Here is a 98,264-nt window from a genome sequence, read left to right on the forward strand (position 1 = left end):
TGCCTTGATCAAACTTCTACCCAAAAAGCTGTAAAAACCTGTATAGGTATAGTATTGATGCAGTAACCTCAGGTGAGATTTTCGATTTGGATTTTTATTCTTGTTACTCATAGCAGATCACAAAAGTAACGTTAAAGTCCTATCTCACCATATTTTTAACCAATCAAATTAATTAAGTATTTGTTAAATTATCAGACTCAGAAATGCTTGCCACTGCTTTGATGCGCTGTGCATTCAATAGGCACAATACCAGAAAGGCAAACAAACTCAGCATTATAGTTTCTATACTCAACCCGCCATCGATCATCCATCCCACGATTAATGGTCCTAAAGCTGTACTAATCACCATAAACATGGTAAAGAGGCTGCGGATGGCTCCTAATTTCTCTATTCCATATACCTCTGCTAATATGGAAGACTTTATAGTCCCGGACATGCCTACCGTAATGCCCATCAACAACAGAAATATCAGCGCTCCAAAAATGCTAGGGATAAGGGCATAAGCCAACAAACCTAAACTGATGGGGATAAGATAAAATCGGAACATTTTTTTAGCGGTGAATTTGTCCACCCAAAGCCCCCCGGCAAGCGAAAAAATCAATCGGGTTATGGCGTAACCGGTAAAAAAAGCAGCATACAATTGTGGAGACCATCCCTTTTGCGCTACAAAGACATACTGATAGAAAATAACAGCTGTCACGGTAAAGCTTATGGCAAAACTGGTTGGCATCAAAATTAAGAACCTCCTGTCGCTTATAATCTTTCCAAAATCCCTGACTAAGCCCGAAGATGAGGGTCTGCCAATGCTGAGTTGCTTATTGAAGTGATCCAAATCTGTAAAATAAAGTCTTATCAAATAGAGAAGCAATAGGATTCCTGAACCTATCATGGCCCAGCGCCAATCGAACCAGGCAATAACGAAGGCGAGTAACAATGGCAAGACAATTTCACCAGAGGAGAAACCAAGACTTGAAAAACTCAAGGCTTTACCGCGGTTCTTATCGTAAAACTTTGAAAGAATGGTCATGCTGATATGACTCAGCATACCCTGACCTGTTAAACGCAAGCCTACAAGACTTATGAATACAAATGCGATATGATAGGAAATCCCCATCAAAATACACGAAAAGGCCAGGCATATAACTGTAAATGCAGTTACTTTTTTAACCGAAACATGATCAACTGTATGACCAACAGTCAGCATGATGAATGAAGCTAAGACTGTACAGATGGCATAAATAGCTCCGAAATTACCTTCAGTAACAGCAAATTCTGATGAAATGGAAGTGACATAGAGGGAAATCAAGTAGGTCTGACCAAAACTAGACAAAAACGTAAGCGCCCAGCCAAAGCTCAATTTCCTAAAATTCCCTTTGATGAAATAAATAAAATCCTTCATGAATCTTTCTGGGATTCAAAAGGTGCTGAAAGCGACTTTAGATCTCTCCCGGAAGGATACTCGAAACACTCAAGTTCAAAATAAGGAATGGCAGCCAGTAAATGATCGAAAATCCCAGCCATGACGCGTTCATAATTGGCCCAAACCTTATCTTTGGAAAAGGCATATAGTTCTAAAGGGATACCCTCTGCCGTGGGAGCAAGCTGTCTTGTCATCATCATCATGTCTTTGTTGATATCCGGATGCTGTTCAAGATAATGGTCTATATAAACTCTGAATGCTCCAAAATTGGTCTGATTCCTCCCGTTAATTTGAACTGATTTGTCCACATCATGTTTTAAATTGTATTCATTGACTTCCTGCTGCTTGTTCTGAATATATGTTGAAATGAGTTTGACTTTTTTCAATTCTTCAATATCACTTTCAGAAAGGAATTTGATACTGTTGGCTTTGATCAGGATGGAACGCTTGATTCGTCTTCCCCCGGAAATACTCATCCCCCGCCAGTTTTTGAAAGAATCAGAGATCAAATAATAGGTAGGTATAGTGGTGATGGTATTATCGAAATTTCTCACCTTGACAGAAGCCAGGTTTATCTCATAAACATCCCCGTCTGCACCATATTTTTCCATGGTAATCCAGTCTCCAAGTCTTACGGTATCATTCACAGTGACCTGTATACTGGCAACAAACCCCAAAATGGTATCTTTAAAGATCAAAAGTAAAACTGCAGAAAAAGCACCTAGTGCAGTTAAAAATTTAAATAAGGGCTGACCGGTAATCGCAGAAAAGACAATAATTATCCCCACAATCCAAATCACGATCATAAAAACCTGGATATAACTCTCAATAGGTTTGTCCTTAAAGGTGTCAAAAGTTCTCAGGTAATCTTTAAAAGTCATGAAGATGGACCTTAGAATCCAGATGCTGACAAAAATGATAAGGACTTCAATTAATTTTTCAAAATAAATTTCAGATTCTGGAAAATCGATTAAAACAAGTGGAATTAGCTCCAGAATACAAAATAATACAGCAAAATTAGCCAGGTATACGAAGACTTTATTCTTGACCAGATAATCATCAAAGGTAGTTTTGGTTTTATTAGCGAGACTTTTAACAATGCGTATAGCTATGTATCTGAATATTTTAAAAGCCACATAACTCAGTATAAGCAGGACTACGGCATTCAATAAAGCATTGAGATAAATAGAGGCCGTCTCTCCAAAGTAATCTGAAGACTTTAGAAGCTCGTAAAAATATTTAGCCATCTCCGTTTCATTCATGGGTGATTTTTTTGCAAATTTACACATTTAGCATCATTTATAAACTTTTAAAACCGTCTCATTAGCAGCATGAAAGAAAATTTATATGTGATTTTTATAATCGGTGGAATTCTTCTTTTTGCAGGAGTCCTGTATGTGTATGTTAAGCCTGATAGAACCTATTCCAGGGATCTTATCGTTTTAAAAACCTGGGAACTGCCGGATTCACTTCGGGAGATCTCTGGGATAAGTCACTTAAGTGATTCAAAAATGGCCTGCATACAGGATGAGGAAGGGATTATTTTTATCTATGACTTAAACCTGGGTCAGGTCATTAACGAAATCAAATTTGGACCGAGTGGGGATTATGAATCCATTAGAGTTCTGGATTCTACTGCGTTTATCATGGAAAGTAACGGTAGAGTTTATAAAGTCTCGAATTTTGAATCGGATAGAAAACAAATTGAAGAGTTTACAACCCAATTTAAGTCTTCCAATGACATGGAAAGCCTGGATTTTCATCCTAAAACAAATTCGTTTTTGACAATTCCCAAAGAAAAAAATCTGCCAAAACAATGTAAAGTCTTTAGCGTTTATAAAATGAATGCCGAAAATTTTAAAATTGCTGAAGATTGTTTTTTGACTTTAACTGACAAACAGGCTTTTTTTAAAACTCGTAGCTTTGAGATTAAGGTTGAAGATTTCCATGCCTCAGAACTTAGCGTTCATCCCCAGAATGGTGAAATTTTTATATTGTCTTCGAAGCCTCCAAAATTACTAGTAATCGGTAAAGAAGGTTTGCCAAAGGAATTTCATTTACTAAACCCAAAACACTTTCAGCAACCTGAAGGCTTGTCCTTTGATTCTAAGGGTAGAATGTATATTTCTAATGAAGAAGGGAATTCAAACCGGCAAAATATTCAACTGGTAGAGTACAGGTGAGTTCAGTCTTTAGTTTTGCCAAACAAACGCTGGAAAAAACCTTTCTTTTCCTGTTCTTCTTCTGTCTTTTTGTCAAATCTTTTTTCAGTTTTATCATTCGAAAACAGGCGTTTAAAAAACCCATCTCGTTTTTCGCTCACACAATCTAAAGCTTCCTGTTGCTCAGGACTTAAACCTGAAAATCGTGCTTCAGTAATAAAATCATACTGAGCCTCTTTAGCCATGGCCCGGTAGAGTCTGCCGAAAACGGGTAAGGCTGTATTTGCCCCTTGTCCGAGTCTCGTCGACTTGAATCCAATGCTTGCGTTGTTGTGGCCAACCCAGGTTATATTCACCAGTTTGGGGGTCACCGCTGCAAACCAGCCATCTTTATTTTTTTGTGTGGTTCCGGTTTTTCCGGCGATATCCTGAGTTAAGCCATAAGTTGTTCTCAGGCGTTTGGCGGTTCCCTCCTGGACAACATTTTCCAGCATAGCCAATAGAAGTCGATTTTGCTCAGGGTCCAGGTTTGAAGGTTGTGGGGGTTTGGCCTCAAATTTAGCTATGATTTTTCCTGTTTTTGAAGTTATTTTGGTGATGAAATAGAGTTGCGGAACCTTGCCCTGACTGGTAAAACTGGAATAAACCTTAGCCAGTTCTTTCATATTTAGTTCAGCTGTCCCCAGAGCTAAAGACGGTTGTTCTTCCAGTTTGGAGGTAATCCCCATGCTTTTTGCCAGGTTTATGGTATTGGAAATACCTGCTTCTTCAAGGACTTTTACGCTCACCGTATTGATGGAGTTGGTTAGCGCGTATTTTAGTGAATAATTCAAATACGGATCTTTTTCCGCATTGCCTGAATTCTGAGGACTCCAGTTGTCTAAATTGGTATAAGTGATCTCTTTGGCAGAAATATAATCACAGGGTCTCAATCCGTATTTTAGTCCGCTTGCATACACCACGGGTTTAAAGGTTGATCCAACCTGGCGTTTGGAATTTTCAATAATATCAAATTTTGAAAGCCGATAATCTGCTCCGCCTACATAAGCCAAAATCCTGCCTGATTCAGGGTCAATACTCAAGCTTGCAGCATTGATTTGCTTTAAGTTATAGCTTAAGCTATCCAGTATAGATAGTTGTAATACAGTGGATTTACCTTGATCTATAACCTCTACAGGTCTACGCTTTGTTAAACTGTCTAAAATTTGGTTAGCAGATAAGTTCTGAGCCTTCCAAGCCTGATACGTCTTGGTTTGCTTTGCTATTTTAAGAAGCAGTTCTTCATTTTTCCAGGGTGGGGCATTTCCATATTCAGCTTCAAACAGGGGTTGCAGATACTCAATTTGATTTTTAACTGAATTTTCCAAGAGCTTTTGCTGACCTAAATCTAAGGTGGTGTGAATCTGTAAGCCGTCTTCTTCAATACTGTAAGCCGTACCGTCTTCCTTTTTGATATCGCTTAATACTCTTTCCACTTCAGCCTTAACCAGGTCGATAAAATATTGCCTTTGGTATGTGTTCTTTTCTGAAATGCTGAGCTGAATGGGTTCAGACATAGCTTGATTTGCTTCTTTTGATGACAGGTAACCGTATTTCAGCATTTGAGAAATGACAACATCGCGTCTTAACTGACTGCGCTCTGGGAATAATCTGGGATTGTAGGAGTGATTTGCTTTTAAAGTCCCCACTAAGGTCGCCGATTCCTGTAAGTTTAATTCTGAAGTTGTCTTGCTGAAAAACAATCGGGCTACACTTTCTATTCCATACGTATTACCGCTGAAAGGGACTGTATTGAGATACAGTTCTAGGATTTCTTCTTTGGAATACATCTTTTCAATGCGTCTGGCAACGATGCTTTCCTTTAGTTTGTTTACTGGTAAACTGAAGATGCCATAAACGTTTCTGCCATAGATGTTTTTGACCAATTGCTGAGTGATGGTACTTCCACCCCCGGAGGATTTATCTCCGGAGAGTATGCTTTTAAAAAAGACACGCAGCAGACTATACTTATCCACACCATCATGTTCGTAAAACCTGGCATCTTCGGTTGCGACGAGTGCGTGAATAAGGTGCTTAGGAATTTCAGAATAAGAAATAGATTGCCGGTTGTATTTATAAAGCTTGTCAATGATGTTGCCTTTATAATCTAAGATCTCGGTAGCTTCAGCCTGCTGAATATTCGCCAAATCCTTTTCGTTTTGAACTTTACCCCAAAAGCCAAAATATACACTTCCAAAAAATAACAAGAACAGAAGCAGAATGACTGAAACTCCAAAAACTGAAGCTTTTTTAAATCGGTTGAGCTTTTTTGTTTTAAGGCCGGGTCTGGACATGAATTGAAATTTGATTCAAAAGTAATTTTAAATGAAGTAATGCTGACGTTAAAACTATATAAAATCAGGAATAACTTGTTTTATAGCATGTAACTTTAAAGTCCATATAAAATTATACATATCATGAAAAATAAAGTTGCCTATATTACAGGAGGAAGCAAAGGTATAGGATTTGGAATTGCAGATGCCTTGATGAAGGAAGGCGTAAACGTCGCCATTACAAGCCGTTCTCAATCTTCCGCAGACGAAGCTGCAGAATTACTCAGGAGTTCCAATGCTAATGCAAAAGCCATTGGAATTGAAGCTGACGTAAGAAGCATGTCCTCTCAGCAGGAGGCTGTCGATAAGATTCTAAAGGAATTTGGTCAATTGGATTATGTGATTGCCAATGCAGGCCTAGGGCATTACCACAGTATCGAGGACCTAACTGAAGAGCAGTGGAATGAAACCATTGACACCAATCTGACGGGAGTATTTTTCTCCATAAAGGCCAGTGTAGACGCTCTGAAGAAAAGCAAAGGCTATTTCATAACCATATCGAGCTTGGCAGGAACGAATTTCTTTGCAAAAGGCTCTGCCTACAACGCCAGTAAGTTTGGTGTTACAGGCTTTACTCAGGCCGTTATGTTGGACTTGAGAGATCACGGTGTAAACGTGTCCACGATTATGCCAGGTTCAGTAGCGACGCATTTCAATGGTAATACACCTGATGAAAGTGATGCCTGGAAGATTCAACCGGAAGATTTAGGTGAAATGGTTGTGGATTTATTCAAAATGAATCCAAGGACTCTACCGAGCAAGGTAGAAGTTAGACCATCACAACCCCCAAAAAAATAGAGGTATACCTCTTATAAAGTAAAAGCCTGTTTCCATTACGTTTTGGAGACAGGCTTTTTTTCATGGCTCAAGTTCGTTTTTATTCGAAATAACTAAACTTGTCCCCATTTTTAATTTCCAGTAAGGAGTTATAGATCAATTTGATCACATTTTCAACATCCGCTTTATGCACCATTTCTACAGTGGTGTGCATATACCTTAAAGGCAAAGAGATCAATGCGGAAGCAACTCCACCATTGCTATAAGCAAAGGCATCCGTATCCGTTCCAGTCATTCTGCTTGCCGCAAGACGCTGAAAGGGGATGTTGTGTTTTTCTGCGGTATCGATAAGCAGTTCGCGTAATTTATTCTGAACGGCCGGCGCATAACTGATGACAGGTCCCGCACCAATTTTGGTTAAGCCTTCCTTCTTTTTATCAATCATTGGAGTCGTGGTATCATGACAAACATCGGTTACAATAGCCACATTAGGTTTGATGGTATTACTGATCATTTCAGCACCACGCAACCCGATTTCTTCCTGTACTGAATTGGTGATATACAGGCCAAAGGGTAATTCTACTTTGTTTTCTTTAAGCATTCGCGCAACTTCAGCAATCATGAAGCCACCCATTCTGTTATCCAGTCCACGACAAACGAATTTGTCCTTATTCAGGATAAAAAACTCATCGGGATAGGTAATGACACAGCCTACGTGCACTCCAAGTTTTTCAACTTCTTCTTTGTTGGAACAACCCACATCGATGCAGATATTTTCAATCTTTGGCGTTTCTTCTTTTGATTTGTCACGTGTATGAATTGCAGGCCAGCCAAAAACACCTTTAACAATACCGTTTTTAGTATGAATATTGACACGCTTAGAAGTCGCGATCTGGTGATCACTTCCTCCATTTCTGATGACATAGATGAGTCCTTCTTCTGTGATATAATTCACATACCATGATATTTCATCAGCATGGCCTTCAATAACCACCTTAAATTCGGCATCCGGATTTATAATTCCAACAGCTGTTCCGTAGGTATCTGTAATGAATTCATCTACATAGGGTTTTAGATATTCCATCCATAATTTTTGTCCTTCCCATTCATAACCGGTTGGAGCAGCGTTATTTAAGTATTTTTCTAAAAATTTCAGAGAATTATCATTCATATCTTCGTGTTTTTAAGTCGCTAATTTAGTAAAGTATTGAGATATAGTTAAAAACGAAACCTTAATTTTGGAATGATTTTAGATTAGATCTATACAAATTAAATTGACGTGAAAATTACTGCTTATTTTTGTTTGCTTTTGAGTTTATCCTTAGGTGCTCAGGAATACAAATACAAAAGAAACTCAGAGGATTCTATTCCAAGGCAAAAAAAATTTATGATCCTGGACAAGGACTCTGCCTGGGTGGACGAAGTTAAGCTCGATGAAGTCATTATTTTACCAAAGTTGAACTTTAAAAACAGAGACGAGTTCAGAGATTACCTTATACTTAAACGAAAAACGAAAAAAGTCTGGCCTTATGCCAGACTGGCTTCTGAGCGCTTTGAAATCTTAAATCAGCGCCTGGAAAATATTAAGTCTAAACGGAAAAAGCGAAAATATACATTGATAATTCAAAAGTATGTGGAGGAAGAATTCACAGAAGAATTAAAAAAACTGACCAAAACTGAAGGCCAGATCCTGGTAAAATTAATTCACCGGCAAACCGGCGAAACCACCTTTGATTTGGTTAAAGATTTAAGATCGGGCTGGAGAGCCTTTTGGTATAATACAACAGCCAGTTTTTTCAATATATCCTTAAAAGAAGAATATCAGCCTTCAACAGTTAAGGAAGATTTCTATATCGAAGATATCCTGCAAAGAGAATTTCAATCGGGTTCCTTAAATAAACAAGCTCCAAAAACCGATATCCAATTTTTGGAGCTCATGGATAAATGGCAGAAAGATTCATTATTGTTACCTCCTTCTGCCAGGAGAAGCTTCGGCAGGTATTGATTTTAGCATGCTTGATAATTCACTGCTAGCCGGTTCGATTTGAATGTTCTAATTTTCATTGATTCTAAAGTCTGAATAGGCATCCATACCGTGTTCATGTAAGTCCAGACCTGCAATTTCTTCCTCTCTAGAAACTCTCAAACCTATGGTGGCTTTAATAGCTAAAAGAATAAGCCCTGAGCTGATTACACAAAAGCCGCCAATAATCAAAACTCCATACAATTGGGTCAGCAGCTGGCCACCACTCGCCAGGGAACCGAAAATACCTACGGCCAGGGTTCCCCAGACACCGCATATCAGGTGAACGGTAACCGCGCCTACAGGATCATCCAGTTTTAGCCTGTCGATGAACGCTACTCCCAGAACGATTATTAAACCAGCTATTAAACCAATAACGACCGCCTCATTTGGGGACATAAGGTCGGCTCCGGCGGTAATGCCTACAAGACCTCCCAGAATACCATTTAAAAACATGGTTAAATCTAAATTCTTATAGAGTATTGTATTGAGTATCATGGCTCCAAATCCACCAGCTGCGGCAGCAAGGCTCGTTGTGACTAGAACCAGGGAAGTCAGCTCTGGGTCTGCCGATAGTACAGATCCGCCGTTGAATCCAAACCAGCCCAGCCAGAGCACTAAAACACCGGCTGTGGCAAGCGGGATACTGTGACCAGGAATAGCTTTGGGTTTACCGTCCTTTCCGAATTTCCCTATTCGGCCTCCTAAGATAGCTATGGCAACCAGGGCTGCCCAGCCGCCAACCGAATGGACCAGGGTAGAGCCGGCAAAATCATAAAAGCCCCAGGAATCCAGGAAGCCACCTCCCCATTTCCAGGATCCAATGATAGGGTAGACCAAACCAACATAGAGGATGGTGAAAATCATAAACGATCCAATTTTAATGCGTTCGGCGACGGCTCCGGAAACTATGGTTGCAGCGGTTGCTGCAAACATGCCCTGAAACAGAAAGTCTGTCCAATAAGTGTATCCGCCTTCTGCATAAGCTGCAGTGACCCCTCCTTCAGGAGATTCCAAACCAAAACCTGCAAATTTCAAAATACCCAGATCGCCTTCAATAAAACCGGGGTACATCAGATTAAATCCAAAAGCATAATAAAGTAACAATCCGCCTGTAATGATGAATATATTCTTAAACAGTATGTTAATCGTGTTTTTTTGTCTTGTTAAACCTATTTCTAAAAAAGCAAACCCGGTATGCATAAAGAAAACAAGTGCAGTTGCCACCATCATCCATACGTTGTTTGCTGTAAATAATCCTAAATCCATAGATTAATGTTTAAATTGGTTATTAATTTATTCCTGCTTTACCCTTTTCCTTTGTTCTAATTCTATAAGCCTCCAGTACTTCAGAAACAAATATTTTTCCGTCTCCAACTTTACCGGTGTAAGCGGTTTCGAGAATCGCCTCAATGGTTCGTTCCATAAACTCGTCTGAGACCACAATAGATAAATGCCGTCTTTGTATATCGGTTGTGCTGTAAGAAATACCACGATAAACATGTCCTTCTTTTTCATTACCGACTCCAGTGACATCCCAGTAACTGAAAAAATTGACTTCAACCTGATGCAAGGCCTCTTTGACTTCATCAAATTTAGATTTTCTAATGATTGCTTCTATTTTTTTCATATTACATGTATTTGAAGGGGTTAAACTACAATAAAGTGTGTATTAAACAATAACACCCCCTAAGATTAAGGGGGTGTTATTGTTTAATGTTACATATAATGGAATTACGGTTTTATAGAATTGAAGTTTTTTTTAAAACAAACCGTTTTAAAACTTAAAAAAATCATCTTTTTTTAAAAAAATAACAATTTCAGATATTTATTTAGAATTAATACAAATTAAGTGCTCCTGTATAATTATTTCATTTGCACATTATAATCTTTCAAAATTTGCTGGAACTCCCGTTTATCAAACGTGAAATTTGAAAAGATCTCGTCGTATTTTTTTCTATTTTCCATTCGCTTGATGTTTTTGATGAAACGTCTATAGTCATCTTCAGAATTTAGTTCCAAACCGGGAACTTCTATAGATTTTCCATTTTCATCTTTCGCAACCATCGTAAAATAGGAGGAATTACAGTGTTTTTTGGATCCATCCTGTATATGTTCAGCTTCAACGCGTACACCGACTACCATGGAAGTTCTTCCTACATAATTAACAGTGGATTTCAAAGTCAGGAGTTCTCCAACCTCTACCGGATTCAAAAAATCTACCCTGTCTACACTTGCGGTGACGCAGTAATTTTCGGAGTGCTTGGAAGCACAGGCAAAAGCCACCTGATCCAGCAGGGATAGAATAAATCCTCCGTGAATTTTTCCTCCGAAGTTGGAATGGGAGGGAAGCATCAATTGACTGAGTACTACTGCAGATTCTGAACTGTGTTTAAATTTTTTGGTCATGAGTTTGCTTTTACGGGTTTGTAATCCATTTAGGATCGATTGTTTTTTTGGAAGTGACCCCTAGATTTTTAAGGGCTTCTACATCTTTTATAAGATTTTGCTGGCCTGTCAGCTTTTTCATGGCCTGATCGAAAGTTGCTTTTGTGGAATCTATCCGATTTCCAACAGCATCGAGTCCTTCAATTAAATTCACGAATTTATCGTACAAATCTCCGGCGTGTTTCGCGATCTCGAGTGCATTTTGCTGCTGCTTTTCGTTACTCCACACCATATCCACCGTTCTCAGTGTAGAAAGAAGAGTCGTAGGGCTTACCATCAGGATGTTATCCTGAAAAGCAGAATAGAAAAAGTTAGAATTTTCACTTTGAGCCAGGAATAAAGCCGGTTCCACAGGAATAAACATCAGTATAAAATCGGGAGAGGATTCACCCCCCAGTAAATCATATCGTTTTTCCTTTAAACCTTTGAGATGACTTTCCAGAGACTTGACATGAGCTTTAAGGTAAGTCTGTTTTTCATGCTCGTTTTCCGTATTGATATAGTTTTCATAAGCCTTTAAGCTGACCTTGGAGTCGATGACCATCAGCTTTTCGTTTGGCAAATACACCACAACATCAGGCAGCTTACTCACGCCGTTATCATCTTTGTAATGTTGCTGAATTTCATATTCTCTTCCTCTAACAAGACCTGATTTCTGTAATACCTTTTCCAGAATCATTTCACCCCAGTTCCCCTGTGTTTTATTATCGCCTTTCAAAGCTTTAGTCAGGTTATTGGCTTCTTCAGATATTCTTAAATTCTGCTCATTCAAATGCTTGAGTTGCTCGCCCAACTGCGAATGACCTTGTAGAAAGTCGGTGTTAGTTTTTTCGATTTTAGTTTCAAAAGACTGGAGTCTTTCCTTCAAAGGTTCCAGGATATGGGTGATGTTCCTTTTATTTTCCTGCGTAAACTTTTCGGACTTCTGCTCCAAAATGCGCTGGGCTAAGTTTTCAAACTCTTCGCTAAATTTCTTTTGCAGGGCCTGCATCTCTGCTTTTTGCTCGGTCCATTGCCTTTGTAGTCCTTCGAGTTCGGTTTCTTTCTGAGTAAATTTATTCTGAATTTGATAACGTTCACTGACTTCCGATTTCAATTCCGCCTGTAGCTTTTCGTTTACTTTCAGATACTCGGCTTTTACTTTTTCCTCACGCTGAAGCGATTCGGTATAGAGTTTTTCAAAATGTGACGAGGTGGTTTGCCATTTTAAAATGGAGGAGCGGTCTATTAATTTGGCGATGATAAACCCCAAAACTGAAGCTATAACCCCAACGATGATTAAACTTGAAATATCCATAAGATGGTTTTTTTCAAAGATAGAAAAGGAATACTTAGAAAAGCTCAATTCAGAGGCGCTCTACCTGGTTTTTTTAACCTCGGAAAGATCTAACAGGTTGAACGGATTGATACCCAATCCCTTTACAGCTTTAGATCTAAAACGAACCACCTCATCATAATACAAAGGAACCACGGGCGCTTCTTCAATCAATAAAGAATCCATTTTTGCATACAACTCATATCGCAATGAATCTTTGGTCAGGCTCAGCGCTTCTTCATAAAGCCTGTCGTAGGTTTCATTTTTGAAATGCGTGTAATTGGGACCATTGGGAGAAAAATTGGCGCTGTAAAACAAAGACAGATAATTGATGGCATCGGGATAATCTGCAATCCAGCTCGCTCTGAAGGTTTCCAGTTGCCCCGCAGAACGCTTTTGACGAATGGTGGAAGGCGGCATGACGTCAATTTCTACTTCAACACCAATTCTTTGAACTTCCTTCTGTATAAATTCCACCAGGTCTATATAAGATGGATTTGTACTGATGATAAGTTTAGGATCCTTTATGCCGGTTTCATCTTTGAATTTCTGAATCAATTTCCTGGCTTTTTCCGGTTGAAAGGTATAGCCCTGAATGTGTGCCCGTCCCGAAAGCCCTTCAGGAATAAAGCCTCTATGGGCGGGGATTCCTATATTATTTCTCAGGTATTTAATCATTTTGTCTCTGTCGAAAGCGTAATTGATCGCCAGGCGAAAGGCCTTGGATTTCATTTCTTTACTATCTGCATCTAAATAGAAGCCCAGATACTCTGTATTGAGGTATGGACTTTTTTCCATGGCGATATCCGTTTCAAATTTTGTACTGAGTTCGCCATCTACAGTAATAAGTTCATCTTTATAAGACGGGTCCAGTCCACTAAGAAAGTCCAGCTTTCCTTGTACAAAAGCTAAAAATTCACTTTGTTTATCGGGCAAAAAACTTATGGCTACAGCTTCCAGGTAGGGCAGAGCATTTCCTTCGGCATCGGTTTTGAAATACAAATTATTTTTTCTCAACACCAGTTTTTCTCCTATTTCCCAGCGCTTAAATTTGAAAGGCCCGGTGCCAAGAGGTGAGGTTTGAAAATCGAGCTGATCCATTTCCACAGGAAGAACAGAACAAAATTTAGATGTTAGCAAGCCCAGAAAAGCAGGAAATTTCTGTTTGAGTTCTATTTGTATAAGAGAATCATTGAGGGCTTCTATGCGTTTGACATCAGACATCACCCAGCTTCCGGGTGAAGCCACCTGAGGATCGGTGAGGCGTTTCAGACTGTATTCCACATCAGAAGCCACAACCAGTCTTGTCGAGTCTTTACCAAAAACAGGGTGTTTGTGAAAGAAGACATCATCCCGCAATTCAAATTGATAGGTCAGGCCATCTTCAGAAATGGTCCAGCTACGCGCAATATCTCCTTCGATGGATAAGTTTTTATCGAGTTTTACCAGAGAATTGTAAAGCTGATGAGCCGGCCAGATGTTCCGTTGATCTTTTGCAAATGCCGGATCCAGCGATGTGATGTTGGCATGCTCATTATACCTGAAGACCAGGTGATCGCGATCGCTTACATCAGAGTCTGTGCAGGAAGTCAGTAGCAGCAGATTCAGCAATAACAAGAAAGAAAGAATGGAGCGGGAGTTCAATTTTCGAAAATAAATTTTAGTTGGTATCTTTGCACACAATTGCGAATATAGAGGTTTCTTCTGAATTTATTTTAGACAACCTTAGTCTTACAAAACAAAATCATGTCCACACCAAAAGTTGCTTTTTACACCTTAGGCTGTAAGCTGAATTTTTCTGAAACCTCCACGATAGCCAGGAATTTTGAAGACGAGGGTTACCAGCGCGTAGCATTCGAAAGCGATCCTGATGTGGTGGTCATCAATACCTGCAGCGTAACGGAAAATGCTGATAAGCGATTCAAAACCATCGTTAAGCAGGCTCAAAAATCAAATCCCGATACGTTTATCATAGGAATTGGCTGTTACGCACAATTAAAGCCCGAAGAGCTCGCTGAAGTCAATGGAGTAGACCTGGTGCTGGGTGCCACCGAAAAATTTAAAGTGACCGATTATATCAGCGATCTGACCAAAAATGACTTTGGCGAGGTACATTCCTGTGAAATTGATGAAGCCGATTTTTATGTAGGCTCGTATTCTATTGGAGATAGAACTCGCGCTTTTCTAAAAGTCCAGGACGGCTGTGATTATAAATGCACCTATTGCACCATACCACTGGCGCGTGGTATTTCCAGATCAGACAAACTGGAAAATGTGCTAAAGAATGCCAGGGAAATCTCTGAGCAGGGCATCAAAGAAATCGTGTTAACAGGCGTCAACATTGGGGATTATGGCAAAGGCGAGTTTGGAAACAAGAAACACGAGCATACGTTTCTAGACCTTGTAAAAGCTCTCGACCAGGTGGAAGGCATTGATAGAGTTCGCATTTCATCCATAGAACCTAATCTGCTTAAAGACGAAACCATAGATTTTGTCGCAAACAGCAAGTGTTTTGTACCTCATTTTCATATCCCCTTACAAAGCGGAAGCAATACCCTCCTGAAAAAAATGCGCCGGCGATACCTAAGAGAACTTTACGTGGATCGCGTTGATCGAATCAAGAATCAAATGCCGGATGCCTGTATTGGCGTCGATGTTATCGTTGGTTTTCCCGGCGAAACCGATGAATTGTTTCTGGAAACCTTCAATTTTTTAAACGAACTGGATATTTCTTATTTGCACGTGTTTACCTTTTCGGAGAGAGACAACACACCCGCAGCAGAAATGGAAGAGGTCGTGCCAGTAAAAGTGAGAAAGAAGCGCAGCAAGATGCTAAGAGGGCTTTCTGCCAAAAAACGACGTGCCTTTTATGAAAGTCAGCTGAACTCTACGCACGAAGTCTTGTTTGAAGGCGAAAATAAATCCGGGTATATCCATGGTTTTACCGAGAATTACGTCAAAGTTAAAAGCTTTTGGAACCCTGAACTGGTCAATACCAAACACCAGGTGCTTTTGAATGAAATTGACGACGACGGCATTGTTAAGGTGGATTTTATACAGGAGATGATAGCGGCGGAATAATTTAAGTATTCTACTTGAGTTTAGACGTTTCAATGAGGTCTAAACAGAACGCAGCAAAACCTAAAATCTATACTGCCTTATCTGTATTCTACAGGAAGAAATTTCAACGACTTTTTATGAGTGATTGATCGCCTGCAACTGAAGGCAAATCAATAACTTATTACTTCCTCAGATGAGACAATAGCAAAGACTATATTATTTCTAGATCTGTAAGCCAGGTAAAAGTTTTTGAACTGCAAAAAGTGTCAGTATTCAGGCTAAACTCTCTATCTAAAGGCAGAGCGCTTTTATTTTGAATTCAGGCCAGAAAAAAATAATAAAGCGCATGGTTATTTATTAATTCAAAAACTGAATTCGGAACTAATTTTAGACTACTTTTGATTGGTATTTTTAATACCCAAATGAACAAACTTATAGTGGTTAGTCAACCCGAAAAATGGCCAATTGTAATGGATCATACTTCCATTATAACTTCACAAGATTACCTCACAAAGCCTGAATACGCAGCCTTGAAAAATGCAAGGGTCTTCAATTTGAGTGACACCTACTCTTACCAATCCAAAGGCTATTATGTTTCCTTACTGGCAGAAGCCAGGGGACATACATCCATTCCTACGATCAGTAATTTGGTAGATCTCGGCGAAAAGAAGCTGGTGAAAATCGTTTCCGAAGATTTTGAAGAAGAAATTCAGCAAAGCCTAAAGACCATTAAGTCCCAGGAATTCACTTTGAGCATCTATTTCGGTCAAAATGTAGCTCAAAAGTATCGGGAATTAAGTGCTTTGATATTCAGGTATTTTCAAATTCCTTTCCTTAGAGTGGTTTTTAAACACACCACCAAGTGGAATATAAAGTCGATAAAGGGCATTTCCCTTTCTGAAATTCCGAAAGACCACTTGGAAAGCATGCATCATTTCGCTTCCCAGTATTTTTCCAAAAAGCGATACGACACCCCTAAAATTGATAAATCTGAATACGATTTAGCGATTTTAGTGCAAAAAAATGATCCTGCACCTCCGAGCAATCCAAAGGCCTTAAAAAAGTTTATGGATTTAGCAGAGAAAATGAACTTCTATGTAGAACTGATCTATCCGGAAGACTTATACAGGCTTTCTTCGTTCGACGCTTTGTTTATAAGACAGAGTACCGAAGTCAATAATGAGGCATATACCTTTGCCAGAAAGGCCCTGCAGGATGGTTTAGCGATTGTAGATTATCCGGATGCCATCTTGAAATGCTGCAATAAGGTATTTATGGCTGAAGCCTTGAATAAGAACGGAATTTCTACACCAAAAACCATGATTGTTCACAAAGACAACACGCATGAAGTTCTTAAATACACGGGCTTGCCATGTGTGTTGAAATCTCCGGATTCTACGTTTTCCTTTGGTGTAAAAAAAGCGAAAACAGAAGAAGACTATGCCGCCTTAATTGCAGAGATGTTTAAAACCTCCGACCTGATTATTGCTCAGGAATTCACCTTTTCTGAATACGACTGGAGAATTGGGATTATAGATTCCAAACCCTTTTATGCCTGCCGCTATTTTATGGCCAAAGGGCACTGGCAGATTTATAACTGGGCTGCAAACAAAAAAGGAGATCAGGATGGAAATGCAGATTGTTTTGCTGTTGAAGATGTTCCGGAGCCTGTGATGAAAGCAGCCTTAAAATCAGCTAAAATCATGGGAAAAGGGCTTTATGGCATAGATGTAAAAGAGGTTGATGGAAAAGCGCTCGTCATCGAAATCAATGACAACCCGAATATAGATTTTGGAGTGGAAGATGGGTTGTATGGAGATACCGTATACACCACAATACTTCAGGCTTTGAAAAACCGTCTTAATTCTAAACAGGACCTATGAAATATCACCTCTTTGACGTATTCGGTATAGAGTTGGAATACATGCTTGTAAATGCTCAAACCGGGAAAATCGAGGCTTCTGTCGATGAACTGATGAAGTTAAAAACGGGAAGCATTGTTTCTGATGTGGATAATGGTCCTATAGAATGGAGCAACGAATTAGCAGCCCATGTGGTAGAATTGAAAACCAATGGGCCAGCCGCAGATTTGAATATGCTGGATCAAAACTTTCATAAAAACATTCTCGAAATCAACCAACTGCTTGAGGCCCGAAATTGCCGTCTATGGCCTTCTGCGGCACATCCACTGATGAATCCGGAACTGGAAATGAAACTTTGGCAGCATTCTTACAGTGAAATCTATGCGCTTTACAACAGGATTTTTGATTGTCGAGGTCACGGTTGGTCCAATGTGCAGAGCATGCACATCAATTTACCCTTTTACGATGATTCAGAATTTGAAAAACTACATGCTGCGATACGTATTTTGCTACCTGTTTTACCAGCCTTAAGTGCGAGTTCACCGATTTTAGACGGCAAGTTTGGCGGATATATGGATGCCAGAATGAAATTGTATCTCACCAATCAGAAGCAAATACCAGAAATGACCGGGAAGGTGATTCCCGAACAGGTCTTTGGTTATGAAGCCTATAAGAGACAGATTTTTGATCCTATTAATGCAGCAATTGAAGCTTTCGATACAGATAAAATTTTAGAACATCATTTCCTGAATTCCAGAGGAGCTATTGCCAGATTTGACAGAAATGCCATCGAAATCCGGGTACTGGATTTACAGGAATGTCCCCTGGCTGATGTGGCCATAGCCAGTTTTAGTGTCGAAATTTTAAAGGAGTTAATCCGTGAAACCTATACTCCTTTGGGAGAACAAAAAGCCTGGCACGAAGATCCACTTTTTGAGATATTGAATGAAAGTATCGAGTATGCCGAAGAAGCGGTCATCTCTAATGAAACTTACCTGGGATTATTTGGAATAAAGGCAAAATCCATGCCTGCAAAAGAAGTTTTCAAACATCTATTTAATATAGTTTCTTCAAGAATGAGCAACAGACATGCTGAGGCTATCGGTTTGATTTTAAACCAGGGGAGTTTATCTACCCGAATTTTAAAAGCAATTGACGCGGACTTTTCCGAAGTAAATATTCTGAAAGTCTATCATAAACTCGGTGACAGCTTATCTAAAAACGAATTGTTTTTACCGTGAAATTAATCCTAACTTGTGAACATGCTTCTAATTTGCTGCCATCGCAATATCAAACTCATTTTGAAAGTGAACAGCATCGCCTAAATACTCATGAAGGCTTCGACCTCGGTGCTTTTGAAGTTTACAAATCCCTGCAGGATTTAGCGGATTATTCTTCGCATTACCCCTGGAGCAGACTTTTAATCGAAGTGAACCGATCACTGCATCATCCACGGTTATTTTCCAGCATCTCAAAACACCTGGATCCAGCAGAGAAAAATCGTCTCATAGCCGATTTTTATGAGTCCTATCGACATCAAATTCAGCAGAAAATAGAAGACAGCATCAAAGCAGGAGAACAGGTTTTACACGTATCGGTACATAGTTTCACCCCTGTGTTGAACGGCAGTGTTCGGGAAACAGAATTAGGAATTTTGTACGATCCCAGACGAAAAGCAGAGAAAGACTGGGCAGAAGGCTTTAAAAAAGAATTGAAGTCGGGCTTTGGTCAGTACAGAGTTAGGATGAATTACCCGTATTTAGGGAAAGCGGACGGATTTACAACAAGTTTAAGAAAAAAATTCCAGGAACATTATCTGGGCATTGAACTCGAGATCAATCAAAAGTTACTACAAAGTAAAGATGAGATACAGGCCTTGAAGTCAACATTAAACCTGTGTTTAAAAAACAGCATCTAAGCTGGCCTGAATGGATTCATGCTTGAGTTAAGTATAAAGAGTTCAGGAGATCAGCAACATTAAAAACGTTTTCGTAATTTAGCAAATCATAAAAAATGATAACTAATGAATAAGAATACAGTTTTAGCTTGGGCAACGTTTATCATGGTGATTGTTGGACTCGGACTTATAGCTCTTGGCGCTTTTAGATATAATGAGATTGCCGGCTGGGGCTTTGCTTCAGTGGGTGTTGGTTTTTTTGCGATTGCATGGGTATTTAATGCCCTGAAGGGAAGAGTTTAAAAAACGGCGAAGATGTCAGGTTCAGCTGAAAGGAAACAACTGGTAAACCATTTAAAAGGAGGTGAGGCCTTTATGCCTTTAGACGAGATTCTAGACAAAATCACCTTCGAGAAATTAGGCGTACGTCCTCAGGATTTACCATATTCATTTTATGAAGTCTTTTATCATATTATTTGTGCTCAAAAGGACATCCTGGAATATTCTACTTCAGGAGACTATAAGAGCGCTACCTGGCCTGAGGATTACTGGCCTGAAAAGTCCTCTCCAGAATCGGAAAAAGACTGGCTAAAGCTCAGAGAAGATTATTTCAGGGATCGGAAAACATTTGAGAATTTCATTTTAGATCCTAAAAACGATTTAAATCTTCCGGTCAAAAATTCGGATGAACATAGCTTGTTGCGTGAAATCCTTCTGGTTATGGAGCATACAGCCTACCATACAGGGCAGCTGTTGCTGATCCTGAGATTACTAGGGCTTCATAAATAATAAAAATCTATCTGACATTAATTTCAGATATTTGCAAACATTAAATAGCATAAAAATTACAAAATGGCAGACGATAAAAAAGTGATATTCTCCATGTCGGGAGTATCCAAGACCTATCCGGGCGAAGATAAGCCTGTACTGAAAAACATATACCTCAGTTTTTTCTACGGAGCAAAGATTGGTATTCTCGGCCTTAATGGTTCGGGTAAATCGACCTTGATGAAAATCATCGCCGGGAGAGAGAAAAATTATCAGGGTGATGTTGTGTTTTCTCAGGATTATTCTGTGGGTTATCTGGAACAGGAGCCCGAGTTAGACCCTGAAAAGACGGTGCTTGACATCGTGAAAGAAGGCGTTTCGGATGTTGTGGCAATCCTGGATGAATACAATAAAATCAACGATGATTTCGGATTGCCGGAGGTTTATGAAGATGCAGATAAAATGCAGAAACTCATGGACAGACAGGCGGTACTTCAGGATAAAATAGATGCCACCAATGCCTGGGAGCTGGATAATAAGCTTGACGTAGCCATGGATGCGCTTAGAACGCCACCTTCCGATCAAAAAATTGAAAACCTTTCAGGTGGTGAAAAGCGAAGAGTAGCGCTTTGCCGTCTATTACTGCAGGAGCCGGATGTATTGCTTCTGGATGAACCTACCAACCACTTGGATGCAGAATCTGTACACTGGCTGGAGCATCATTTACAGCAGTACAAAGGAACCGTCATTGCGGTAACTCACGACAGATATTTCCTGGACAATGTAGCCGGCTGGATTCTGGAACTGGACCGAGGAGAGGGTATTCCCTGGAAAGGCAATTATTCGTCCTGGCTGGATCAAAAGTCTAAGCGAATGGCTCAGGAGCAAAAACAGGCCAGCAAGCGTCAGAAGACTTTAGAACGCGAACTGGAATGGGTAAAAATGGCTCCAAAGGGACGTCAGTCCAAACAAAAGGCCAGGCTGAATAACTACGACAAATTAATGAGTCAGGATCAGGACAAACTTGATGAAAAACTTGAAATCTATATTCCAAACGGACCGCGATTAGGAACCAATGTGATTGATGCCAAAGGCGTAAGCAAAGCATTTGATGACAAGCTTTTATACGAAAACCTGGAATTCAATCTGCCACAGGCTGGAATTGTTGGGGTTATTGGCCCTAACGGAGCAGGTAAAACCACCATCTTCAAAATGATCATGGGTGAAATCGAACCGGACAAAGGTGAATTTATCGTAGGAGAAACCGCTAAAATCGCTTATGTAGATCAGGCGCACTCCAATATTGATCCGGATAAATCCATCTGGGAAAACTTCAGCGATGGTCAGGACTTGGTGATGATGGGAGGTAAGAAAGTGAATTCTCGGGCCTATTTGAGCCGATTCAATTTTAATGGCAGCGAGCAAAACAAAAAAGTCGATAAACTCTCTGGTGGAGAACGCAACAGGCTTCATCTGGCTATGACTTTAAAAGAAGAAGGAAATGTGCTTTTACTCGATGAGCCTACCAACGATTTGGATGTTAACACGCTTCGAGCCTTGGAAGAAGGACTGGAGAATTTTGCAGGCTGTGCGGTAGTGATTTCTCACGACAGATGGTTCCTAGATAGAATATGTACGCACATTCTGGCTTTTGAAGGAAATTCTGAAGTGTATTTCTTCGAAGGAAGCTTTAGTGATTATGAAGAGAATAAAAAGAAACGACTTGGCGGAGATTCGATGCCAAAACGACTTAAGTATAAAAAGCTGGTTAGATAAATCAGCGATTAGTTTATCTAAACAGACAATTCAAAAAGCCATTCACATGAGATTGGCTTTTTGATTTTAACTTAACTTTTAAGATGAAAGCATCTTTTTTTAAACATAACCTAGAATTTAAACGTCCAAGCGGAACGTCCCGTGGCGTTTTAAAGACCAAGCCCTCCTGGTTCATCAAGCTGGAAACCAAGGAAAGCTTTGGAATAGGAGAGTGTGGTTTGCTTCCTGGCTTAAGTATAGATGACAGGGAAGACTATAAGGAAACTCTGGAATGGACCTGTCAAAACATGCATTTAGGACTTGAAACGCTCTACTCAAAATTAAAAGAATTTCCTTCCATTCAATTTGGTCTGGAGATGGCTTTTCAATCTTTGTCTTCAGCGAATCCCTACCTTTTATTTCCTTCCAAATTTACAGAGGGAAAGCAGGGAATGGTCATCAATGGACTGATCTGGATGGGGGAGAAGTCCTTTATGAAAAGTCAGATCCAGGATAAAATTCAGCAGGGCTTTAGTTGCATAAAGCTCAAAATAGGGGCTATCGATTTTGAATCGGAATTGGACTTACTAAGCTATATCCGCAGCGAATTTTCGGCTTCTGATATTGAATTACGCGTAGATGCCAATGGTGCTTTTTCTCCTGATGATGCCTTAGATAAGCTGGAACGCCTGAGCAAATTTGATCTGCACAGTATTGAGCAGCCTATCGCTAAGGGGCATTGGCAGGACATGGCAAGGCTTTGCAAACAAACCCCTTTACCCATAGCGCTGGATGAAGAATTAATCGGGCTTAAAGATGTAACAAATAAGGAAGAAGCTTTACTAACTATACAGCCGCAGTATATTATTTTAAAACCCAGTTTAATAGGTGGTTTTCGTGGTGCTGAAGAATGGATTGAGCTGGCAGATCAGCATAACATCGGGTGGTGGATCACAAGTGCTTTAGAAAGCAATATAGGCCTTAATGCCATAGCGCAGTTTACATTTCTAAAAAACAGCAACATGCCACAGGGGCTGGGAACAGGAGGACTTTATACCAATAATATTGAAAGTCCTTTATACATCAAAGGCGAAAGAATAATGTATAACCCTACTCTTGCATGGGAAAATAAATTTGATTTATGAGAGATTTCATAGCACTGGCTTCAAAAGGATATCATGAATGGTGGAGGTATCTTGTAGGAACATTTTTGATATTTATCATTTGGCAGGTGGGGACTCTCCCATTTATAGGCGCTGTCAGTTACAAATTGGCCATAGATGGCGGAGATTTATCGAGCCTGGGGAATTACGAGACCCTGATGGGTACCTTAGATTCCAATCTTACGTTCTTTCTCATGCTGTTGTCATTTGCCGTTGGTTTTTTTGGAGTCTGGCTCATTGTAAGATTTTTTCATAATCAAAAGTTCAAAGATGTACTGACTACGCGTCAATACTTTGACTGGAACCGCGTCTTTATAGGCTTTAGCATCGTTGGTTTTTTTATTGCGGCGATGACAATCCTGGATTTCACATTAAACCCGGACAGTTTTCTTTGGAATCTGAAATGGGATCAATTCCTGATTTTAGCTGGCATTGGTATCATCATGGTACCTATTCAAACCACTTTTGAGGAAATTTATTTCAGAGGTTATCTCATGCAGGGAATTGGTGTAATTTTTAAAAACAGATGGCTGCCTTTAATTCTTACGTCGGTTGGTTTTGGACTTTTGCATCTCGGTAATCCAGAAGTGGGTAAGCTAGGTTACGTCATCATGATCAGTTACATAGGAACAGGATTTCTGCTAGCCATAATGGCACTTATGGACGAAGGGCTGGAACTTTCTATAGGGTTTCACGCAGGCAACAACCTGATTACCGCTTTGCTGGTCACAGCCGACTGGACCGCTTTCCAGACCGAGTCTATTTTAATCTATACAACAGAACCCTCTGTGGGCTTTGACGTGTTAATCCCTGTTCTGGTAATTTACCCCGTTTATTTGTTTATCATGGCAAAAATTTATAACTGGAAAAACTGGAAATCCAAATTATTTGGTAGAGTGGAAGTACCAAAAACCAGCTCATAGTGATAATTTAACATATTAAAATAGCTTTTTATTTTAATAATATTTAAAATTGATGATGTCTAAACATTGACTCATGATAGATCATCCCCTTGAAGTTCATCCCTTGTTTAAAATCAATGGGCAACATTTCAACAGAACTGAATTGTATTCTATAGCCTATAGCTACGTAAAAGAGGGGGAGCCTTTTGAAGAACCCATAGGGAACTTTCTTTTAGACTGGCTGAATGATGACTACGACAGCATAAAAGTCCGAACCTCGGGCTCTACCGGAGATCCTAAGACTTACTTTATCGATAAGCAAAAAATGGTGAACAGCGCCCTGGCTACGGGTAAGTTTTTCAAAGCTAATGAAAATACGACTGCACTGCTTTGTTTACCCGCCGATTATATAGGTGGACGTATGATGCTGGTAAGAGCCATAACCCTGGGCTGGGATTTGGATATCGTAGAACCAAAATCGAATCCATTGGATGCACTTTTTAAAACCTATGATTTTTGTGCAATGACCCCTTTTCAGGTCGACAATTCCTTAGGAAGGCTGCATTTGATAAAAAAATTAATCATTGGCGGTGGTGCCGTTTCCGAAAATCTTATCGGCTTGATTCAGGGCATTCCTACAAAAGTCTTTGAAGTTTATGGGATGACGGAAACCATTTCGCACATCGCAGCCCGAAAGTTAAACCCTAAGACGGATAACACCGAGAAAAGGCCTTTTAAAGCTCTACCCGGTATAAGTGTATCACAAAATGAGAACAATTGCCTGGTAATTAAGGCTCCAAAAATATTGGATCACGAATTAGTGACCAATGACATCGTAGACGTCCTGACCTACAAAAAGTTTTTCTGGAAGGGCAGATTGGATAATGTCATAAATTCCGGGGGAATAAAAATATTTCCGGAAACGCTTGAGAAAAAATTACAGAAGCTTATCACACACCGGTTCTTTATTGCCGGACTGCCGCACGATTCCTTGGGAGAACAGGTGGTTTTGTTCATCGAAGCCCCTCAAAGCGATAAGTTTCTGAGCGATATCAGAGAGGCCGTAGATAAGTTAGGAAGCCTTGATAAGTACGAAAAACCAAAACACATTTATCTGATAGATAAGTTTGAAGAAACCGGTTCAGGAAAGATCAACAGAAAGAAAACCTTGGCCAAATTGATGAGCTGAATTTAATCGTCAACTTGCTTAATTTTGATATAATACCCAAATCTATTGATAGCCAGATCCTGAATATCCTCCAGTTGCATATCTAAAGATTTCCATTCATTACCGATAACTTCCCTTTTTATAGATCTTTCCTGGGAATTTTGAAACTCTACGGGCATTTCAAAATGGTCTACATCCGTTTCCCAGCGCATAGACAGCGCTTTGTTCTCCTCAAATTTCAGCTGTAATTCCGGTATATCCGTATAGTTAAGGTACTGATCAAAAATAGGCGAGAGGTTCATCTCCGTATTTTCATCGTAAAACGCAATCACATCCCTGGTATGAATGGTTTGGTACTTAAAGGTCTCATGGAACTGTTTCAAAAGCTTCCACCATTTTTCATCATCATCGATGACACTTCTCAGTGTATTAAGCAGGTTTGCACCTTTATAATACATATCTCCGGAACCTTCGTGGTTCAGGCCATATTTGCCGATAATCGGTCTGTCGTTGGCAATGATATTTCTTAAGCCATAGAGGTAAGTAATGGCCTCTTTTTTACCAAACTGACATTCTACATACACAGATTCTGCATAGGCCGTAAAGCTCTCGTGTATCCACATGTCTGCGATATCGGCAGCGGAAATAGAATTGCCAAACCATTCATGTGCCGATTCGTGGATGATGATAAAGTCCCATTTAAGACCTATCCCTGTATTCGACATATCGTTCCCAAAATATCCATTTTGATATTTATTTCCATAAGCAACCGCACTTTGGTGTTCCATACCCAGATATGGCGTTTCCACAAGCTTGAAACCATCTTTCTGAAAAGGGTATTCTCCGAATTTTGTATAGAAACAACTCATCATAGGCTTGACCTGTTGAAATTGCTGCTTGGCTTTTTCTAAATTTTCTTTCAAGACATAATAGTCTAACGAAAGATCTTGATACGCATCCTCAAAATGAGCGTAATCAGCTACATTCAACGTAATATTGTAATTATTGATGGGATGTTCCACCCTCCAGTGCCATTTGGTATAGCCGTTATCCATAGGAATTTCTTCAATCAATCTTCCATTGGAAACATTCATAAGACCATTGGGTACACTCACTTTTATATCTGCCGAATTGGGTTCATCACTTTGATGATCCTTATTGGGATACCAGAGACTGGCTCCAGTTCCCTGAACAGCGACTGCTATAAAAGGTTTACCTTGCTGGTCTTCAGAAAATACAAATCCACCATCCCAGGGAGCATTTTTAGCAACCACTGGATAGCCTGAATAATAAAACCAAAGACGTTCTGCAGTACCTGCTTTTAAAGGGGTTTCAAAATTGATAAAAACGGCATTCTCATCCCTTTGGTACGTCAGGTTTGTTTTATTGAATACGATGGAGTCTATTTCCATATTCTGAAATAAATCCAGCTGTATTTTTGAGGTTTCCTCCAAAACCCGAAACTCGATCTTATTAAAACCGCTTAAAAAACGTTGCTTGGGATCGAGCTGAATATCTAAAGTGTAGGACAAGACGTCAAAACTGGTTCGTTCTGGCCTGAGGCTTCCCCGTAAGGTATCTGCTCTGCTAAACTGTTTGTTCTCTCCGGTCAATAATTGTGACTGCATGCTGAAAGAAATGCAGAAGATAAAAAGTAAACTGTATATTCGTGTCATATGACTCAATAACTATTTATTACAATGATACTATGAAAAAACTTGCTTTTATCTTGCTTTCCCTGGCTTTTATTTCCTGCGGAAATGATAGTAACCTCCTGGATGGTAAAGTTACAAACGCTAGTGGAGCCCCTGTAGAAAATGTTCTCGTACAAGTGATGGGTACCGACTTGAATTCAACGACAGATGCTAAAGGTGAATTCAGAATTAACACCAAAAACAGAGGTGATGAACTCATTCTGACGCATCCCGATTATCAGATGTCCAGAATTGACATTGGCGACAACTCCGAGATTTCAATTGAACTTAAAGAAAAGAAAAGCCAAGAGCAACAGAAATAAACGTGTTATTTCCCTCAGCGCCCTCAAAGACAACATCGTTGAAACCATAATTATATCGGGCATCAATGCTCAGCGAGGAGCCTAAGCTCAGGCCAATTCCGGCAGCACCGGAAATACTGAGTTTTTCTGAGTCCAAGACATCGGATTCATTCACCAGAAAATTGAATTGCGGACCAGCCTGCAGGTTGAAGATTTTCAGAAAATGAACCTTTAAAATAACAGGAACCAGAGCATAATCGGTTTCTATGGACTCCTGATTGAATTCACCGCCTTGTTGAGAAAATAAAACTTCCGCCTGAAGTGTAAAACTGCTAAACCGTGCTCCGATAAACGCGCCTCCAGTCAGTCCTAATCGACTGTCCTCCTGTAAACCTGAAAGGGAAGCGTAGTTTATTCCCGCTTTAATTCCAAGATCCAGACTTTGGGAATTGGAAGGTGTAAGTGTCAGAAAAAAGAAACCAAGTGCTAAAAATTTGATTAGATGTTTCATGATATTTTTTTACTAATTTAAAATAAGTTAATCTAATAACGCAGATAATATAGTTTTAAGTTCGTCAAGGCTTAAATTAATTTCAATAATCCTTCCTTTTTTATCTACAAGATAATTCTGAGGAAGGTCAAGAATTCCCATTTCTGAAGCCATTTCTCCTGTAAATCCTTTTTTCACCCGTAAGGACTTCCAGGGAAAAGACTCCTGCGATTCAGCTTTGATCCAGTCCTGCTGATTGGTATCTACAGAAACACCAATGATTTCAAAGCCTTCCGCTTTATAAGTGCGATAGGCTTCCAGTAACTGCTCTTGTTTAGATATACAGTCTTCACACCAGCTGTTCCAAAATACAATGAGATTGAGTTTTGAAAATTCTGATTTTAAGAGAACAGGATCTGAAGTCAACGAAATCAGTTCAAAAGAAGGAATCTCACTTCCTATTTGATAATTTCTGCGTTTCTGCTGATACTGCTCCAGTACTGCCACATCCTCAGGGTTTAATTCATCGACGTTCATTTTAGAGACCAGACTTCTTACATCGGTGTATAACAAGTCTTGATTCATACTCAAATCTGAAAGCAATTTACCCAGGTAATCGTGATTCGGGTGAATTTTGATCAGGCTATCCATCGTATTCAATAGCATGGTCCTGTTTTTCTTTGATTTTGGAGTTGATTTCAAAAGTGAATTCACGTAAGATTGGAGCTCCTGTGTTTTTCCGCCGTTTAACTGTCTGACTCCGTAATCTTTAAACACCTCCTTATCAAGCTCCACTTTATCTGAAATGATATCGAAAACCAAGGTGTCATTTTCAAGATAAAATACCTCTGAAGACGTTATCGAGTCAAATATAAACTGAAAAGCCTTAGGAGAAGATACTTTTCCTTCAAATTGAAAACTATTATTGATTACATCGACGCTATCAATTTGATCTTCATATCTGATTTTGATGAAGTCATCAAAATCTCCGTTGATGCTCCCTTTTAGAACATAAGTTTGAGTGGTCGATTTTTTTTCAAGAGGCTGCATGCATGATAACGTTAGCAATCCGAGAAAAATTAAAACTGTCTTTTTCATATTTACAAAATTACATCAAAATAAAAGGGCGATGAATTTTCATCGCCCTTTTAAATATAATCATACCTGAAACTAGGGATTAAAGTCTTTAATACGTTCGCTTAAATCATAAACCTTAGCCTCTGGTAAAATTCGTTCGATAATACTGCTTCCTGCTGCACTTCGGTAACCACCGGCACAATGCACTACAATAGGCTTATCTGTCGGAATCTCTTTTGCGGTTTCCCTCAATTCGTTCAAAGGATGGTTTTTGGCCGAATCGAAGGGCTGAGACTCTTCAAACTCACTGACATTTCTGATGTCTATAATGGTATACCGATCCGGGTTTTGCTTAAAGTCAGTATAATCCAAATCGTCTGAGGATTCAAATTGAGACTGCCCCAGGGTTAAAATCGCTTTAATTTGGGATTCATAGCCTATTTTGGCTATTCTGGAGACAATTTCATCATAAGCTGATATAGATTCCAGCACCAGATAAAAGGCTTCCTTTGGCTTAATGATGGCACCAACCCAGGTTTCAAGCTTGTCATTTTCGGTTCTTGCCATAATATTAATACTACCGGAAATGTGATTGGCTTTGTAAGCCGCCTGAGGTCGAGTGTCTATAATAGGAGCATCTACATCAAAAGATTCCACATTCAAATGAACAGGAATATCAGAAACGGAAGCTCTAAAACTGGTCGCTCCGGTTTTATTGATATCGACATCATGCCCAAAATAAGAGGGTATGAACGGTTGTCCTTCAAGAATTTCCTTTACAAATTCCTCTTCTGTCTGCTCCTGAAACGCCCAGTTTCCAAGACGCTCATTACCCAAGGTACTGGTGGTGTCATCACTCATGTTTTTACCACATAAGCTGCCGGCACCATGAGCAGGATACACCCACACATTGTCGGATAAATGATTGAATTTCGTGGTCATTGTTTTGTACATCGCCTGAGCAAGTTCTCTGCGTTTAGCGGTCATATTACCGGCCTTCTCTCTTAAATCGGGTCTTCCCACGTCACCTATAAAGAGAGTGTCTCCAGTAAAAATGGCTTCTTTGCTGGTTTCATCATCTACCGCATGAATGGTTATACCGTCTGGCGAGTGTCCGGGTGTATGGATACATTTGAAAGTAATGTCCCCCATTTTGAAAGCATCGCCTTCATCGAACGCCTGGTGTGGATAATCTGCACCTACGAGTTTGCTTACATAAATGCTGGCGCCGGTTTCCCTATGGATTTGTAAATGGCTGCTTACAAAATCAGCATGAGGATGAGTTTCAAACACCGCAACGATTTTTGCATCGTTTTCTTCAGCAAATTCATAATAAGGCTGTGGATCTCTTGCAGGATCGACAACGGCCATCTTACCATTGCTCACAATGGCGTAAGAAAGGTGAGATAGAGGCTTATCGTTATATTGTTTAATATTCATAGTCAATTTTTTTAATTTAGTGATTCATTTTACCGGTTGCACAGCTTACAAATGATTTTGCTTTATTCATATAGGAATTTGTATCCCCGGCAACGGGATACCCTAACTGTTTTAATTTAAGTTCAACTTTCGGAAGCGTTGAGTCCTTTTCGTAAGCAAAAGAAACCGATGCGTTTTCGGCCTCTACGTTGACCTGGCTCACATCTTCAAAAGCATTGAGATGTTTAGAAATGGTATTGGCGCAGCCTCCGCATTTCAAATTTTGTACTGTTATTTTTGTTTGCATAAAGTTAGATTTGGACTTCAAAATACGTATCTATTGAATTAAATTCAGAACAGATCAACATATTAAAGCATTAAATTTAATGCAAATTTAAAGAATTTGGACAGCTTCCACAGTAACAAAAGTTACGCATCACCCGATATCGATTAATTTCACTGAATTTCTGTTCAGTTTTATCCGATTGGTTTTTTCAAGTTGTTTTAAAAGCCTGGAAATGACTACACGGCTGGTATGAAGGTCGAAGGCAATATCCTGATGGGTGACTTTAATTTCAGAATCGTTGTAGTATTTTGATTTGTTCCTTAAATATTCCAGTAAACGCTCATCCATTTTTTTGAAAGCAATACTGTCAATGGTTTCTAAAACCTCCATAAGACGCTGGTGGTAGCTATCGAAGATGAAATTTCTCCAGGATTTGTATTTTCCCAGCCATTCTTCCATTTTTTCTACAGGAATCATCACTAAGGTAGAATCGGTTTCTGCCACAGCACGTATTTCGCTGACTGCAGACCCTGTACAACAGGATAAGGTCATAGCGCAGGTTTCTCCTTTTTCTAAAAAGTAAAGCATGAGTTCAAAACCATCTTCATCTTCCCGCATGATTTTTATAACTCCATCCACAAGTAAGGGCATAGCCGATAAATACTGACCCGTTCTAATCAGTTCATCCCCGGCACTTACCGTTTTTAAAATTCCTATCGCATCTATTTCCTGAAGCAGTTCGTCTTCAAACAGATGACTGTAGTTATTTTTAATTTCCTCAAGCATATCCTTAATTGTATTTTTGCATAAATATAAAACCTAAGTCCTATTTAGATGGCCAATTTCAAAATTTTTAAACCTTACGGTATGTTAAGTCAGTTTGTAAATAATCAAAGCAGGCGACGAAACAAACGACTTCTTGGTGAACTCGGGGATTTTCCCGAAGGAATCATGGCTGTTGGTCGTCTGGATCAGGATTCTGAAGGGTTATTATTTCTAACTACGGATGGTAAATTCAGTTATGAAATCACGTCTACCGGAATAGAAAAAGAATACTGGGCTCAGGTTGACGGAATCGCCACAGACGCGCAGGTGAAACAGCTTTCTGAGGGACTGGAAATCAGTATTCACGGAAAAGCCTATCAAACCAAAGCCTGCAAAGTCAGTCTTATGACACCTCCAGCAGGATTACCTAAACGTGCCAAAGACATCAGAAATGAAAACGAACACGGTGATACGTCCTGGCTTTCAATAAAACTTACCGAAGGGAAATACAGACAGGTGCGTAAAATGACAGCAAAGGTGGGATTGCCTACCTTGAGGCTTATTCGTTATAGAATAGGTGAGGAGACCATTGAAGATATGCAGGCTGAGGAAGTAAGAAAACTGTCTTAGAACATCACCACCATACCACAAAGAATTTATAAGTCTCTCCTTTCTTATTTCTTCTGAAAAGCATTACCGATTGCTTATTTTCCATAAATTCCTGAAGCTTAACCAGGACTTTGGCATAGGAATACCAGTTGGTATGTTGGGTTTCATCGGTAAACCAGTTTATTTTCCTGGGAATGAAAAAAGACTGGTGTTTCCAGTTCTTATTCAAAAACTGATTGAGCGTATAGAAATAGCCTGCAATAGCTTCTAAATTGGTGGTGAAAAACCTGGTGTGACAGTGTTCCGGGATAAACAAAATCGACTTAAAACAAATTCGCTGCTTGACTTTCCAGGGATCGATTTCCAGGTTTCGGAAGGTGCTTTCTGCTTTTGGGTGATAGAGGAGTGGAAACTGCTGAGATTTTAATTTTTCGATTTTATCCAAAAACCTGTCCAGCCTGTTGGGTCCAATCCAGCAATAATCCGGATTTTCATGCAGGTTATCGTCGTATAAATAGATTTTATTGACCAGCTCTACCTGTAGTATTTCATTCTGAATAAGATCTCGGCATAGAAAATCAAATTCACCGATGGTAATTTTATCATCCATGATTTGCAGGCTGTAAGCGATTTCATCATAGCGATTGGATAAGGACAGGTAATACTTAAAGAATATTTCAGCCCGTTTCCCTAAGAACCTGAACAGTCTGGCCTCATCATAAGGAAAACTGGCGACTTGCCTGAGTTCTTCCGGAAGTTCAAATTCAAAGGTCGGGATGCTGGAACCCGGAAGCTGATTTATCATCAGCTTCGTCTTCATAAATCCCTGATACTGGCTTAATACCTGAAGATCAGAATCCTTAGTCTCCAAGTTCCAGGGCGATTTGAATCATTTGATTGAAGGTGGTTTCACGTTCTTCAGCAGAAGTCTCTTCTCCTGTGATTAACGAGTCTGAGATGGTTAAGATGGCAAGGGCATTGACCTGGTGTTTAGCAGCTATAGAGTAGAGGCCTGCAGCTTCCATTTCTACACATAACACATTGAAAGCCGCCCACATTTCATGCTCTTTTGGGTCGTCGGTATAAAACAAATCTGATGACACCACGTTTCCGGCTTTAAACGAAATATCAAGCTTCCTGGCCGCCTGAATGGCTTTGTCGAAGAGACTGAAACTAGCCGTAGGGGCGAAATCGCCACCTTTGAACCTGTTCCTGTTTAAAGAAGAACTTGAAGATGCCGACATGGCGATAATAACGTCGCGCATTTCTACTTCTTTTTGGATAGCACCGGCACTTCCCACGCGAATAAGATTTTTCACGCCAAATTCGGTAATCAGTTCATGTGCATAAATACTTATGGAAGGAATTCCCATTCCCGTCCCCTGTACAGATACTTTTCGGCCTTTATACGTACCCGTATAGCCCAGCATTCCGCGTACTTCATTATAACAGGTTGGGTTTTCAAGAAAGGTTTCGGCAATCCATTTGGCTCTCAGCGGATCACCGGGCAAAAGTATAGTTTCAGCGATGTCGCCTTTTTTTGCGTCAATGTGTACACTCATCGTTGTTAAGTTTAATAGGTTGAATTAAACGAAGTTCCTTCTACGATGGCAATTCCTGCGGAAGCCCCAATTCTGGAAACACCAAGGTCTATGTAAGCTTTAGCCGTTTCGGAATCTCTTATACCGCCTGAAGCTTTAATTTTAACCTGATCAGAGGTATTTTCGGTCATGAGTTTTACCGCTTCCAACGTGGCCCCATGTCTGCTGAAGCCCGTAGAGGTTTTTACAAAGTCTGCACCCGCTTTTTCAGCTAACTGACAGGCTACAGCAATGTCATCCTCAGACAGGTTACAGATTTCCAGTATCACCTTTAAGGTATGCTCACCTATGGCGTTTTTAACGGATTGGATGTCTGCTTGCACATAATCGTGATCCTTATCCTTTAGTTTCCCCTGATGAATCACCATGTCTATTTCGGAAGCTCCATCAGCTACCGCCTGTTTTGCTTCTTCAACTTTGGCTGTTGTCGAGGAAGCTCCTAGGGGAAAACCGACTACGGTACATACTTTAACATCAGAATACTTAAGAATTTCAGCTGCAGCTTTTACATAGGATGAGTTGATACAAACCGCAGCAAATTTATAAGCGATGGCTTCTTCGCACAGGTTATGTATCTGTTTTAATGTGGCATCAGCATTTAATAAAGTATGATCTATATAAGTATTCATAGGTGTTTAAATGAATTTTGAGTAAAGATAAAAGTTTGAAATTGATATAGGAAACATTCCCTGAAATATATCAAGACAAGGGGTTTGCAATATTAAGAATAAGTTGTACTTTTGCAGGCATTAAATTAAAACAAATATTTATGAATCATTATGAAACTGTTTTCATCTTGAATCCCGTTTTATCTGAAGAACAGATAAAGGAAACAGTAAAGAAATACGAAGATTTTCTTGTTTCGAAAGGTGCAAAGATGGTAAACAAAGAAGATTGGGGCCTAAAAAAATTGGCTTACCCGATCCAGCACAAGAAGAGTGGATTTTACCACTTGTTTGAGTACACAGTAGATGGAGCAACCATCGAGCCTTTAGAAGTTATGTTTAGAAGAGACGAGAGAATGATGCGTTATTTGACCGTTGCATTAGACAAACATGCTATTGATTGGGCTAAAGAACGAGTTAAACGAATTAAAACTGGCGCGTAATTATGGCAACAATTGAAGAACAATCGAAAGGTAAGAATGACGGTGAGATTAGATACCTAACCCCGTTAGACATTGAAACAAAAAGTAAAACCCGTTTTTGTCGTTTTAAAAGAGCTGGCATCAAGTATGTTGATTACAAAAATGCTGACTTCTTGATGGAATTCGTGAACGAGCAAGGTAAAATCTTACCAAGACGTTTAACAGGAACCTCTTTAAAATACCAAAGAAAAGTATCACAGGCTATTAAGCGTTCACGCCACTTAGCTTTGATGCCATACGTAGGTGATTTATTAAAATAAAAAGGCAAAAAAATGGAAATTATACTTAAAAAAGACGTTGAAAAACTTGGTTTTGCCGATGACTTAGTATCTGTGAAAAACGGATACGGTCGTAACTTTTTAATTCCTCAGGGTCTTGCAGTACTTGCAACACCTTCAGCAAAAAAAGTTTTGGCAGAAAACCTTAAGCAACGTGCTTACAAAGAAAAGAAAGTTATAGAAGAGGCTCATACTTTAGCTGAAAGAGCTAAAGAGCTTGACATAAAAATACCTTCTAAGGCAGGTGCTGGTGATAAACTTTTTGGAAGTATTACCGCTGGTGATCTTAGCGACGAGTTGAAAAAGCATGATGTGGACATCGACAAGAAGTACATTACTATCTTAGGTGGAAACATTAAACGCTTAGGTCAATACGAAGCAAAATTGAGATTTCACAGAGATGTGATTTTAGATTTTACTTTTGATGTTGTAGAAGAAAGCTAAATGCATTCGATTTAAATTATTTTATAAGCTGTCCTTATGGGACAGCTTTTTTTTTACACTAACCAAAGCCTTTCTTACATGAAAAAAATTTACATCCTTATTCTATTATTCTTTATGGGGCTGTCTTCAGCTATGGCTCAAGTGACCACCGCTACCATCTCCGGTCTGGTCAAGGATGACCAGGGAATACCATTGCCCGGCGCAAATGTGGTCGCTACACATTTACCCACAGGATCTGTTTATGGGGCTATGACCAATATGGATGGGAGATTCCGATTGAATAACTTGAGAATTGGAGGACCCTATCGGGTTAACATAAGTTATGTTGGCTTCGAAACCAAGATTTTGGATAACATAACTCTCGACCTGGGGGAAACCTACAATATAGATATCACACTGGTAACGACTTCCAATGCACTGGATGAAGTCCTGATTACGGTTTCCGATAACCCGACTTTCTCCAGCGAAAGAACGGGTGCAGCTACCCAAATTACCAGTAAAGACTTAAAAGGATTACCCACTATTTCCAGATCAGCACAGGATTTTACAAGACTGGAACCTACGGCAAGCGGCAACTCCTTTGGTGGCAGAAATGATCAGTTCAACAATTTCAGCTTAGATGGGGCCGTTTTCAATAATCCCTTTGGTCTGGACTCTCCAACTCCCGGCGGACAAACTGGTGCTCAACCCATTTCCCTGGATGCCATTGAACAAATTAAAGTCACTACAGCGCCTTACGATGTGACCTTATCTGGTTTTACTGGTGCTTCGGTGAACGCTGTTACCAAAAGCGGCGATAACACCTTCGATGCTACAGTTTACAGTTTTTTCAGAAATGAAAACCTGACTGGGGGTGAAATTAAAGGTCAGGACGTACCTAGAAATGACTTGAATCAAATTCAATATGGTGTAAGTGTAGGCGGACCCATTATTGAAAATAAACTGTTCTTCTTTGCTAATTTTGAAAAAGATGACAGAACAGATTTAGGCTCCCCTTTTACTCCGAACAGAGGGACAGGAGCCATTGATGAATCCAGAGTTCTAGCTACAGATATGATGGCGGTTTCTAATGCCCTTGCAAATTTGGGGTACGATACCGGAAGGTTTGAAGGTTTCAATTATAATTCTGAATCTACAAAAGGTATTCTGAAATTGGATTGGAACATCAATAAGGATCACAAAGCAGCGCTTATTTATAACTTCTTAAGAGCTTCGAAAGATAATCCTGCGCACAGAACCGCTCTTGGATTTAGAGGACCAAGCCCCTCTGTCATTCAATTCGAAAATTCCGGATACCAGTCCAATAACAATCTGAATTCCGTTCAGTTTGAACTGAATTCCAGTTTTGGTAACAAGTATTCCAATAAATTTCAGGCGGGATATACGTATTTTAATGATTTCAGGAATCCGTTTTCTGCTCCGGCTCCTCCCATTACGATTCAGGATGGAAGTGGTTCAAACTTCATCATAGCCGGACACGAGCCCTTTTCTATTAACAATGAACTACAGCAAAAGGTATTTCAGGTCACCAATAATTTCAACATTTTTGTAGGGGATCATTCCATTACTCTTGGAACAGCTTTTGAGCGTTTTGAATTTGATAATTCATTCAATTTAGCGGCTTACGACAACTTTGGCAATCCAAACGGATATTACGGAACCTTCAGGGCTTATCCTTCTGTAGATGCCTTTCTAGCTGATGCTAATGCCGGAAGCCAGAGTGCGATAGCCCAAAACTTAACCTATGCTCAGAACGTTTTCGAATCCAGGAACGCCAAGGGTGTTGGAAACGATGGGGGATGGAGGCTTGCTGAAGTCAATGTAGGCCAGCTGTCCTTTTATGCACAAGACGAATGGAGTATAGCCGATAATTTCAAGCTTTCCTATGGAATACGATTCGATAAACCGATGTATTTCAATACAGATGAAAAAATTAGAGAGTTTATTGAGACCGATAATGGAGCTTCAGTAGATCCTCAGACGGTTTATTATGATCCTGAAACCAATTCAGAAACAACTTTAAACTCGACTGAACTTCCAACGGATGACTTTTTAATTTCTCCAAGGCTTGGATTTAACTGGGATGTTCGCAACGACAAAACCTTACAAATAAGAGGTGGAACCGGAGTATTTACGGGTAGATTGCCTTTCGTCTGGATTGGCAATCAGGTGAGTGGTGCAGATCAAACATTTTTTCAAATCGTAGATCCGGAATTTAAATTCCCACAGGTATGGCGGTCGAATCTGGGTGTGGATTATAAATTCGACAATGGAATCATCGCTTCCACAGACCTTTCTTACACCGAGGATATCAATGCCGCTCATGTTCAGAACTGGGGATTGCAGGAACCATCAGAAAGCCTTGCCGGTGTAGATAACAGAGCCATTTACGCCGCTGTTGATAAAGGAGCTAACAATGCGTATGTGTTTACAAATTCTGACAAAGGAAGAATTTTCAATGCCGTTGCAACCTTAAAAAAGAACTTTGATAACGGACTTTATGTAAGTGCTTCCTACAGCTACTTGAATGCAAAAGACGTGAACTCCATAGAGGCGGAAATTACTGGAGACGCTTTTAATTTCAACCCAACCTTAGGAAACGCAAACACGGATGCCTTAGGCTTTTCAAAATACGGAGATACACATCGTTTCATCGCTGTTATCTCTAAAAACTGGCAGTATGGTTCCCAAAAACAATGGGAAACCACAGTCTCCAGTTTTATAGAATATGCCAAAGGGGGGCGTTATAACTACACCTATGGCGGAGACATCAATAATGATGGGTCAAACATCAATGACCTCCTTTACATTCCAACAGAACAGGAACTGCTGCAGATGCAGTTTACTGGTCCCGGACAAGCAGATGCTTATAATGCATTTATTGAAAATAACGACTATATGCGGGATAACAGAGGCCGTTATTTTGAAAGATATGGCGCTTTGGCACCCTGGAGAAGTACAGTAGACCTTAAAGTTTTACAGGACTACAACTTCAAGGTTTCCGGAGACAAAACCAATACAATTCAGCTGAGTCTAGATATTCTTAATTTGGGTAACTTAATTAATTCGGACTGGGGCATCGTGCAGGAACCCTTTAATCAACAGCCGATAGGCGTCTCTGTCGATCAGCAAACCAATCTGCCGGTTTACAGCTTTAGTGAAAACAGAGTAGATTCATTTGCAGTCAATACCAGTTTAATCTCGCGCTGGAGAATGCAAGTGGGATTGAGATATAGTTTCTAAACAGCTTATCAATTTCAATGCTAAGATGGGTAGAGCTTCTGCCGATCTTTTTTTATTTTTGCAACTATGAAATACGAAAGACTTACACAGGAACAGCTCAAAGAAATGCACAAGGAATTTATCAATTTTTTGGCAAGCCAGTCTATCACAAAGGAAGAATGGGAAGACATAAAAACCCATAAGCCACAGGTAGCAGAAGATGAACTCGATGTCTTTAGCGATCTCGTCTGGGAGGGTGTCCTTAATAAGGTGAATTATCTTGAGCATTTTTCTCCACAACAGCTGTTTTTATTTGAATTTACTGATCAATATATCAATCTGATCGGAATCAAAATAGAAAATGAAGCGGTTGATATCAATACCAAAGAAGGCTTTCAATGGCTAAGAGATAATTTACTGAATGAGGACATACAGATCTATACGTCCCAAAAAGCCCTGAGCGAAGACAGAAATAAAGATATTTTCGCCCTTATAAAACAAGGCGCTCACATCACCAAAGGCAAACTTTATCAGTATTTTAATGCGATGGTAGAAAAGTAAATTTATTTTAGCGTTATTAAATTTTAATATTCAGCATGGCAAGCAAAGCGTCAATACCCAAGGGAACGAGAGATTTTTCACCACTGGAAGTCAGTAAGCGACACTATATCACATCCACGATTCAAAAGCATTTTAAAGACTTTGGTTTTCAGCCTATAGAAACCCCAAGCTTTGAAAACTCGGATACCCTGATGGGTAAATATGGCGATGAAGGCGATCGGCTGATTTTTAAAATTTTAAATTCTGGAGATTTTCTGAAAAAAGTGGACTCCGGGGTTTATGATGAAAAAGACAGCCTGAAACTATCATCCTCCATTTCAGAAAAAGCACTGAAGTACGATCTTACCGTACCCTTTGCCAGGTATGTGGTTCAGCATCAAAACGAAATTGATTTCCCGTTTAAACGCTACCAGGTGCAGAATGTCTACAGAGCCGACAGACCTCAAAAAGGGAGATTCAGAGAATTTACACAATGCGATGCAGACGTTATTGGCAGTGATAGTTTGTGGCAGGAAGTGGAGTTTATCCAGTTATACGATGTCGTTTTTTCCAGCTTGAAACTCGAGGGGGTTTGCATCAAAATGAATAACAGAAAAATTCTTTCGGGTCTTGCTGAAGTGATTGGTGAAAGCGATAGACTCATCGACTTTACAGTGGCTTTGGATAAACTGGACAAAATAGGAGAGGAGGGCGTCAAAAAAGAAATGCTGGAAAAAGGGATTTCTCAGTCTGCTATCGAAAACATCAAACCTATCTTCAATTTTGAAGGTGATTTCGGATCGAAAATAGAACTTTTAAAATCTTTGTTGTCCAATTCTGAAGTTGGCCAAAAAGGAATAGAGGAACTGGAGTTTATTCAAAAGGTTTTACAGGAATTACCTTTACAAACGGCAACACTAGACCTGGACGTTACCCTTGCTCGGGGGCTCAATTACTACACAGGCGCTATTTTTGAAATAGCGGCTCCAGAAGCTGTTAAAATGGGATCCATAGGCGGTGGTGGAAGGTACGATGACCTGACCGGTATCTTCGGTCTGAAAAACATGAGTGGCGTGGGTATTTCCTTTGGTTTGGACAGAATTTACCTGGTGCTTGAAGAGTTGGGATTATTTCCACAGGAAATAAAGGAAACCACCAAGGTCCTGTTCATCAACTTTGGAGAAGATGAGGCTTTATATGCATTGAAGGCGGTCTCAAAATTGAGAGCCTCTTCAATTTCTGCCGAATTATATCCAGATCCTGCTAAAATGAAAAAGCAAATGACTTATGCAGACCGGAGAAATATTCCCTATGTAGTTTTAGCCGGCGGAAGCGAAATGCAGTCTGAAGTCTACAATTTGAAAACCATGAAAACTGGGGAGCAGGAATCGTATTCGATTGAAAACTTGATAAATAAACTATCGAATTCTTAGTTTTTACCCTTTTAACGCTTTATTATAGAGTGTAAAATGAGATAATCTCTATATTTAAACAAAAAGAGTTATGAGTTTAGAGGATAAAAAACATATTAAGCCCTGGGAAGATGCAAGTAAAAGTGAAGATCAGGTACATCTGGCCGACATGCATGGCGATGGAGTTCACTTCAACAGAGACATTAAAGCAAAAGCCAAGCGTGACAAACAACTGGCTAAAGAGAAAGCAGAAAAAAAGCAGAAAAAGAAAGCTATTAAGAAAAAAGCAGGTCAATAATTCTACCTACGCAGAGCTTAGTATAGTTAACAGCTTTAAAAAGGATACCTGACCAGGACTTTTACCCGAATTTAAAACATAAAAAACCCTGCAATATGCAGGGTTTTTTTGTAGCGTGGACGAGAGTTGAACTCGTGACCTCCGGGTTATGAATCCGACGCTCTAACCAACTGAGCTACCACGCCTTTTTAAAGGTTTGCAAAGATAATATTATCTTTTGCTTTCGCAAATTTGTTTATAGAATAATTTCAATTAAAATTTTTATTCTTCACCCAATTATCCATATATTGCTTTTCAATCTAAAATTGATTAAGATGAGTGATAAAGTCAAATATGAATTAGAATTTCCAATACAAGCCTCTCCATCTTTATTGTATCAATACATTTCAACTCCTTCAGGTTTAAGTGAATGGTTTGCTGATAATGTGAACTCCAGAGGCGAGCTTTTTACCTTTATTTGGGAAGGTAGTGAGGAACAGGCTAAGTTACTTTCCAAAAAAACAGACGATCGAATAAAACTGAGATGGACAGCAGATGAGGAAGAGGGTCTGAATTATTATTTTGAGATGAAGATTCAGGTCGACGAAATCACCAAAGATGTTTCTCTCATGATTACTGATTTTGCTGAAGAAGACGAACTAGACGAAGGGAAAATGCTATGGGAAAATACAGTTTCAGATTTAAAGCAAATTTTAGGTTCCTCATAAATACAATTTCTCTATGAACGTTTTTATAAACGGTGAAATACAATCTGTTGAAAATTCTTCTCTAAGCCTCAATAACAGAGGGTATACTTATGGAGATGGACTCTTTGAAACCTTAAGAGTCATCAACTCCAAAATCATGTTTTGGGAGTCTCATTATTTTAGATTGATGTCCTCCATGAGGATTTTAAGAATGCAAATTCCAATGGAGTTTTCTCCGGAATATTTGGAAGAAAAAATTATTGAGCTTATACAAGCCAACGACTTAGAAAAAGCTTCAGTTCGCGTAAAAATAAATATTCACAGAAACGAAGGCGGGTTTTATACGCCTGAAGATAACGCTGTGGGCTATATCATTTCCACCAAAGTTTTGGATAATGCGTTTTTCACATTGAATGATAAAGCTTATGAAGTAGAGTTGTTCAAAGATCATTATATCCTCTCCGGAATGCTTTCCACGATCAAATCCAATAATAAGCTGGTCAATATCCTGGCAGGTATTTATGCGAAAGAAAATGACTTTGACAATTGTTTTCTGATCAATGAAAAGAAATCTGTTCTGGAAGTGACCAATGGTAATATTTTTGTTGTCAAGGGTAAAGACATCAAAACACCACCTTTATCGGATGGTTGTCTGAATGGTATTATCCGGAAACAACTGATAGAGATTTTAGAAAAGGCGGAAGACTATAATTTGAAACAAGAGTCGATTTCTCCGTTTGAATTGCAGAAAGCGGATGAAATTTTCTACACAAACGCTATACAGGGCATCCAGTCCATCAGTAAATACAGAAAGAAGACATTTGTTCAAACCGTGGCTAAAAGCTTAATAGGTAAGCTTAATGCAAAGGCCAGGCTGGCGGAAGTTTAATTGTTATTGGGATTTTCTGGTGCATTAGACCATAAAAGATATTCACCGCCAAGTTTTTTCATTTTCTGCTGCCAGTACTGTCCGTCTTTTAAGGAATTGAGAATATCATTTGATTTGGTATTCGAGTCTATAATCCATGTATTCAGATCGATTTCAGAGGCTAGTTGCGAAGCATCCCATCCGGAGTATCCAAGAAAAAACTTAATGTTCTCGCTTGTGATTTGCTTGGTATTGATCAAATGGACTATGCGTTCAAACGAACCACCCCAGTATATACCGCCTTTTATTTCAATACTGTCTTTAACGAGGTGAGGAACATCATGGATAAAATAAAGGTTTTCCTGTTCCACAGGGCCTCCGTTGAAAAGTTTAAAATGTTCGCTAATCTCAGGGATCAGTTCCTCAAGATTAAAGTCCAAAGGTTTGTTGATGATAAAACCAACAGCACCATCAGCATCTAAATGTGCTAAAAGTATAACCGATCGGTTAAACGTTAAATCTCCAATCGTAGAAGGTTCAGATATTAACACATCACCTCGATTTGGCTGTAGTCTTTCCATAGTTAGCGGTTTAGATTTAACAATTTAACTAAAAATATTAAAAAAAGAAAATAAAAAAAGACCTTTTGGTAAAAGGTCTTTAGTTTCTTAACAATGTAAAAATTTAAGCTTAGTTAACTGCTTTTTGCAAGTCAGATCCAGCTTTGAATTTCACTACATTTTTAGCAGCAATCTTGATAGTTTTACCTGTTTGAGGATTTCTACCTTCACGTGCAGCTCTTTTAGATACAGACCAAGATCCAAATCCAACCAAAGAAACGCGATCTCCTTTTTTAAGAGCGCCTTCTACGTTTTCTAGAAAAGACTCCAATGCTTTTTTAGCTTCTGCTTTAGTTACACCAGCATCTTCTGCCATGGCATCAATTAAATTCGTTTTGTTCATAATGTAAAATTTAGAGTTTGTTGATTAAACATTTTATTAACACTTACAAATTTATATGGAAAATATTACTGTGCAAGAAAATACCGATAAAATCCTTGTAGAATAGGCAAAAAACAGGTGTTTGAGCTCAAATTTTATATAAATGTCAGTTTTAAAACTCAGATATCAAAGAAATTTATACGTCTTTTCCCATCCCAGACCATTCACCAGGGCCTGAGATGGCATCCTTTTCTTACCCGGTAATTGAAGTTCATGGATTTGAACGTAACCGTTTTTCACAGCCACAGAAATGTTTTTTTCTTCTTTATTATAAAAAGAAGAACCAATCGCTTTATCATGATTTTCAGGTTTAGCAGCAACTTTATATACTTTTACTTTCAAAACCTTCCCATCAATATCAAGCTGTGTCCAGGCCGTAGGGAAAGGAGTGAGCCCCCTCACAAAGTCGACGATCTTTTCTGCGGACTGATTCCAGTTTATTTTCGTGTTTTCTTTGGTGAGTTTCGGCGCAGACCTCAAAGCGTTTTCCTGTGGTTGTGATTTAGCTTGAACTTGTCCTTTCTCAATAGACCTGACGGTATCAAGGACCAGTTCAGCTCCCAGGGCCATAAGTTTATCGTGAAGGCTCTCCACATCATCTTCAGCCTCTATGGGCAAAGACCTGGAATCAATAATTTTACCGGTGTCGATTTCTTCATCGATAAAGAAGGTCGTGACCCCGGTTTCTTTTTCGCCATTGATGATGGCCCAGTTGATAGGGGCCGCACCCCGGTACTGGGGCAGTAAGGAGGCGTGAAGGTTAAAGGTTCCGTAGTCGGGGAAATCCCACACCGCTTTGGGCAGCATTCTAAACGCGACCACCACAATCAAGTTGGGGGCCAGGCGTTTTAAATCTGCTTGAAATTCACTAGATTTTAAGTTGACAGGTTGTAAAACTTCTAGATTTTGTTGTTCCGCATACTGCTTTACAGCAGAAGAATGCAGCTTTTTTCCGCGCCCTGCAGGCTTGTCCGGCGCAGTAACCACACCAACAACATTGGCTTCAGCCCTTACCAAAGGGTCTAAAATCCCAACAGCAAACTCGGGAGTTCCCATAAAAAGTATACGTAATTCCTTCATTTTCATTTTTTTATATAAGTATTTTTGGAAGTCAGTTTAATTTTTCCTTTTTCCAAAAGCTGTTGCAGGCTTTCAAGAACAGCAGCTTTAGGAAAATCGCTTTTTTGAATAATTTCCTTTGAATTTGATTCAGACTGATTTAAGGTCTTCAGGATAAATAGCTCTATGTTTTTATAATGCTTAGAATCCGGCTCCTTTGTAGCTTTTGCTTTAGCCTTGAGGCAATTGCTGCAGGTTCCACAGACACCGAAGTCTTTCTCGCCAAAGTACGACAGAATAAACCTTTGCAGACACATGCTAACTTCATCGATATATTTCAACACGGTTTCAGCTTTTTGAAGCTTATTTTCCTGGTATTGAACTATATATTTCCGAAGTGGATTTAAGGTGTACTTATCTTCACGCGGCGGTATCAAGGTTATGCTCAGATCTTGCTTAATGAATTCTGCCGAAAGTAAGCCGTGTTTTTCCAGGGCTTCCAGTTGAGAATAAACTTCAGCATCATTAAATCCTGTCTTCTTCTTAAGGAGTTGAGTATTGACCGTCAGTTCCTGCTCGAAAACTCCTCCATAGGTTCTCAGTAAGGTTCTTACCAAGAGAGCATACTGTGTATGAGCGTCAATAAAGTGAATAAGCTGCTCGCTTGATACCAAAAACTTCAGTTTGGTTTTCTTCTGAAAAGATTTATCTAAACTAATCACACTTAGCCGATCTAAAAGATTCAGTGTATTGTAGGTCAAAATGGTATGCAGCTTATAGCGCAGACAAAATTCGTGAAAGTTGAAATCAAAGGTTTTATTCTCTCCTTCACCATAAGCCACCCTGAAGTTGCTCATCAAAGCTTTGTAAACCACCTGAACGGCTTCGAAGCTAGGTATCGTTTTCACAAACTGGTTATTCAAGCGCTGTTTATCGCTTTCATTATATAAAATAGTCGCTTCGGCAGGTAAACCATCTCTTCCGGCTCTTCCCGCTTCCTGGTAATAGCTTTCCATACTTTCAGGCAAATGGTAGTGAATCACCTGCCTGACACTGGCTTTGTCGATTCCCATGCCAAAAGCATTGGTGGCAATCATGATGTGGTGTTCCTCAGCCAGCCAAGAGGCCAGTCGCTTCTGCTTTTCTGCCTGGGTAATGCCGCCATGAAAGAACGTAGATTTTAAACCTTTCTTGTTTAGAAAATCGGACAATTCCATAGAGGCAGAGCGGTTTCGAACATACACAATACTGCTTGGTTTCGATTTATTTAGCATGCTAAACAGGTCATTCATTTTATCATTCGAAAACACATTCAGGAAAGAAATGTTTGTCCGTTCAAAACTTTTTTCAACAATACTTGGAGCTTTCAGTCCAAGTTCATCAACAATGTCTTTTTTAACCTGAGAGGTTGCTGTGGCCGTTAAGGCTATGATGGGTACCTGCGGATGTAATTCTTTAAGAATTGAAATTTCACGGTAGGCCGGGCGAAAATCGTGCCCCCATTGCGAAATACAGTGGGCTTCGTCTACAGCTATAAAATTCACATTCATTTTGGCGATACGCTGCTGCACCAAATCCTGCTGTAGCCGTTCCGGAGATAAATACAGGAACTTGTAATTGCCGTACACACAATTGTCCAGCTTTTGATCGATTTCTTTATAAGGCATGCCGCTTTTCAGCAATTGGGCTTTGATTCCTCTGGACTTAAGATTTTCTACCTGATCCTGCATGAGGGCTACCAGGGGTGAAACCACAATACAGATTCCCGGTTCTGCCAGTGCAGGGATTTGAAAACAAAGCGATTTCCCGCCTCCGGTAGGCAGAAACACACAGGTATCTTTTCCCGCTAAAACAGAAGTGATAGCGAGTTCCTGTGAAGGCTTAAAACGTTCATATCCCCAGTAGGTTTCGAGTATGTCTAGGGGAGTGGGTGTCATTTTTGTTGTATGCGTTTCAAAATGAATTCGATGCGCTCCTGAATCCCTGATTTTGGCACTTCTATAAGTTCATAATTCAGATCTCGATAGGTTTTTACCAAAGCCGCCTGCAGATTCCTCGCAAGCTCCAAATCTTCGAAGCGTTCGTTGTCCTGGGTGTAAATGTCATTCCATATAGGGAAAAGAAACACATTATCGTATCTGTAATTTTCGTTGGCATTTTTAAATTCGACTGGATAGGCTTCCTGAAAGTGAGTCATATAGGCCGTAACATCCGGAATGCCCCGGTCAATAAAAACCTGACCGGTACTCAATGTTTCAGCTTCTTCAAATTGTTTGATCCTTCCTTTTAAAAGCATTTCGCTAAACTTCAAGGGCTCATCCAAAAACAGATGTTCAATCCCAAGTTGCCTTGCTTCGAGAGTAACTTCTCGAGAAATTTCGGGAAAACACCAATACCCTCTGTCAGATAAAGCTTCCAAAACAGTCGATTTCCCTGTGCTAGGGCCTCCAATAAGTAAATTTTTGACTGGTTTTAATTTGGTCATAGATTAATGCTACAAGAATTTATAAAAATAGGTAATAACAGTATATTTGCATAAAACTATTGAGAATGAAGTCCGATAAATCTTCAGATGAATTTTATAAAACGCTGCGCGAAAGACTTAAAAAGACGAGCGACTGGCCAGCTCCATACCTATATAAATTTATTGTCCCTTCTTCGGATCCAAAAAATTTAGATCACCTTATCTCAATTTTTGACAATCTTGGAGCTGTTATTTCAACTAAAAAATCTTCAAAAGGCAAATATACCAGCGTTTCTATTAATGTCACACTAAAATCACCAGATATTGTTATAGAAAAATACAAGCAGGTAGGTGAAGAAGTTGATAATGTGATTTCTCTGTAACCAGAGTAAAATTAAATGCTTATTTTGCAATCCTTATAAAAACAAAGAACATTGATAACCTATCTCGAGTACAATTCTGAAAGAAACGAATTAAAGATTCCTGAATACGGCAGACATATCCAGAAAATGGTAGAGTATGCCAAAACCATTGAGGATGACGAAAAAAGAAACAATACAGCTAAAGGCATAGTAGATGTCATGGGAAACATGAACCCTCACTTAAGAGATGTTCCTGACTTTCAACATAAATTATGGGATCAGCTGTTCATCATTAGTAATTTTGAATTGGATGTAGACTCTCCATTCCCAAAACCATCTCCAGATGAACTTTATGCGAGACCAGAGCCTTTGGCCTATCCGCAAAACTTTCCAAAATACAGGTTTTATGGCAATAACATCAAGCGCATGATTGATGAGGCTATTAAAATTGAAGATGATGAACTGAAAGAAGGACTGATGTTCAATATCGCTAATCACATGAAAAAATGCTATTTGAACTGGAATAAAGACTCCGTTTCAGATAAAATCATATTTGATCACTTGAGAGATTTGAGTGATGGTAAATTGGATTTGAAAGCCGATACAGAAGAATTAAGCGATGCTAATTCTTTAGTCCGTCAGGTCAAAAAATATTCAAAACCTCAAAAGAAAAGTTTTAAAGGTAGCAACCGCAATCGCAAACGCAAATACTAAATGGCAACTTTCCAAATAGAAGGAGGTCACCAACTCAAAGGTGAAATCCAGCCCCAGGGCGCAAAAAACGAAGCTTTACAAATTCTTTGTGCCGTTTTATTAACCCCCGATGAAATAATAATTCATAATGTCCCGGATATTCTTGATGTCAATAAACTGATTGAAATTTTAGGGAATCTTGGCGTTAAAATTCAAAAGCTAGGCAAAGGAAGCTTTTCTTTTAAATCGGATGAGCTCAACCTGGACTACCTTGAAAGTCAGAAATTTAAAGAGGAGGGAAGTAGTCTCAGAGGTTCAATTATGATCGTCGGACCACTTCTAGGCCGTTTTGGCAAAGGCTATATTCCGCGACCGGGCGGAGATAAAATCGGCAGACGACGCCTGGATACCCACTTTGGCGGATTTATAAAACTTGGCGCCAATTTTCGCTACAACAAAGAAGAGCGTTTTTATGGTGTAGAAGCCCCTGAAGGATTGAAGGGAACAGATATGCTTCTGGAAGAAGCTTCCGTAACCGGAACTGCAAATATTTTGATGGCTGCGGTTCTTGCTGAAGGAAAAACTACAATTTACAATGCTGCCTGTGAACCTTACATACAGCAGTTGTCGAAAATGCTGGTCTCTATGGGAGCGAAAATTGAAGGCATTAGTTCTAATCTTTTGAAGATTGAGGGCGTAAAAGAACTTACCGGCTGTACACACCGGGTACTGCCGGATATGATCGAAATCGGTTCCTGGATTGGGCTTGCGGCTATGACCAAAAGTGAAATTACCATCAAAAATGTAAGCTGGGATAATCTGGGAATTATTCCGGTAACCTTTAGAAAGCTGGGAATTCAAATCGAGCAGAAGGGAGATGATATTTATATCCCTGCGCACACCGATGGTTATGAAGTGGCTAGTTTTATTGATGGGTCGATCATGAACATCAGCGATGCACCATGGCCTGGGTTTACACCAGATTTACTCAGTATTATGCTGGTGGTCGCTACCCAGGCCAGAGGAAGTGTCTTGATTCATCAAAAGATGTTTGAAAGCAGACTTTTCTTTGTAGATAAACTCATTGACATGGGCGCAAAAATCATTCTTTGCGATCCTCACAGGGCTACGGTTATAGGTCATGATTTTGAATCTGAGCTGAAAGCCACCACGATGACAAGTCCGGACATACGCGCTGGTATTTCACTGCTGATTGCCGCCTTATCGGCCAAAGGAACATCTACGATTCATAATATTGAACAGATTGACAGGGGATACGAAAATATCGATGGTCGCCTAAAAGCGATTGGAGCAAAAATTTATCGTCACGATTAAGGCTTAAAGCTTTGAATCCAAATCTTCTACACCTCAAGCCTGTTAAGCTGAATTCTAAAAAAAACGCAGGAGATCTCTTGTTGTTTTACTAAAAGATACATCACTTGTAAGAACATGGCCAGAACAAAAGTCCTGGCCATGTTTTATGTTCAGATTCCGTTTATGAAATAAGCCACTGGGTTTGAGATTTATCGGCAGGAGGATGGTCTCAAAATCCCATATTGACCAAAGCATCCATAAACCAGGCTGAATTTAGCAATACCCAGAACGAATACACCTCTTCGAGGAGTATGTTTTCTTTTAAATGAATGCTGATGTTGTTAAGAGGCATTTTAAATTTTATGGAATCTAAAAAGACCAGAGGCATAAACGCAGCAAAAAGTTTACATTTAAATTCTAAACAGAGGTTATGGGGAAAATAAAGTTTTTATGGCAGGAACTCAAAGGCAGTTTTTGGTTTGTGCCTATACTCATCATTGTCTTTTCTATTGGATTAGCAACTTTTCTGATTTATATAGACAGAACTGTTAACGTCCGGTCAATCAAATACCTGAGTTATATCCTTACCGAAAGTGCAGATTCTGCAAGAAGTATTTTATCCACTATTTCTGCTGCTATGATTGGCGTGGCAGGTACAGTATTTTCCATTACACTTGTTGCTTTAACCCTTGCTTCTTCACAGTTTGGTCCGCGCCTCCTAAAAAACTTCATGCACGAGCGCCTTAATCAGGTGGTTTTAGGAACTTATGTATCCACCTATGCCTACTGTCTCATCGTTTTAAATGTTGTGAAAGGCAATGAGGTTCAGGTGTTTATTCCGTCTTTATCCATTTTACTGGCTATTATAGCAGCTATTGGAAACATTATTCTGCTGATTATTTTCATACACTCGATATCAATGAGCATACAGGCAGATAATGTGGTCTCCGATATTTCTGTGAGCTTAATGGAAAACATAGAGATAATTTTTTCTGAAGAACTTAAAGAGGAAGATTCGTCTCTTGATAAAAACACGAAAAGCCTGGACCATTATTTAAAGGATTTTCCACATTCCAAAACTCTAAAATCTCCTAAAAGCGGTTATTTACAGTACCTTCAAAACATATCTCTTTTCGAAGTAGCCAAGGAACACGCGTATTTAATCGTTTCGCATCACAGAATAGGCAGTTACATCGTAAAGGATGAGCCTATTATCAGCATTCATTCCAAAAATGAATTCACGGATGAATCCTCTATAAATTTTGAAAGTCATTATGTCCTGGGGAATTCCAGAACGACTCAGCAGGATGCAGAACATTCCATTCATCAAATGGTGGAGATCGCCTGCCGCGCTTTATCTCCCGGTATAAACGATCCTTTTACCGCTATTGCCTGTATCGATAATCTTACGTCTACCTTATGTTACCTCACTCGCGTCAAATTTCCATCCAAATATAAATTTGATGCCGATGATGAGCTCCGGTATGTGTTTGAACCCTTAACCTATCAGAGCATGCTGGATGCGGCGTTTTTGCAGATCAGGCAGTTTTCCAAAGGCAGTCCTGCTGTTGTGATAAGACTTATGGAAGCCATGATCAAAATACACGAGTATACCTCTCACAAGGTTCACAAAAAGGCAGTAAAAAAGCATGCAGAAATGATTCTGAAAGTTGCTGAAGATTCGTTTGAAGACAGCCATGATCTGGAAGATATGCGCGAGCGAAGTCGATGCATTTTGGATACTAATGCGGACTAACCTATGCTATAGGGCGTGTTTTATTTTCTTCTGAACTTGCCTATCCTTCAAGGACGTGCAGTCCGGGCCCGTCTAGGTCTCGCACACAAATTCACCTTTAGTGAAACATCAATTCTACGAATGTTAATTAACTAGGATATATTCCATAATTATGGAATATATCCTAAATTTGTAGAAAAAATACTATGCTGCATTTGGTTCATCAGGCACATCGCGCCTTGGAAATCTATTCTCCGGACTTATCCAAAAGTCTGGATTTGCCATTTGTAAACCAAGGTATTAGTGCGGGGTTTCCCAGTCCTGCCGATGATTTCCTGGACATTAAAATCGATCTGAACAGAGAGTTTATCAAAAACCCCAATTCCACTTTTTACGCTCGGGTTCGTGGGAGCAGTATGCTGGGTGCAGGGCTTCGGGATGGCGATTTACTGATTATTGACAGGAGCCTGGAGCCCGAAAACAAAAAGATTGCCGTGTGTTTTATCGATGGGGAGTTTACCGTTAAGCGCATCAAAAAGGAAAAAGATAATATCTGGCTTATGCCGGAGAACAAAGACTATCCACCCATACAAGTTAGTGATGATAATGAATTTATCATCTGGGGAGTGGTGACTACTGTTATCAAAAAAGTAGACTGATGTTTGCTCTGGTAGACTGCAATAATTTCTATGCGTCCTGTGAGCGGGTTTTTAATCCCGGTCTTCGCGACAAGCCTGTGGTGATTCTATCCAACAACGACGGCTGTGTGATTGCCCGAAGCAATGAAGCCAAGGCTTTGGGAATACCTATGGGAGCACCTACGCACAAGTTTGAAAAGCTATTCAGGCAGCACAAGGTCCAGGTGTTTTCTTCCAATTATGCCCTGTACGGAGATATGAGCGCCAGAGTCATGAATATTTTGTCAACTTTTACACCAGACATCGAAATTTATAGCATCGATGAGTCGTTTTTGGAGTTTACAGGTTTCGGGAATTACGACATGCAGGCGTATTGTGAGAAGATGAAGCATGTGGTCGAAAAATCAACAGGTATTCCCATAAGCATTGGCCTGGCGCCTACAAAAGCCTTGAGCAAAATAGCCAATCGCATTGCCAAGAAGTTTCCGGAACACACCAAGGGTGTCTTTATCATGAAAGATGATGCTGCCCGAATAAAAGCCTTGAAATGGTTGAAAATAGAGGATGTCTGGGGCATTGGTCGTCAGCATGCCCTGCGTCTCAAAAAACACAACATCCACACGGCCTATAGCTTTTCTGAACTTCCCGACGACTGGGTGAGAAAGCAGATGAGCGTCGTCGGTCTGCGACTCAAAAGAGAACTGCAGGGCCAACGGACGCTGGAGCTGGAAACGCCTGCCCATAAAAAAGCCATCGCGACCACGCGTTCTTTTGATAAACAGTACAAGGATTTTGATTATGTGCGAGAGCGGGTAAGTAGTTTTGCGATCAAATCGGCAGAGAAACTGAGACGGCAGGGGAGTTGCTGCCAGATGGTGTACGTGTTTTTAAAAACCAACAAATTCCGGCAGGATTTACCGCAGCATCAAAACAGTATTGTGGTGCAAACGGGCTATCCGACCAATTCCAGTATAGATCTCGTCAAGTTTGCCGTAGAAGGACTTAAGAAGATTTATCATCCCGATTACTACTATAAAAAAGCGGGCGTCATCGTGATGGGTCTGGTGCCTGAAGACCAAAGGCAACTGGCGTTTTTTACGGCAGAAAACCCCAAGCACAAAGAACTGATGCAGAAGATCGACAGATTAAACGGCGTCTATGGTACAGGTGCCGTGCGCCTGGGGAGTCAGGATTTGGGCAGAGTCTGGAAAATGCGTAGAGAACGGCTTTCACAGGCCTACACCACAAGTTTGAACCATATAATAGAAGTGAAAGTAGGCAAGGACGAGAAAGGCAAAACAAAAAGTGACAAAAATTCTGAACTGTTTGTGGGTTTGTTTTAAAGCAAGGAATTATAAAATATTACTCAAATCTTGCTTGCCAATGATAGTCATTATCTCAACAGTATCATCATTTATTCTATAGTAGATACTATCAGATCCACAGACGAAGCATCTGTATCCTTTCTTGATGAAGACAACAGATTCAAATGAAAAGGGTTGTTTAGAAATTATCTCAAAATACTCAAAGAAAGAATCAAAATATTTATCAGCTTGAATCAATCCAAATTTTTGGACACCAAACTGATGAATTCTTATCAAATCATCTTTCGCAACACGGCTTAATTTATAATTAGCCATTGAGCGAAGACTTAGATTCTGCTAATATTTGTGACTTAGAAGCATTGGTAAATCCGCTATTTTCAGCTTTTTCAAGCTAAGCCTGAATCCAATTCACTTGAACTTGCTGATTTCTGGCTTGGCGAATCAAGTCGTTGATGAGTTCACTTTTGCTAGAGTATTCTTTACTTTCTACTTGATTTTTTAACCAGTCGTCGTTGGGTTCTGTAAGTGAAATGCTCTGTCTGCTCATAATTAAAAATTTGATGTAAAATTGCACCAAATTAGCACCAGATCAAAATTTTTATGATCGTTTGATGAACTGAAAGAATTTGAAATTAATTGAAACAGGATTCACTTGAATTTGACCGTCAACAGCTTTTAGAAGGTTTTGATTTCACGCAAAGCAATCTAAGAATGTGCAGAGTACGCAAAGAAGAAATTTTCTACGAACTGAAATTATTCAAACTTACAATTCACCTTAAAGCCTTCAGTCAAAACCTTTACCGCCCGGACGGAGAAACAAATGAACGCCGTACTTCAAGCTAACCGGTATGTATCTTGAAGATTATCAGTATCAAAATCAAAAGAAAAAATAATCCTGAATTTGCCAATTGCAAATCGAATGTAGTATGCTCAAAAAACCTTAGCTTTGCAGCTTGAAAAAATTGAAGAATACTTGATATGAAAGCAGGAATTGTAGGCTTACCGAACGTAGGAAAATCGACTTTATTTAACTCACTCTCCAATGCCAAGGCGCAGAGTGCGAACTTTCCATTTTGTACGATAGAGCCCAATATCGGGGTGGTGAATGTGCCGGATCCACGTCTTGAGATGCTGGAATCCCTTGTAAATCCTGAGCGCGTGGTGCCTGCAACTGTGGAGATTGTGGATATTGCCGGCCTTGTAAAAGGAGCAAGTAAAGGCGAGGGACTTGGCAACCAATTTCTTGGAAACATACGGGAAACCGATGCAATTTTGCATGTTTTGCGCTGTTTTGACGATGATAATGTGGTTCATGTGGATGGGAATATAGACCCGATACGGGATAAAGAAACCATCGATATCGAATTGCAGCTTAAAGACCTGGAATCGGTTGAGAAAAAAATGGAAAAAACCAGGCGTGCCGCCAAAACCGGCAACAAGGAGGCGCAACGTGAATTTGCAGTTTTGGAAGCTTTGAAAGCCGGATTGGAAAGCGGAACTTCCGTACGTGCGCTAACGATTGCTGAGGAGGACAGAACTGATTTTGTTAAGCCGATGCAGCTGATTACCGACAAACCTGTAATGTATGTCTGCAATGTGGACGAAGGTTCCGCAGTGTCCGGCAATGCGCATGTGAATCGGGTAAAAGAGGCTGTAAAGGACGAAAACGCCGAGGTTCTGGTACTTGCTGTTGGCATTGAAGCCGATATCGCTGAGCTGGATGATTATGAAGAGCGGAAAATGTTTCTTGAAGATATTGGTCTGGAAGAAGCCGGCGCTGGGAAATTGATTCGTTCGGCTTACAGATTGCTAAATCAGCAAACCTATTTTACAGCCGGTAAAAAAGAAGTAAGGGCCTGGACCGTGAGAGTGGGTGCTACGGCTCCGCAGGCAGCAGGTGTGATTCATACGGATTTTGAGCGTGGCTTTATTCGTGCAGAAGTGATTAAATATGAGGATTTCGTTCATTACGGCAGTGAAGCTAAAGTGCGGGATGCCGGAAAACTGAATGTGGAAGGCAAAGAATATATCGTAAAAGACGGCGATGTCATGAATTTCAGGTTTAATGTTTAGTGAGCAGTCAGTATCAAGTACTAAGTATTGAGTAATTTATTGGTTTAGGGACAGGACTTTTGGAAACAGGAATCAAGGCTATAAACTGCAAAGGCCTGTATTATTTTAATCAGGCATTGTAATTGTTGAATTCAGTATTATTTTACTCTGATCGTATAATTATGAAGACTTAATTATACGATTACACAGTTATTCGAAACCTGAGAATGAAGAGCTGGCGCCCAGTAGAATTCATAATTGTCTAGCACGTTTTTTAAGACTTGCAAAGCCTTACCTTTGCAAAAATTTCCCCATGTCAAAACAGTTTTCAGAATTAAATATAAATGAGTCCTTACTAAAAAGTTTAGCGGACCTACAGATCAGCATACCTACAGCCGTTCAGAAGAAAACCATACCCGGTATTTTACATCAAACCGAAGATCTCGTGGTTTTATCCAAAACGGGAACAGGGAAAACAGCGGCGTATGGTTTACCTTTACTTCACTTACTCAGGTTAAAAACTTCTGAGATGCAGGTGCTTATACTGGCTCCCACCAGAGAACTTGCTCAGCAGATTCATGAGCAGCTGCTCGCATTTGCTCGGTATTCCGATCCACTCCATATGGTCTGTCTAACTGGCGGAACACCCCTAAAACCTCAAATAGAAGCGTTAAAACAGGCTCCCGTTCTTATTGTAGCTACACCAGGCCGCTTATTGGATGTCGTAAAACGAGAAGCTATAGATTTGAGTCATATTACACATCTGGTGTTAGATGAAGCCGATGAAATGTTAAGTGCTCTGAAGACAGAAGTGGATTCAATCCTTAAAATTCTGCCTAAAACGAGAAGAACATTCCTGTTTACAGCTACGCTTCCGGGAAACCTAAAGCAGGTCGTTCAAAATTCGATGTCGTCGGATGTACTCCAGATCAGTGCAGAGATGTCTACCCTAGGTCATCAGGGTATTAAACATCACTACGTGGTAGTGGAACCCATAGAGAAGTTGGAGGTGTTACTGCATTTTTTAAACATCAGAGCCGGGGAGAGAGGTATTATCTTTTGTAAGACTAAAGCGGCAGTCAATAAACTGGCGAAAAAGCTGGCCATCAATAAATTTTCATCGGGAGCCATACACGGCAGTCTTACGCAGGGGATAAGGGATCGTATTTTAGGTCAGTTTAGAGAGGGGCATATTGATATTTTGGTCGCTACCGATCTCGCCGCTCGGGGTATTGATGTAAAAGCGGTATCCTTTGTAGTCAATTACCACTTACCAGATACCTACGAAGCCTATGTTCACAGGAGCGGGCGTACTGCCAGAGCAGGAGCAGAAGGACTATCATTTACGGTGTTACAGGAAGATGAAGTCGTGGAAGTGGCTAACTTTGAAAGTGAATTAGGAATAAAGTTCCATGAAATTCCAAAAGCAGATTCTCAAAGTCTTGAAGAAAACAATGCCTTATTATGGGCTAAAAAGGTATTCAAAACCAAACCCAATCGGGAGGTCTCTTCCGAATTAAAATCAAAAATCCAAACGGTGTTTCATCATTTGACCAAAGAGGAACTCATCGATAAAGTTCTTGCCTATCAGTTGAAGCAAACTAAGACTGAGCATACTACCTCTGAACCTACTAAAAAATAATAAGCTTATGGCCAATTCTATAAAGTCACAGGAAGAAATTCTACAAAAACTAAATATACAGACGTTGAACCCCATGCAGGCGGAAGCTATTCCTTTAATCGAAAGCAAAACGAATATCCTGCTTTTGTCGCCAACAGGAACCGGAAAAACCTTAGCCTTTTCATTGCCCTTATTGAATATGCTGGATCCGGAATCTCCTGAAGTTCAGGCTTTAATTTTGGTGCCTTCCAGAGAACTGGCTATTCAAATTGAACAAGTGATTCGTTCGATGGGGTCTGGTTATAAAGTCAATGCAGTATACGGGGGCAGACCTGTATCCAAGGATAAAATAGAAATCAAACACAATCCTGCTATTCTTATTGGAACACCGGGAAGAATTTTAGATCATTTTAACCGCGATAACTTTTCTAAAGCAAGTATAAAAACCCTTGTTCTGGATGAGTTTGATAAATCTTTGGAAGTCGGCTTTGAAGAAGACATGAAGTCGATCTTAAGTCAGTTACCTAACCTCTCAAGTCGGGTATTAACCTCCGCTACCCAGGGGGTTAAAATTCCCAATTTTGTCAATTTGGATAAACCCACTATAATTAACTATCTGGGTAAAAAAAGCACATCTAAATTAAGCCTTAGAACGGTGATCTCTCCTAGCCAAAATAAATTAAAAACTTTGGTAGAACTGGTCCAGCATTTGGGCAATAGTCAGGGCATTGTCTTTTGTAATTTGAGAGAAAGCATAGATAGTGTGAGTGCTTATCTCAGTCAGCATCACATCAGCCACACCTGTTTTTCAGGGATGATGGAGCAGAAAGACCGGGAACGGGCGCTGATCAAATTTAGAAATGGAAGCGCACAGCTTTTAGTGGCTACTGACCTGGCGGCCCGAGGGATTGATATTCCAGAGATGCAATTCATTATCCACTATGAACTCCCGCGTCATGAGGAAGAATTTATTCACAGAAATGGGAGAACAGCCAGAGTAGATGCTAAAGGAACGGCTTATATCTTGAAGTGGGAGCGCGAGCCTTTACCCGAATTCATCGGCAAGGTGAGCAGTGCCGATATTTCCAAAAAAGCAGTCCTGAAACCCAGGCATTGGGAAACCCTGTTTATTTCCGGAGGCCGCAGAGATAAGATTTCAAAAGGAGACATTGCCGGATTATTTTTTAAACAAGGCGGGCTACACCAGGATCAGCTAGGCACTATCGAACTGAAACCAGACTGTGCCTTTGTAGGGGTTCCTTCACGTTTGGCCGATGCGCTGGTCGATAAATTGAATAACTCCAGATTAAAGACCAAAAAAGTACGCATCAGGGTTCTTGACTGAAAGGGGGTACAAAGAGAAAAGAGCCAGGAGGAAGGATTATTTGAAAGTAGTGATAAACCCAAAAAAATAGCATTTAAAACTATTAACAAAGAACTGAAAACTGTCAACTATTCAACTTTCGAGTATTCTCCTATCTTTGTTACTCTAAACCCGATTCATGGCTAAAGCTCGCGAGAAAAAAAGCAATTTTTCATCTCTTAAATTCGTTCCCAGGTTTTTAAGCAAGGTATATCACACGCACCCCGGACTTTTTTTAGCAAACGTTCTGCTAAGGCTTCTCAAATCTTTGATTCCCATTGCCTTGTTATGGGTGGGCAAGGAAATCATTGATGAAGTTATTCTTCAGGTTGATCTTGACAACAAGGACTTAACCCGTCTGTACTGGCTTATTGGTATCGAATTGCTTCTGGCGATTTTCAGTGACGTGTTTAATCGATTGATTGCACTTACCGACGGCCTTTTGGGCGATTTATATTCCAATTCGTCTTCTATAGAACTCATTCAGAAAACGGCCAAAGTGGAGCTGGCGAGTCTGGAAGACTCCGAGTTTTACGATAAACTCGAGCGTGCCAGACAGCAGACCACCAGTCGTGTCACGTTGATGTCCAATGTACTGGCACAGATTCAGGACTTGATTACCATCATTTCATTGGTTACCGGTTTGATTTATTTCTATCCTATTCTGATTCTGCTGCTGGTTATTTCTATTATTCCCTCTTTCATCAATGAATTGAAATACAGCCAGTCCAGCTATTCGCTACAGAAGAGCTGGACCCCGGAACGACGTGAGCTCGATTATATGCGCATGATTGGGGCAAGCGATGTGACGGCCAAAGAAATCAAGTTGTTTGGTCTGGCAGATTTTATCAGTAATACCTTTAAACGCATTTCAGATAAATATTACAAAGCCAACAAAAAACTATCCATCAAGAAAAGCCTCTGGGGAGGAACATTTCATGTTTTTGGAGACCTGGCTTATTACGGGGCCTATGTGTTTATCATTCTGAAAGCCGTTGCCGGATTCGTGACTATCGGGGATTTAACATTCCTGGCCGGTTCTTTTAGCCGACTTCGAAGTCAGTTGCAAACTGTATTTTCAAGATTTTCTAACATCACAGAAAGCGCGATGTATCTCCAGGATTACTTTGAGTTTATCGATATGGATTTCAGCGGTGATCATCCGGAGCAGTATCGCGAGGGACCAACCGAGTTTAAACACAGCATTCGGTTTGAACATGTAAGCTTCCGTTATCCTGGTTCAGAAAAAAACGTACTGACCAACATTTCCTTTGAATTGATCAAAGGCGAGAAACTAGCACTGGTAGGGGAGAACGGTGCCGGAAAAACCACATTAATTAAATTATTACTTAGACTATATGATCCCACGGAGGGCCAGATTTTGATGGACGGCGTTCCTGTTCAGGAGTATCGAAAACCGGATTACCAGAAGATGCTGGGGGCTATTTTTCAGGACTTTGTCAAATATTACCTCACGGCTAAAATCAATATAGCGGTTGGGAATATTGACCAAGAGCACAACCTGGATAAAATCAAAACTGCTGCCGTTCAAAGTCTGGCCAACGATGTCATAGAAAGTCTGCCCGAAGGTTATGATCAGGGCTTAGGCAGGCGTTTCAGGAAAGGAGCGGAGCTCTCTGGGGGACAGTGGCAGAAAATAGCTCTGGCCAGAGCCTACATGTCGGATGCACCGATAATTATTCTCGATGAACCCACCTCTGCTTTGGATGCCCGAGCTGAATCTGAAGTCTTTCAGCGGTTTATTGGTCTTACAGAAGACCGGACCAGCATTATTATTTCCCACCGCTTTTCTACGGTAAGAATGGCCGATCGCATTTTGGTGCTACAACACGGGCAGATTTTAGAACTTGGCACACATCAGGAATTGCTGGCCAAACCACAGCTGTATGCAGAACTCTTCGAATTACAGGCTGAAGGTTATCGGGAGTAATTTGAAATTGCTTTTATTTCAAATGTATCCCCTGCTGCATGTTTCATTTCCAGTCTTTCAGTAAAAGTTCCATGTCGAACTTCGATTAAAACTATAACCGTCTCATCTTCATCAATTTGAGTTCAATGACGTTATTTCAATCTGTCTCTAAAATTTATGTTTTTCGTCTGCTTTTAAAGCCTAATTTTGCCAACTTATTTGATATAGAATTAAAATTTCCGGATGAAACGCATTGGTGAATACAAAAAACTCTTTGGAGTTGAAAAAGACATTGAATTAAAATCTTTAAAAAAGGCATACCGTAACCTGGTAAAGGAATGGCATCCCGATAAATTTCAGGCAGGTGACGAACGTCAGGCTGAAGCTGAAATTCAAAGTAGAAAAATCATTGATGGTTATCATTTTTTAGTCAGTATTGCTCCTGAAACTATCTTGGCTAATGCCGATAAGTATGCAGAAAGCATAAGCACCGGAATCGCAGATTTTCAGCATAAAGGCAATGTTCTGGAAATTACGTTTATGGATGGAACAACTTATGAATACTTTGGAGTGACCAAGCCCATCTTCGTCAAAATGATCAACAGCTCTAAGCTGAATCGTTTTGCAAAACGCTCCATTTACCCAAATTATACTTTCAGAATGGCTAAGCGAGAGAATGTGGAGGCTTAGACTTCTAATTTTTTTGATAAAAGTTGCTTCATCGCAGGGTCAAGGAGGGCACATAGGGATCTAAACCTTTAAAAAAGCTTTTAGAATTCAATATTTATCTGGTTAATTAAAGTATTTGTTCACCACAAACCTACCTGCGTTTCACTTTAGGAGGCAAAATCACAGTGAACAATTGAGGAAAATATAATCCTTAAAACACAAAGAGTCAAGAATGTAAATCCTGTTTTTATAAATTAGGGCTAATTCAAGTCACTTCAGATGTAGAACGTACTAAGACCTCACAGGTCTTAAAGACCTGTGAGGTTTCTATGGTTAATTCATTACAAAGTGATCATTACTTCAACATGGAGGCCTACACCTATTGCCCGTTGGCATTTCCTACAAAGTGTAAACAGATGAAGTGACTATTAGAATTTAAAATGGATTGCATTTATACATAGTCTGCTACATCTATCAGTCCCTAACTTTTATCGACTTCAATTTTATAAGCCCCAAAGCATCCAGGACTCTTATAATTAAATACGTGATGTCGATTTCATACCATTTTTCACCAAAATTGGCACGGCTCGCGTATTTATGATGGTTGTTATGGTAACCTTCACCCATCATTAAAAAATCAAAGCGAAAGAGGTTTTTACTGGTGTTTTTCATCTGATGATTCACATACCCAAAAATATGACCGAACCAGTTGATAATGACTCCATGAATCGGAGCCATCATAAAGGTTATCGGCAATAAAGCCCATTCCCACCAGGTCGTTGCAAAAAAAGCAAAGAAAGCAATGTAGGAAGAAACCCAGAACAGACGGGACAGTCTGGAACTGGCAAACAAGTCAAAGCGTTCCCACTGAGGTACATTTTTGGTGAATCGCTGATCTACAGCCGTTTTTTGAGTATTGATATCCTGATAGATTTTTTTGGTCTTCCACATCATCGCAAACAGGTTAGGATCATGAGAAGGGGAGTGTGGATCTTTTTCAGTATCGGTATAGGCATGGTGCATGCGGTGCATAATACCATAACCGTAAGCACTTAAATAACTAGGTCCCTGAAAAATCCAGGTCAGGACATAAGTGAGACGTTCCATCGATTTGGACATCGTAAACACCTGATGGGCAGCGTAGCGGTGCAGAAAGAAGGATTGGAAAAACAAACCGCTATACCAGAGTATGGCGACGAAAAGAATGATCCACATAATTTTTTATGCAAAGGTAGAGGGATGTGCCCTTCAAAACAATGAACCCAAATCAATAAAACAGACTTACAAACGCTTTCGGATTCGGCTTAAGGCCTGAGAGGTCACTCCGATATAAGAACTGATATACTTGAGCGGAACTTCCTTTAAAAGTTCAGGACGCTCTTTAAATAGATTCAGATAACGTTCTTCTGCCGAGAGATTGAGTAGATTTTGTTCCCGTTTAGATTTGATTAAAAACAGACGTTCTGCTGTGAGTCGACCGATGAGATTTCCAATTTGGGTGTGCTTGTAAACCAACTGCAAATCTTCGTAAGTGATGCTCCTCATTTTGGTATCGGTCAGGGTTTGCAACTTATAGGCAGAGGGTTTCCGGGTTAGAAATGAGTCATAGGCACTTACAAATTCGTCTTTAAAGCAAAACCCGAACGTGATTTCCTTATCGGGATCTTCCTTGGGAATGTATAGGCGGACCACACCAGATTCTATAAAGGAAATGTGATTTTCAATTTCATTTAACTTTAAAAAATTGACTTTTTTGGGAAAGGAGCGGGCGTGTAGTTTTGAAGTGAAGTATTCCCAGTCCTCTGGCGAAATATCAACGATTTGATTTAAAAAGGCTTTGATTTGTTCCACTGTGTTGAATCCGAAATTTTAGATTTTAAATATAATATTCCAGAGTCCTACTCAATGCAGTTTAACAAATTTACAATAGGCTTCTTTTAAAATGTTCAGCTTATCTTATGACCAGAAACCTGCTTGCATTTCACTTTGGAAGGCAGGGGCAAAACAATATAAAAAAATGCTTGTTCTAAGTGACCCCTGTGTCACCGTGGCAAAAGGTCTGCAGTGAATCCTTATTGAATTTATAACCAACTTAATAATTTTTCACCTCCAAGACCTTAACTTAGTAACTCACTAAACCTTAAGATCATGACGATGAAAAAAGCAATGTTTTTATTTTCTCTTCTAGTATTAGTATCCCCACTCACGCGAGTTGAGGCGCAAACCAATATTCAAAACTCTCCGTACGAATTCAAAAGAGCCGATGCTTCCGGGATTGGGAAGTGGTACAAAGGCCGCGAAATTTCTCATGTGATGGGTTACCAGGGCATGAACTGGCTGGAACGTCCTGAACGCGAACAGGAAGAAAACACCAGTAAATTACTGAAAAACATGAATCTGAAACCCACAGATGTAGTCGCCGACATTGGTGCCGGGTCTGGCTATCATGTGTTTAAAATAGCGCCGAGAGTTGATAAAGGTCTGGTCTATGCCGTGGATATCCAGCCTGAAATGCTGCAAGCCATTGAGGAAAAAAACTGAAGTTAAACCAGAACAACATAAAACTGATCAGCGGCCAAGAACAAAGTGCCAGCCTGCCAGAAAATTCGGTAGACAAAATCCTCATGGTCGATGTGTATCATGAATTTGAATATCCGGTAGAAATGCTGACCTCCATGAAAAAAGCCCTGAAACCCAGCGGTAAAATTTATCTGATTGAATACAGGGCTGAAGATTCCACAGTGCCCATCAAACGTCTGCATAAAATGAGCGAAGCTCAGGCCGTCAAAGAATTCAAAGCCAACGGATTTGAATTGATCGAGAATATCGGTAATCTGCCCTGGCAGCATTGTATGGTGTTTGGAGTGGAATAGGAGTCCACCTATTTAAACTTTTACCACAAACCTGCCTGCGTTTCTCTTGGGAAGGCAGTCACCTAGAGTACAGAGGGTTCATTGTGTTCCATTGGAGTATGTTTTTATTCTTAAACGATGGATAAAACTTGTCCTTAGGGTATTCAGTCCTATCTTCAACTATATACTATAGAGCTTAATAAACTTCTATACGCTATATGAGATTAATAATACATTTGTCTTATAATTTATATTATGTAAAATAGAATAATTATAAAACCTTACCTATTCAACATGTCATTTAGTATACTACTTCTCTGAGAGCTCTACATCTTCCAAATTGCCACGGTAGCTTATTTGGTTTCTATGTGAGCTAGTCACATGGATTGTTGCTTTATGGTTTGGGTAAAAGGTCAGACGAATTTGAAAGGATTCAGTCTCTTTCTGGATGTCGAACCTTATGATATACTTGTTTTCATCTTTAGCCTTTATGGTTTCCAGATCTTTTGGTTGACCTATAAAAACTATCCCATCATCATCACTATAACCACCGCCCATCTGACGTTCGCCAAAATAAGGCAAATCGGCTGAGACCGTATCCCCTTCGAATTTCAAATAATTGGAATCGCCTGTAATATTGATTTGCGAGGCATTATCACCGGGAGCAAATAAACTCGAATTACCAATCTGAGCTAATGCATTGGTGACAAAAGGTCTGGCAAACTCCGCTTCGATTTTAAAATAGCGATCCTGAAGGATAGCCTCTAAATCCTGAAACTCTTCGGAAGTAAAGTCACGAGAAGTTCCGCAGGAAGTTAAAGTCAATACTCCTGTTAATATTAGTAAAAAACTGATTTTAATAGATTTATGCATCATACTTAAAGTTAAGATTTAATATTGACTTAAACTAATAGATCCATCCTTAATTTTGGAAATGACCGCCTGAGCTGCAGATTCGCCATTGAGCATGGCCGCATTTATAGAGCCGTTGGCCAGATAATCTCCTGCTAAAAAAATCTGGTCTTTTAACTGAGTTTCCGATTTTGGCAGCATATAACTGACCGATGCCATAACAGGCAGCGCTTTCTCAATGTGGTAGAATTGTTTAAACTCAATGGTATCGATGGCTGCATAAGCCTTTAAATCCTGAGAGATTCTTTCTTTGAGTTCCTCGCATGATAACTGATGTGGTTTGACAATGCTTACAGAAAGCACATGTTCCTCTGCACTGGGTTCGGAGAGATAATAGATGTTGTTAACCAAAGCCTCCTCATCGGCAATCAAAGCAATCATAGGTTCTTTAAAAGCGCGTTGCTCAACACTTACATAATAATTATCAACGCTTTTCCAAAGCGTCTGCTGGTTCTTCAAATTTGATATCAAATGAGACGCCTCTGTAGCAATAATGATATAATCAAAAGTTTCTGTAGATCCATTTTCAAATGTGATTTCTTGATCCTGAATAGAGTTTACAGGCGTATTAAAGTGAATTTTGGTATGCTTTAGCTGTGCCATTAATTGATTGGGTATGGCCTGAATACCTTTTTTGGGAATGGCAGCACTCCCCTCGCCAAACATTTTGTACACAAACTCAAATTTCCTTGAGGACGTTTTCAGCTCATGTTCCAGGAAAATCCCCGTAAAAAAAGGTTTGAAAAAATCATGAATGATTTCTTCAGAAAATCCGTAATCTTTAAGGTATTGAGCTGTTGTCTTTTCTTCAGCCAAAAAAATATCATCAAATGACTTTTTTTTAAGTTCCGTATTAAGTTTTAAAACCCTAAGCTTATCGGTAACACTCCCTACTTTAGAAATCAAGGTTGGCCATAACAAACTGAACTGCCGTAAGGGATCTCCAATTTTGTTCTGACGCCCATTATTGTAAATTACAGCACCAGGATAAAAGTGCTGCAAATCCAGCAATTCATAGTCCAGGTATTTCTGAGTTGCCGGATACTGAGTCAGTAAAACCTGAAAACCATGATCGAAAGTATATCCCTCCCTGTAGTCGGTTTTAACTCGACCTCCTACTCGATCTGTAGCTTCAAAGATTTGAGGCTGAAACCCGGCTTGTTCCAAATTGATGGCAGCCACAAGCCCGCTTAATCCGGCCCCAACTACAGCTATCTTTTGCTTTTGCATTAAAGTTGTATTTTGGTTCTAAGTTCGAAAATCTTGGTGTCTTTAAACCTCAAAATATTCCTAAATATTTCTAAGACCCTAAATTAATTTATACTTTAGAAAAAAATATTAACCATGAGCAAAGAAGATAAAGAAGATATGGGAGTTATAGCAAAAAGTGATAATGAATTGAAACTATATTATCATCCTGGTAATAGAATTGCTAAGCAAAGTATTGCTGTGGCAGAAGCTTCAAAAGCTAAAAAAGTCTTAGTAAATCTGGCTGAAGAAAACCTTACTGAAACCCAATGGGGAGAAATTTCCAGGTTACTGGGTAAGGATCCTACTGAATTAATCGATACTTCACATCCTTTAATAAAAGAAACTTTAAGTAAAAATCCAGATTTAAATCCTAACCAAGCCGTTAAAATTCTTAAGATTAACCCTGAAGTCTTAAAGCATCCTATCGCTATGAGAGGAGATAAAATTATAGAAGTTACAGGGATAAATGATTTAATGCATTTACAGGAAGCAGATTCAAAGGATGCCAAGTTACCTTAACAGACTAATCACTTACTTCTACTAACTATACTGTCTCAAATCTTTATTTTGGGACAGTTTTTTTTGAATTGTTATAAAAAAAAAAGCTGCCTCAATCGAGACAGCTTTTATAAAATAAGATCAGATTAAATTATTCCTGCAAGGCATTGATTTTCTCCTGAAGCGCTTTGGCTTCTTCGTTTTTACCTAACTGGTAATAAATATTTAATTTGGTCTGTAAAGCCTCCATATTTTTTGGAGCCAATTCAGTTGCCTTTTCTAAATAAGGCAAAGCCTCCTCATAGAATTTTTTCTTCTTTTCATTTAATTCCTGATACTTCTTGTTGTCAGCTCTGGAATTTCCTAATTTATTCATTTGCTCAACAATAGCTCTTTCTTCACTAAGGGTTAATGCTGCTAAGTTGATATAAGCATTGACCATTTCCGGATCAAACTCGATTGCTTTCTTGTAATATTCTTTTGCAGACTCTTTGTCTCCCAGTTGTTCTGAAGCAACACCAAGATTGTAGTATAAGGTTGGATTTTCAGGATCCATTTTAACGACCTCTTTCATGATCTCGTCATATTTATCGATCTTACCCAACTTATAATATAAGTCAGCTTCAGCCTGCATGATACTTACATCACCTGGATTTTCTTCCTTAGCTTTTTCAATGGCAACCAAAGCTTTTTCAGGCTGATCTTGTTGAATGTAAATCAAGGTTACATTTTTTGCGATTTCACCGGTAACACTTGGTGTTTTCTCCTGAGTTGGCTCAGAAAATTCACCAGTTTTGATAGCGATATCCCTCATGTTTTTGGATTGAAAGATTTCTTTTTCACCCGTTTCCTCATTCAATGCCAAATACTGGGTAGAAGAACCGTCATAATTCAAATCCAATAGTTTATTGTAATGCTCAAGTGCTGTATCATATAATTGACCATTAACGGCAGCAGAAGCGGCATAATACAACATGACTGTATCATTCTCGTTAAGCTTGTAAGTTTTATAAAGCAACTTTTCAGCCATGTCGAAATCACCTTCATTTTGACTGTCGATGGCAGATTGAACCATGGTCTGTCTTAGTTGGGCTTTGTAGTTTACAGCTTCCTCATTTGCTTCTTCCATTTCAAGAACCTTATTTACAGATGCCAGTGCCTCGTTGATGTTACTCAACATTTCATCACCTGTTTGCTTTTCAGCCAGGTTTCCAAGAACTTTCGCTTTGGCTAAATGGTAACGAATTACCCATTTATCTTTTTCCTCGGCTAACTGTGGCTCTGCTTTATTCAATTCTGTTAAAGCTTCTTTATACTTTCCCTCTTCAATAGCGTCCTCGGCATCTCTAATTTCACTTCGTTGTGAAAATCCTAAGCTCACTGAACCTATCATTAGGGCTAATGCTAAAATTGACTTTTTCATGTTTTAATCTATTTATTGAATTTAGTTATTAATATTATTCGGTTGGTGTTTCTGTATCAGCTTCAGGCAATTCTGTTGCTTCTTCTGTATCGTCATCATCTTCATTAACTATTTTGGCTACGGCTGCGATTTCGTCATCACCTTTCAGAGATATGAGTCTCACGCCCTGAGTAGATCTTCCCATAGTTCTTATATCAGAAACTGACATTCTGATGGCGACACCAGATTTTTTGATAATCATTAAATCATCTTCGTCATGAACTGTTTTAAGAGCTACCAGTTGCCCGGTTTTTTCTGAAATAGAAATGGTTTTGACTCCTTTCCCGCCTCGGTTGGTAATTCTGTAAACCGGCTCTCCATCTTCATCGTCGATGAAGGTTCTCTTGCCATATCCTTTTTCAGAAACGACTAAAACAGTCTCATCTTGTGGATCTTTTACACAAATCATGCCAATCACTTCGTCCTGGTCTGATGCCAGGGTAACTCCCTTAACACCAGCGGCTCCTCGACCCATCGGACGAATGTGCTTTTCTTCAAATCTTAAAGCTTTTCCACTTCTCAAGCCTAACATGACCTGATTTTCTCCATCGGTCAGCACAGCAGAAAGCAATTCATCGCCTTCTTTAATAGAGATGGCATTGATACCATTGACTCTAGGTCTGGAATATTGTTCTAAAACAGTTTTCTTAACCTGGCCTTTTTTGGTTGCCATCAATACGTAATGGTTATTGATATACGCTTCGTCGGAAAGATTTTCTACCAAAATAAAGGCGTTGATTCGATCGTCGGGATCCAGATTCATCAGATTTTGTATAGCTCGGCCTTTACTGGTTTTACTTCCTTCCGGAATTTCAAAAACACGCATCCAGAAACATTTCCCTTTTTGCGTGAAGAATAAAATATACTGATGATTGGTTCCTGAGAATATATATTCTAAAAAGTCTTCGTCTCTGGTCGTTGAGGCTTTTTGTCCAACCCCTCCTCTATTCTGTGTTTTATATTCCTTGAGGGCTGTTCTTTTGATGTAACCTGCGTGAGAAATCGTTAAAACCACACTTTCGTTTGGAATCATGTCTTCCATGCTGAAATCCCCACCAATCATGTTGATTTCAGATCGACGCTCATCGCCATACTTTTCTCTTATCTCAGCAAGCTCTCCTTTTATGATTTCCATTCTGCGAGGTTCATTGTCAAGAATGTCTTTCAAATCCTCAATGGTTTTCATCAATTCATCATATTCAGTTCTTAGCTTATCCTGCTCCAGACCGGTAAGCTGTCTTAGGCGCATCTCAACAATCGCCTTGGCTTGTGTATCTGAAAGCTCAAAACGCTCGATTAATTTGTCCCTGGCTTCTTCAGCATTTTGAGAACCTCTAATCAGTGCTATAACTTCATCGATATGATCTGAAGCAATGATTAAACCTTCCAGAATATGGGCTCTCTCCTCGGCCTTTCGCAGTAAATATTTTGTACGTCTGATGACGACTTCATGCCTGTGCTCTACAAAATTGTAAATGATGTCTTTAAGATTGAGCATTTGAGGTCGACCTTTGACCAGCGCGATATTATTGACGCTAAATGTAGATTGAAGCGCTGTATGTTTATACAAGGTGTTCAAGACGACATTTGGCAACGCGTCTTTTTTCAAGATATAAACGATTCGCATACCGTTTCTGTCCGATTCGTCCCGAATAAGAGAAATACCCTCAATCTTTTTATCGTTGACCAGATCGGCTGTCTTTTTAATCATGTCAGCTTTATTGACCTGGTAAGGAATTTCAGTCACTATGATACATTCTTTACCTTTTACTTCTTCAATTTCAGCTTTAGCCCGCATGACAATTCTTCCGCGACCTGTCATAAAGGCATCTTTCACTCCTTCGTACCCATAAATAATTCCTCCTGTTGGAAAATCAGGAGCCTTTATGTAGTTCATGAGTTCTTCGATCTCGATATCTCTATTATCGATATAAGCGTTAATACCATCAACAACTTCAGTTAAGTTATGTGGAGGCATATTCGTGGCCATACCTACGGCAATACCGCTGGCTCCATTCACCAATAAATTTGGAACTCTGGTAGGAAGTACTGTGGGTTCCTCGAGTGTATCATCGAAGTTTAAGGCAAAGTCGACCGTTTCCTTGTCGATATCCGCTAACATTTCTTCGCTGATTTTTTTCATCCTGGCCTCGGTGTACCTCATGGCAGCCGGGCTATCCCCATCTACAGAACCAAAGTTACCCTGACCGTCGACAAGCTGGTAGCGCATGCTCCATTCCTGCGCCATTCTTACCATGGCATCATAAACAGAAGTATCCCCATGCGGGTGATATTTACCTAAAACTTCACCTACGATCCTAGCTGATTTTTTATGTGATTTATTAGAATAGATCCCGAGTTCCTGCAATCCAAAAAGAACTCTTCTGTGTACAGGTTTCAAGCCATCTCTCACATCCGGAAGTGCTCTAGAAACAATAACAGACATCGAATAATCGATGTAGGCTGTTTTCATTTCATCTTCAATATTAATTGGTATTAGCTGTTCACCGTTAGCCATTTATTTCAATTTAAATTAATATTTAAAAAATTCGCAACATACGTTGCTAATAAGCAAATATACAAAACCTATCAAATCCTTAAAGACCCTTAAACTCTAATTATCACATTTTTTTAAAAGGTTTTATTTAATAAGATTTTCACTATTGAAATGGTGTTTATCAGTATTAAGGTATTATTTTTGAGTAATGTCTAATAAATATTTAAAGACTATGGATGATAATTTCTCACCAAAAGTAAAAGAAGTAATTGCATATAGTAAAGAAGAGGCTTTACGACTTGGTCATGATTTTATAGGAACAGAGCATTTGATGCTTGGTTTGCTTCGTGACGGAACTGGAAAAGCCATCAATATACTAGATGCCATGAATGTGGACTTGGAGCTGTTGAGAAGAAAAGTGGAAATCTTAAATCCTTCAGATCATACGAATACGGATATATCTCAAGAAAAAAAGAATCTGCATTTAACAAGACAGGCTGAAAGAGCACTCAAAACAACATTTTTAGAAGCTAAACTTTTTCAAAGCTCTTCTATTAATACCGCACACCTATTATTATGTATTCTCAGAAATGAAAATGATCCCACGACCAAGCTGTTAAATAAGCTGAAAGTGGATTATGACAACGTCAAAGAGGAATTTAAAGCCATGATTACACAGGATGGTGATTATTTGGATACCCCTACCGATGCATTTTCTGACGACGCACCAACCTCTGGAGATTCTGGACGGGAATCGCTGGGCGGATCTGGAAATTCCAAAGGAAAAACTGCTAAAAAATCCAAAACTCCAGTATTGGATAATTTTGGTCGTGATCTTACTGAAATGGCTCAGGAAGGAAAACTGGACCCGGTTGTGGGCCGTGAAAAAGAAATAGAAAGAGTTTCCCAAATTTTAAGCCGAAGAAAGAAAAACAACCCCCTCCTTATCGGAGAGCCTGGTGTTGGTAAAAGTGCCATCGCCGAAGGTCTAGCCATTAGAATCATACAACGAAAAGTGTCCAGAATCCTTTATGACAAAAGACTTGTCACACTGGATTTGGCCAGCCTTGTAGCTGGAACCAAATACAGAGGTCAGTTTGAAGAGCGAATGAAGGCTGTGATGAATGAACTTGAAAAAAATGATGACATCATTCTTTTTATCGATGAAATTCACACCATCGTAGGGGCTGGAGGAGCTACCGGAAGTTTGGATGCCAGTAATATGTTTAAACCGGCACTTGCACGAGGTGAAATTCAATGTATTGGGGCGACTACACTTGACGAGTACAGACAGCACATCGAAAAAGATGGTGCCCTGGAAAGAAGATTTCAAAAAATTATCGTTGAGCCAACCTCAATAGATGAGACGGTCGAAATACTTCATAATATCAAAGACAAATATGAAGACCATCACAATGTAATTTATACCGAGGAAGCCATCCGGTCTTGTGTGACTTTGACCAACAGGTATATGACCGATAGATTTCTTCCGGATAAGGCTATAGATGCACTGGATGAAGCAGGCAGCCGTGTTCATATCACCAATATCAATGTACCTAAACGTATTTTGGAACTGGAAAAAGAACTTGAGGATATCCGCGAAGAAAAAAATTCTGTAGTCAAAAAGCAGAAGTATGAGGAAGCTGCAAAATTAAGAGATGACGAAAAGCGAATTGAAAATGATTTGCAGCAGGCTCAGGAAGAATGGGAGAAAGATTCTAAAGAAAACAAAGAAACCGTCACTGAGGACCATATTGCAGATGTGGTTTCTATGATGACGGGGATCCCTGTGAAAAGAATTGCCAAAACTGAAGGAAATAAATTAGCTGAATTGCCAGAGACCATTAAGAATAAAGTGATTGGTCAAAGTGAAGCAGTAACTAAGATTGTAAAAGCCATTCAGCGTAATCGTGCAGGGCTTAAGGATCCAAACAGACCTATTGGTTCATTTATATTCTTAGGTCAAACTGGAGTCGGTAAGACGCAACTTGCCAAAGTTCTAGCCAGAGAGTTATTTGACAATGATGAGGCCTTGATTCGACTTGACATGAGTGAATACATGGAGAAATTTGCGGTTTCAAGATTAATCGGAGCGCCTCCGGGATACGTAGGATATGAAGAAGGTGGTCAGTTAACTGAAAAAGTGAGACGTAAACCTTATGCAGTCATCTTACTGGATGAGGTTGAAAAAGCGCATCCAGATGTATTCAACATGTTACTACAAGTACTGGATGACGGTCATTTAACGGATAGTTTGGGACGTAAAGTCGATTTCAGAAATACAATCATCATTATGACCTCAAACGTGGGGGCTCGAAAACTTAAAGATTTTGGTACCGGGGTTGGCTTTGGAACACAGTCACAAAAGCAGCAGGAAGACGATAATACCAAAAAGGTAATTGAAGGAGCTTTGAAAAAAGCTTTCGCTCCCGAATTTCTAAACCGTGTGGACGATGTCATTATTTTTAATGCCTTGGAAAAAGAGGACATTAAGAAAATCATCAATATAGAATTAGAAAGGCTTTTCTCCAGAATCAAAGATGTAGGATATAATTTCTCTTTAAGCGAAGCGGCCAAAGATTTCATTGCCGATAAAGGCTTTGACAGACAATATGGGGCAAGACCACTGAACAGAGCTATTCAAAAATACATTGAAGATGCTCTCGCTGAAAAAATTATTAATTCTTCCATTGTTGAGGGGGATACCCTGTATATGGATTTCGACAAGGAAAAGGATGAATTGGTCATAGAGGTCCAGAAAACCGCAGACAAAGAATCCTAATGAGATAAAATCGATAAAAAAACTCCTTAATTGGAGTTTTTTTAGTTTAAAGGGCTCGTAAATTAATGCTTAACAATACACTATGAAAATTACAAAACTCACTTGGATATATGTCATAGCAGCACTAATTACCTTATATGGTATAGTAACCCGACAATTTATTTTTTTAGTGTTGAGTTTTCCCTTAGGTATATTTTATTATACCAAAGATAAGAATAAGAAAAAGTAATAGTTAAATATTGATTAAACCAAACCATTTTTTTGACTTAGACTGACTTAAGCTTTATTTTTAAAAAAACAGATGTCATGAAAAAAAAAGATACCTTATCCGAGACCATGAATGCATTAAGAAACGAAGGCTACGTTGATGACCTCAATGTTCTTGATGACCAACTAGAAAATAAAACCAAGAAAAAAAAATACCCTATAAATGAATTTGAAGTAGATCATTATTTCAGATTTGAGGGCGTATCAAATCCAGCCGATAATTCCATATTGTACGCGATTACAACTTCAGATGGTCATAAAGGAATGCTGGTAGATGGCTACGGAAAATCCGGAGGTCAGATTTCAAATAAAATGCTTAACAAATTACAAATAAAATAATATGAACTATTTAAATTTAGATAAATCAAAAACTAAAGACACTGTTAAGGAATTAAATGTGCTTTTAGCAGATTATCACATGTATTATCAAAAGTTAAGAAATTTCCACTGGAATATTACCGGTCATAATTTTTTCGACTTACATGAGCAGTTCGAGTTGATGTATGATGATGCAAAGCTTAAAGTAGATGAAATCGCTGAACGTATACTTACCCTGCGCTTTCAACCAGAGAGTAATTTTTCTACCTACTTAAAATTATCGAACCTCAAAGAATCTCCTAAAGACAAATCTGATGTAGAGATGGTTGAAGATCTGTTACACGATCATGGTGTAATCATCAACCAAATGAGAAGTGTCATTGAAGTTGCAGATAAAAATGAAGATGAAGGGACAATAGATCTAATTGGTGCCTACATCAGGGAACTTGAAAAAACCAGCTGGATGCTCGATGCCTGGAACATGCGATTGGCAGATAAGAAAAATGCTTAACCTTAAATTTAATAAATTCAGAAATTAATTTTATGAATTATTTAAATCTAGATGTATCAAATACAGCCGATACTGCGAAAGCGCTGAATATTCTTTTGGCAGATTATCATTTATATTATCAAAAGCTAAGGAATTTTCACTGGAATATAGTCGGTGAAAATTTCTTCGATTTACATGCAAAATTTGAGGAACTGTATAATGACGCCAAATTAAAAATTGATGAAATTGCTGAACGCATGTTAACTTTGCGATTTCAGCCTGAAAGCAATTTCTCTAATTATTTGGAACTTTCGAATTTAGCTGAATCATCTTCAGATCTCGGAGATTTCAAAATGGTTAAAACCCTGCTATCCGATCATAAAAAAATTATAGATCAAATGAGGAAAGTGGTAGACTCCGCTGAGCAAAATGATGATGAGGGTACAATAGACCTCATAGGAGAATACATCAGGGAACTTGAAAAGACCAGCTGGATGCTGGATGCCTGGATTTTGAGAGTTCAGGAAAAACAATATTCATAATATCATTTTTATCATGCAAGAGACTGAAATTGTTGAAAAGACCGAAAAAGCCTGGTCAGAATTGACTACTAAGATTTTCGACTGGATTGATACCATTGTACTGGGTCTTCCTAATTTTTTTATTGCTGTTTTTGTACTTATTCTGTTTGTTCTTTTCGCAAAATATTCCAGCAAACTTATAGACAAACTTTTCCGAAAAAGCAATGCTCAGGATTCTATTCGGACAGTGTCTGTAAAAGTATTTAAGGTCGTTATCATATCTCTGGGTATATTTATATCCTTGGGGATTTTAAACTTAAATTCGGTTCTTACTACAGTACTGGGTGCTGCGGGGGTACTTGGTTTGGCTGTAGGTTTTGCTTTACAGGGAACTCTTCACAATACCTTTTCAGGAATTATTATTAGTTTCATTCCGAAATTACAAATTGGAGACTGGATAGAAACCAATGGCTTTGCAGGCTTTGTAGTCGATATTAATTTGAGAAGTGTAATCATACAATCGGTAGACTATAATCTGGTGATCATACCCAATTCCAAAATTGTAGATGCCCCATTTAAAAATTTTAGCAGAACGCCCAGAGGACGTATTATTTTAACCTGTGGTGTCGGCTATGAGAGTGATCTCCCAAAAGTTCAGGAAATTACGGAAAAGGCAATTAAAGGAATTTTTGAACAGCGTCCAGGAGAAAGCATTCAGTTTTTTTATACTGAATTTGGCGATAGTTCTATAAATTATCAACTTAGATTCTGGGCTAATGTTGCTAATCAGGGTGACGTTTACAAAGCACAGCACGAAGCCATTCTAGCGATCAAAGCGGCTTACAATGAGAACGATATCAATATTCCTTTCCCAATTCGCACATTGGACTTTGGAAAGAATAAATTCAGATCTGAAAAAATTGACATCAGAACTGTAACTGATTAATTATATCATTTTTTGATATAACTTTTCATACTGACATACGACTCTTTTTACGTCAAATTTTTCAGCAATCTGTCGTGCTCCTTTTTTGAAATTTTCTAATACCTTTTCATCCGATAAAATTTTAATTCCGTTAGCAGCCATATCTTCCACATCGCCTATATTGCTTAAGAACCCTGATACCCCGTGAATATTCACTTCGGGAAGACCCCCTGCATTGGAAGAAATGACAGGAACCCTATGAGCCATCGCCTCTAAAGCGGCAAGACCGAAACTTTCCTTCTCAGAGGGCAACAGAAACAAGTCTGAATAGCAAAGGATGCGCTCTACTTCATTACTCTTACCTAAGAATATAACCTTATCCCTTATGTTCAATTTTTTAGCCAGTTGCAAGGCTTTTTCACGGTCCGGTCCATCACCAACAATAACCAGCTTTGATTTTATTTTGGATTGAATCCTGAAAAACACTTCAATCACATCATTTAGGCGCTTTACTTCTCTTAAGTTACTGACGTGGGTAATGACTTTTTCATCTTCAAAAGCAACCATATGACGTTTACACTCTTCAAAATTTTCATTAAGATTGGAAAGGTCAATAAAGTTTGGGACGACCTCAATTTCTTTTTTGATGTCAAAACTTTCAAAAGTATCCTGTTTTAGGCTTTCAGAGACTGAAGTAACAACATCGCTTTTATTGATGCTAAAATTCACAGCTGGTTTATAAAAGGAGTGACTTCCTACCAGGGTAATATCTGTTCCATGAAGAGTGGTCATCATAGGAAGTTTTTTCCCTTCTTCCAAAAGCATTTGCTGGGCCATAAACCCGGCATACGCATGTGGAATAGCATAATGCACATGAAGTATATCTATTTTATGTTTTTGAACCACGTTTACCAGTTTGCTGGAAAGTGCCAGCTCGTAGGGCTGATAGTGAAACAAGGGATATTCCGGAACGGAAACCTCGTGATAGTGTATTGATGTACTCAAGTATTCCAGCCTTACAGGTTGCTTATACGTCACAAAATGTATTTCATGTCCTCTTTTGGACAATGCAATTCCTAATTCTGTTGCCACTACTCCACTCCCGCCAAAGGTAGGATAACACACTATTGCTATTTTCATAAGTTTTAAATTATTCCCAAAAGTAGAAGATTGAAGCTTACCCAGATCTTAAACTAATCTCAAATTATTTTAATAGTCCTTTGACAAGTTTTCATAAATGACCCCTTGTATTTTAGTTCTAATATCTTCTTCAATAAGTTTTGAATTGGTTGGGTCGGGGTGTATCCGGTTGGATAAAAAAATATAAATAATTTCTTCTTCAGGATCGGCCCATGCATAAGTACCGGTAAATCCGGAATGACCAAAACTCGACATGGAAAGACAACCACAGGTAGGACCTACATCTTCCAGCTGCGGTTTATCAAAACCTACACCTCTCCTCACCTCTTTATCGCAATAATAGCAGGTGTTGAATTTAGTCATGGTTTGTGGACTAAAGTAATTTTTACCCCCAAAATCTCCGTTATTTAAGTAAAGCTGCATAAACGAAGCTACATCCCTGGCGTTGCCAAATAAACCAGCATGACCTCCAACCCCTCCCAGCATAGCAGCACCCTGATCGTGAACCGTTCCATGTATCAGCTCTTTTCTCCAAATTGTATCGTTTTCTGTAGGGACAATTTTTTCTTTATCAAAGTGATTTAAAGGAAAAAACTTGAGATGACTCAATCCCATAGGTCTGTAAAAATAAGTCTCGGCCAGCGTATCTAAAGTATTGTCTGTTTGTTCTTCGATGTATTTCTTCAAAAAATAGTAAGGCAGATCAGAATATTTATACTCTAAGGTATCGCGTAATTCACTTTCTACAATTTGTGAATAAATGGAATCCTGGTAATCTGTTCTCAGATACATGTCCTCCAGCACTTTAATGCTGAATTCCTCAGAATATTCTGAAGCATAATATTCTGATCTTTCTTCCAAGGTCTTTTGATAAAAGGGAATCCAGGGCTCTAACCTGGCATAATGCGAGAGCATCTCGAGAACACTTATATTCGCTTTATTGGAGCTCGCAAGCGCCGGTAAAAGTTCATGAAGCTTTGTCTTCAAGTCGAGTTTACTGGCTTCTTCCAAAGTCATGAGTATAGGCAGCGTTGTGAGAATCTTGGTAAGAGAAGCTAAATCATAAACATCGTCACTTTGCACTTTGTTTTTTTTATCATAGGTATGATATCCAAAGTTCTTATCGTAGATGATTTTCCCTTTTCTGGCAATCAGAATCTGCATGCCTGGTGTCATTTTTTCATCTAAAGCATAATTTGCAATAGAATCTACTTTCTTCTCCAGTCGCTTATCAAAACCTAAATTTTGATAATACCCGTAGCCTAGCCTGCCATTTGATTTTAATTTATACCCCGTTCCAACCGGAAATGCAGAAGTAATAGTCACAGGCAATTTACCAATAGTCTCTAAAGCACCGAAAATTTGTTGAGCAGCAACAGACTGAGCTATGTTGCTGTTCTGGTAAACCTGAAAAATGGCGTCTATGTTAATAAAACTCTGTAAGCCCAATAAACTATAAGGTCTTGAGAAATTGACCAGGGTGACTTTATTTTCTCTTGAAAGCTGTTCAATCCACTTAATTTCGTAAGGTGTAAACTTATAATCTGTCCAGGGATGTATGTCAGATTTGTGGTAGCCTATAATAATGTGGTCAAAATCCAGCTTGCTATTTTTATTCAGAATGGATTCTTTATTCGCTATTCTTTCAACAGCAGCATACCTGTTCAACGTCTCATAAAAGGTTTCTCCACTTGCATCTCCAAGTCCTAAATAACCAATCTTTTGATGTTCAACATCGTTGATGGGTAATATTCCCAAATCATTTTTCAAAAGTGTCGTTGCATTTTCAATAGCTGACTTATAAATGGCATCATTTAAGCCTGAATTTAATTCTGAGGTCAATTGAGCAGTTTCGATAGGCTCAAAATTATTCAAACCGACCTTATATTTCGCGTATAATATTTTCTTGACTGAATAGGCTAATCTCTTTTCAGAAATTTTATCATTTTTAATTGCCCTCTTAATGTTTTCAATAGCTTTTGGTACATTTTCAGAAATCAACAGAATATCACTTCCTGCCTGAAAGGCTTTCAAATCCACTTCCCCAGGCGTATTGTTATCACTAACCCCTTTCATGTTTAAGGCATCGGTAATAACTAAGCCATGAAATCCAAGTTCTTCTTTTAGCAACTGGCTAACGATTTTAGGAGATAGCGAAGAGGGGAAATTGGGCCTGCTTTCTAAGCTGGGTACATTCAAATGAGCCACCATAATACTGCTCACCCCTTCCCTGATAAGAGCTCGAAACGGTTCCAGTTCAATTGCTCTGATGCGTTGTTCAGAAAAATCTATCGTGGGTAAAGTCAGGTGCGAGTCCTGCTGAGTATCACCATGACCTGGAAAATGCTTTGCACTGGTAAGGATTCCAGCCTCATGCATGCCTTTCATAAGGGCGACCGCATGAGAGATAACCACTTCTTTTGTTTCTCCAAAGGACCGGTTACCAATAATTGGATTGTCAGGATTGGTGTTGATATCTGCGACAGGAGCAAAATTGATATGGACACCAAGTCGCTTATTGTGTTTGCCAATTTGATACCCTACTTTTCTCACTATGGACGTATCTTTTATGGCTCCCAGGGTCATATTCCAGGGAAAAGCATAAGTAGAATCCAGGCGCATAGCAAGACCCCACTCTGCGTCCATTCCTATAAGTAAGGGGACTTGATTTTCCGTTTGAATGCGGTTGGTGAACTGAGCCTGCCTGTAAGGATTTCCTTTAGAAAAAATAATACCACCAATATGATTGGTGTTTATAAAGTTGGCTATGTTTTCAAGTTCAGCATCTGATTTATTAGTGAAGACATCGATCATGAACAGCTGTCCGATTTTTTCTTCCAAACTTAAATTCGAATAGACCGAATCCACCCATTTTCTTTGAGCGTTGATATCTTCTGAAAACAAACTGCTTTGTGCTGAAATACAGGTTAATGAAAAAAAAGTCATCAAAAAGACGACTTTAGTATAGATTTTAGAACTCATATTTTTTATAACAATCGGCTATGCCAGCTTTCTGTCAATGGCACTTCCCAAAATTCTTTATATTCTGATTTTGTATTCACGAGATTATTGAACACAATAGTCTGTGGTGATACCGCTTTTTGTTTTACCATTTTTTTAAAATCCAGTAAAGGTTTGTAAGCTACAAATTCTCCGCTTTTAAAACTAACGTTCATTTTATCCAATAAGTCCACATTGTATTCTTTTTCTAAACTTTGGATAAAGTGAACGGATGCATCTATTGAACAACCACTGGCACTGGCCTGAGACTCATCTAGACCCAAAACAATAAAACGCTTATATCGTATTTCAAACCCTGCCTTAAGTGACTGACCATGGACTGTCCAGCTTTCTAAAAAGCTTTCAATTTTAGGCTTCATTTCATTAAGTTCGTCTTCACTAAATCCTCTACTGGCTTGAAAAATCCAGACTCTCGAAGAATCCGGTAATTCACTAAAATCTACTACCATACGTTTTATAAATCATCTGCATTAGCAATCATTTCCACGACGTCAAGAACTTCTATTTCGTCTTGTTTTTCTTTATTCTTAACACCATCGGTCATCATGGTGTTGCAAAACGGACAACCTGCAGCAATGACTTCAGGCTTCACTTCTACCGCCTGTTCTGTTCTGTGAATATTTACTTCTTTATCTCCTTTTTCGGCATCTTTAAACATTTGGGCTCCTCCTGCACCACAACACAGGCCCTTGGATTTGCATGATTTCATTTCCACCAACTCGACTTCTAGTTTGCGCAACAAATCTCTTGGAGCTTCATATTCACCATTAGCGCGTCCCAAATAACAAGGGTCATGATATGTAATCCGTTTTCCTTTGAACTTTCCACCTTCTACCTTTAATCTTCCTTCATTCAAAAGCTGTTTCAAAAACTGTGTATGATGAATTACTTCATAAGACCCGCCTAAAGCAGGATACTCATTTTTGATGGTATTGAAACAATGCGGACAGGCAGTTACTATTTTTTTCACTTCGTAAGCGTTTAACACCTCAATATTGGTCATGGCCTGCATTTGAAATAAAAATTCATTTCCTGCACGCTTCGCAGGATCTCCTGTACAACCTTCTTCAGTTCCAAGGACCGCGAAATCAACATTGATATTGTTCAAAATCTTTACAAAAGCTTTAGTGATTTTTTTAGCTCTATCATCAAAACTTCCGGCACAACCTACCCAGAACAAAACTTCCGGTTGCTTTCCTTCTGCTAAATAAGATGCCATCGTTGGCACTTTCAAATTATCACTCATCATTTTATGTTTTAATCTTTAAATACTTGTATAGTCTCTTTTTTGTTCACTAAATCTGTAAATTGACCTTTATATCGGGTAGCCTTAACGATATGATTATCAATCCAATGGTAATTACCGCCTCTGGGTTTTCCCATTAATAAGCTGTGGTATTTAAAACCATGCTTATTCAGCCAATCTTCTGTAACCTTCCTGTGCTCTTCAACTCTTGACGTAAAAAAACAAATCTGATGTCCATCCGTATACCATTTATTAACGGTCTCCAGAGCATCAGGAAAAGGCTCGCAGGTAGCCATTCGTTCAGGCTCTTCGTTTGGAACATCATCTGTAATGGTCCCGTCAATATCGATGAGATAATTTTTAACACCGTCTGGTAAACTTGGACTCACACTCTGCCCTTTTGTATCCTGTTTTTGATTTTTTGATGCCATGATACCTAATTATTCTTTAGCCCAGTTTAATCTGTCTTGCTGATTATAAGGCCAGGGGGCTGCATTATTTTCTATGTTTGTCATAGCATTATTGAGCTCTACAGGCGCAGCACTTTGTTCCATAACAAGATATTGTCTCATATCCATGATGATGGATAAGGGATCTATGCCTATAGGACAGGCATCTACACAAGCATTGCAGGTTGTACATGCCCAAAGTTCTTCTCTAGATATGTAATTGTCTAAAAGCTGATTATCACTTGTTATTTCTTTTCCTTTGTTTAAATCCTTACCGATCTCTTCCATTCTATCCCGTGTATCCATCATGATTTTTCTAGGAGATAGTTTTTTACCCGTTTGGTTTGCAGGACATTCTGCAGTACAACGTCCACATTCTGTACAGGAGTAGGCGCTTAAAAGCTGGAACCAGTTTAAATCCTGAACATCACTGGCACCGAATTTTTCTGGCATGTCCTCATCACCATCAGTTTCAGGTTCTGCAAAAGGATCTGCATTGGGATCCATCATCAGCTTCACTTCTTTAGTTACCGCATCCAGGTTTTTAAATTTACCCATGGGGTCTAGGTTCGAAAAGTAAACATTTGGAAATGCCAGTAAGATATGAAGGTGTTTAGAGTAATACAGGTAATTTAGGAAGATCAAAATGCCAACGATATGAAGCCACCACGCTGTTCTTTCAACAATGATAAGCGTATCGATAGTCATTTCATCAAAAAGGGGCAACATATATTGACTCACAGGAAAAGATCCTACTATTCCTGCTTCACTTGCATAATGCTGCGCTCCCATGAGTTGTAACTGCAAGTCGGCAGCATTCATGGTTAAAAAAAGCACCATCAAAACAACTTCAAAATAAAGAATATAATTGGCATCATTTTTAGGCCACCCCTTTAATTCCTGAGCTAAAAATCGTTTAATGTTCATCATGTTTCTTCGTATCCAAAAGATGATAACACTCAAAAGAACCAGTAAAGCCAGTATTTCAAACGTACCAATCAGGACATCATATACCGGGCCCAGAAATCCAAATATTCTGTGAGTTCCGAGGACTCCATCTATGATGATTTCCAGAACTTCAATATTGATAATTACAAACCCTATATAAACAATGATGTGCAGGATGCCTGCAATAGGTCTGGTAACCATTTTAGACTGACCGAGAGCTACGCGCATCATCTTCTTGAAGCGTTTATTTTTTTGGTCTGTACGATTAACATCTCTCCCTAAATTAATATTGCGTTTAAGAGACGATACATTTTTAGCAAAAAATAAAATAGCAGCTATTAAAACGATCAGGAATAAAATCTGTGGTAAATAATCTAAAATCATATTTAATTTTCAGGGTTTTCGTAGTCGTCTGTATTTTTTCCAAAAACAGAAAAATGAACGTATCGTTTTGGATTTAATTTGATGTCACGTAAAAGTTGCTCAAGTTCTTTAGAAGCATTTTCCAAATTCTCGTACAACTGTTTATCATTGATGAGTTTGCCTAATGAACCTTCATTACTTTTCAGTTTTTCTGAAATTTCGTTAAGGTTAGTTATGGTTTGGTCTGCGTTTAAAATGATTTTTTTAAATTCAATTTGAGATAATGAATCCGATAATCTTGAAAGATTTTTTGAGGTCTGACTAAACTGGGTGATTGTAGAATTGATTGCTTCTTCATTGGTGTTAAGAAACCTATCAACATCTTCAGTCGTTTTGTTGAGTGTTATGAGTGTATTGTTCAGGTTTTTGACAGATTGCCGTAAGTTATTTCTGGTTTCTGGATCCAGGATATTATTGACTGATTTGAATAATGTGTCAACTTCAACAACTGCATTTGAAATTTTATCTTTTAGAGGGGTTAATTTTTCATTGACCAACTCGATTAAACCTTCCTCTACAGCAGATTCCAGGGTATCCCCGGATTTTGCTAAATCACTTGAATCCTGATTGAGTTTTATTTGCATAGACTTACCTCCGATCAAACCACCGCCGTAGATTTCTGCAACACTTTCTTTTGAAAATTGAATATCATTATTCAAATTAATGGTCACCAAAAGATTTCCTGTATCCATGAAATTTATACTGGTCACCTTTCCAACCTGAAACCCATTGATGTTAACAGGCGCAGATGGACTTAGTCCTTCGACATCGTCATACACAGCATAAAAAGTTCGGGAGGTATTAAATAAATTATTCCCTTTTAGGAAATTATAACCAAATACGAGCATGGCTACTGCTACTATAACAAGTAAGCCGACTTTAAGTTCTTTATTCAAAGGTATTAGTTTTGTTCAAATGTAATAAACTTTAATGAAAACTAGTCCCCAACTCTAGTATTCAGGGCTTCTTTTATCGAAATTTTATCACCTGAAGAATTAAAGGCCACTATAAATGCAGACGTATAACCTTCAGCTTTTGCTCTATCTCTCAGGCTCTGTGCACTCATATAATTCCTGGTCTCTCCAAATAAATATTTGAACAAATCGTTTTCCTGATGCCGAGTGATCGGGGACAGTTTTTTAAAATTTTCCGGACTTGGATCTATTTTTCTTGAACTGGCTGCCAGCTGTATTTTAAATACAACAGAAGAGAAATCTTGCATCACATCACTGGAACTTACTTTGTATTCGCTCAATTCAGATTCTAAAGCCTCTATATTAATGATGTTTTTGTATTCATTGATCCCATTTACAATGGCATTGGCCAATTGGGTTTGTCCGCTTTGAGAATTTAAAAACGCGCCTTCATTTTTATTGGTTAAAAACCCGGTTTCAATCAAAACACTTGGCATGTAGGTTTCTCTTAAAACAAGAAAACCGGCCTGTTTAACCCCTCTGTCCTTTAGACTTAGTGAACTTGAAAATTGCTTCTGGACAAAATTTGCCAGTAGAGCACTTTGATCCAAAAACTCTTCCTGCATAATTGTAAAACCGATATAGGATTCTGGAGAGTCGGGGTCGAAACCATCGTACTTCACCTGGTAATCCTCCTCAAACTTGATCACCGAGTTTTCTTTCATGGCCACTTCGAGGTTGTCTTTGTTTCTATGAAGTCCAAGAACAAAGGTTTCAGTACCCGAAGGAGAAGGATTTCTTACGCCGTTACAGTGTATGGATACAAATAAGTCTGCATCAGATTTATTGGCAATCTCGGCTCGCTTATCCAAAGGAATAAAAACATCTGTTTTTCGGGTATAAAGAATCTTTAAATCCTCATATTTTTCGAGTTGTTTACCTACCTGTAAGGCGATTTTCAAAGCGATATCCTTTTCGGAATAATTATTACCGGTGTTGCCTGCATCTTGACCTCCATGACCTGCATCTATGACCACTACAAATTTGTTGGAGTCAGTCTGTGAATACATCGGAGTGAAACCGAGGTTAATGAGGAAGAATACTAATAAAAGGAGACTGGAGCTGGGTCTAATCATGGATTGTATAATTCTGAATGTTATTTGAAACTTTTTTAGGAAGCATAAAAATAAAATGTAATTTTGAAACTTCTTAATATAGGCTTCATTTACAAAAATAGTACTAAAAGCATTGCGTACAAACTTACTTCATATACTTTTTGGGATTGGATTTCTTGTCAATTTTGGGCTTTATGCGCAAGAAAAAGAGCCTCAAAAAGTAGACTTCGGTTATCTAATCAAAAATAAGGCCGATTCTATCACTAAACGCATAAAATATGTAATTGGAGACACTTTAGTTCAGGACACATCGATTAAAAAACGGGAAACCCTTACTGATATTGTTGATGCCTATGCCAAAGACTACAAAAGGCTGTCCAGGAAAAATGATAAAATGTATTTATACAATGAAGCTGTGGTGGAATATGGTGACATGGTCATAAATGCAGGCTGGATCGTAGTGAACAACTCAACGAAGGAAGTTTTTGCATCAGGTATAGTAGATTCCACAGGCACATACACTCAGGCACCTACCTTCAAACAAGGAGCTAATCTTGTAGAGCCCGATAGTTTGATTTTTAATTTCGACTCCAAAAAAGCTTTGGTTTTTAACTCAAGAACCGAGCAAGGGGGCTTTAAGGTGAAGGGTGAAATTTCCAAACGACAAAACGACTCCATCTATTATCTGGCCAATGCAAAATTTACAACCGCAGAAGACATAGATGACGCCGACTATTATTTCTATGCCAGAAAGATAAAATTTGTTCCCGACAGTAAAATTGTGACCGGTTTTGTGAATATGTACATTGCAGATGTGCCCACCCCGCTCGGATTGCCTTTTGGGTATTTCCCGTTAACAGATAAGCAGGCTTCAGGTTTTATCATTCCCTCCTATGGTGAAAATAGAAACCGGGGCTTTTTTCTAATGAACGGGGGCTATTACTTCGCTATTAACGATTATGTAGACTTAACTGTCCTTGGAGACTATTACACCAACGGGAGTTATGGTTTGAGACTGGAAAGCAATTATAACGTCCGCTATCGGTTTAATGGCAATGTCGCATTGAGGTACGAAAAACTCCTTCTTGAAGAGCGAGGCTTTCCCAACTTTAGTGAAACTACGGTTTATAACCTGAGATGGAATCATAACCAAAGTCAAAAAGCAAATCCGTCATCCCGATTTTCAGCTTCTGTAAACTTAGGTTCAAGTGACTACTATCAACAGTCTGTTAATCAAAACAATACCGGTAATTTTTTAAACAACACCTTGAATTCATCTGTATCCTATTCAAAAACTTTTGAAGGGGAACCCGCTATGAATTTAAATATATCGGCCACACACAATCAGAATACAAATACGGAAGTCATCAACCTTACCCTGCCTACTTTGCAATTCAGTATTGGCCGGGTTTTCCCTTTTGCACCAAAAACCGGAACCAAAAAAGGGGCTATTCATAATATCAATTTACAGTATAATGTGAGGGCAGAAAATAGAATTACAACTACAGATTCCTTGTTTTTCAGACCCGAAATGTTTGAAGGCGCCGATGTAGGGGCAAGACATTCTATACCTATTTCAACCAACTTCAAAATCTTTGAACATTTTAGCGTAAGTGCAGGTATGAATTATGATGAAGTATGGACACTCAAAACTTTTGATCAGCAGTATGATGAACAGCTTCGCAAAGTGAGAAGAGACACGATAACTGGTTTTGATTCTTACAGGACCTACAATTTTTCTACTTCTGTGGGAACCACTGTATATGGTATGTTCGATTTTGGAGATGATAAGAAGATTAAAGCGATACGGCATGTCATGAGACCTTCTGTTTCTTACAACATCAGTCCTGCTTTTGATCAGTATTACGATGAGTACACCCGAACAGGTATAGCAGGACTCGAGGATGAAGTTGTTGAATTTTCCAGATTTGAGGGTACCCTTAACGGAGCTCCCGGAAATAATTTCGCCAGCAGCATGTCCTTTAACCTCACAAACGATTTTGAAGCTAAAGTGAGAAAAAAAGATTCTACACTCACTGGGGACGAGCGTTTCAAGAAAATGAGTCTTCTCAGTAATTTTGGCTTAAGCACCAACTATAATTTTGCAGTTGATTCCTTAAATCTTAGTCCGATATCCGTTCGCGGGACATTACCAATTGTACAGGATAAATTAGCCATCAATTTTTTAGGAACTTTAGACATGTATGCTTTAAACAGCAACAACAGAAGGATAAATACGCTCAACATCAACAATGGAGGAAGTCTGTTCAGGCTGACCAGAGCCAATGCCAGTTTTAGCTATTCATTTTCAAATAAGGATTTTCAGAAAGAAGAGGAGGAAAAAGGAGGAGAAGAAAAGGACGAGGAAGAATATGACTCAGAAAGCTATAGAAATGGGGGAAGGCCAGACAATCTTTTTGGTTCTAGCGAGATGATGAACCGACCCAATGCCAACAAGGATGCTGAAAGTGATGAAAATGAAAGGTACAACTACGCTATACCCTGGAATTTAAATCTGGCTTATACCGTAACTTACTCCAACAATGCGAGGCAAAATGAAATAAGCTCCCACTCTCTTATGTTTTCTGGAGATCTGGAATTATCACCTACCTGGGACGTGGGTATATCCTCTGGTTATGATATTAAAAATAAAGGATTTACATTTACTCAGCTCCGATTTGCAAAAGATTTAAAAAGCTGGCAGATGAGTTTTAACTGGACGCCTTTTGGCACCAGAAAATCATGGTTTTTCTTTATAGGCATAAAATCCAGCATCTTACAAGATGTGAAATACGATAAAAACAGAGAACGAGACAGAACTTTAAGATAATAAACTTATGAAAAAGATAATCAACACTGAACAGGCAGCTGCACCCATTGGCCCTTACAATCAAGCTGTTTTTATCAATGGGTTTTTATATACCTCCGGGCAAATCGCTTTAAACCCTGAAACCGGTGAGACCGAATTTGATTCTATTGAAGCAGAAACCACGCGTGTGATGAAAAGTCTGGAGGCTATTTTGAAAGAAGCCAAGCTCACTTTCTCTCAGGTCATAAAAGCAACTATCTATATCTCAAATATGGATGATTTTACGAAAATAAATAACATCTACGGTTCCTATTTTGACGAAGGAACTGCTCCTGCGAGAGAAACAGTTCAAGTGGCCAGGCTTCCAAAAGATGCCAATGTTGAAATAAGCCTTATTGCTTTCAAAGACTAAACGTATATGCTTCTAAGCCTTATAGACTGGGTCATTATCATTGCTTTTTTCGCATTGAGCTTAGGAATAGGTCTCTATGCTTCAAAATCCAGCGGTAAAAACGCAAAGAATTTTTTTCTGTCCGGTAGAAATATGTCCTGGTGGCTGCTTGGTATCTCCATGGTGGCTACAACCTTTGCTGCCGATACGCCTGGTCTGGTTGCCGGTATTGTCAGAAATGATGGTGTGTTTGGAAACTGGGTCTGGTGGAGTTTTCTACTCACGGGGATGCTTACCGTTTTTTTCTATTCCAAACTTTGGAGAAAAAGTGAAATCACAACTGACCTTGAGTTTTACGAACTTCGTTATAACGGTAAGAGCGCCGCCTTTTTAAGAGGCTTCAGGGCTATATATTTGGGCGTGTTTTTCAATATTGTTATCATGGCCACGGTTTGTTTGGCAGCGATAAAAATCGGACATGTTATGTTCAATTTTTCCGCGGTTGAATCCCTGGTCATTTCCTGTTCGGTGACTGTGCTGTATTCGATGCTGGGCGGACTGAAAGGAGTCATTCTAACCGATTTTGTTCAATTTGCCATTGCTATTGCAGGAAGTGTCTGGGCCACCATTTATATTGTGGGTATGCCAGAAATTGGGGGCATACAGGAATTGCTTTCCATTCCAAAAGTCCAGAATAAAAGCTCCATTTTTCCAGATTTCACCAATCCAGAGGTTTATATACCGGTTCTTGTGGTCCCCCTTGCTGTGCAATGGTGGAGTGTCTGGTACCCTGGAGCAGAACCTGGCGGGGGTGGCTATATCGTACAACGAATGTTAGCCGCCAAAAACACAAAACATGCTACCTTAGCTACACTGCTGTTTACCGTTGTTCATTATGCCGTAAGGCCCTGGCCCTGGATTATCATCGGTCTGGCCTCTTTGGTTTTATTTCCAGACCTCCAAAGTTTGGCACAGGCCTTCCCGGACCTTAATCAAGACTTTATCAAGGATGATTTGGCTTATGCTGCTATGCTGTCTTACCTGCCAGCAGGCTTACTGGGGCTCGTGGTGACCTCTTTAATCGCTGCGTTCATGAGCACGATCTCCACGCATCTCAACTGGGGAAGTAGTTATGTGGTTAATGACTTTTATGTGCGATTTTTAAAGCCTAGGGCTACTGAAGGTCATAAAGTAATGGTAGGCAGGCTTTCAACTTTATTAATGATGGTCTTTTCAGCGCTTTTGGCACTGGTTCTCGAGGAAGCTAAAGAAGCCTTCGATTTGCTCTTGCAAATAGGAGCCGGAACAGGTTTGCTTTTTATATTAAGATGGTTCTGGTATAAAATCAATCCCTATAGCGAAATAGCCGCGATGTTGTCTTCTTTTATTATTGCCGTCATTTTCTTTGTGGGAGAAAAGAACGATTATTGGGAGATTGAATCTTATGTCAAACTTATTATAGGAGTTCTGGTAACCACCTGTATTTGGGTTGCTGTTACCTTGTTAACTAAGCCTTCCTCAAAAGAAACCCTTGCTGCTTTTGAAAATAAAGTCTTCGATAAGAATAATAAATTTGAAGGCTTTAAATATAAAATTATAGGCTTTATTGCAGGAGTTGCGGGAGTTTACTCCGCATTATTTGCTACGGGTTACCTTATTTACAGTAACATGCTTCAATTTACAATATCAGTCTCGGTATGTCTGCTATCGGTACTGACCCTGATTGTGTATTGGAAAAAAATAATCAATTAGAATTTCTGCTGGACGGAAATCGTATATAGGACGGTAATTCAATTCTAGTTTCAACTTCCTTATTTTTTTCTTTTTCTCTTTTTAAATACTCTTCATTGAGGATTTTGTTTATCAATTCTTTAAACGTATCAAAATCGACGGTATATGAAAGGCCTATCCCCTGGGTATAGCCAAGCTCTTCCCCGATAAACTGAATGTCGCTTTCTCTGTTGAAAACGTTTGCTCTAAGGCTCCCCGTTTCATTCAAAAGAAAATTGACTTCTACATCCCCAAAGACAACAGATTCTGTAACACCGCCCACAGGAACACCAAATCTGCCGTTGATTAAGACTCTGTCGGTGATTTTTGTTTTGATGGAAAGCCCTACTCTGTCCGCGAGGTTGTTTTGACTTAAACTCCTGTCGTTTTGCTGGTAGTTGAGTCCAAGTTTGAATTTGTTATCTTCCTTGGATATTATATCATCTACGATGCCGGAAGCTCTTTCGATCAGGTTTCCCGTGATTGCGTTTTGACCCAATCCAGCCTGGCTGTAGAACGTCCCCTGCGTTACAAGTGATAAAGCCTGAAGCTCTGTATTTTCTCTGCCTTGAATTCGATATTCCAACTCACTTTTAACCACCGAAGATAAATTGGGGAAATTTAAGCTGAATTCAATATCGGGCTGAACGATTTGACCCCCTAAATTGATAAGAACTTCTACCGGTATTTCACGGTTTATGGAAGGATTTTCCAGAAGGATAGCCGGGTTAGCCTCCGTGATATATTTAGCCTGTATATCGATATTAGCCCGCACTGGATCTCCATTCCAGGTTAGGCTGGATCCGGGAACCACTTCAAATCGCTTTTGAACTAAGCCGGAATATTTAAAAATATATTCTCCATCATAAGCCACAAAATCACCATACATATTGAATTTTCCGTTGGTATTGATTTCAATCAGTAAAGTACCGGCTCCCCTTCCTTTTAAAGTACTCCCATTCACAGGATCTACCACGATTTCAACTTCGGCATCCCTGGTGATATCCAAATCGAAGTTGAGACTTAAGCCTTTAACTTCTTTAAACTTTATTTTTCGACCTGCTTCCTGAGATCGCTTGTCTTCCAGGCTTAAAAAATAGATAAATGAATTATCACCAAGAGATTCGGTGTCGTCCAAAGGAATTTTAAACACTGTATTTTCCTGGGTTTCAGCTTCTACATTGATTTCAATTTCATCAACAGGACCTGCTATGGAGGCATTTCCATCTATAAAAGCAGTGCCATAATAAAGCACACCATCTTTAAACGGAGTATCTAAAGCCACAAGATTATCTGAGCTGATATTCAAGTCTAAAAACCAGTCTTCAAATTTCTGATTGCTGATTGTGCCATTTAATAAGCCTTCGGTTTTATACCTGGTGTCGGTAATTTCAATAGCATCAAATACAAACTCTTTATCCTTGAATCCTATCCTGGAATCATCTTCAAAATCATAATCAACATTGAGGTAAGGAACACTAAGTCCGGCAGCGCTTAAGCTTAGTTCACCGTTAAAAAACGGATTTCCTATCTCACCTGTGACATCAACATTTCCAGAGGCATAACCTCTTATATTCGAAATGACGTCTGCACCAAAGACACTGAAGGAACTCAAATCGAATGCATTGAAATTTACATTCACATCAAAATACTGATCATTTTGCTTTGTAAACACAGAACCCTCAGCTTTAAATAAGGTATTGGTTTTGGTTTGCAATTCAGAGACAATACCAAATGAGCTCAAATCTTTATTCCCATTCGCTACTAATGAAAACTGACCATAGTTCACACTATTGAATTCTAAATCATCGACAACGACATCGAGGTTCGGGGCATAAATATCATTTTTCTGGAAAATGTCTAATTCACCATTTAAGGTGCCCGAAAACCTGATGCTATCCTGTTTTGGTATAACATCGGCTAGTTTTACCTTATCCAAGCTCAGTTTTAAATTTTTATAAGTGGAATCTCTTAAAACACCATTGAGCATAATGGACTGAACTCCGCTGGAGAGTTTTAAAGAGTCTATATTAAAATTCTGGAACCCACGCTCTACTTCCACTTTATTGTTCTTGTCAGAGCCTTTATTGATAAACCAGAGGTTGTCATTATAGACAATACTGGAGCGTTTAAAACCAAATGTCGATCTATCATCATCATTGATGGTTTGATAGATGCTTAGATTAAAATCATCTTCCTGAAGCTGCCCACCCTTAAATTCAGTCCTTACAAAAAGAGTGTCTTTTAGATTTACGTTTATCATATTAAAATCCGAAATATCATAAAATGAAGTCATGATATTTTCAATTTCAACATAGGAATTATACAAGGGACTATCCGTATCGACCTGGATATTTACAGTTTCTAAAACATTATCATAAATACTGATGCGAGGTGACCTGAAATTCAAGGAAAAGTCAGCTTCACTAGCATCTATGCTTCCTCTTATAAACGTGTTGGAGGCCACTTCAATTTCAGGAAAGAAAACTTCCACAATTTTATTATATATGTTCAGGTCAAAATCAACATACTGATAATCTTGTTTTGAATCTATCTTACTCCTGAAATATAGGTTTTCTACAGCATCAGAAAATAACTGAGGGAGTGACGATAATTTGAATTCGCCTTGCAACTTTCCACTTACAACATCTGGACTATCTATGCTTATCGTTTGTTGGTCACCCTCAAAGGAGGATTTAATGACCAAATCCTCAAATTCATAAATTTCGCGTTCGTTTTCATATTTCAAGGCATTGAAACTGAGTTGACCTTTCAGATCATCAATAGAATTACCCTTCAGATCAACTCTTAAGTTTCCCTGAAAATCGGCCATTGTATCACGCTGGACAATATTCAAGGCATATAAATCTGCATATTTTACATCGGCATTAAAATTAAATTCATTTTCTGTTTTTGAAGCATCGAGCAAACCCTCAAAAGAGAATTGAAAATTTGGATCTGAACTTAGCATTTCTCCATTGAAGTAAGGTGCCTTCAAATTGCCGTTAAGTTTAATGTCTCGATACGTATACCCGTTTACCCTGATAGAATTGATGGTTCCAATCGCCAAGGTATTGAGTGAAGACTTTGTAAAACCGGAACCATTTACTTTGAGGCTTGAGGTGATATTTCCTAGGTATTTATTATCAAAAAATTCACCCAAATCAAATTCAAATACATCCAAAAACCCGCTGTACTCTACAGTTTCTGGTTTTTGGTAGTTATCAAAATTCAGATTCATTGCTGCATTTCCCAGCGCTGTATTCATATTCAAAACAGTGAACAATTCCTCATTTGATAATTCGATTTTTCCCTTGAGCCGGGTTATTCCAAAGGATTTGAAATAGGTAGGCAAATTGGGTTTCAAGGCAGTTGGAAAAAGCCCAATCAGGTCTTTATACGTTGTGGTGATGTCCAGAGCATAGCCATCCATCTTAAAAGGAGAATCTCCAAAAGAATTAAAGAGTTTTAGGTTACCGGAAATACGTGTATTATCAATTCCCTCAATATCTAAATTCTGAAGATCGAGATTATTAAGCTGCCCTTTGGCAAACCCACTCAGGCTTAATTCCTGTCCATATCCAAAACCTTCATAAAAGCGTCTCAGATCTGTACTTGAAATGAGCGACTGTTTGAAATCGGCTTCAAGACTTACCTTATCAAAAAAATACTGCAGATCTTCTCGCTTATAATCAAAATCAAGCTGGCCTTCAATATGGGAATAAGGCGTATCCAGCTTCAGATCCTTAAAATCCATGTGCTGAGGACTGTAAGAAAACTGTGTATTGAAATCTTCAACGAGGATTCCCTGCTTAAGAATACCGGACATACGTCTGAGATTCAATGCAAGATCCGGTCCCAGTAACTTAAAATTAGATATATTAAAGTCCATATTCTTGATAAAAAAAGTCGGATCCGCATCTATATTTTTATTGATGAGGATAAATTCACTTTCAAAAGCAAGCACTCTGTTGATTTTTAACTGAAAAGGGGCTCTGGATTGAGAAGTAGTATCATTGAGTTTTTTAATAAACTTAGAAAATTCGTCATCCTCTTCGTTTCGATACTGTATCAGTTTGAATTTAAGCTGGTTAAATTCTGTATTGGAAAAATGAAGATTATTGCCTGAGATATTAGCAATATTAACTAAAGACGTAGATAGGGTTTTGGCGAAGATGATGGTATCCCCATAGTCATCTCTAAGCAGCAGATCCTCTAGAACTATATTCCCTTTATAATTAACTTTCAGTGCCCTTACGCTCAGGTCTGTCTGGTAAGCTTCATTAAAATTATCAGCGAGCTTAGTACCATAATACGTTTGAATTTGGGGAATCAAAAAAATTAAGACAAAAAGCAAAAACACCAGTATGATGGCTACAAATGTTTTTTTAATAAAATTCCAAATTTTCCTGAGCACGTTAATAATTATATTTTTTTCAAAGATATATCAAATACTAGTCCTAAATGCTTTCAATCAAGCCACAAATTTAATTAGCTTTGCTTGTGAATCAAGTTTTGAAGTAAAGAAATGACCACCACCAAAAACAATTACATATTAGGTATTGAATCGTCTTGTGATGACACGTCTGCAGCTGTTTTTTGTGACGATAAAGTCCTGAGCAATATTGTAGCGACTCAGGACGTGCATAAGCAATATGGTGGTGTGGTTCCTGAACTTGCCTCGAGAGCACACCAACAGCATATTGTACCTGTTGTAGACCAGGCTTTAAAAAAGGCAGGCATTACTAAAAATGACCTGTCTGCTATAGCCTTTACAAGAGGTCCTGGATTGATGGGGTCTTTACTCGTTGGCAGTTCTTTTGCAAAATCTTTAAGTCTGGCCCTGGAAATACCACTTATAGAAGTCAATCATATGCAGGCACATTTGCTTGTTCATTTTATTAATGACACGAATTCAAAACCCCCTAAGTTCCCTTTCCTAGGGGTAACTATAAGTGGCGGACACACTCAGATCGTGAAAGTGAAGGATTATTTTGATATGGAAGTGATTGGAGAAACACTGGATGACGCTATTGGTGAGGCTTTCGACAAATGTGGGAAAATGTTCAATCTCCCCTATCCTGCAGGACCACAAATTGATAAGCATTCTAAGCTTGGAGATCCAAAAAAGTTCGAATTTGCTAAACCCAATGTCAAAGGATTAGATTTTAGCTTTAGTGGGTTAAAAACCTCAGTTTTATATTTCCTTCAGAAACAGACGAAACTGAATCCAAACTTTATAGAAGAGAACCTAAATGATCTTTGCGCCTCCTTTCAAAGCAAAGTGGTTGACATATTGATATCCAAATTGAATAAAGCCGTCAAGCAGACAGGGATTAAGCAAATTGCCATTGGTGGTGGAGTATCTGCAAACTCCGGGATACGGGAAGCACTTTTAGAAAAACAACAAAATAATCAGTGGAATGTGTTTATTCCAAAATTTGAATACTGTACAGATAATGCGGCAATGATAGGAATTGTAGGATATCTGAAATTTAAACAACATCTGTTTACAGACTTAGCCACTGCTTCAAAAGCGAGGTATGCCATTTAACTTAGAACCTTTAGGTATGTTGATTTGTGTATTGAATACAAACCTAATTTGCTCAAAAGCATCAAAATGACATACATACGTGAAACGACTCCTCTTTCAAATTCAAATGAAAAAGTTAATGTTTTAAAAACTCAAGATAATGCAGCTTTTCTATGAACCCCATTTTGATTCTTCATCTCAGTTGATACAGGTCAATCCCGTTGAGAGTCGGCATATGTCAAAAGTGCTTAGAAAAAATATCGGCGACAAGGTTTTTATTACGAATGGTTCAGGCCTTTTGGCTGAAGGAGTCCTAAAGAGCAATCATCCAAAAAAGTGCGAAATTGAAGTGCTTAAAATGGAAGAAAAAGAAGCCTCCAAGCATCATCTTCATATCGCTATAGCGCCCACCAAAACCAACGATAGATTGGAATGGTTTCTGGAAAAGGCAACTGAAATCGGAATACAGGAAATCACTCCCCTGCTTTGCGAACACAGTGAACGGAGAACCATTAAACCGGAGCGCTATGAAAAGGTCTTACAGGCTGCTATGAAGCAATCTTTGACTCCTTTCATACCAAAACTGAATCCGCTGATTTCATTTTCCGAATTTATCACATCTGAACCTGCCGGTCCAAAAAGCGAAGGCGGGTTTGATGCCGTAAAATGCATTGCCCATTGTGAAGACGAACCTAAAGAAAGTCTTTCTAAAGTGGTAGGTGATTATAATTTAATCCTGATTGGTCCTGAAGGCGATTTTTCTAAAGCTGAAATTGAGTTAGCACTAAGCAATGGATTCAAAGCTGTTTCCCTTTCGGATTCAAGGCTAAGAACTGAAACGGCCGGTATCGTAGCCTGTCATACCGTACATTTAATCCAATCCTTATGAGACTGATTTTTCTTTTATTCTTGATTTGCGGCTTAGGAAGTTCCAGTGCACAGGAGATTGCTCTATTAAAGTATGAAGGCGGAGGCGATTGGTACAGCAATCCTACGTCCTTACCAAATCTGGTAGCATTTACCAATAAAACAACCGGCAGCAAAATTAGTAATGCTATAAATGAAGTAAAACCTGAGGATCCAGACCTATTTAATTATGCATTTATCCATCTTACAGGTCACGGTAATATTTATTTTTCCGATAAGGCGGCTTCAAACCTGAGAGCTTATTTACTCAGTGGCGGATTTCTGCACGCAGATGATAATTATGGTTTAAAACCTTATTTTGAAGAAGCTATCAAAAAGGTTTTTCCCAATCGAGGCCTCAAAAAACTTTCAAACGCACATCCCATTTTCACTTCAAAATTTACGTTCAAAAACGGCTTGCCTAAAATTCATGAACATGACGGGAAACCCCCTATAGCCTATGGCATAGAAAATGAGCAAGGCAGACTGATGGTCTTATTCACCTACGAAAGCGATTTAGGAAATGGCTGGGAAGATGCTTCTGTACATGGGGACCCCGAGGCCATAAGACAAGAGGCTCTTAAGATGGGTGTCAATATTCTTAAATATGCGTTTAACCAATGAAAGACCAGCAGCTAAAACATCACCAGGTGAATTTTGGAACTAGTACAAAGATTCAAATCAGCATAGTGCTGGATGAAATGGGTAGTCCAGCAAATTTGGGAAGTATTTTTAGAAATGCCGAGGCTTTTGGCGTTCAAAACATCTGGATACATAATTCCAATCAAAAAGATCTTGAAAGCACCCGCTTTAAAAGAACGTCCAGGTCTACATGGAAAAATGTAAGCATTTCATTTTATGAGGACTGCCAAAAGGTAATAGATGATTTTGATGGACAAAAAATTGGCTTGGAAATCACCAGCACTAGTAAAGACATCACAACATTAAGCGAGCAAAAAATCGATCGCGTTCTGTTGGTGGTAGGAAATGAAAAACGTGGAATAGCTGAGGATATACTTCAAAAATTAGATCATATTTTCCATATTAAAATGTTCGGTAAAAATTCAAGTTTAAATGTTTCACAATCCTTAGGTATTGCTTTACATGAAATCACAAGAGAAATTTAAAGACTTAAAAAAACCTGAAGTATTTCGTTTTATTGAAGACAATTTAAACACGCCTGTACCTAAGCTGATTCTAAGCGGAAGTCCCTTTAAATCTATCGACGTAAAGCATTTGGTGAATCAAATTGTTGGAAAAAAAAAGGCTATAAAAAAACTCCCCACCTGGTTTAAACATCAGGAAATCATATATCCTCCAAAGCTTAACTTAGAGCAGACATCCTCTGAAATTACAGCGAATCATAAATCTAAATCAATATCCGGAACACGGCTCATTGATTTAACGGGGGGATTTGGGGTAGACGATTATTATTTTTCCAAACGTATCACTGAACTTACCTATACTGAACTAAACAGCGATCTATTTGAAATCGCCAGACATAATTTTAAGATTTTATCCTTAGAAAACGTTCAAAGCCATCATGTAGATTCCATCGCCTATTTAAGACAGGTCCATTTTAAATACGATTGGATTTATGTAGATCCGTCACGGAGAACAAAGTCTAAAAAAGTCTTTATGCTCAAGGACTCTTTACCTAATGTGTTGGAAAATAAGGACTTACTAAGAGATAAATCCAAAAATCTTATGATTAAGACTTCCCCGATGTATGACATTGAAATGGGGTATAAGGAGCTTTCCGGAATTAAAGAATTACATATTGTATCCGTTAAAAACGAGGTCAAGGAACTCTTGTGGATTATAGATTGGAGGACTGTGAACAGCAGAACGATAAAGCTTTACAATTACGATTCACACAGGAGATATTCCTTTCAAAAAATGGATCATGATAAGCTACAGTCTCATTTAGTTTCAAGGTCAAAATATGAAAACTACTTGTATGAATTCAATTCAAGCATCATGAAATCTGGACTGTTTGATCATTTTGCCGCCAAATACGGTTTAGGTAAGCTTGAAAAAAATACCAACCTATATACTTCCAATATTCTGATTTCCAGCTTTCCGGGTAAAATATTTGAAATCCAATCTGTGGATTCCATAAATTTTAAAAACTTAAAAAAAGAATACAAGGGAACATATGTCAATATCATCAGTAAAAACATAAAAATATCGACGGAGAATCTCAGAAAAAAATTGAACTGTAAAACAGGGGGTGATACGGATTATCTGATTTTCGCAAAAACCACTGAAGGCCATAGGCTTATAAAGGCGAAAAAGCTATAAACCATTTCATTTAAAGACTTTCTTAAAAATAAAAAACCCTTAATTACGGCTGTAATTAAGGGT

General features: G+C 39.1%; 94 protein-coding genes and 1 tRNA gene (1 of these 95 only partly in view). 52 read left to right on the forward strand and 43 right to left on the reverse strand.

The genetic code is table 11. From position 1 onward, the window contains the following. The 3 genes from G3567_RS09075 to G3567_RS09085 all read right to left on the reverse strand — a co-directional run. Nucleotides 1-111, reverse strand: the start of a protein-coding gene (locus G3567_RS09075) for a YqaA family protein (protein ID WP_164005011.1). The gene continues 510 nt to the left of window position 1, outside the view; only the first 111 of its 621 coding nucleotides appear in the window; its start codon is at nt 109-111; its stop codon lies beyond the left edge, outside the window. A 61-nt stretch (nt 112-172) separates the two neighbouring features. Beyond that, nucleotides 173-1,399: an MFS transporter gene (locus G3567_RS09080; RefSeq protein WP_164005012.1), complete on the reverse strand. Its 1,227-nt coding sequence runs from the start codon at nt 1,397-1,399 to the stop codon at nt 173-175. Then, nucleotides 1,396-2,709, reverse strand: a complete 1,314-nt coding sequence (locus G3567_RS09085; RefSeq protein ID WP_235923533.1) for a mechanosensitive ion channel family protein — start codon at nt 2,707-2,709, stop codon at nt 1,396-1,398. The genes G3567_RS09080 and G3567_RS09085 overlap by 4 nt, the downstream gene beginning before the upstream one ends. Before the next feature lie 42 nt (nt 2,710-2,751). Between G3567_RS09085 and G3567_RS09090 the strand changes: the two genes are divergently transcribed. Beyond that, complete coding sequence (locus G3567_RS09090; protein ID WP_164005013.1) at nt 2,752-3,603, forward strand: SdiA-regulated domain-containing protein; 852 nt, start codon at nt 2,752-2,754, stop codon at nt 3,601-3,603. Nucleotides 3,604-3,605: 2 nt separating this feature from the next. On the opposite strand, the gene G3567_RS09095 is transcribed toward G3567_RS09090, so the two are convergent. After that, on the reverse strand, nt 3,606-5,915 hold the full coding sequence (locus G3567_RS09095) for a transglycosylase domain-containing protein (protein ID WP_164005014.1): 2,310 nt from the start codon (nt 5,913-5,915) through the stop codon (nt 3,606-3,608). A gap of 123 nt (nt 5,916-6,038) precedes the next feature. Between G3567_RS09095 and G3567_RS09100 the strand changes: the two genes are divergently transcribed. Beyond that, nucleotides 6,039-6,752, forward strand: a complete 714-nt coding sequence (locus G3567_RS09100) for an SDR family oxidoreductase (protein WP_164005015.1) — start codon at nt 6,039-6,041, stop codon at nt 6,750-6,752. Between the two features lie 79 nt (nt 6,753-6,831). Here G3567_RS09100 and G3567_RS09105 read toward each other — a convergent pair whose 3' ends face one another. Further along, entirely contained in the window at nt 6,832-7,902 is a 1,071-nt protein-coding gene (locus G3567_RS09105; protein WP_164005016.1) for a M42 family metallopeptidase, read from the reverse strand. A gap of 108 nt (nt 7,903-8,010) precedes the next feature. On the opposite strand from G3567_RS09105, the gene G3567_RS09110 reads away from it, so the two are divergent. Next, entirely contained in the window at nt 8,011-8,736 is a 726-nt protein-coding gene (locus tag G3567_RS09110; protein ID WP_317164171.1) for a DUF4294 domain-containing protein, read from the forward strand. Nucleotides 8,737-8,784: 48 nt separating this feature from the next. Here G3567_RS09110 and G3567_RS09115 read toward each other — a convergent pair whose 3' ends face one another. The 5 genes from G3567_RS09115 to G3567_RS09135 form a co-directional block, all read right to left on the reverse strand. Then, on the reverse strand, nt 8,785-10,023 hold the full coding sequence (locus G3567_RS09115; protein WP_164005017.1) for an ammonium transporter: 1,239 nt from the start codon (nt 10,021-10,023) through the stop codon (nt 8,785-8,787). A gap of 22 nt (nt 10,024-10,045) precedes the next feature. After that, nucleotides 10,046-10,384, reverse strand: a complete 339-nt coding sequence (locus tag G3567_RS09120; protein WP_164005018.1) for a P-II family nitrogen regulator — start codon at nt 10,382-10,384, stop codon at nt 10,046-10,048. A gap of 236 nt (nt 10,385-10,620) precedes the next feature. Continuing rightward, nucleotides 10,621-11,163, reverse strand: coding sequence for an acyl-CoA thioesterase (locus G3567_RS09125; RefSeq protein ID WP_164005019.1), 543 nt, complete (start codon nt 11,161-11,163; stop codon nt 10,621-10,623). 10 nt (nt 11,164-11,173) lie between these two features. Then, a complete protein-coding gene (gene rmuC / locus G3567_RS09130) occupies nt 11,174-12,499 on the reverse strand; it encodes a DNA recombination protein RmuC (protein ID WP_164005020.1) in 1,326 nt (441 codons plus the stop codon). Nucleotides 12,500-12,559: 60 nt separating this feature from the next. Further along, nucleotides 12,560-14,161 carry an ABC transporter substrate-binding protein gene (locus tag G3567_RS09135; RefSeq protein WP_235923534.1) on the reverse strand — a complete coding sequence of 534 codons (1,602 nt, stop codon included), beginning with the start codon at nt 14,159-14,161 and terminating at the stop codon, nt 12,560-12,562. A gap of 102 nt (nt 14,162-14,263) precedes the next feature. Here G3567_RS09135 and mtaB point away from each other — a divergent pair, with 102 nt between their 5' ends. The 10 genes from mtaB (at nt 14,264) to G3567_RS09180 (ending at nt 25,113) form a co-directional block, all read left to right on the forward strand. After that, nucleotides 14,264-15,598 (forward strand): tRNA (N(6)-L-threonylcarbamoyladenosine(37)-C(2))-methylthiotransferase MtaB, encoded by a 1,335-nt coding sequence (mtaB, locus tag G3567_RS09140; protein WP_164005021.1) that lies wholly within the window; start codon nt 14,264-14,266, stop codon nt 15,596-15,598. 401 nt (nt 15,599-15,999) lie between these two features. Continuing rightward, the gene (locus G3567_RS09145) at nt 16,000-17,460 is read left to right on the forward strand and encodes a RimK family protein (RefSeq protein WP_164005022.1); all 1,461 of its coding nucleotides are present in this window, start codon (nt 16,000-16,002) and stop codon (nt 17,458-17,460) included. Continuing rightward, nucleotides 17,457-18,680 carry a carboxylate-amine ligase gene (locus G3567_RS09150; protein WP_164005023.1) on the forward strand — a complete coding sequence of 408 codons (1,224 nt, stop codon included), beginning with the start codon at nt 17,457-17,459 and terminating at the stop codon, nt 18,678-18,680. Before G3567_RS09145 ends, G3567_RS09150 begins: the two co-directional genes overlap by 4 nt. Further along, complete coding sequence (locus tag G3567_RS09155; RefSeq protein WP_164005024.1) at nt 18,677-19,357, forward strand: N-formylglutamate amidohydrolase; 681 nt, start codon at nt 18,677-18,679, stop codon at nt 19,355-19,357. Before G3567_RS09150 ends, G3567_RS09155 begins: the two co-directional genes overlap by 4 nt. Before the next feature lie 105 nt (nt 19,358-19,462). Further along, nucleotides 19,463-19,639 (forward strand): CAL67264 family membrane protein, encoded by a 177-nt coding sequence (locus G3567_RS13355; RefSeq protein ID WP_093369135.1) that lies wholly within the window; start codon nt 19,463-19,465, stop codon nt 19,637-19,639. A 12-nt stretch (nt 19,640-19,651) separates the two neighbouring features. Beyond that, entirely contained in the window at nt 19,652-20,125 is a 474-nt protein-coding gene (locus tag G3567_RS09160; protein ID WP_164005025.1) for a DinB family protein, read from the forward strand. A gap of 63 nt (nt 20,126-20,188) precedes the next feature. Continuing rightward, nucleotides 20,189-21,880, forward strand: a complete 1,692-nt coding sequence (gene ettA / locus G3567_RS09165) for an energy-dependent translational throttle protein EttA (RefSeq protein ID WP_164005026.1) — start codon at nt 20,189-20,191, stop codon at nt 21,878-21,880. 83 nt (nt 21,881-21,963) lie between these two features. After that, nucleotides 21,964-23,004, forward strand: a complete 1,041-nt coding sequence (locus G3567_RS09170) for an o-succinylbenzoate synthase (protein ID WP_164005027.1) — start codon at nt 21,964-21,966, stop codon at nt 23,002-23,004. After that, nucleotides 23,001-23,945, forward strand: coding sequence for a CPBP family intramembrane glutamic endopeptidase (locus G3567_RS09175; protein WP_164005028.1), 945 nt, complete (start codon nt 23,001-23,003; stop codon nt 23,943-23,945). Before G3567_RS09170 ends, G3567_RS09175 begins: the two co-directional genes overlap by 4 nt. Before the next feature lie 73 nt (nt 23,946-24,018). Next, nucleotides 24,019-25,113, forward strand: a complete 1,095-nt coding sequence (locus tag G3567_RS09180; RefSeq protein WP_164005029.1) for an AMP-binding protein — start codon at nt 24,019-24,021, stop codon at nt 25,111-25,113. Between the two features lie 2 nt (nt 25,114-25,115). Here the strand turns inward: G3567_RS09180 and G3567_RS09185 are convergent, their stop codons facing one another. Next, nucleotides 25,116-26,768: a M1 family metallopeptidase gene (locus G3567_RS09185; protein WP_164005030.1), complete on the reverse strand. Its 1,653-nt coding sequence runs from the start codon at nt 26,766-26,768 to the stop codon at nt 25,116-25,118. A 32-nt stretch (nt 26,769-26,800) separates the two neighbouring features. Between G3567_RS09185 and G3567_RS09190 the strand changes: the two genes are divergently transcribed. Beyond that, complete coding sequence (locus G3567_RS09190) at nt 26,801-27,109, forward strand: carboxypeptidase-like regulatory domain-containing protein (RefSeq protein WP_164005031.1); 309 nt, start codon at nt 26,801-26,803, stop codon at nt 27,107-27,109. Here the strand turns inward: G3567_RS09190 and G3567_RS09195 are convergent. From G3567_RS09195 to G3567_RS09215, 5 genes are all read right to left on the reverse strand, one after another. Next, complete coding sequence (locus G3567_RS09195; protein WP_164005032.1) at nt 27,075-27,599, reverse strand: porin family protein; 525 nt, start codon at nt 27,597-27,599, stop codon at nt 27,075-27,077. The two genes, G3567_RS09190 and G3567_RS09195, sit on opposite strands and share 35 nt — an antisense overlap. A gap of 27 nt (nt 27,600-27,626) precedes the next feature. After that, entirely contained in the window at nt 27,627-28,628 is a 1,002-nt protein-coding gene (locus G3567_RS09200; RefSeq protein ID WP_164005033.1) for a thioredoxin-like domain-containing protein, read from the reverse strand. A 120-nt stretch (nt 28,629-28,748) separates the two neighbouring features. Further along, on the reverse strand, nt 28,749-30,095 hold the full coding sequence (locus G3567_RS09205; RefSeq protein ID WP_164005034.1) for an MBL fold metallo-hydrolase: 1,347 nt from the start codon (nt 30,093-30,095) through the stop codon (nt 28,749-28,751). A 16-nt stretch (nt 30,096-30,111) separates the two neighbouring features. Continuing rightward, the gene (locus G3567_RS09210) at nt 30,112-30,381 is read right to left on the reverse strand and encodes a heavy-metal-associated domain-containing protein (RefSeq protein ID WP_164005035.1); all 270 of its coding nucleotides are present in this window, start codon (nt 30,379-30,381) and stop codon (nt 30,112-30,114) included. Nucleotides 30,382-30,510: 129 nt separating this feature from the next. Continuing rightward, nucleotides 30,511-31,146, reverse strand: coding sequence for a Crp/Fnr family transcriptional regulator (locus tag G3567_RS09215; RefSeq protein ID WP_164005036.1), 636 nt, complete (start codon nt 31,144-31,146; stop codon nt 30,511-30,513). A 48-nt stretch (nt 31,147-31,194) separates the two neighbouring features. Here G3567_RS09215 and G3567_RS09220 point away from each other — a divergent pair, with 48 nt between their 5' ends. Then, nucleotides 31,195-31,755 carry a pseudouridine synthase gene (locus tag G3567_RS09220; protein ID WP_164005037.1) on the forward strand — a complete coding sequence of 187 codons (561 nt, stop codon included), beginning with the start codon at nt 31,195-31,197 and terminating at the stop codon, nt 31,753-31,755. Nucleotides 31,756-31,759: 4 nt separating this feature from the next. On the opposite strand, the gene G3567_RS09225 is transcribed toward G3567_RS09220, so the two are convergent. The 3 genes from G3567_RS09225 to deoC are packed head-to-tail and all read right to left on the reverse strand — an operon-like array spanning nt 31,760 to nt 33,964. Continuing rightward, entirely contained in the window at nt 31,760-32,554 is a 795-nt protein-coding gene (locus G3567_RS09225; protein ID WP_235923537.1) for a DUF1853 family protein, read from the reverse strand. A gap of 40 nt (nt 32,555-32,594) precedes the next feature. Beyond that, complete coding sequence (gene deoD / locus G3567_RS09230) at nt 32,595-33,296, reverse strand: purine-nucleoside phosphorylase (RefSeq protein ID WP_164005039.1); 702 nt, start codon at nt 33,294-33,296, stop codon at nt 32,595-32,597. 11 nt (nt 33,297-33,307) lie between these two features. Continuing rightward, nucleotides 33,308-33,964, reverse strand: coding sequence for a deoxyribose-phosphate aldolase (deoC, locus tag G3567_RS09235; RefSeq protein ID WP_164005040.1), 657 nt, complete (start codon nt 33,962-33,964; stop codon nt 33,308-33,310). 140 nt (nt 33,965-34,104) lie between these two features. On the opposite strand from deoC, the gene rpsF reads away from it, so the two are divergent. The 7 genes from rpsF to G3567_RS09270 all read left to right on the forward strand — a co-directional run bounded on the left by rpsF (nt 34,105) and on the right by G3567_RS09270 (nt 40,676). After that, nucleotides 34,105-34,443: a 30S ribosomal protein S6 gene (gene rpsF / locus G3567_RS09240; protein ID WP_093369070.1), complete on the forward strand. Its 339-nt coding sequence runs from the start codon at nt 34,105-34,107 to the stop codon at nt 34,441-34,443. A 2-nt stretch (nt 34,444-34,445) separates the two neighbouring features. Then, the gene (gene rpsR / locus G3567_RS09245) at nt 34,446-34,742 is read left to right on the forward strand and encodes a 30S ribosomal protein S18 (protein ID WP_003438584.1); all 297 of its coding nucleotides are present in this window, start codon (nt 34,446-34,448) and stop codon (nt 34,740-34,742) included. Between the two features lie 12 nt (nt 34,743-34,754). Continuing rightward, entirely contained in the window at nt 34,755-35,204 is a 450-nt protein-coding gene (gene rplI, locus G3567_RS09250; RefSeq protein ID WP_164005041.1) for a 50S ribosomal protein L9, read from the forward strand. A gap of 78 nt (nt 35,205-35,282) precedes the next feature. Next, nucleotides 35,283-38,447 (forward strand): TonB-dependent receptor, encoded by a 3,165-nt coding sequence (locus tag G3567_RS09255; RefSeq protein WP_164005042.1) that lies wholly within the window; start codon nt 35,283-35,285, stop codon nt 38,445-38,447. Nucleotides 38,448-38,513: 66 nt separating this feature from the next. Beyond that, entirely contained in the window at nt 38,514-38,987 is a 474-nt protein-coding gene (locus G3567_RS09260) for a DUF6495 family protein (RefSeq protein WP_164005043.1), read from the forward strand. A gap of 35 nt (nt 38,988-39,022) precedes the next feature. Further along, on the forward strand, nt 39,023-40,399 hold the full coding sequence (hisS, locus tag G3567_RS09265; protein ID WP_164005044.1) for a histidine--tRNA ligase: 1,377 nt from the start codon (nt 39,023-39,025) through the stop codon (nt 40,397-40,399). Nucleotides 40,400-40,469: 70 nt separating this feature from the next. Next, a complete protein-coding gene (locus tag G3567_RS09270) occupies nt 40,470-40,676 on the forward strand; it encodes a hypothetical protein (RefSeq protein WP_164005045.1) in 207 nt (68 codons plus the stop codon). A 111-nt stretch (nt 40,677-40,787) separates the two neighbouring features. Here the strand turns inward: G3567_RS09270 and G3567_RS09275 are convergent. Beyond that, nucleotides 40,788-40,861: transfer RNA gene (locus G3567_RS09275), tRNA-Met, on the reverse strand. Between the two features lie 129 nt (nt 40,862-40,990). Here G3567_RS09275 and G3567_RS09280 point away from each other — a divergent pair. Beyond that, nucleotides 40,991-41,383, forward strand: coding sequence for an START-like domain-containing protein (locus G3567_RS09280; protein WP_164005046.1), 393 nt, complete (start codon nt 40,991-40,993; stop codon nt 41,381-41,383). 13 nt (nt 41,384-41,396) lie between these two features. Continuing rightward, the gene (locus G3567_RS09285; protein WP_164005047.1) at nt 41,397-42,251 is read left to right on the forward strand and encodes an aminotransferase class IV; all 855 of its coding nucleotides are present in this window, start codon (nt 41,397-41,399) and stop codon (nt 42,249-42,251) included. Here G3567_RS09285 and G3567_RS09290 read toward each other — a convergent pair. From G3567_RS09290 to G3567_RS09310, 5 genes are all read right to left on the reverse strand, one after another. After that, complete coding sequence (locus G3567_RS09290; protein ID WP_164005048.1) at nt 42,248-42,811, reverse strand: YqgE/AlgH family protein; 564 nt, start codon at nt 42,809-42,811, stop codon at nt 42,248-42,250. The genes G3567_RS09285 and G3567_RS09290 overlap by 4 nt on opposite strands. Nucleotides 42,812-42,920: 109 nt before the next feature. Further along, nucleotides 42,921-43,193, reverse strand: coding sequence for an HU family DNA-binding protein (locus G3567_RS09295; protein WP_003438613.1), 273 nt, complete (start codon nt 43,191-43,193; stop codon nt 42,921-42,923). Nucleotides 43,194-43,358: 165 nt separating this feature from the next. After that, on the reverse strand, nt 43,359-44,312 hold the full coding sequence (gene fmt, locus G3567_RS09300) for a methionyl-tRNA formyltransferase (protein ID WP_235923538.1): 954 nt from the start codon (nt 44,310-44,312) through the stop codon (nt 43,359-43,361). Nucleotides 44,313-44,314: 2 nt separating this feature from the next. Continuing rightward, entirely contained in the window at nt 44,315-46,228 is a 1,914-nt protein-coding gene (locus tag G3567_RS09305) for a RecQ family ATP-dependent DNA helicase (RefSeq protein ID WP_164005049.1), read from the reverse strand. Further along, entirely contained in the window at nt 46,225-46,776 is a 552-nt protein-coding gene (locus tag G3567_RS09310; protein WP_164005050.1) for an AAA family ATPase, read from the reverse strand. The genes G3567_RS09305 and G3567_RS09310 overlap by 4 nt, the downstream gene beginning before the upstream one ends. Nucleotides 46,777-46,841: 65 nt before the next feature. Between G3567_RS09310 and G3567_RS09315 the strand changes: the two genes are divergently transcribed. From G3567_RS09315 to murA, 3 genes are read left to right on the forward strand one after another with little or no spacing between them, the layout of a single operon-like run. Next, nucleotides 46,842-47,138: a DUF493 family protein gene (locus G3567_RS09315; protein WP_164005051.1), complete on the forward strand. Its 297-nt coding sequence runs from the start codon at nt 46,842-46,844 to the stop codon at nt 47,136-47,138. Nucleotides 47,139-47,189: 51 nt separating this feature from the next. Beyond that, nucleotides 47,190-47,831, forward strand: a complete 642-nt coding sequence (locus G3567_RS09320) for a DUF4290 domain-containing protein (protein WP_164005052.1) — start codon at nt 47,190-47,192, stop codon at nt 47,829-47,831. Further along, on the forward strand, nt 47,832-49,145 hold the full coding sequence (gene murA, locus G3567_RS09325) for a UDP-N-acetylglucosamine 1-carboxyvinyltransferase (RefSeq protein ID WP_164005053.1): 1,314 nt from the start codon (nt 47,832-47,834) through the stop codon (nt 49,143-49,145). A 208-nt stretch (nt 49,146-49,353) separates the two neighbouring features. Here murA and G3567_RS13570 read toward each other — a convergent pair whose 3' ends face one another. Then, nucleotides 49,354-49,476, reverse strand: coding sequence for a hypothetical protein (locus tag G3567_RS13570; RefSeq protein WP_262887119.1), 123 nt, complete (start codon nt 49,474-49,476; stop codon nt 49,354-49,356). Nucleotides 49,477-49,554: 78 nt separating this feature from the next. On the opposite strand from G3567_RS13570, the gene G3567_RS09330 reads away from it, so the two are divergent. From G3567_RS09330 to G3567_RS09340, 3 genes are all read left to right on the forward strand, one after another. Beyond that, nucleotides 49,555-50,880 (forward strand): DUF2254 domain-containing protein, encoded by a 1,326-nt coding sequence (locus G3567_RS09330; protein ID WP_164005054.1) that lies wholly within the window; start codon nt 49,555-49,557, stop codon nt 50,878-50,880. Nucleotides 50,881-51,065: 185 nt separating this feature from the next. Beyond that, nucleotides 51,066-51,518 carry a LexA family protein gene (locus G3567_RS09335; RefSeq protein ID WP_164005055.1) on the forward strand — a complete coding sequence of 151 codons (453 nt, stop codon included), beginning with the start codon at nt 51,066-51,068 and terminating at the stop codon, nt 51,516-51,518. Continuing rightward, on the forward strand, nt 51,518-52,840 hold the full coding sequence (locus G3567_RS09340) for a Y-family DNA polymerase (RefSeq protein WP_164005056.1): 1,323 nt from the start codon (nt 51,518-51,520) through the stop codon (nt 52,838-52,840). The genes G3567_RS09335 and G3567_RS09340 overlap by 1 nt, the downstream gene beginning before the upstream one ends. Nucleotides 52,841-52,849: 9 nt before the next feature. Here the strand turns inward: G3567_RS09340 and G3567_RS09345 are convergent, their stop codons facing one another. After that, a complete protein-coding gene (locus tag G3567_RS09345) occupies nt 52,850-53,137 on the reverse strand; it encodes a type II toxin-antitoxin system RelE/ParE family toxin (RefSeq protein WP_164005057.1) in 288 nt (95 codons plus the stop codon). Between the two features lie 76 nt (nt 53,138-53,213). Beyond that, entirely contained in the window at nt 53,214-53,369 is a 156-nt protein-coding gene (locus G3567_RS09350) for a ribbon-helix-helix domain-containing protein (RefSeq protein ID WP_235923540.1), read from the reverse strand. An 89-nt stretch (nt 53,370-53,458) separates the two neighbouring features. Here G3567_RS09350 and G3567_RS09355 point away from each other — a divergent pair, with 89 nt between their 5' ends. The 6 genes from G3567_RS09355 (at nt 53,459) to G3567_RS09380 (ending at nt 60,478) form a co-directional block, all read left to right on the forward strand. Then, on the forward strand, nt 53,459-53,665 hold the full coding sequence (locus G3567_RS09355; protein ID WP_164005058.1) for a hypothetical protein: 207 nt from the start codon (nt 53,459-53,461) through the stop codon (nt 53,663-53,665). Between the two features lie 135 nt (nt 53,666-53,800). Then, the gene (ychF, locus tag G3567_RS09360; RefSeq protein ID WP_164005059.1) at nt 53,801-54,895 is read left to right on the forward strand and encodes a redox-regulated ATPase YchF; all 1,095 of its coding nucleotides are present in this window, start codon (nt 53,801-53,803) and stop codon (nt 54,893-54,895) included. Nucleotides 54,896-55,187: 292 nt separating this feature from the next. Then, on the forward strand, nt 55,188-56,516 hold the full coding sequence (locus tag G3567_RS09365) for a DEAD/DEAH box helicase (protein WP_164005060.1): 1,329 nt from the start codon (nt 55,188-55,190) through the stop codon (nt 56,514-56,516). A gap of 7 nt (nt 56,517-56,523) precedes the next feature. Continuing rightward, nucleotides 56,524-57,840 carry a DEAD/DEAH box helicase gene (locus G3567_RS09370; protein ID WP_164005061.1) on the forward strand — a complete coding sequence of 439 codons (1,317 nt, stop codon included), beginning with the start codon at nt 56,524-56,526 and terminating at the stop codon, nt 57,838-57,840. A 157-nt stretch (nt 57,841-57,997) separates the two neighbouring features. Beyond that, nucleotides 57,998-59,809 (forward strand): ABC transporter ATP-binding protein, encoded by a 1,812-nt coding sequence (locus G3567_RS09375; RefSeq protein WP_164005062.1) that lies wholly within the window; start codon nt 57,998-58,000, stop codon nt 59,807-59,809. A gap of 222 nt (nt 59,810-60,031) precedes the next feature. Further along, on the forward strand, nt 60,032-60,478 hold the full coding sequence (locus G3567_RS09380) for a KTSC domain-containing protein (RefSeq protein WP_164005063.1): 447 nt from the start codon (nt 60,032-60,034) through the stop codon (nt 60,476-60,478). A 453-nt stretch (nt 60,479-60,931) separates the two neighbouring features. Here G3567_RS09380 and G3567_RS09385 read toward each other — a convergent pair whose 3' ends face one another. Both G3567_RS09385 and G3567_RS09390 read right to left on the reverse strand, forming a co-directional pair. Continuing rightward, nucleotides 60,932-61,672, reverse strand: coding sequence for an acyl-CoA desaturase (locus G3567_RS09385; protein WP_164005064.1), 741 nt, complete (start codon nt 61,670-61,672; stop codon nt 60,932-60,934). Nucleotides 61,673-61,738: 66 nt separating this feature from the next. Continuing rightward, nucleotides 61,739-62,308 carry a Crp/Fnr family transcriptional regulator gene (locus G3567_RS09390; protein WP_164005065.1) on the reverse strand — a complete coding sequence of 190 codons (570 nt, stop codon included), beginning with the start codon at nt 62,306-62,308 and terminating at the stop codon, nt 61,739-61,741. A 297-nt stretch (nt 62,309-62,605) separates the two neighbouring features. Here G3567_RS09390 and G3567_RS13480 point away from each other — a divergent pair, with 297 nt between their 5' ends. Together G3567_RS13480 and G3567_RS13485 are read left to right on the forward strand one after the other, a co-directional pair. Then, nucleotides 62,606-62,998 (forward strand): class I SAM-dependent methyltransferase, encoded by a 393-nt coding sequence (locus G3567_RS13480; protein WP_235923541.1) that lies wholly within the window; start codon nt 62,606-62,608, stop codon nt 62,996-62,998. 53 nt (nt 62,999-63,051) lie between these two features. Beyond that, complete coding sequence (locus G3567_RS13485) at nt 63,052-63,330, forward strand: class I SAM-dependent methyltransferase (protein ID WP_235923548.1); 279 nt, start codon at nt 63,052-63,054, stop codon at nt 63,328-63,330. A gap of 288 nt (nt 63,331-63,618) precedes the next feature. On the opposite strand, the gene G3567_RS09400 is transcribed toward G3567_RS13485, so the two are convergent. Further along, nucleotides 63,619-64,185 (reverse strand): DUF4251 domain-containing protein, encoded by a 567-nt coding sequence (locus G3567_RS09400; protein ID WP_164005066.1) that lies wholly within the window; start codon nt 64,183-64,185, stop codon nt 63,619-63,621. A gap of 15 nt (nt 64,186-64,200) precedes the next feature. Further along, nucleotides 64,201-65,451 (reverse strand): NAD(P)/FAD-dependent oxidoreductase, encoded by a 1,251-nt coding sequence (locus G3567_RS09405; RefSeq protein WP_164005067.1) that lies wholly within the window; start codon nt 65,449-65,451, stop codon nt 64,201-64,203. 114 nt (nt 65,452-65,565) lie between these two features. Between G3567_RS09405 and G3567_RS09410 the strand changes: the two genes are divergently transcribed. After that, on the forward strand, nt 65,566-65,991 hold the full coding sequence (locus tag G3567_RS09410) for an arsenate reductase family protein (protein ID WP_164005068.1): 426 nt from the start codon (nt 65,566-65,568) through the stop codon (nt 65,989-65,991). Nucleotides 65,992-66,121: 130 nt separating this feature from the next. Here G3567_RS09410 and G3567_RS09415 read toward each other — a convergent pair whose 3' ends face one another. After that, a complete protein-coding gene (locus G3567_RS09415) occupies nt 66,122-67,393 on the reverse strand; it encodes a tetratricopeptide repeat protein (protein WP_164005069.1) in 1,272 nt (423 codons plus the stop codon). A gap of 34 nt (nt 67,394-67,427) precedes the next feature. Beyond that, nucleotides 67,428-69,950 (reverse strand): DNA gyrase subunit A, encoded by a 2,523-nt coding sequence (gene gyrA / locus G3567_RS09420; RefSeq protein WP_164005070.1) that lies wholly within the window; start codon nt 69,948-69,950, stop codon nt 67,428-67,430. 211 nt (nt 69,951-70,161) lie between these two features. Between gyrA and G3567_RS09425 the strand changes: the two genes are divergently transcribed. The 5 genes from G3567_RS09425 (at nt 70,162) to G3567_RS09445 (ending at nt 75,253) form a co-directional block, all read left to right on the forward strand. Beyond that, nucleotides 70,162-72,711, forward strand: coding sequence for an ATP-dependent Clp protease ATP-binding subunit (locus G3567_RS09425; RefSeq protein ID WP_164005071.1), 2,550 nt, complete (start codon nt 70,162-70,164; stop codon nt 72,709-72,711). Nucleotides 72,712-73,017: 306 nt separating this feature from the next. After that, nucleotides 73,018-73,317 carry a phosphoribosylpyrophosphate synthetase gene (locus G3567_RS09430; protein WP_164005072.1) on the forward strand — a complete coding sequence of 100 codons (300 nt, stop codon included), beginning with the start codon at nt 73,018-73,020 and terminating at the stop codon, nt 73,315-73,317. Nucleotide 73,318: 1 nt separating this feature from the next. Further along, nucleotides 73,319-73,807, forward strand: coding sequence for a Dps family protein (locus tag G3567_RS09435; protein ID WP_164005073.1), 489 nt, complete (start codon nt 73,319-73,321; stop codon nt 73,805-73,807). A 32-nt stretch (nt 73,808-73,839) separates the two neighbouring features. After that, complete coding sequence (locus G3567_RS09440) at nt 73,840-74,328, forward strand: Dps family protein (RefSeq protein WP_164005074.1); 489 nt, start codon at nt 73,840-73,842, stop codon at nt 74,326-74,328. Nucleotides 74,329-74,341: 13 nt separating this feature from the next. Further along, the gene (locus G3567_RS09445; protein WP_164005075.1) at nt 74,342-75,253 is read left to right on the forward strand and encodes a mechanosensitive ion channel family protein; all 912 of its coding nucleotides are present in this window, start codon (nt 74,342-74,344) and stop codon (nt 75,251-75,253) included. Here the strand turns inward: G3567_RS09445 and bshA are convergent, their stop codons facing one another. From bshA to G3567_RS09485, 8 genes are all read right to left on the reverse strand, one after another. Further along, nucleotides 75,254-76,372, reverse strand: coding sequence for an N-acetyl-alpha-D-glucosaminyl L-malate synthase BshA (gene bshA / locus G3567_RS09450; RefSeq protein WP_164005076.1), 1,119 nt, complete (start codon nt 76,370-76,372; stop codon nt 75,254-75,256). It lies immediately after the preceding gene. A gap of 69 nt (nt 76,373-76,441) precedes the next feature. Further along, nucleotides 76,442-79,354: a glycoside hydrolase family 3 N-terminal domain-containing protein gene (locus tag G3567_RS09455; RefSeq protein ID WP_235923543.1), complete on the reverse strand. Its 2,913-nt coding sequence runs from the start codon at nt 79,352-79,354 to the stop codon at nt 76,442-76,444. A 5-nt stretch (nt 79,355-79,359) separates the two neighbouring features. Further along, nucleotides 79,360-79,842, reverse strand: coding sequence for an ABC transporter ATPase (locus G3567_RS09460; RefSeq protein ID WP_164005077.1), 483 nt, complete (start codon nt 79,840-79,842; stop codon nt 79,360-79,362). 5 nt (nt 79,843-79,847) lie between these two features. After that, nucleotides 79,848-80,639, reverse strand: coding sequence for a (Fe-S)-binding protein (locus tag G3567_RS09465; protein WP_164005104.1), 792 nt, complete (start codon nt 80,637-80,639; stop codon nt 79,848-79,850). 11 nt (nt 80,640-80,650) lie between these two features. Next, on the reverse strand, nt 80,651-81,070 hold the full coding sequence (locus tag G3567_RS09470) for an LNS2 domain-containing protein (protein ID WP_164005078.1): 420 nt from the start codon (nt 81,068-81,070) through the stop codon (nt 80,651-80,653). Between the two features lie 9 nt (nt 81,071-81,079). Then, complete coding sequence (locus tag G3567_RS09475) at nt 81,080-82,420, reverse strand: (Fe-S)-binding protein (protein WP_205521206.1); 1,341 nt, start codon at nt 82,418-82,420, stop codon at nt 81,080-81,082. A gap of 2 nt (nt 82,421-82,422) precedes the next feature. Next, the gene (locus tag G3567_RS09480) at nt 82,423-83,355 is read right to left on the reverse strand and encodes an MlaD family protein (RefSeq protein WP_164005079.1); all 933 of its coding nucleotides are present in this window, start codon (nt 83,353-83,355) and stop codon (nt 82,423-82,425) included. Nucleotides 83,356-83,396: 41 nt separating this feature from the next. Then, nucleotides 83,397-84,443, reverse strand: a complete 1,047-nt coding sequence (locus tag G3567_RS09485; RefSeq protein WP_317164173.1) for an N-acetylmuramoyl-L-alanine amidase family protein — start codon at nt 84,441-84,443, stop codon at nt 83,397-83,399. A gap of 178 nt (nt 84,444-84,621) precedes the next feature. On the opposite strand from G3567_RS09485, the gene G3567_RS09490 reads away from it, so the two are divergent. From G3567_RS09490 to G3567_RS09500, 3 genes are read left to right on the forward strand one after another with little or no spacing between them, the layout of a single operon-like run. Next, nucleotides 84,622-87,318: a putative LPS assembly protein LptD gene (locus G3567_RS09490; protein WP_164005081.1), complete on the forward strand. Its 2,697-nt coding sequence runs from the start codon at nt 84,622-84,624 to the stop codon at nt 87,316-87,318. A gap of 7 nt (nt 87,319-87,325) precedes the next feature. After that, nucleotides 87,326-87,709 carry a Rid family detoxifying hydrolase gene (locus G3567_RS09495; protein ID WP_164005082.1) on the forward strand — a complete coding sequence of 128 codons (384 nt, stop codon included), beginning with the start codon at nt 87,326-87,328 and terminating at the stop codon, nt 87,707-87,709. Nucleotides 87,710-87,715: 6 nt separating this feature from the next. Continuing rightward, nucleotides 87,716-89,440 (forward strand): sodium:solute symporter family protein, encoded by a 1,725-nt coding sequence (locus G3567_RS09500; protein WP_164005083.1) that lies wholly within the window; start codon nt 87,716-87,718, stop codon nt 89,438-89,440. Here the strand turns inward: G3567_RS09500 and G3567_RS09505 are convergent. Then, on the reverse strand, nt 89,433-93,875 hold the full coding sequence (locus tag G3567_RS09505; protein ID WP_164005084.1) for a translocation/assembly module TamB domain-containing protein: 4,443 nt from the start codon (nt 93,873-93,875) through the stop codon (nt 89,433-89,435). The genes G3567_RS09500 and G3567_RS09505 overlap by 8 nt on opposite strands. Before the next feature lie 111 nt (nt 93,876-93,986). On the opposite strand from G3567_RS09505, the gene tsaD reads away from it, so the two are divergent. The 5 genes from tsaD to G3567_RS09530 all read left to right on the forward strand — a co-directional run bounded on the left by tsaD (nt 93,987) and on the right by G3567_RS09530 (nt 98,201). Next, nucleotides 93,987-95,012: a tRNA (adenosine(37)-N6)-threonylcarbamoyltransferase complex transferase subunit TsaD gene (gene tsaD, locus G3567_RS09510; protein WP_164005085.1), complete on the forward strand. Its 1,026-nt coding sequence runs from the start codon at nt 93,987-93,989 to the stop codon at nt 95,010-95,012. A 139-nt stretch (nt 95,013-95,151) separates the two neighbouring features. Further along, nucleotides 95,152-95,880 carry a 16S rRNA (uracil(1498)-N(3))-methyltransferase gene (locus G3567_RS09515; protein WP_164005086.1) on the forward strand — a complete coding sequence of 243 codons (729 nt, stop codon included), beginning with the start codon at nt 95,152-95,154 and terminating at the stop codon, nt 95,878-95,880. Then, on the forward strand, nt 95,877-96,521 hold the full coding sequence (locus tag G3567_RS09520; RefSeq protein WP_164005087.1) for a DUF4159 domain-containing protein: 645 nt from the start codon (nt 95,877-95,879) through the stop codon (nt 96,519-96,521). Before G3567_RS09515 ends, G3567_RS09520 begins: the two co-directional genes overlap by 4 nt. Further along, entirely contained in the window at nt 96,518-97,024 is a 507-nt protein-coding gene (locus tag G3567_RS09525) for a TrmH family RNA methyltransferase (RefSeq protein ID WP_164005088.1), read from the forward strand. The genes G3567_RS09520 and G3567_RS09525 overlap by 4 nt, the downstream gene beginning before the upstream one ends. Then, nucleotides 97,002-98,201: a THUMP-like domain-containing protein gene (locus G3567_RS09530; protein WP_164005089.1), complete on the forward strand. Its 1,200-nt coding sequence runs from the start codon at nt 97,002-97,004 to the stop codon at nt 98,199-98,201. The genes G3567_RS09525 and G3567_RS09530 overlap by 23 nt, the downstream gene beginning before the upstream one ends. Nucleotides 98,202-98,264: the final 63 nt, after the last annotated feature.

The sequence above is a fragment of the Psychroflexus aurantiacus genome (assembly GCF_010820555.1).
GTDB classification, from domain to species: Bacteria; Bacteroidota; Bacteroidia; order Flavobacteriales; family Flavobacteriaceae; genus Psychroflexus; species Psychroflexus aurantiacus.

Bases quoted from the DNA above. Each gene is read 5' to 3' on its own strand.
- mtaB (WP_164005021.1), top strand. From the start codon at position 14,264: ATGTCCACACCAAAAGTTGCTTTTTACACCTTAGGCTGTAAGCTGAAT.
- G3567_RS09215 (WP_164005036.1), bottom strand. From the start codon at position 31,146: ATGCTTGAGGAAATTAAAAATAACTACAGTCATCTGTTTGAAGACGAA.
- G3567_RS09435 (WP_164005073.1), top strand. From the start codon at position 73,319: ATGAACTATTTAAATTTAGATAAATCAAAAACTAAAGACACTGTTAAG.
- G3567_RS09455 (WP_235923543.1), bottom strand. From the start codon at position 79,354: ATGAGTTCTAAAATCTATACTAAAGTCGTCTTTTTGATGACTTTTTTT.
- ychF (WP_164005059.1), top strand. From the start codon at position 53,801: ATGAAAGCAGGAATTGTAGGCTTACCGAACGTAGGAAAATCGACTTTA.
- rpsF (WP_093369070.1), top strand. From the start codon at position 34,105: ATGAATCATTATGAAACTGTTTTCATCTTGAATCCCGTTTTATCTGAA.
- G3567_RS09425 (WP_164005071.1), top strand. From the start codon at position 70,162: ATGGATGATAATTTCTCACCAAAAGTAAAAGAAGTAATTGCATATAGT.
- murA (WP_164005053.1), top strand. From the start codon at position 47,832: ATGGCAACTTTCCAAATAGAAGGAGGTCACCAACTCAAAGGTGAAATC.
- rpsR (WP_003438584.1), top strand. From the start codon at position 34,446: ATGGCAACAATTGAAGAACAATCGAAAGGTAAGAATGACGGTGAGATT.
- fmt (WP_235923538.1), bottom strand. From the start codon at position 44,312: ATGAAGGAATTACGTATACTTTTTATGGGAACTCCCGAGTTTGCTGTT.
- G3567_RS09175 (WP_164005028.1), top strand. From the start codon at position 23,001: ATGAGAGATTTCATAGCACTGGCTTCAAAAGGATATCATGAATGGTGG.
- rplI (WP_164005041.1), top strand. From the start codon at position 34,755: ATGGAAATTATACTTAAAAAAGACGTTGAAAAACTTGGTTTTGCCGAT.
- G3567_RS09100 (WP_164005015.1), top strand. From the start codon at position 6,039: ATGAAAAATAAAGTTGCCTATATTACAGGAGGAAGCAAAGGTATAGGA.
- G3567_RS09475 (WP_205521206.1), bottom strand. From the start codon at position 82,420: ATGATTTTAGATTATTTACCACAGATTTTATTCCTGATCGTTTTAATA.
- G3567_RS09485 (WP_317164173.1), bottom strand. From the start codon at position 84,443: ATGTATTCACAGACTGACTCCAACAAATTTGTAGTGGTCATAGATGCA.
- G3567_RS09160 (WP_164005025.1), top strand. From the start codon at position 19,652: ATGTCAGGTTCAGCTGAAAGGAAACAACTGGTAAACCATTTAAAAGGA.
- G3567_RS09210 (WP_164005035.1), bottom strand. From the start codon at position 30,381: ATGCAAACAAAAATAACAGTACAAAATTTGAAATGCGGAGGCTGCGCC.
- G3567_RS09200 (WP_164005033.1), bottom strand. From the start codon at position 28,628: ATGCAGCCTCTTGAAAAAAAATCGACCACTCAAACTTATGTTCTAAAA.
- deoD (WP_164005039.1), bottom strand. From the start codon at position 33,296: ATGAGTGTACACATTGACGCAAAAAAAGGCGACATCGCTGAAACTATA.
- G3567_RS09330 (WP_164005054.1), top strand. From the start codon at position 49,555: ATGGGGAAAATAAAGTTTTTATGGCAGGAACTCAAAGGCAGTTTTTGG.
- G3567_RS09370 (WP_164005061.1), top strand. From the start codon at position 56,524: ATGGCCAATTCTATAAAGTCACAGGAAGAAATTCTACAAAAACTAAAT.
- tsaD (WP_164005085.1), top strand. From the start codon at position 93,987: ATGACCACCACCAAAAACAATTACATATTAGGTATTGAATCGTCTTGT.
- deoC (WP_164005040.1), bottom strand. From the start codon at position 33,964: ATGAATACTTATATAGATCATACTTTATTAAATGCTGATGCCACATTA.
- G3567_RS13480 (WP_235923541.1), top strand. From the start codon at position 62,606: ATGACGATGAAAAAAGCAATGTTTTTATTTTCTCTTCTAGTATTAGTA.
- G3567_RS09460 (WP_164005077.1), bottom strand. From the start codon at position 79,842: ATGGTAGTAGATTTTAGTGAATTACCGGATTCTTCGAGAGTCTGGATT.
- ettA (WP_164005026.1), top strand. From the start codon at position 20,189: ATGGCAGACGATAAAAAAGTGATATTCTCCATGTCGGGAGTATCCAAG.
- G3567_RS09310 (WP_164005050.1), bottom strand. From the start codon at position 46,776: ATGACCAAATTAAAACCAGTCAAAAATTTACTTATTGGAGGCCCTAGC.
- G3567_RS09115 (WP_164005017.1), bottom strand. From the start codon at position 10,023: ATGGATTTAGGATTATTTACAGCAAACAACGTATGGATGATGGTGGCA.
- G3567_RS13355 (WP_093369135.1), top strand. From the start codon at position 19,463: ATGAATAAGAATACAGTTTTAGCTTGGGCAACGTTTATCATGGTGATT.
- G3567_RS09335 (WP_164005055.1), top strand. From the start codon at position 51,066: ATGCTGCATTTGGTTCATCAGGCACATCGCGCCTTGGAAATCTATTCT.
- G3567_RS09195 (WP_164005032.1), bottom strand. From the start codon at position 27,599: ATGAAACATCTAATCAAATTTTTAGCACTTGGTTTCTTTTTTCTGACA.
- G3567_RS09530 (WP_164005089.1), top strand. From the start codon at position 97,002: ATGAAATCACAAGAGAAATTTAAAGACTTAAAAAAACCTGAAGTATTT.
- G3567_RS09080 (WP_164005012.1), bottom strand. From the start codon at position 1,399: ATGAAGGATTTTATTTATTTCATCAAAGGGAATTTTAGGAAATTGAGC.
- G3567_RS09105 (WP_164005016.1), bottom strand. From the start codon at position 7,902: ATGAATGATAATTCTCTGAAATTTTTAGAAAAATACTTAAATAACGCT.
- rmuC (WP_164005020.1), bottom strand. From the start codon at position 12,499: ATGGATATTTCAAGTTTAATCATCGTTGGGGTTATAGCTTCAGTTTTG.
- G3567_RS09430 (WP_164005072.1), top strand. From the start codon at position 73,018: ATGAAAAAAAAAGATACCTTATCCGAGACCATGAATGCATTAAGAAAC.
- G3567_RS09260 (WP_164005043.1), top strand. From the start codon at position 38,514: ATGAAATACGAAAGACTTACACAGGAACAGCTCAAAGAAATGCACAAG.
- G3567_RS09180 (WP_164005029.1), top strand. From the start codon at position 24,019: ATGATAGATCATCCCCTTGAAGTTCATCCCTTGTTTAAAATCAATGGG.
- G3567_RS09410 (WP_164005068.1), top strand. From the start codon at position 65,566: ATGAGCAAAGAAGATAAAGAAGATATGGGAGTTATAGCAAAAAGTGAT.
- G3567_RS09190 (WP_164005031.1), top strand. From the start codon at position 26,801: ATGAAAAAACTTGCTTTTATCTTGCTTTCCCTGGCTTTTATTTCCTGC.
- G3567_RS09350 (WP_235923540.1), bottom strand. From the start codon at position 53,369: ATGAGCAGACAGAGCATTTCACTTACAGAACCCAACGACGACTGGTTA.
- G3567_RS09170 (WP_164005027.1), top strand. From the start codon at position 21,964: ATGAAAGCATCTTTTTTTAAACATAACCTAGAATTTAAACGTCCAAGC.
- G3567_RS09095 (WP_164005014.1), bottom strand. From the start codon at position 5,915: ATGTCCAGACCCGGCCTTAAAACAAAAAAGCTCAACCGATTTAAAAAA.
- G3567_RS09375 (WP_164005062.1), top strand. From the start codon at position 57,998: ATGGCTAAAGCTCGCGAGAAAAAAAGCAATTTTTCATCTCTTAAATTC.
- G3567_RS09305 (WP_164005049.1), bottom strand. From the start codon at position 46,228: ATGACACCCACTCCCCTAGACATACTCGAAACCTACTGGGGATATGAA.
- G3567_RS09205 (WP_164005034.1), bottom strand. From the start codon at position 30,095: ATGAATATTAAACAATATAACGATAAGCCTCTATCTCACCTTTCTTAC.
- G3567_RS09150 (WP_164005023.1), top strand. From the start codon at position 17,457: ATGAAATATCACCTCTTTGACGTATTCGGTATAGAGTTGGAATACATG.
- G3567_RS09295 (WP_003438613.1), bottom strand. From the start codon at position 43,193: ATGAACAAAACGAATTTAATTGATGCCATGGCAGAAGATGCTGGTGTA.
- G3567_RS09285 (WP_164005047.1), top strand. From the start codon at position 41,397: ATGAACGTTTTTATAAACGGTGAAATACAATCTGTTGAAAATTCTTCT.
- G3567_RS09495 (WP_164005082.1), top strand. From the start codon at position 87,326: ATGAAAAAGATAATCAACACTGAACAGGCAGCTGCACCCATTGGCCCT.
- G3567_RS09465 (WP_164005104.1), bottom strand. From the start codon at position 80,639: ATGAGTGATAATTTGAAAGTGCCAACGATGGCATCTTATTTAGCAGAA.
- G3567_RS09340 (WP_164005056.1), top strand. From the start codon at position 51,518: ATGTTTGCTCTGGTAGACTGCAATAATTTCTATGCGTCCTGTGAGCGG.
- G3567_RS09220 (WP_164005037.1), top strand. From the start codon at position 31,195: ATGGCCAATTTCAAAATTTTTAAACCTTACGGTATGTTAAGTCAGTTT.
- G3567_RS09085 (WP_235923533.1), bottom strand. From the start codon at position 2,709: ATGTGTAAATTTGCAAAAAAATCACCCATGAATGAAACGGAGATGGCT.
- G3567_RS09415 (WP_164005069.1), bottom strand. From the start codon at position 67,393: ATGAAAAAGTCAATTTTAGCATTAGCCCTAATGATAGGTTCAGTGAGC.
- G3567_RS09405 (WP_164005067.1), bottom strand. From the start codon at position 65,451: ATGCAAAAGCAAAAGATAGCTGTAGTTGGGGCCGGATTAAGCGGGCTT.
- G3567_RS09315 (WP_164005051.1), top strand. From the start codon at position 46,842: ATGAAGTCCGATAAATCTTCAGATGAATTTTATAAAACGCTGCGCGAA.
- gyrA (WP_164005070.1), bottom strand. From the start codon at position 69,950: ATGGCTAACGGTGAACAGCTAATACCAATTAATATTGAAGATGAAATG.
- G3567_RS09290 (WP_164005048.1), bottom strand. From the start codon at position 42,811: ATGGAAAGACTACAGCCAAATCGAGGTGATGTGTTAATATCTGAACCT.
- G3567_RS09145 (WP_164005022.1), top strand. From the start codon at position 16,000: ATGAACAAACTTATAGTGGTTAGTCAACCCGAAAAATGGCCAATTGTA.
- G3567_RS09270 (WP_164005045.1), top strand. From the start codon at position 40,470: ATGAGTTTAGAGGATAAAAAACATATTAAGCCCTGGGAAGATGCAAGT.
- hisS (WP_164005044.1), top strand. From the start codon at position 39,023: ATGGCAAGCAAAGCGTCAATACCCAAGGGAACGAGAGATTTTTCACCA.
- G3567_RS09520 (WP_164005087.1), top strand. From the start codon at position 95,877: ATGAGACTGATTTTTCTTTTATTCTTGATTTGCGGCTTAGGAAGTTCC.
- G3567_RS09440 (WP_164005074.1), top strand. From the start codon at position 73,840: ATGAATTATTTAAATCTAGATGTATCAAATACAGCCGATACTGCGAAA.
- G3567_RS09515 (WP_164005086.1), top strand. From the start codon at position 95,152: ATGCAGCTTTTCTATGAACCCCATTTTGATTCTTCATCTCAGTTGATA.
- G3567_RS09255 (WP_164005042.1), top strand. From the start codon at position 35,283: ATGAAAAAAATTTACATCCTTATTCTATTATTCTTTATGGGGCTGTCT.
- G3567_RS09380 (WP_164005063.1), top strand. From the start codon at position 60,032: ATGAAACGCATTGGTGAATACAAAAAACTCTTTGGAGTTGAAAAAGAC.
- G3567_RS09225 (WP_235923537.1), bottom strand. From the start codon at position 32,554: ATGAAGACGAAGCTGATGATAAATCAGCTTCCGGGTTCCAGCATCCCG.
- bshA (WP_164005076.1), bottom strand. From the start codon at position 76,372: ATGAAAATAGCAATAGTGTGTTATCCTACCTTTGGCGGGAGTGGAGTA.
- G3567_RS13570 (WP_262887119.1), bottom strand. From the start codon at position 49,476: ATGCCTCTTAACAACATCAGCATTCATTTAAAAGAAAACATACTCCTC.
- G3567_RS09345 (WP_164005057.1), bottom strand. From the start codon at position 53,137: ATGGCTAATTATAAATTAAGCCGTGTTGCGAAAGATGATTTGATAAGA.
- G3567_RS09120 (WP_164005018.1), bottom strand. From the start codon at position 10,384: ATGAAAAAAATAGAAGCAATCATTAGAAAATCTAAATTTGATGAAGTC.
- G3567_RS09185 (WP_164005030.1), bottom strand. From the start codon at position 26,768: ATGACACGAATATACAGTTTACTTTTTATCTTCTGCATTTCTTTCAGC.
- G3567_RS09525 (WP_164005088.1), top strand. From the start codon at position 96,518: ATGAAAGACCAGCAGCTAAAACATCACCAGGTGAATTTTGGAACTAGT.
- G3567_RS09445 (WP_164005075.1), top strand. From the start codon at position 74,342: ATGCAAGAGACTGAAATTGTTGAAAAGACCGAAAAAGCCTGGTCAGAA.
- G3567_RS09470 (WP_164005078.1), bottom strand. From the start codon at position 81,070: ATGGCATCAAAAAATCAAAAACAGGATACAAAAGGGCAGAGTGTGAGT.
- G3567_RS09500 (WP_164005083.1), top strand. From the start codon at position 87,716: ATGCTTCTAAGCCTTATAGACTGGGTCATTATCATTGCTTTTTTCGCA.
- G3567_RS09280 (WP_164005046.1), top strand. From the start codon at position 40,991: ATGAGTGATAAAGTCAAATATGAATTAGAATTTCCAATACAAGCCTCT.
- G3567_RS09090 (WP_164005013.1), top strand. From the start codon at position 2,752: ATGAAAGAAAATTTATATGTGATTTTTATAATCGGTGGAATTCTTCTT.
- G3567_RS09400 (WP_164005066.1), bottom strand. From the start codon at position 64,185: ATGATGCATAAATCTATTAAAATCAGTTTTTTACTAATATTAACAGGA.
- G3567_RS09385 (WP_164005064.1), bottom strand. From the start codon at position 61,672: ATGTGGATCATTCTTTTCGTCGCCATACTCTGGTATAGCGGTTTGTTT.
- G3567_RS09125 (WP_164005019.1), bottom strand. From the start codon at position 11,163: ATGACCAAAAAATTTAAACACAGTTCAGAATCTGCAGTAGTACTCAGT.
- G3567_RS09365 (WP_164005060.1), top strand. From the start codon at position 55,188: ATGTCAAAACAGTTTTCAGAATTAAATATAAATGAGTCCTTACTAAAA.